We start from the raw sequence: 113,071 nt of genomic DNA on the forward strand, positions 1-113,071 counted from the left end.
TGAGCTTGCTGCAGCTGTCGCAGAATTAGCTGATTCAATCGCTGAATTAGCAGCAGCTGTTGCAGAACTATCCGCTTTCGTCGCGGAACTTGCAGCAGCGGTTGCGGATTTACCTGCTTCGGTAGCTGAACTTTCTGCTGCGGTTGCGGATTTATCAGCTTCCGTAGCGGAGCTTGCGGCAGAGGCCGCAGAGTTACCTGCCTCCGTAGCAGAACTTTCTGCAGTAGTCGCGGATTTATCCGCTTTTGTCGCAGAACTCTCAGCAGAGGTTGCAGACTGATTCGCCTCGGTAGCTGAATTTGCTGCCGTAGATGCAGAACTATCGGCTTTCGTTGCAGAGCTTGCTGCAGATGTCGCAGATTTACCTGCTTCGGTGGCAAAACTTGCCGCTGCTGTTGCGGAGTTACCCGCTTCAGTTGCTGAACTTTCCGCTGCCGTTGCGGATTTATCGGCTTCCGTTGCCGAATTTGCTGCAGATGTTGCAGAATTAGCGGATTCAGTTGCAGAACTTGCTGCTGCCGTTGCTGACTTTCCGGCTTCAGTAGCTGAGCTTGCAGCAAATGTCGCAGAGTTAGCCGATTGCGTGGCGGAGCTTGCGGCGGCGGTTGCTGCGGTTTCTGCACGAGTGACGGCGCTGTTGATTGCGGATAATGAGTTAGTGACCGTTTGTGCGGCTTGTTCGGCACTGGCGATAGAATTTTTTGCCGAGTCCGATAAACCGTAAATAATATTCCCCTCCGCGTCTGCGGTGACTTTCAGATCCGATGTGGCGCCGAAAGAAATTTCATTACTGCTTTCTGCCGATGACCATGTTTTTCCTTCGCTTGCCGTGCCGTCGGTTTGATTGTTGTGAATACTGAATTTATAGGTTGAGGGTACGCTTAACGTATCGACCGCACTTTTTACCTCTTCAATGTTATTCTGCAGTGCTGTTGCCACAACATAAAGTTGGGAACCGTTTACGGCATCGGTGGAAGACTCGGTCAGGGCGCCGGGAGCAACATTAATAATCATTCGTTGCATATAAGAGGCATCGGTTGAGCTGGTACCTGTGCCGCCGACACTGAAATAGGAGCCTTGATCCGCAATAGAGCCGGCAAAATTCAACGTTCCCAGCCCTGCAAGAGTGGTGCTGTTTTGATTTGAAACACTGCGGCCTTCGGATTTAAAACCGATAATCACCGAACCGTTATGGTTGGAATTATCAGAAATATCGTTACCGAGAACAACCATATTTGAGCCGGCAACCTTGTTATTGATCCCCATCACTAACGATCCTTTAGAATTCGCACCCAAGTAGTTACCGGTGCCATATACCGCGCCATAGCATTTATTTTCAGAACCGGTTGTACTTTCCTGCTCGATGGTATTCCGAATACCTATTACCGTCATTGAATAAGAGTCGTTTCGGCAACTATCCTTAACGGTGTTGTTCCAGCCGGCCTCGTAGATTACATCCGCCGCGGCGCTCGTCGGTATGCCTGCCGCAATAGCGCCGCTAATCAGCAATGCCGTGATGCCGAAAGGCGTACGTCCCATTGAGACGGCGGCGGTTTTCTGTCTGCCGGCACTCGATTTTCCCTTACCTTTCGCCAGCTCAGAAACTACGATCAGCCTGTTTAAGGCGGTATTCCAAATAACTTTGTATGAGTTGTTCATAATCATTTCCTTAATTACGTTTTTATTTAAAAATGCAGGCGTTAACGCCAAGTTTTTTCTGCGCATAAATGCGTCAAACTACGTTCATTTATTGAGCAAAAATTTCTTTAAGGCGCACAAAAGGAAGGCAGTCATCCCCCGATAAAAGTCGGGAGATTTCCACCGCACTTTTCTGCGTTTATAAAATAATGATTAGATAACTAAGACAGCTAAAAATACATTTATATTTTTGCTAACTGAAAACATATCTAGTTAAAATATAAGAAATATTTTACTTAATTATGTTGTGATGCGATTGTCAGTTGCCCGCCCAGACCACCATTACTCTGTCATCGCCATATTGACGGCTGAATGAAAAATAGTTGCCGTTTTGCACCGCACTTTGCACGCCGGCACCGATTGCCGGATGCTGCTGGCGAAAGCGGCTTAAAATTTGCCAGTGCGCAAGCAGTTCCGCTTTTTCGTCATTGTCCCGCAACTCTTGCCAGTTCATATCCGAGCGGGTTCCCTGCACCGGATCGGAGCCGGTCGGGCCGAATTCGCGCCCGCTTTCGTCGCCGTAATAAATCTGCACCGCCCCCGGCGCCAGCAACAACAAATTGGCCGCGATTTTCTGTTTGTGCGGCTGTTGTTGGCTGTCGTTATGGAAAAACAGGCGCGTATCGTGCGAGGAAAGGTAACTCAGCACATTGAAATCCTGTAATTTGCCGTTCATTTGCTGATAGACGGGATCGATTTTAGCAAAACAATCCAGGGCTTCTTTGGCTTGATCCTGAAAATCGAAATTGATCATGGCATCAAAACCGTGTTGGTAATAGCTGCTTTTCGTCACGCCATGTCCCCAGGCTTCACCGGTCATCCAGAACGGCTGGTTGAAACTTTCCTGCGGATGTTCGGCCTGCCAGTCCTGCAAGGCGCGCTGCGCTGCGGTTTTCAGCTGTAGCCAAGTGCTTTGTTCCACATGTTTGGCGGTATCCACGCGGAAACCGTCCACGCCGTATTTGCGTACCCAATCGCTTAACCAAGTGATCAGATAATCGCGCACTTTGGCATCGGGCAATGCCGTTGCGCGGGTATTTTTATGCTGATAAAACGGCGGCAAACCGACCGCACTTTGCGCTTCGGTTTTTAAATCCGGCAATGAAGAAAGGGACATTCTTAAATCATCGAATTTCGGGCTGTCGTAATCGCCGATATCGGCACGCACCCAGTCTTTGCCCCACCATTTCGCCCAGCCGGCTTGATCGCTGAAATTAATGTAGTCGTTAAAACTGTGCCAGTTCTGCCCTTGTTTCGGTTTCCAGTTCGTCCAGCGTTCGCCGAGAATAGCCTGCCGCTCCTCATCTTTCAGATACAGCGCGCCGAAACCGAATTCCTGCATATCCGCCAGCGTGGCATAGCCGGTATGATTCAAGACCACATCAAACAGAACGCGCATGCCGCGCCGGTGTGCCTGCTGAATAAAATTTTTCAGCGTCTCTTCGGTGCCCATATTGGCATCCACTTTAGTCCAGTCCTGATGGTAGTAGCCGTGATAGGCATAATGCGGGAAATCGCCTTTATCACCGCCGCCGACCCAGCCGTGCATTTGTTCCAGCGGCGAACTGATCCAAATCGCGTTGACGCCGAGCTGTTGCAGATAATCCAGTTTTGCGCTCAGACCGGCCAAATCACCGCCATGGAAAGTGCCGATTTCCTGCATGCCGTCTTTATGCCGTCCGTAGCTGTTATCGTTAGACGGATCGCCGTTATAGAAACGATCGGTCAACACAAAATAAACGGTGGCGTTTTTCCAGTTAAATTCAGCGTTTTTTTGCACCGCACTTTTATCCGGCACGGCTTCCAGCAGCAATAAACCGCCGGATTGCGGCGCCGGCATAAAAGTTAGTTTGCCGTTTTCCACTTTGGCGCTGTCGCCGGAATAAAAATCACGCACCAGCTCGCCCTCGCGGAACGTGCCGCTGACATCAATTTCCAGCGGCTGTTTATTCCAGACCGGGCAGGTTTTCACCGTTGTCGCTTGGCTTTCAGGCGCCGGCTTAATGCTGACGCGCAAGGTCGGCGTGCCGCTGCGCATATCGATCTGCGCCAGATAGGTGCCGTCACGGAACAGGCGCAGCTGCGGCACCTCGCCCGCACAAGGGATTAATGACACCGTTTGATTTAATTTGACCGCACTTTGCGGTTGATAACATTGGTTATGAAAGCTAAATCGCAGCGGATAATAGCCTTTTTTCAATGCGGTTTCAGATTGAAATAACTGTTTTTCCCCACTTTCACCGAATGCCCGGAAACTGTCGTGCCGCCAGTTGTCGGCGGCACAGGCGGTTATTGAGCAAAACAGTGATACATAAAGCACTGACTTTTGCATAAATCACTCCTGTAAAATGTTCTGATAATCCGTTATGCCGCTTCATATTTCAGGTTGTGTTGCGTTTTAGTTTTACTGAAACATGGATGAAAAACGAAAAAAAAGTGTGGTACACGGATTACATACCACACTTAAACCGTTAACCTTTCACTCCGCCTGCGGTTAAGCCGCCGACCAGCCAGCGTTGCGCCAGCAAGAACACCGCGGTAATCGGAATGGCGGACAGTACCGCCGCGGCGGCAAAATCGCCCCATAAATAGTTTTGCGGATACAGATATTGCTGCATACCTACCGCCAGCGTGTAGCTGTTCACATCACGCAGCAGCAGAGAGGCAACCGGCACTTCCGTTACCGCCGCAATAAACGACAGAATAAACACGACCGCCAGAATCGGTACCGATAACGGCAGCAGAATCAGGCGGAACGCCTGCCAAGGGGTCGCACCGTCCAGTGCGGCGGCTTCTTCCAGCGAACCGTCGATGGTCTCGAAATAGCCTTTGATCGTCCACACATGCAGCGCAATACCGCCCAGATAGGCAAACACCACGCCGGCATGGGTATTCAGCCCCAAGAACGGCACATATTGTCCCAAACGGTCAAACAACGCATATAACGCCACCAGCGACAGCACCGCCGGGAACATCTGGAAAATCAGCATGCCCTGTAAGATGGTTTTTTTACCTTTAAATTTCATCCGCGCAAACGCGTAGGCACAAGTGGTGGAAAGCGCCACAATGCCGACGGAGGTAATGGTCGCCACTTTGACCGAATTCCATAACCAAAGCAAAACCGGGAACGGCGGCGGTGTTACCGAGCCGTCCGCATGCACCACATCAAAGCCCAAGGCGAGTTTCCAGTGTTCCCATGAAATTTCCCGCGGAATAATATCGCCAATCGCCAGATTGCCCGGGCGCAGAGAAATGCCGATCACCATCAACAGCGGAAACATAATCAGCGCCAGAAAGCAGATTAGCAGCACATGGGTCGCCCACAAACGATAACGCATAGATTTTGGTTGTACGATAGCCATAATGTCCTCCTAATCCAATTTCATTTTTGTCGCTTTAATATTCAGTAACGCTAATCCGCCCACCAGTAAGAAAATGATGGTGGCGATTGCCGCCGCTAGGCCGAAATCCTGTGTGCCGCTGCCTTCAAAGGCGATACGGTAAGTATAGCTGACCAGTAAATCGGTATAACCCGCCGGTGTGGTGGTGCCGATCATATCCGGGCGACCGTTGGTTAATAACTGGATCAACACGAAGTTATTAAAGTTAAAGGCAAAAGAAGCGATCATTAACGGCGTCAGCGGTTTTAACAATAACGGCACGGTGATTTTGCTGAAATTCTGCCAGGTGGAGGCGCCGTCCATGGCGGAGGCTTCGTATAGATCCTGCGGAATCGCTTTCAGCAACCCCATACACAGGATCATCATATACGGATAACCCAGCCAGGTATTGACGATCAGAATCATCGATTTAGCCAACAGCGGATCATTAAACCATTCCGGACGGATACCGAACAGTTGGTTCAAAATCATGTTAATCTCACCGAAACTCTGGTTAAACAAACCTTTAAATACCAGAATAGAAATAAACGACGGCACGGCATAAGGCAAAATCAGCAATAAACGGTACACCGCTTTGCCGCGCAGGGCTTCCCACTGCACCACACAAGCCAGCACCATCCCGATAATTACGGTAAACGCCACGGTCAGCACCGAGAAAACCACCGTCCAGATAAAAATCTGCACAAAGGGTTTCTGAATACCGGCGTCGGTAAAGATTTTAATAAAATTGCTGAAACCGGTGGAGACGGTAAAGCCCGGCTCCAGCGTTTCGTTCAGCCAGTCTCCGCTTTCGTTGACCGCTTGGAAAAAGCCGGTTTCCTGATTGGCGCGGTATTTTTTGCCGTTTTCATTATTCAGCAAAATGCCGCTTTCATCATCGTAGCGGTAACGCGCTTTTTGTTCGGAAAACTGGCGCAGCGAACTCATCGTCAGTTCGTTGCCGTTCGGCAGTACAATCGTCATATTCTGCAACGCACTGCGGTTTTGCGTAATTACGCGCAACGGTGCGACCTCTCCCTGCGGCGCCGGCTGTTCGGTCACTTCGACCTGCTTATCGCTTAATGCGATATTGTCGGCGACGAAATCCTGTCCGCTATTCGGATTATGCAGCGCAATGGTGAAACGGTTATCCGCCTGCGGATAGAGTTTAAAATCGAATTTATCGCCGGAAAAATAATGCTGCTGGCTTAATACATTCAACGCCCGCTCAAACGCCAGCTGGTTGGTGCCGCTGTAATTGGTAAAGGCGATTGCGATGGTCGCCACCAGCGGGAACAGAATAAAAATCGTCATCCCCATAATACCGGGATAAACATAACGCCAGGCGTACACTTTTTTACTGCTGAAAATATAAATACCGGAGGTCAGGATCACCAGCGTCAGAATGGCAAATAAGTATTCACCCTGCGAATACATCAGCATGACCAGATAGAAATCAATCAGTAATACCGCTCCGATAAGAAGATATCTTAACCAATTGAATGAGGATTGCGATTTGGCCGGGTTAACCGTTTGTAGCATAATACACCTCGAAATGTCAGAAAAACGAACCGCACTTTCAAGCGGCATTCATTATGGCTGTTTATGATTATAATGGATTGTCATCCGATGCGGTCGGCATCCTTGCCGAGTTAAGCCTCCTTGATATTGTGATGAAATCTTCATCCCGCATCGGAAGAAATAACGGGCACGCAGGTGCCCGATTAAACGATTATTGCTGTTTCTGGATACGGGCGTGCGCGTCATCCAATGCTTCTTTCACACCCTGACGACCGCTGACCGCATTCACGATAGCCGCTTTTTCCGCATACCAGAATGCCGCCATTTGCGGAATATTCGGCATGATTTCACCATGCTGTGCATTTTCCATGGTTGCCGCAATACGCGGGTCTTTGGCTAATTTTTCCTGATAGGATTTCAACGCCACCGCGCCTAACGGTTTGTCTTTGTTCACCGTATCCAAACCTTCATCGGTCAACAGGTAGTTTTCCATAAACTCTTTAGCCAAGTCTTTGTTCGGGCTGGCGGAGTTCACCCCGGCACTCAACACGCCGACGAACGGTTTGGACGGCTGACCGTTTAAGGTCGGTAATACCGCTACGCCGTAATTGATATTGCTTTTCTCAATATTGCCCCAAGACCAAGGCCCGTTGATGGTTAATGCGGTTTCGCCTTTATTGAAGCTGGCTTCGGCGACGGAGTAATCCATATCCGCATTAATCACTTTGTTTTTCACCATATCAACTACAAATTGCAGACCTTTCTGCGAACCGGCGTTGTTCACCCCGATATCGTTGACATCATATTTACCGTTGGCGAATTTAAATGCGTAACCGCCGTTAGAGGCCACCACCGGCCAAGTGAAATACGGTTCGGACAGATTCCACATAATCGCGTTTTTGCCATCTTTTTTCAGTTTTTTATCCAGTTCGACGATTTCTTCCCAAGATTTCGGCGGCTGTGGCAGTAAATCTTTATTATAGATTAACGATAAGGATTCAATCGCTACCGGATAAGCAATCACTTTGCCGTTATAGGTTTCCGCATCCCAGGCAAAATCAACGAATTTATCTTTAAATTCTTTGCTCGGCTGTAATTCCGCCAAAAGTCCCGCCTGTGCATAACCGCCGAAACGGTCGTGCGCCCAGAAAATAATATCCGGGCCGTCGCCGGTGGAGGCAACTTGCGCAAATTTTTCTTCCAACCGATCCGGATGCTCAACCAACACTTTCACGCCGGTATCCGCTTCAAATTTTTTACCGACTTCGGCCAGGCCGTTATAGCCTTTATCACCGTTAATCCAGATAACCAGTTTGCCTTCGGTCATTTTCGCCGTAACAGAGGCGGAAAGCATTAAACTTGCCGCAGCGGTCAGTGTGAAGGCCAAGAGTTTTTTATTCATAGCGTTGCTCCTTAATGATATGGACTTAAATTTGGATGGTCTGAGGATAACCGGACAGCCTATCCTGAGTTAGCCTAGATTATGCAGTAATATTTTCATTTGTTATCCTCCCCCCCACTCCTCCCTGCCGGAAATATCCTGATTTTTCAGCAGATTTTCCCTTTTTTGTGATAAGTGTCACAAATTTTTCGGCACAAAACGTGACCTGCTTCACATAAAAACGAATTTTTTCGCCCGGCCGATTGAATTTCCCGCCGATGACGCTTTTTTCGTCTAATCCTAAAAAAAATGACAAAAGGAGGATTTTTTTCAACATTATATAGCGGATGATGAGTGCCGTAATGAAAAGACACAAAGAATGATTAAAAAATTACTACAAATTATAAAAAGAGGTTCTCTATGGCAAATGTATCGTTACGCAATGTAGGTAAGTCCTACGGCAACGTACATATTTCTAAAGATATCAATTTAGAAATTAATGAAGGTGAGTTCGTTGTATTTGTCGGTCCTTCCGGCTGCGGTAAATCAACCTTACTGCGCATGATTGCCGGCCTGGAAGACATTACCACAGGCGAACTTTATATCGGCAACCAACTGATGAACGACGTGCCGCCGGCCAAACGCGGCATCGGCATGGTGTTCCAGTCTTACGCCCTTTACCCGCATCTTGATGTGGCGGAAAACATGTCCTTCGGGCTGAAGCTGGCGGGCGTCAACAAAGCGGAACGCGATCAGCGGGTCAATCAGGTGGCCGAAATTCTGCAACTGGCGCACTTACTGGATCGCAAACCGAAAGCCTTGTCCGGCGGTCAGCGTCAACGCGTGGCAATCGGTCGTACGCTGGTTTCTCAACCGGAAGTTTTTCTGTTGGATGAACCGTTATCCAATCTGGATGCCGCACTGCGCGTGCAAATGCGGGTGGAAATTTCCAAATTACACAAAAAACTGAACCGCACGATGATTTACGTCACTCACGATCAGGTGGAAGCCATGACCTTGGCGGACAAAATCGTAGTGTTAAACGCAGGCGGTATCGCACAGGTAGGTAAACCGCTGGAACTGTACCATTATCCGGCAAACCGCTTTGTGGCAGGCTTTATCGGCTCGCCGAAAATGAACTTCCTGCCGGTTAAAGTGACCGGCGTGGAAACCGAGCGGGTACAAATCGAACTGCCGGATGCCCATCACCATAACTTCTGGATCCCGGTTTCCGGCAAAGGCGTCAGCATCGGCGACAACCTTTCGTTAGGTATTCGTCCGGAACATTTGGTGCCGGCCGATCAGGCACAGGTCACGCTGCGCGGCAAAGTGCAGGTGGTGGAACTGTTGGGCAATGAAACCCAGATTCATCTTGAAATTCCGGAAATCAAACAGCCGACGCTGGTTTACCGGCAAAACGATGTGGTGCTGGTAAACGAAGGCGATGCGCTGGATATCGGTATCGTGCCGGAACGCTGCCACCTGTTTAAAGAAGACGGCACGGCCTGCCGGCGCTTATTTAAAGAACGCGGTGTTTAAGGATTCCGGCATTGATTGGCTTCATTAATCAATGCCATGAAAACCAATATCAATTAATTGATATATCCCTAAATGTTATTTAATAAATAATGAGGTCAATTATGAACAGTAAAAAGACTCTACTAGCAGTAGCCATCACTGGCGCACTGATCGCCACCAGCGCCAGTGCGGTTGATTTCCACGGTTATGCCCGTTCCGGTATCGGCTGGACATCCGGCGGCGGCGAACAAACTGCCTTTACCGTTAACGGCGGCGGTTCAAAATACCGTTTAGGTAACGAAGCGGAAACCTATGCGGAATTCAAATTAGGTCAGGAACTTTTCAAAGACGGCGATAAATCCATCTATTTAGATTCTAACATTGCCTACTCTGTAAACCAGCAGGTTGACTGGGAATCCACCAGTCCGGCACTGCGCGAAATCAACGTACAGTTCAAAAACTTCGCCGACAGCCTGCCGGGTGCGACATTATGGGCCGGTAAACGTTTCTACCAACGTCATGATGTGCATATGAACGACTTCTACTACTGGGATATTTCCGGTCCGGGCGCAGGGGTTGAAAATATTGATTTAGGCTTTGGTAAATTATCCTTGGCGGTAACCCGTAATACCGAAGAAGGCGGTGCTTACGGCTGGGAATATAATCCGATTACCAAAAAATGGGATTCAACCAAAGATAAAAACAAAGATGTTTACAACGACGTTATTGACGTACGTTTAGCCGACCTTAAAGTCAGCGAAAACGGTCGTTTAGAAATCGGTTTTGATTATGGTAGTTCTCACACTAAAAACCATGCTGCCCGTGAAGCCGATGCAACTAAAAACGGTTATATGGTGACGGTTGAACATACCCAAGGCAATTTCTTCGGCGGTTTTAATAAATTTACTGCCCAATACGCCACCGATTCAATGACCTCTTGGAATACCGGTCACTCACAAGGCGGTTCAACTACTAACAAAGGTCATATGCTGCGTTTAATCAATCAGGGTGTGGTTGCGGCAAGCGAAAAAGTCGAAGTGATGTACGCGTTAATTTACGAAAAAACAGACTTAGACAACAATCAGGGCAAAACTTGGTATTCCGCCGGTATCCGTCCGATGTATAAATGGACCGACACCATGAGCACCTTAATGGAAGTGGGTTACGACCGGATTAAAGATCAAAATACCGGGCTGAAAAATGACTTAACCAAAGTCACGCTGGCTCAGCAATGGCAAGCCGGCCCAAGCATCTGGGCACGTCCGGCAATCCGTGTGTTCGGTACTTACGCACACTGGAACGACAAATTCAATACACAAAACCGTACCGAAGCCGGTTATAAAGCGAAAGACGGTGAATTTATCGCAGGCGTACAATTTGAAGCATGGTGGTAAACCTTCCCCTACTTCACCCGTAAACCACAGGGGAAGCACCCTTCCCCTGTTAATTACAGCAATCGTAGATTTGCAATGAGGTTAATATGAAAAAAACACTTTTAACGACCGCACTTTTTTTGGCTAATATGTTTGTTGTTTTGCCAAGCTCGGCAGCACCGATTCATATTAACTCAACGACATTATCTCAGTTAAACTGGCAGGACGTGCAGCTTGCCGAAACGGTAAAAACCACCTTAAGCGAACAACAAAAACAGGCGTTTACCGTGCAATTCGCCGGCACCGAAAGCCCGATCGCGGCATACCGCATACCGGCCAATCAAGGCACCATTGAAATTACGATCGAAAGCCCGGTGTTAGACCGGCATGTATTCGTACCCAGTGCGGTGGTGTTAGACAATAATTTTAATGTGGCGGCAACCTATCCTTCTTCCGAATTTAAATTTGAAGAAGAACGCGGCATGAAACCGAACCGCTTTTCCGCCGAACTGAATTTAACCCCGGCATCCAGTCAGGATTATCTCTATCTGCTGGTTTATACCACCCAGCAGGATTTAAACAAAACCACAAGCGTGCCGCATCCGTCCAAAACCTTTGCCAAAGCGACCGGCAAACAACCGCCGGCCATTCCGGATATTGAAGTGCAGCACAGCCGCAACGGCGAAATCAGCGTCAATGTCAGCGCCGCCAGCGGCACCCGCTTTATCGGCCTGCCGACCGGCGTATTCAGCGCCAATAAACCGGCCGCCACCCCGGTAGGCACAGCAGCGGCGCAACCCGCCAACAGCAAAGCGGTCAACACCCCGGTGGACAGCGAAACTGAAGCCTATTTCAAACAAGCCGTCAGCAAAGCACTGAAAGAAAACGACGTCAACCGCGCCATGAATTTAGTCAACGAAGCGGAAAAACTGGGCCTGACCTCACCGCGTAAAGTTTTCTTACAACAGGTTTCCTCTAAGTAGTAAACATCCTAATGTCTTTTTCATTATGGTTTTGCCACTGTGAATAACAGTGGCTTTTTTTTGCACGATGAGAATGATGGATTGGAAGTGAAAGAGTTGGTTATCAAGAATAATAACAAACACGTTCCAATAATTCTTTAAAGTGATCTTAGCCGAACAGGTTTTATTCAATTTTAAGCATTCATCATCTAACGCAAATCCTTTTAGAATAAACTTTTTTTGCCATTTGTGTAGCCCATCTTCTGAATTGCGTCGTTTTGCTTAAGTTTATGCGATAGCCCACAGAAATAATAGCGTCAAGATTGTAACGTTCTAACTCTCGACTAATCTGCTTAGCCCTTCTTATCGAACTATTAGAAATTTTCTAATGGTTGAATTCCATTCAAGTTCTTTGATTTATATGAATTTATACCGGTTTAGATGAACTGGCGGAAGATCATGGGAGTCGAACCCACCCAAGATTGCTGGCAACCTTAACAGGATTTGAAGTCCTGCCGCTTCACCGGAAACGACGATCTTCCGCAAAAGGCGCACCAACTTTAAACCAATTCGGCGCATTATTCAAGTGCGGTGTAAAATTCGTTGATTTTACAGCAAAAATAACCGCACAACGGATTTCCTACTGAATTTATGGGCAAAAACCAGTATGATTAGATACAATCAAAAGCAAAAAGGATCAAAAATATGACCGCACTTTTTCAACAGCTGCCTGCTATCGATAAACTGTTAAAAACCGCCGAGGGCGAACGGCTGATCGCCGAATTCGGCCACAGCGCCGTGGTAACCGAATGCCGTCGCCTGCTGGAACAGGGCAGAGAGCAGATTAAACGAGAACATCAACTGCCGCCGGAGTTCGGCGACCTCCGGCTGATAACAGCCGCGCTGCGCCGCCAGCTGCAACAACGCCGGCAAGTACGGATGCAACCGGTGCATAATCTGACCGGTACGGTGCTGCACACCAATCTCGGGCGCGCTTTATGGCCGGCGGCGGCACAACAGGCGGCAGTGGCGGCAATGGGCGGCAATGTGGCGCTGGAATACGATTTGCAGGAAGGGCGGCGCGGCCATCGCGACAGCTATATCAGCGAGTTGTTATGCGAACTGACCGGCGCGGAGGCGGCCTGTGTAGTGAATAATAACGCGGCGGCGGTGCTGCTGATGCTGGCGACGCTTGCCAAAGGCAAAGAAGTGATTATCTCGCGCGGCGAGCTGATCGAAATCGGCGGCGCGTTCCGCATTCCGGATATTATGCAGCAAGCGGGCTGCAAGCTGGTGGAAGTCGGTACCACCAACCGCACTCATTTACAGGATTACCGCGATGCCATTAATGAAGACACCGCGCTATTAATGAAAGTGCACAGCAGTAATTATCAAATCTGCGGCTTTACGCACAGCGTGACGGAGCAGGAACTGGTAGATCTGGGCAGGGAATTTGATTTGCCGGTGATTACCGATCTGGGCAGCGGTGCGCTGACGGCATTATCCGCTTACGGCCTGCCCGCCGAACCGACGGTGCAGGATAAATGGCGCCAAGGCGTGGATTTGATTTCGTTTTCCGGTGATAAACTGCTCGGCGGCCCGCAGGCAGGCATTATTGTCGGTGACCGCTATCTGATCGAGCGGCTGCAATCCCACCCGCTGAAACGTGTTTTGCGCTGCGATAAAGTGATTCTCAGTGCGTTGGAAGCGACGCTGCGGCTATATTTACAGCCGGAGCGGCTGCCCCATCAACTGACTACGCTGAACCAGCTGACCCGTCCTGTCGACCAATTAACACAACAGGCGCAAGCGTTAAAAGTGCGGTTGGAAAATCACCTCGCTCAGGATTATATCCTGCGCATTGAACCGAGTCCGGCCCAAATCGGCAGCGGTTCTCAGCCATTGGCGGAAATTCCGTCCGTGGCCGTCACCCTTGAGGCCAAAACGCCGGCAAAACTGACCGCACTTTTTGCCCGTTTCAAAGCCTTGCCGCAACCGGTTATCGGTCGGCTTGAAAACGACAAACTGTGGCTTGATTTACGCAGCCTTGCTGATCTCAACGCCTTACTCGATACCTTGGAGCATTTATGATTATCGTCACCGCCGGCCATGTGGATCACGGCAAAACCGCTTTATTGCAGGCCTTAACCGGCACCGACACCGCCCATTTGCCGGAAGAGAAAAAACGCGGCATGACCATTGATTTAGGCTATGCCTATTTGCCGCTAAACGATCGCATTTTAGGTTTTATCGATGTGCCGGGACACGAAAAATTCATACCGAATATGCTGGCGGGGCTGGGCGGCATTCATTATGCCATGCTGATTATCGCGGCGGATGAAGGCATTCAGGCGCAAACCCGGGAACATCTGACTATTTTGCGCCTGCTGCACATTGATCAGCTGATTGTGGTGATCAGCAAAGCGGATCGCGCCGATGAAGCGCAGATCACGCAGCTGACCCGACAACTCCAGCAAGATTACCCGTTTTTAGCGCAAAGCCCGCTGTTTATCACCTCCGCCCACAGCGGCCGAGGTATTGCGCAATTGCGGGATTATCTGGCACAACTGCCGAATCCGGCGCAGCAGGACAAACCGTTTCGCTATGCTATTGACCGCGTGTTTACGGTAAAAGGTGCCGGTACGGTGGTTACCGGAACCGCTTTTGCGGGCGTCGTGCGGATTGAGGACGAACTCTATTTATCCGGCGGTCAGAAAGTGCGGGTGAAAAATATTCACGCCCAGAATCAGCCGAACGCCCTCGGGGTCGCGGGTCAGCGGCTGGCGCTGAATATCAGTGCGGATTTAAACCGCACTTTAATCGAACGCGGCGACTGGTTGCTGGCACAGCCGCCGTTGCCGCCGACGGAGCGGGTGACACTTTGGCTGGAAGCCGCCGCGCCGGTTGCGGAAAGCCAGCCGGTGCATATTTATCATGCCGCGGCACGCACCACCGGCAGATTGCATCTGCTGCAGGAAAAAGGCCTCACCGCGCAACAGCAGGGATTGGCCGAGCTGATTTTAGATAAACCACTGTTTCTGGCTTACGGCGATAAACTGATCCTGCGTAGCGGCGATGCCAAATCCGTGCTGGCCGGGGCGAAAACGGTAGAGATCAATTCACCGAAACGCCACAAACGTACAGCGCAACGGCTGGATTATTTACGCCACCTGCTTCAAACCGACAGCCTCGCCGAACGCTTGCGACAATATCTGGAGCAACAACCGGTCGCACTGGAAAAATTAGCCTGGGCGGAACAGTTAAGCGCCGGGCGATTGCAGGAGCTCATCCGCGCCAATCAGGATGTGGTGTTTCAGGAATGGGGCTTTAACCGTCATTATCCGGCACAGCAGGCGGAAAAACTTATCGCGGCGCTGACCGATTATCATGCGCAGCACGGCGATCAACTCGGTCTGAGCAAAGCCCGCTTATACCGTATTGCGGCGATTAATCAGCCGGAAAAACTGATCTATCATATTATTGAGCAACTGCTGGCGGCGGGGCAAATCGAACAGACCCGCGGCTGGCTGCATACGCCGGAACATAAAATCCGTTTTTCGGCGCAGGAACAACATCTGTGGCAGACGGTACTGGCGCAATTCGAGCAGCAAAACGGGCAGGCGCTTTGGGTGCGGGAGCTGGCGGAACGCCTCGGCATACCGGAAGAAGAGATGCGCAACTTTCTGTATAAAGCGGGCAAACTGGGTTATCTGACGCCGATTGTCAAAGACCGTTTTCTGCTGACCGAAAACATCTATGCCTACGCCCGACTGATTAAACGGATTATCGCCGAGCAAGGCAGCATTTCGGTTAACCGACTGCGTGATGAACTCAACTGGGGACGCAAAATCACCGTGCAGCTGATGGAATATTTTGATCGCTGCGGTTTTTTACGCCGCAAGGGAAACGCGCATATTCTGCGCGATGCTGAGATTTTCGAGGTGTAAAGGCGGCAAAAGTGCGGTCGTTTTCGGCGGTGTTTTTGCCGTTCGGAAGCCGCACCGCCGCGGATCTTAATGCTGTAAATCGATACTCACCACTTCCGGCTCATCCTTCAGCAGTAAATACACGCCCTGCAACATGGCTTTGTCGGTAATCAGACATTTGATAATCAGTTTAACCTCGCCGTTTTGCTGATCTTTGACCGTCAGGTTGTCGAGACGATAATGATTGTCGATCAAAATATTGGTCACTTTGCCGATTGCGGTGGCGGTGTTTAATAAGATATTGATTTTCGTTCTGCGGTTTTTGCGTTTACTGCGGCTGACCAGCTGTTGTACTTTCGGCCCCAGACGTACCGCCAGCAGAATCATCACGGTGGCGATCACGGCATCAAAGAAAAAGCCCGCGCCGGTGGCGATACCGATACCGGCCGCCGCCCAGATAATCGCCGCGGTGGTCAGCCCGGAAATGGCGTCATTGCTTTTGCGCAGAATCACCCCGGCGCCGAGAAAACCGATTCCGCTAATCACCTGTGCCGCCAGACGCATCGGATCGGTGCGGATATTTTCCGATACCTGCGCATAATGCTCCGCCGATTTAATCGATACAATGGTCAGCACGCAGGTGGTCACCGCAATAATCACGCAGGTTTTCACTCCCACCGGTTTGTGTTTCAGTTCGCGCTCAAGGCCGATAATTCCGCCCAGCACCATGGCGATCACCATTTTGAGCAAAATGGCCATATTGTCGGAATGGAGAAGCGGTTCAAATAAGGATAAAGTGTTATTCATAATGATTTTCTTCACTGTTGCAATGTGCGGCACGACAACGGCGGCCGGCTCCGGATTGTGATGCGGCAAGCCTGCGCGCCCGCCGGCATTCTTTGTGCCGGGCAAAGAACCCGCAGGGAAATTTTATCAAACGAACGGCGGATTTTAGCAGGATGTCCGCCTTAACGCTACCGCGATGGGATAAATCCCGCTAAAAAGTGCGGTGAGTTTTTAATAAGTTTTCGTATAATGCGGCGGTGAATGTTATATCAACGTTGATGTCCTATCAACAAAAACGGGGGAAACCGTGCTGCCGAAAACCGCGTCCGGCAGCACTCAGGTTTGCAAATAATGACGCTTAGCGATGAGAACGGGAAAAGGCCGCCGCTTCGGCGATTAGCGCCTCATCCGGGCGTTGGTGGGTATATAACACGAATTGTTCCACGGCCTGTAAGGTCATCACTTCCGCTCCGGAAATCACCTGTTTACCCTGCTCGCGCGCCGCATTGATCAACGGTGTTTCCGCCGGCATCGCCACCACATCAAAAACGGTTTGCGCGCCGGCAATCATCGCCTGCGGGAAAGCTAAATCAAACGCTTCCTTGCCGCCTTGCATGCCAATCGGCGTGACGTTAACCAGAATATCCGCCTCTTGCCCCGCCAGACTGTGCGAATACGCATAACCGTACAATTGCGCCAGATAAGCGCCGGTCTGCGCGTTGCGGGCCACCACCGTCAGTTTGTCGAAACCGGCATGTTTAAATGCCGCCACCACCGCTTTCGCCATACCGCCGCTGCCCTGCACAATCACAGCGGCCTGTTTATCCAGCCGGTATTTTTCAATCAGTTTGACGATAGCGATATAGTCCGTATTGTAGGCTTTCAGATAGCCGTTATCATTAACAATGGTATTGACCGATTCGATCGCCTGCGCGGAGGAATCAATTTCATCCACAAAGGGCATGCTGCTTTCCTTAAACGGCATGGACACCGCGCAGCCGCGGATCCCCAATGCGCGCACGCCTTTTACCGCATGTTCGATATCCTGCGTGCTAAAGGCTTTATACACGAAATTCAGACCGAGTTTCTGATACAGATAGTTATGAAAATAAGTGCCGGTATTGCCCGGCCGGCCGGATAAGGACATGCACAATTGGGTATCTTTGTTGATCATAAGATTGCTCCGAAAAAGCCTGAGGCTAAATGTTTAAATTAATCGCATCGTCGATAAAATACTGATTCATATCGAACGCCGGTTTGGCGCCTTTATCCTTGCCCACGGTTTTCGACGGCACGCCCGCTACTGTGGTATATTCCGGCACCGGTTGCAGCACCACGGAATTGGCACCGATTTTGGCATAACGCCCGACTTCGATATTCCCCAGAATCTTGGCGCCGGCGCCGATCATTACGCCTTCGCGCACTTTCGGGTGACGATCGCCGGATTCTTTGCCCGTCCCGCCGAGGGTGACGCCCTGCAAAATGGAGACATCGTTTTCAATCACCGAGGTTTCGCCGACCACAATGCCGGTGGCGTGGTCGAACATAATGCCGTGACCGATTTTGGCCGCCGGGTGAATATCCACATCAAAGGCGACGGAAATCTGATTCTGTAAATAAATGGCCAGCGCTTTGCGCCCGCACTGCCACAGATAATGGGTGATGCGATAGCTTTGTAAGGCATGAAAGCCTTTTAAATACAGCAACGGCGTAGTCCATAGTTCCACCGCCGGGTCACGCTGGCGCACCGCGCGGATATCACAGGCCGCACTTTCGATAATACTCGGCTGCGACTGATAGGCCTCTTCCACGATTTCACGCAGCGCAATGGCCGGCATAATCGGATTGGCCAGTTTATTCGCCAGAATATAACTCAGCGCGCTGCCCAGATTATGATGCTTTAAAATGGTCGAATGAAAAAAACTCGCCAGCATCGGCTCGCATTCGACCTGTTCTTTGGCTTCCTGACGGATCAGAGCCCACAATTCTACCGACATATATTTTTCCTTATTCCACTTTTCGTTCACGTCCAAGTAAGCTCATGGCCACTTCCTGTGCGTTCTTACCGCAAAACAGCACCTGATACACCTGTTCGGTAATCGGCATTTCCACGCCCTGCCGCTGAGCGAGTAAATAGGCCTCTTTCGTATTATAAAAGCCTTCCACCACCTGACCGATTTGCGCCATTGCCGCCTGCGCATCAATGCCCTGTCCCAGCATTAAACCGAAACGGCGGTTGCGGGATTGATTGTCGGTACAGGTCAGCACCAGATCACCTAATCCCGACATGCCCATAAAGGTGTTCGGATTGGCGCCCAGCGCAACGCCCAAACGACTGATTTCGGCAATACCGCGCGTGATTAACGCCGTGCGGGCATTGGCGCCGAAGCCCATGCCGTCAGACATGCCGGCACTGATGGCAATCACATTTTTAATTGCGCCGCCGAGCTGAACGCCGATCATATCGTGATTAATATACACCCGGAAATGTTTACTGCAATGAATACGCGCCTGAAATTCAAGGGCGAATTGCTGATTATTCGACGCCAGCGCAATTGCGGTCGGCATTCCCGCCGCCAGCTCTTTGGCAAAAGTCGGGCCGGATAATACCGCCAGCGGATAATCTTTGCCGAGCGTATCTTCAATGACGTCCTGCAACAGGCGCCCGCTGTCGCGCTCCAGCCCTTTGGTCGCCCACACGATACGGCTGTCCGGGCGTAAGTGCGGTTTAATTTTGGCAATAACTTCGCCGAATACATGGCTGGGCACGACAATTAACACATCGCGCGATTTTGCTATCGCCGCGGCTAAATCGGCTTCAATCCGCAACGCGTCGGGAAAACGCACATCGGGCAGAAACGCCTGATTGCAGCGCTCCGTCGCCAGCCGGCGCATGTGTTCGGGATCATGCCCCCACAGATACGTCGGATAACCGTTGCGGGAAAAGGTAATTGCCAGTGCACTGCCGTAAGAACCGGCGCCGATGACGGTGATAGGTGAAGCGGATATTGTCGTATTCATCATTTATACTCCGGAAATGGCGAAATTTGACAAGAACGGAAAAACAATCAAAGGCGGATAAGGCATCCGCCTCTTTTAACAGGCTGTTTCGCCGGGTTAATGCACTTCCTGGTTACCAGACTGTTCCTGCTGTTCTTGCTGACGTTGTAAATAATCCATAAACAGCGCATCGAAATTCACCGGGGAAAGGTTCAGTGCCGGGAAGGTGCCGCGGTTAACCAGATTGGACACCAGTTCGCGCGCATAAGGGAACAGCATGTTCGGACATTGCGAGGTCAGGCAATGGGCCAGCTGCATATCTTCCAGTCCGCTGACGGTAAACACGCCCGCCTGTTTCACTTCACAGATAAAGGCGACATCGCCGCTGTCTTCCAAGGTGGTTTCGACGGAAATATTGAGGCAGACTTCATATAAATCGTCGCCTAACTGGGTGGTTTCGCTGCTTAAGTCAAAACCTAGTTTCGGTTTCCATTCCTGCTGAAAAATATGCGGTAAATTCGGCGCTTCAAAGGAAACGTCTTTCACATAAATACGTTGAATCTGCAATACGGCCTGCGTGTTTTGTTCTTCGTTTGCCGCGACCTCTTGATTTTGCTCAGTCATTATTCAATCCTTCTTGATTATTTGTTTTTCTTTACTAAAGGGAGATTCTCGGAACGCCAGCCGCCGATACCGTCTTTTAAGGTATAAACCCGGCTGAAGCCTTGTTTTGATAACAATTCGGCCGAAGCGCCGGCAGACATTCCGGTTGCGCAGGTCAGAATCACCGCATGATCTTTATGCTGTTCGATTTTGCCCACATTCTGATTTTTAATTTCGCTGGGCAGCAGGTTGATACTATTGACGATATGACCGCGTTCAAATTCATCAATCGTCCGCAAATCAATCACCACCGCATCTTCGTTATTTATCAGGCTGACGGCCTGCGCATTGCCGATCACTTTCACTTTGGTGGTGACGGATTTTGTCAGGGTATAAACCACCATAATAAATACGGCAATCCACGCGATAACCATTAAGCTATGATTTTTAGCGAAATCCGTCGCCATAGGGAGAAATTCTTGCATGTCGTTCTCAATATTTAAATTCAATGTTTAAGTTTAAAAATAAGGGCTTAAGTATAACCGCAGTTTCTTCATCTTTCAAAGAAACTATTGCAATTTAATTGATCTATATTATAGAGATAAGCCAAGTTTGTTGCTATAGTAGCGTGCAATTGCGGGAGAAAGGAACAATCGATGACAACGCACTTTCCGCCGCGAGGTGAATTCCCGTTCGGCTTATGGCGGGAATGCTTTTCCGTATATGTTTAAAATAGGGGTCAACCATGTTTTTTCTTCAATTCGCCATCGTGCTAATCTGTATCCTGATCGGTGCCCGTATCGGCGGTATCGGTTTGGGGGTGATGGGCGGTGTCGGTCTTGCTATCCTGTCTTTCGGTTTCGGTCTGCAACCGGCCGGCCTGCCGATTGACGTTATGTTAATGATTATGGCGGTGGTGTCCGCCGCTGCGGCGATGCAGGCCGCCGGCGGTCTGGATTACATGATCAAAATCGCCACCAACATTCTGCGCAAAAATCCGAAATATATTACCTTTATGGCACCGGCGGTTACTTGGACGTTCACCGTATTGGCCGGTACCGGACACGTAGCTTATTCCGTGCTGCCGGTGATCGCGGAAGTCAGCCGGCATAACGGCATTCGCCCTGAGCGTCCGCTGTCGATGGCGGTTATCGCTTCCCAGTTCGCTATCGTCGCCAGCCCGATCGCTGCGGCGGTGGTCGCCGTGGTGGCCTATCTTGAACCGCAGGGCATCCACTTGGGCGATGTGCTGAAAGTCACCATGCCGGCGACGGTTTTAGGGATCGGCGTGGCTTGTATCTTCGTCAATAAAATGGGTAAAGAATTAAAAGACGATCCGGATTATCAGCGCCTGCTACAGGATCCGGAATATATCAAGGAAAATCAGGCCAAAACCAATGTGGCCGAAATCGAAATCAGCAAAACGGCGAAAACCTCCGTCACTTTATTCTTAATCGGGGCGCTGTTGGTGGTGATTATGGGGGCGTTCCCGTCCTTGCGTCCGAACTTTGACGGCAAACCGATGGGAATGGCGCATACCATTGAAATCGTGATGCTGACCGTCGGCGCGCTGATTATTCTCATCTGCAAACCGAACGGCAACGCCATTACCCAAGGTTCGGTGTTCCATGCCGGTATGCGTGCGGTTATCGCGATCTTCGGTATCGCCTGGCTGGGCGACACATTAATGCAGGCGCATATGGTGGAAGTGAAAGAAAGCGTGAAAGCGCTGGTAGAAACCGCACCTTGGACTTTCGCTTTCGCCTTATTCCTGCTTTCCGTGCTGGTGAACAGTCAGGGCGCGACCGTAGCGACCTTATTCCCGGTCGGTATCGCACTGGGCATTCCGGCGCCGATTTTAATCGGGGTATTCGTGGCGGTAAACGGTTATTTCTTTATTCCGAACTACGGCCCGATCATCGCCTCTATCGACTTCGATACCACCGGCACAACCCGTATCGGGAAATATATCTTTAACCACAGCTTTATGATACCGGGTCTGCTGAGCATGGCGTTCAGTCTGGCATTCGGCTTACTATTCGCCAATTTATTCCTGTAATCCGAAGCTAAAAAACGTTTAAAATCGTACCGCACTTTTTATAAGTGCGGTATTTTTTTCACCGCTTTTTACCCCGTATCAGTGAAAACGATATATCATATCCGCAAACACAATGTGCGTTACGCATAAAATTTCCGCATAATACCCCCTAAAGTCAACCCGCAAGGAGAACGCATTATGACCATCAGCAAACAACAGATTCTGGACGCCTATCATTTCCGTCACGCCTGCAAACAATACGATCCGCATAAAAAGATCAGTGCGGAGGATTTTCGTTTTATTTTGGAAACCGGTCGCCTGTCGCCCAGCTCTTTCGGCTTTGAACCGTGGAAATTTCTAGTGATTGAGAAACCGGAAATCCGTGAGCTTATCCGCGATAATGCCTGGGGCGCCAAAGATAAAGTCATGGATTGCAGCCATTTTCTGCTGATTCTGGTTCGTCAGCCCGCCGAATTGCTGGCCGACGGCGAATATGTGCAGCATATTATGCGCGATATTCATCACATCCCTGAAGACGCACTGCGCCAGCGCCAGACATTTTACCGCCGGTTCAGCGAACAGGATTTCAAACTCACGCAAAATCCCACCGCTTTCTACGAATGGGCCTGCCGCCAAAGCTACATCGCGCTGGCCAATATGCTGACCGCCGCCGCCATGATCGGCATTGACAGCACGCCGATTGAAGGCTTTCCGCTGGAACAGATGAACGATTTACTGGCGCAACAGGGATTATACAACCCGCAGCAATATAAACTGAGCGTCATGGCGGCATTCGGCTACCGCCTCCATCAACCGCGCGAGAAAACCCGCCGGTCGCTTGAAGAGGTGGTGGAATGGGTAAGATAATCTCAATATATTTCACGCTATAACGAAACTTATCGCCCTCCGCCTTGGTCAAACTACAGGTAAATTCACTTTATTCGGAGTACCTATGCGATTCACTACCTTAAGCGCCCTGATAATGGGCGCCACCGTCGCCGTAACGGGCAATGCGCTGCCGACGGCAAAACCAGACTCAGCGGCGCAAACGCCGTATTTCAACCAAACGGCGGACGGCTATCAATTAAACTTCAACGGCGAACATTACCGCGCGCTGGAAGTCAGCGTCAACGGCAAACTGGTGAAATTCCGCGCCTTTGAAAATATCGTTTATGTCCGCCGGCCGCTCGAACCCGATTATCAGAGCCTGAATCTGTATGTGCCGGAAGCCTATTTCAATAACGGCACAATTAACGGCTTTAACGCACAAAGCGCGCCGATTTTCCTACCGAATGCGGTGGGCGGCTACATGCCGGCGAAAGCCGCCGCTTACAACGACAAGGGATTCGGAAGCGACGATAAACCGAACGCGATTATGACCGCACTTGCCAAAGGTTATGTGGTGGCAAGTGTCGGCGCCCGCGGCCGCACGCTGGAGCAAAACGGTCGTTATACCGGTAAAGCGCCGGCGGCGATTGTGGATCTGAAAGCCGCAGTGCGTTATTTGCATTTCAACGATGCCCGCATACCGGGCGATGCGAATAAAATCATTTCCAACGGCACCAGCGCCGGCGGAGCCTTATCCGCCTTACTGGGCGCCAGCGGCGACAGCGCGGATTATGCCGCTTATTTCCAAACCCTCGGCGCCGCCGAGGCCAGCGATCGGATTTTCGCCGTCTCCGCTTACTGTCCGATCACCAATCTGGAACACGCCGACAGCGCTTACGAATGGGAATTCAACGGGCTGAACCAATACAGCCGCATGGATATGAGCAAATTAAACGCCGCCGGCTATAACGACCGCAGCAAACCGATGCCGATGCTGGAAGGCGAGTTAAACGCGCAACAAATCGCCGTCTCCGATCAGTTAAAAGCCGCATTTCCCGCTTACTTGAACAGCCTGCAACTGAAAGACGAACGCGGCACACCGCTGACGCTGGATGCGCAGGGCAACGGCACCTTTAAAGACTATATGAAAGAGGTGATTCGCCGTGCCGCGGATAAAGCCTACCAAGCGGGAACGGATTTATCCGACCAATCCTGGGTCAGCCTGAACCGGGACGGTGTCGCCGCGATCGACTGGCACGGTTATGTTCATTCGCAAAAGCGGATGAAATCGCCGCCGGCTTTCGACGCCCTTGATCTCAGCAGCGGCGAAAACAATCTGTTCGGCACACAAACTGTGAATAATCAACACTTTACCGCTTATTCACAGCAGCATTCCAGCCTATCGGGCGGCATGGCGGATGCCCAAATCATCAAACTGATGAACGCCATGAATTATATCGACAACCCGCACGCCGCCGCGCACTGGCGGATCCGCGCCGGCACCGCTGATCGCGATACTTCTCATGCGATCAGCGCCATTCTGGCGATCAAACTGACGATGGCGGGTAAACGGGTGGATTACGCTACGCCATGGGCCGTGCCGCACGCCGGCGATTACGATTTGGACGAACTGTTCCAATGGACTGATACGATCAGCCGTTAACCCTACAAGTGCGGTGCAAAAATCACGGATTTTTCACCGCACTTTTTTTACCGCTTTTAACATATTACCCGCACGCCGGATAAAAGATGCTGGACATTCCCGCACAAACGACTACAATTCTGGCGGTTTTGATCTTAATCAATTTTATAGGAAAGTAGTTTATGAAAACAATCGTTATCGTCGGCGGCGGTGCCGGCGGATTAGAACTGGCCACCGCTCTTGGCGACAAATTAGGCCGCAAACAAAATGCGCGCGTGATGTTAATCGACAAAAACAGCACCCATCTGTGGAAACCGCTGCTGCACGAGGTGGCGACCGGTTCGCTGGACGACGATATTGACGCGCTCAGCTATCGCGCACATGCTAAAAATCATTATTTTGAATTCCGCCAGGGCGCGCTGACCGCCGTCGATCGCGCGCATAAAAATATCACTCTGGCGCCGATTTACAACAGTCAAAACGAATTGCTGGTTGCCGAACGCACTATCGCTTATGACATTTTAGTGCTGGCTATCGGCAGTAAATCCAATGATTTCGGCACGCCGGGCGTGGCGCAGCACTGCATCTTTTTAGACAGTTCGGAGCAGGCCAAGCTCTTCCATCACCGCATGATGGAGCTGTTTCTCAAATTTGCCAATAATGATGAAAAAGACGTTCAGATCGCCATTGTCGGCGGCGGCGCCACCGGTATCGAGCTGTCCGCCGAGTTATATAATGCCGCGAAACACCTGCACCATTACGGTTTCGGCAAACTGAGCAATACCAGTCTGAAAGTCACCTTACTGGAAGCCGGACCGCGTCTTCTGCCGGCCTTATCGGAGCGCATTTCCGCCGCAGCAGAAAAAGAACTGCGCGCCCTCGGCGTGGATGTGCGCACCAACACGGCGGTGGTGCAGGCGGAGCCAAACGGGCTCATCACCAAAGACGGCGAGCGCATAAATGCGGATCTTATGGTCTGGGCGGCCGGTGTCAAAGCCGCCGAAATGACCAAAACCTTCGGATTTTCCACCAACCGCATCAATCAGATCGAGGTCAAACCGACCTTGCAGACAACGGTGGACGACGATGTTTATGTGATCGGTGACTGTGCCGCGTTAATGCAGGCCGACGGGAAACCGGTGCCGCCGCGCGCGCAGGCGGCGCATCAAATGGCGGCGGCCTGCGGTAAAAATATTCTGGCACAGCTTGCCGATAAACCGCTGAAGCCTTTTGTATTCAGCGATCACGGTTCTTTGGTGTCGTTCTCACGCTTCGCTACGGTGGGGAATCTGATGGGCAATCTGACTAAAGGCTCGATGTTTATCGAAGGGAAAATCGCGCGGATGATGTATCTGTCCTTATACCGCATGCATCAGGCGGCATTGCACGGTTGTTTCCGCACCGGGCTTATCGTACTGGTCGGTCGCATCAACCGGTTATTGCGTCCGTCGCTGAAATTGCACTAAACCCATATTCGCAACGCGAAAAGTGCGGTAGAATTTCTCACAGTTTTACCCCTTTTCCGCTTAAGGATATTTTCATGCTGTTATCGTTCGTGTTAATCGCACTGTGTGCCGGCGTCGCTTTAGCCACGCAGGCGGCAATCAATTCGCAGCTGGCCGGCGCGCTTACCGGTCAGCCGGCGGTCGCCGCGCTGATCTCATTTGCCACCGGCACATTGGTATTATTACTGATTTGCACCTGGAAAACCGATCTGCTCGGCGCCCTGCAACAGGTGCCGAAACAGCCGCTGTGGAAGCTGATCGGCGGGCCGTTAGGGGCGCTGGTGGTTTTTACTACCATTTTCCTCGCCCCTAAAATGGGGGTTACCAACATGCTGTTTTTCATTATTGTCGGTCAGCTGGTTGCCGCCGCGATTATCGATCACTTCGGGTTAATCGGAATGCCCGCACGGCCGGTTCAGCTTTGGCAGATTATCGGTTTTGTCGTTATCGCCTGCGGCTTAACGCTGTTTTTCTTCGGTAAGAAAATCTTCGGCTAATTAAAAACCACGCTGAGGCGTGGTTTTTGTTATCGATTTATAAAATCATTTTCACCAGTTTGTCGGCTTTCAGGCGTGCGAATTTGCGCAGCAGTTTCTGCACCGGCTGCGGGTAAGTATCCAGATCTTCCAGTTCGGAATAATGTTTCAGCACGGTTGTGTAGCGGCGAATGTCGTCCAGCTCCTTTTCTGTCTGCGCGCGCAGCTCCCGTTGCGGATCATGAATAAATAACCCGTTTTCCGCATCCAGCCGCCAGGCACGCGGATTCAGGTTATTGCCGGTCAGCAACATCGCCTGATCGTCCACCCACAAACCTTTCAGATGATAGGTATTCTCGCCGTCTTTCCAAGTGCGGATAACCAGTTGTCCCTGCGTGATGAAACGCTCGAATTTTTTACTGAAACGGCGCAGGTTGCTTTCATATAAATACGGCAGCGCACCGGCCATTTTGAACGGTTCGTCGGGCGGAATATAAAAATCGTTCGCCACCTTATCACCGACAATAATTTCGATCCGTTTGCCTTTTTCCAGTAAGCGGTGAATGTTATAGCGCAGCGAACGCGGCAGGTTGAAATACGGCGTACAAATCACCAGTTTGTCCTGCACCAGCTGAAATAACGCTTCAATGGTACGGTTGAGAATATTATTTCCTGCGCCCAGCCCGAATAGCGGACAAACCGTCAGGCTGTCGTGCAGCGTGACGGACGCGGGCAAGTGATACTGAGCGTCGCTGGCCAGATTTTTGCGGAACAGGCGGATATTCTGGCGAATTTCTTTGGTCTGCGGGCGGGTGTTCACATCCAGCGGCGACACCGCACCGGGATCTTGCAGATAACCTTTAATAAAACCGACCAAGGTATCGGCCAGCGCCTGATTGCGGATTTTATGATAGCGGTCGTAGCGATATTTTTCATGCTGGGCAAGATAGACGTTATTAATGCTAGCGCCGCTGTAAAGCACGGTATCGTCAAATACAAACCCTTTAATATGCAGCACGCCGAACACTTCGCGCGTATTAATCGGCACGCCGAAAAACATATTCGGATCATCGGGCAGCTGGTATTTGGCGCGCGCATCGCAATACCAGTCGGCGTTGGTGGCCGTTTTTTCCGCGCCGAGCAGATTGCGCTGTGCGCGGTGCCAATCGACGAAAATTTTCACCTCCAGCTCGGGGTTATCCTGTCTGGCGCGGTAAATCTCATCTAAAATCTGTTGTCCCGCCTCATCGTTCTGCCAATAAAGTGCGGTAATATAAATGCGGGATTTTGCCCGACGGATCAGCTCAACAAGTTGCGTTTTAAAGGCCGCGGGGCTATCAATAAACTCGACCTGCTCCGCCCGCAGCGGTAAAGCGGGCAGGCGCTCAAGATGCTGGATTGCTCGTTTGGTTTTATTTATCAACATATATCGTTCTCTATAATTGACGCGACGAGAAATTAGTTGGCTAGTCTACAATATTTACCGCCGCAGTGGCTAGAAAAAAGGTTTTTTTTCGTTATAATGCTCACAATTTCTCGAAAAGTGCGCTTGTTTATTACTCACTTTATCGCTGTTTTACTCTTATTACCGGCAAGTCATTATGAACGCAAAAAAACCGACCTTTCAGCCCGCTGACAATTCATCCCGTTTCAACCAACGCACACCGGCCGCCAAAAAACCGGCACAAAACCGACCGCACTTTGAACCGGCGCGCAAAACCGACAAACCGGCGTTTAAGCGCGATAAAACGGCTTTTCGCGCGAGCGGCGATATGCCGCGGGATAAAGCGCGCCATACGCCGCAGATTACCGAAACGCAACTGGGCAATGCGCGCGGTACCGGCAATGTCAGCGTGACGCTAAAACGCAGCGCCGCTCCCGGTGATGAGAAAAAAACCGGCCCGTTATCGCCGCGTGCGCCGGAAAAAATCAAGAAAAACCGCGCCGAAGAAATGAAGCTGTACGGCGAGAATGCCTGTCTGGCGCTGTTTGCCGAGCGGCCGGAAACCATTGTGCGGGTGTGGGCCACCGTTGAGCTGGCGCACCGCGTCGGTGAGCTGTTCAGCTATCTTGCCGCCAACAAAAAAGTCTATCACGTTGTGGACAGCCGCGAACTGGAGCGGGTCAGCGGCACCGAACATCACGGCGGGATCTGTATGCTGGTGAAGAAAAAACGCCCGTTCACGCTGACCGGCTATCTGAGCCTGCCGCGTCGGAAAGACTGCGTTGTGCTGCTGGATGGTATCGGCAATGCGCATAATCTCGGCGCCGTTATCCGCAGCTGTGCATTTTACGGGGTAAAATCCCTCATCACGGCAGAACCGGACGCCCTTAATGCGGCATCCGCCGTGCGTGTCGCCGAAGGCGGGATGGAATATATTCACCCGATACAGGCCGACAGCACGGAAAGCGCCTTAAGTCAGCTGCGTCAGGCGGGCTATCAGATTATCTGCCCGAGCAGCGGCAAACAGGGCAAAGCCGCCGCCGCATTATCCTTCGCCGATAAAGTGGCGTTCCTGCTGAGTGAAAGTGCGGTGGAAAATCTGGTAAAAAAAGAGGAAATTCTGAATTTATCGCGCACCAATCCGCTCAAAAGCGGGCTGAACGTCGCGGTGGTCGCAGGCATCGTACTGGCGAAATGGGCGGAATAACCACCTCACAGCTTCTCGGGATGATGAATCAGCACAAAGCGCTCCCACAGCTGGGCTTCCGTTTCCGTATGGGCGGGATCGGTTTTAATACAGTTGGTTATCGGGCAGACTTTCTGGCAGGTCGGCGTATCGTAATGCCCGACACATTCGGTACACAGATTCGGGTCGATGACATAGATCGCATCGCCGACAGAAATCGCCTCGTTCGGGCATTCCGGCAGGCACATATCGCAATTTGTGCATTTGTCGGTAATCAGCAGCGCCATCATCTCCCCCAGTCAAGTCAGAAAATGCGGCATTATAAAGAATACCGCTTAAAAATTAAATAATAATTTAAGGTGAATCACCGATGAATAAAAAACAAATGATGCAACTCTCCATTTTTGTGGTGTTCTTTTTTATGTTCCTGCTGGCGGGCTGGTATTATTTTTCGCAGCAGAAACAAGCCGTTTCCACCGTGGTGGAGCGCGATTACGATTATATCATGCAGCATGATCCCATCGGTCGCAACGATAAAGCGCCGACCCATTATTATACCTTCGTGCTGTCATGGTCTCCGGCATTTTGCGACGTTCAGCGCAAACGATACGGCGAAAATCTGCCCAATTCCCTGAAATATCAATGCGGCAAAACCCAGCAGTTCGGCTGGGTGATTCACGGTTTGTGGCCGCAAAACAAATTCGCGCGCCGGGTTTCTGATCAGCCGCGTTTCTGTCAGGGCGATTTGCCGATAGTGCCGCAGGAAATTATCGAACAGTTTTTACCGGAAAGCCCGAGCGCCAATTTATTGCAGGGCGAGTGGGAAAAACACGGCGCCTGTGCCTTTGAGCGGGCGCAGGATTATTTCGCCAAACAGCGGGAATTGTTCCACACCTTAAAATTTCCTACCTATGAACTGTCATCGCGCAGCGAACTGTTCGCCTGGATGAAAAAGAATAATCCGCAGCTGAAAAATATTTACATCGGCGCCAACCGCAACGAACTTTTCATCTGCTACGATTTAGACTGGCAGGTCATCGATTGCCCGCGCAGCCGCACCGGTTATTAAATGACGGCACAACACGGACGACGGGCAAAAAACAATCAAAAAAACACCGCACTTTTTAGCTCGGTGCGGTGTGATTTCGCCGTTTAAATCATAAATTCGATCAATTCATCACGGCTAAAAATATTTACCAGTTTCGGCGTTAAATAAACCTTGTCACCGGGTACGAAGCCCTCTTGTTCCAGTTGGGCGTGATTAATCGACACCTCGATCGGTTTTTCATAGTGCGCGGCCTGCACTTCCACGAAAATCGTCGCCCCGGCGGTATGCAACCGGCTGATCTCGCCCTGAATCGCATTGGTGTTTTGCCCTTTGCTCATGCCGATCTCGTGCGGCCGGACGTAGGCAATCACCGATTGCGGCCGGTGATGGCGGCTGAGTGGCTGAGTAAAATCGCCGATGCGCAGCAGATTTTGTTCAATCACTCCGTGCAGCACATTCACTTCGCCCAGAAAATGCGCCACAAACGCGGTTTGCGGCTGTTTGTACACCTCTTCCGGCGTACCGACCTGCTCCACACGGCCTTTGTTCATCAGAATAATTTTATCCGCCACTTCCAAGGCTTCGTCCTGATCATGGGTGACAAACAAACTGGTGACATTAATTTCATGATGAAAATCCCGCAGCCAGCGGCGCAGCTCTTTGCGCACCGTCGCATCCAGCGCACTGAACGGCTCGTCCAGCAATAAGACTTTCGGCTGCGTAGCCAGTGCGCGCGCCAGCGCCACGCGCTGACGTTGTCCGCCGGACAGCTGATCCGGATAATAGGCGGCGAACCGGTTAAGCTGGACTAAATCCAGTAATTCACGGACTTTACGCTGAATTTCCTCATCACTTAAACGCTCCGCCCGCGGTTTGACTTTTAAACCGAAAGCCACATTCTGCGCCACGCTCATGTGCCGGAACAGGGCGTAGCTTTGAAACACAAAACCGATATCGCGTTGTTTGGCGCTGAGTCGGCTGACATCCCGATCGTCGAATAAAATGGTGCCGCTGTCGGCCTGCTCCAGCCCGGCGATAATGCGCAGTAATGTGGTTTTCCCGCAGCCGGACGGCCCCAGCAGGGCGGCCAGCTCACCGTTTTGTACACTGAAATTAATCTTGTTAAGTGCGGTCAGATTTGCAAAGGTTTTTTGAATATCCCGAATAATAATGCTCATGTTGTTCCTCTTATGCCGTCTGTCCGCCGAGTTTGCTTTCCGTCCACTGGCGCGCCAGTAACAGCAGCAGAGAAAGCAATAACAATAGTACGGCGACGCTGAATGCGGCGACAATGTTGTATTCGTTATAAAGAATTTCAATATGCAGCGGCAGGGTGTTGGTATAGCCGCGAATATGTCCGGACAGCACCGACACCGCGCCGAATTCTCCCAATGCGCGCGCGGTACACAGTACCACGCCGTGCAGCAACGCCCATTTGATATTCGGCAGCGTGATATAACGGAAAATCTGCCAGCCGTTGGCACCGAGCACGGTGGCGGCTTCTTCTTCCTGCGTACCCTGCGCCTGCATAATCGGGATCAGCTCGCGCGCCACAAAAGGCACGGAAACGAAAATGGTGGCCAGTACAATCCCCGGAATGGCATAGACAATCTGAATATCCCAAGCGTCAAGATAAGGATATAACCAGCTTTGCGTGCCGAACAGCAGCACATAAATCAAACCCGCCACAATCGGTGAAACGGAAAACGGCAGGTCGATAAGAGTGATCAGAAACTGGCGGCCTTTAAATTCATATTTGCTTACCGCCCAAGCGGCAAACACGCCGAATACCAGATTCAGCGGCATGGCGATCGCCGCGGCAAGCAAGGTCAGCTTTAATGCGGCGATGGTATCCGGCTCAATAACCGTTTGCCAGAAAACCGAAAACCCTTCGCTCAATCCCTGTGAAATCACCACCAGCAACGGCAGCACCAATAAGGTAAGAAAAATCACCACGGATAAGGCAATCAGCGTATACGCCGCCGGACTGTATTTTTGTGCAGGTAATGACATAATCCTTCCTTAAGAGCCGAAACGCGCAAGGCGGTGCTGAATAATATTGATAATAAATAACAGGGTAAAGGAAATCAGCAGCATGATAACGCCGATCATCGCCGCCGCCACATAGTTATACTGATCCAGCTTCGCCACAATCAGCAAGGGCAGAATTTCCGTTTTAAAGGGAATATTGCCGGCGATAAATACCACCGAGCCGTATTCGCCGATCGCGCGGGCAAAGGCCAGCGTAAAGCCGATAATCCAGGCCGGCAGAATCGCCGGCAGAATGATACGGATAAAAATCTGAAGCCGGCTCGCTCCCAGAATTGTGGCGGCTTCCTCCACATCTTTCGGTAAATCCTGTAGCACCGGCTGCAACGTTCGCACCACAAACGGCAAGGTCACAAACAACAGCGCCAGCGTAATGCCGATGGGCGTATAGGCAATTTTAAAGGCGAAAAACTGGCCGATAATGCCGTTTTGCGCATAAATGGCGGTCAGTGCGATACCGGCGACCGCCGTCGGCAGGGCAAACGGCATATCGATAAAAGTGTCCATCAGTTTGCGCCCGAAAAAGCGGTAACGCACCAGTGTCCATGCCAGTACACCGCCCAGCAAGGTATTGAACAGCGCTGCGGTAAATGCGGTGCGCAGCGACAGCCACAAAGACAGCAACAGCTGCTTGCCGGTGATCAGCTGCACGAATTCCGGCCAGCTAATCTGCATGGAAAACACAAACAATGCAAATAAAGGAATTAAGACGATCAGGCTTAAAAAGCTGATCGTATAACCTAAGGATAATTTAAATCCGGGAATAATGCGGGGTACCGCTGTCATAAATCACTCCTCAAACCGCTTTCGCCCACACGAAAGGCTGTCCTGATCATTCGTTAATCCGGGCAAAAATCTGATCAAATACCCCGCCGTCGTCAAAATAGGTCTTTTGCGCCGAAGCCCAGCCGCCGAAAGCCTCATCAATCGTCACCAGCGTCAGCGCCGGAAAACGGTCAGGGTATTGCGCCAGAATCGCGGCATTACGCGGGCGATAAAAATGTTTGGCGATAACATGCTGCGCCTCATCACTGTATAAATATTGCAGATAAGCCTGTGCCTGCTCGCGCGTTCCTTTTTTATCCACCACCGCATCCACCAGCGCAACCGGCGGTTCCGCCAGAATGGAAAGCGACGGCGTGACGATTTCAAACTCACCGCCGCCCTGTTCCGCCAACGCCAGATAAGCCTCGTTTTCCCAGGCCAGCAACACATCGCCCAGCCCGCGCTGTACAAAACTGGTGGTCGCGCCGCGCGCACCGGTATCCAGCACCGGCACATGGCGGTAAATTTCGCTGACAAAGGCTAACGCCTTATCGTCGCTGCCGTATTTGGCTTTGGCGAATGCCCATGCCGCCAGAAAATTCCAGCGTGCGCCGCCGGAGGTTTTCGGGTTCGGCGTAATCACTTCAACGCCTTCGCGCACCAAATCGTCCCAGTCACGAATGTTTTTCGGATTTCCTTTACGCACTAAAAACACAATGGTGGAAGTATAAGGCGTACTGTTATCGGCAAACTTGCTTTGCCAGTCCGGCGCAATAAGCGCCTGTCGGCTGTTAATGGCATCAATATCGCCGGCCAGCGCCAGTGTCACCACATCCGCCTGCAATCCGTCGATCACCGAACGCGCCTGTTTACCGGAACCGCCGTGCGAAGTCCGAATGGTGATGTTTTCCCCGTTGGTTTGCTGCCAGTGCTGTGCGAACAGCTGATTGTACTCTTTATACAGCTCACGGGTGGGATCATAGGAAACATTCAGTATGGTCGCCGCATTGGCGCCGGAGAACGTCGCCATCGCGGCAAGTGCGGTGATAATCAGCGCGGTTTTTCGTCCCAGCCACTGCGCCGCCGGCAGCCGAAAAGCCAAAAGAACGCGTTGCATAGCTCCTCCTTCTCGTTATCGGTTGATGTTGTGTCGGTTATTGTTGTAAATAAATTATTAAAATTCGGCCTGTTTTCAGGCTTCCTGCATTTAACCATCAAAATTTTAGCGGCAGAAATAAAAAAATCGCATTTAATATTCCATATGAATATATCAAATGCGATAAATCTCATTTACCGAACCGTGATACCGCCGAGCGGGGCAAAAGTGCGGTGCTTTTTTTAAACTTTTTCTTCATTTGATAATGTGCATGCAAATTTTCGCTCCGGATATTGAAAAAAATATGTCATTTATCTAATCAATTAGAAAGAATTCATTTAACCCAAAGAATAATGGCGAGAATTTGATCTAGACCCGTTACATCATGCAAAATAAGTGAGTATAATGCGTGGCAGTGTTTATCATTTTCAATTTTAACCAACCAAGAGGGTAAATTATGTCAGTAATTAAAATGGCCGATCTGGATTTAACCGGCAAACGCGTCTTTATCCGCGCCGATCTGAACGTACCGGTAAAAGACGGTAAAGTAACGTCTGACGCGCGTATCCGCGCCACCATTCCGACCTTAAAACTGGCGCTGCAAAAAGGCGCGAAAGTCATGGTGACCTCCCATTTAGGCCGTCCGACCGAAGGTGAATTCAAACCGGAAGATTCTCTGCAACCGGTGGTCGATTACTTAAATAATTCCGATCTGGGCGTGCCGGTTCGTTTGGTGCGCGATTATCTGTCCGGCGTCGAAGTCAACAGCGGTGAAGTTGTGGTGCTGGAAAACGTGCGTATCAACAAAGGTGAAAAGAAAAATGATGCCGAGCTGGGTAAAAAATATGCCGCACTGTGCGATGTGTTCGTGATGGACGCCTTCGGTACGGCGCACCGCGCGCAGGCATCCACTTACGGTGTGGCGGAATATGCGCCGATCGCCTGTGCCGGCCCGTTATTAGCGGCGGAACTGGATGCGCTCGGTAAAGCGCTGAAAGAACCGCAACGTCCGATGCTGGCGATTGTGGGCGGCTCCAAAGTATCCACTAAACTTACCGTGTTGGATTCCTTATCCAAAATTGCCGACCAGCTGATTGTCGGCGGCGGAATTGCCAATACCTTTATCGCGGCGGAAGGCAATAACGTGGGTAAATCCCTGTATGAAGCGGATTTAATTCCGGAAGCGCAGCGTCTGTCCAAAGCCACCGCGATTCCGGTACCGGTGGATGTGCGTGTCGGCACCGAATTCTCCGAAACGGCCGCCGCCACCGAAAAAGCGGTTAATCAAGTCGGCGCGGACGAATCCATTTTTGATATCGGCGACCAATCCGCCGCCCAGCTGGCGGAGATTATCCGCAATGCCAAAACCATTTTGTGGAACGGCCCGGTCGGCGTGTTCGAATTTCCTAATTTCCGCAAAGGTACCGAAGTGGTGGCCAATGCCATTGCCGAAGCCACGGCAAACGGCGCATTCTCCATTGCCGGCGGCGGCGACACTTTAGCGGCCATTGATTTATTCGGTATCGCAGATAAAATTTCTTATATTTCAACCGGCGGCGGCGCATTCTTAGAATTCGTCGAAGGCAAAGTTTTGCCGGCGGTGGAAATTCTGGAAAAACGCGCGAACGGCTAATCCACCTTATGTGATGCGCGTTTACGCGCGCATCGTTCCGACCCATTTCAAACAAGATAGGAAGCAAAAAATGGCAAAATTATTAGATATCGTCAAACCGGGTGTGGTAACAGGTGACGACGTACAAAAAATCTTCGCTTACGCAAAAGAAAACAACTTTGCAATTCCGGCGGTCAACTGTGTCGGCAGCGACAGCGTAAACACCGTGCTGGAAACCGCCGCACGGGTTAAAGCACCGGTTATTATTCAGTTCTCCAACGGCGGTGCGCAGTTCTATGCCGGTAAAGGCATTAAACCGGCAAGCGGCACTCGTCCTGACGTATTAGGCGCGATCGCTGGTGCCAAACAGGTGCACACACTGGCGGCGGAATACGGCGTGCCGGTGATTCTACACACCGACCACTGCGCGAAAAAATTACTGCCGTGGATTGACGGCTTACTGGATGCCGGTGAAAAACATTTTGCCGAAACCGGCAAACCGTTATTTTCTTCCCATATGCTTGACCTTTCCGAAGAGCCGATGGAAGAAAACATGGCGACCTGCCGTCAATATCTGGAACGCATGTCAAAATTAGGCATGACTCTTGAAATCGAAATCGGTATCACCGGCGGCGAAGAAGACGGCGTAGATAACAGCGGCGTGGACGAATCACGTCTTTACACCCAGCCGGAAGATGTGCTGTATGTTTATGATCAGCTGCATCCGGTCAGCCCGCGTTTCACCGTTGCCGCCGCATTCGGTAACGTACACGGCGTTTACAAACCGGGCAATGTAAAATTAAAACCGTCCATTTTAGGCGCCTCACAGGAATTCGTTGCGAAAGAACGCAATCTGCCGGCAAAACCGATTAACTTCGTTTTCCACGGCGGTTCCGGTTCTTCCACCGAAGAAATCCGCGAAGCGATCAGCTACGGTGCGATCAAAATGAATATCGACACCGATACCCAATGGGCGGCATGGGAAGGGATTTTAAACTTCTATAAAGCCAACGAAGCGTATCTGCAAGGTCAGCTGGGCAATCCGGAAGGCCCTGACGCGCCGAATAAAAAATACTACGATCCGCGTGTTTGGTTACGTAAATCGGAAGAATCCATGTCTAAACGCTTAGAAAAATCCTTCCATGATTTAAATTGTATTGATGTATTATAATTTTCGGAAATAGTCTAAAATAAACCGCACTTTAACGTGCGGTTTTTTTCTGCGTAAATTAAATATTGTGGGGCGACATGAATATTGTGAAAGACAATAAACTTTCTTTATTAGTCAATTTTGCCGTGGGATTTTTCTTTCTTTCCGTGCTGAGCGTAAAAGGCGGGCATAACTTTGCGCCGTTTCTGTTAATCATCATCGCTTTCGGCTATCTGATTTACCTTATCGCACAAAAACGGCGGCAGACTTTTTCACAGGATGAAAAATGGCTGATTGCAAGCTATGTGTTTTACTTTTCGGTTTTTCTGCTCTCTTTACTGCTTCACGGCGGTAAATTCAGAGAGCTGGATAATCCGAGCCGGGCGATTCTGGTTTTGCCGCTCCTGTCACTGTTTTTTCATCACCCGATACGGTTTAAGGTGCTGGCTTACAGTATTCCCGCCGGCGCGGTCATTGCCGGGCTGGTCGCACTTTATGATCGCTTTTATCTCGGCGCACAAGCGGCTTATTCGCCGCGCACCATGCATATTCAAGGCGGCGATATCGCCATGTCGCTCGGCATGTTTTCTCTGGTGATCGCGTTGTATTTCGCCGCCCGCAAACAGTATAAAGCGGCCGTATTGTGCACCGTCGCCAGCTTATTCGGTATTCTCGGCAGCTTTCTCTCCACCGCCCGCGGCGGCTGGATCGGGCTGCCGTTTATCCTTGCGGTGATTATTCTGCTGTATCGCAAACAGTTAAGTAAGCCGTTTTTAACCGGCATTTGTAGCGTCGTTGTTATCACGGTTATCACCGCGGTCGCTTTGCCCAATACCCAGGTAATGAACCGGATAAAAAAAGCCAATAATGAGATCGCCGCCTATTTTGACAAAAATAACGGCGCCACTTCCGTCGGCGCCCGCTTCGATATGTGGAAAGGCGCGCTGTTAATGGCGCAGGAAAAACCGCTTTTGGGCTGGGGAACCGCCGGGGTGGCGGAACAGTCGAAACAATATGCCGCACAGAAAATCATTAATAAACATGCCGCTATCTTTGATCACGCCCATAACCAATATTTAGACGATCTGGCCAAACGCGGCATACTCGGTCTGCTGGGGCTGCTGGGAATTATGCTGGTACCGATGCGGTATTTTATCCGCAGCCTGTCGGGCGCATCGCTTGAAGCCCGCTGCGCGGCGATGCTGGGCATCATTCATATTCTGTCGGTGATGTTTTACTGCCTCAGTCAGGGATTTTTCACCCATAATTCGGGTAATATTTTCTATTTCTTTCCGATTATGGTGTTGTTCGCCGCGGTCAGAACGTTAAAATCCCAAACGGACATGTAAGCGAAAAAACGGGGCAAGTTATGCCCCGTTAATATTGACGGTTTTGCGCTCAGAACAACAGCACCAGCCCCCACACAATCACCATCACCGTCAGCGCCACAAACACCGCGGCGGAGCCTAAATCCTTAGCGCGGCCGGACAGCTCGTGATGTTCCGTGCCAATCCGATCCACCACCGCTTCCACCGCACTGTTTAATAATTCCACCACCAGCACCATCAATACGGTGCCGATCATCAGCGCAATGTCTATTTTATCCTGCCCCAGCCAACAGGCCAGCGGAATCAATATCATCGCCAATAGCAGCTCATGACGAAAAGCGGTTTCATATTTGACCGCACTTTTTAATCCTTTTAACGAATATCCCGTTGATTTAATCAGGTGGGTTAACCCTGTGGTTTTATGCATAACATTCCTTATTCAGTTAAAGCCGTTTGGCTTCAATAACATCGTCCAGTTTGGCTAAACGCGCCAGAATTTTGCTTAGAATCTGCACATTGTTCAGCTCGATTTCCATGTCGATCGTCGCCAGCTGCCGTTTGGTATCCGTGCGGCTGGACACGCCGAGGACGCTGATTTTCTCGTTTGCCAGCACCGTAGTAATATCCCGCAGCAGGCCGTTGCGATCACTGGAAATAATGCGGATACTGATACGAAAACCGCTGGCGTAATTGTCGCCCCACACCGATTCCACCACCCGTTCCGGATGCGAATTCTGTAGCTCCATAAACTGTTCGCAATCACTGCGGTGAATGGAAATACCGCGCCCCATGGTAATATAACCGACAATGTCATCGCCCGGAATCGGCTGGCAGCAACGCGCAATATGGTGCATCAAATTGCCCACGCCTTCAACGATGACATAGCCTTTTTTCTCATCGTTTTTCTGCTGCGTATTGCTCGCCCCTTTATTTGCCACATGGCGCAGAATTTCTTCGTCCGCCTCCTGTGCCGAAGTTTTAATCAGTTTATTCTGTAAAAAATTGACCAACTGATTTAAACGAATATCCCCGCCGCCGATTCCGGCATACAGATCATCCAGATTTTTCAGGTTATAACGCGGCAGCGCATGCTGTTCCACCTGTTTTAAACTTAATCCCAGACGGGTGATCTCGTTTTCCAGCAGTTCCTTGCCGGCCGGGATATTTTTATCCCGATCCAGCTTTTTAAACCACGCGTGGATCTTGGCCCGCGCTTTGGCCGTATGGGTAAACCCCAGATTCGGGTTAAGCCAGTCGCGGCTCGGATTCGGCGTTTTCTGCGTGATAATATCGATCTGATCGCCCATTTGCAGCTGATAGGTGAACGGCACAATCCGCCTGCCGACTTTAGCGCCGATACAGCGATGTCCGATTTCGCTGTGAATGGCATAAGCGAAATCCAGCGGCGTCGAACCGCTCGGCAAATCCACCACTTCGCCTTTCGGCGTAAACACATATACCCGATCATCAAACACCTGACTGCGCAGCTCCGCCATCACCTCGCCGGAATCGGTAATATCATCCTGCCATGCCAACAGCTTACGCAGCCAGGCGATTTTATCCTCATAGGCGGAACGACCGGTCAGCCCTTCCTTATATTTCCAGTGCGCCGCCACGCCGAGTTCCGCATCGTCGTGCATTTGCTGGGTACGAATCTGCACTTCAATCGGCTTGCCGCCCTTGCCCAGCACCACGGTATGAATCGACTGATAACCGTTCGGCTTCGGATTGGCCACATAATCATCGAATTCTTTGGGTAAATGTTTGAAATGGGTATGCACGATACCCAGCGCGGAGTAACAATCCTGCAACTTCTGGACGATGATCCGCACCGCGCGAACATCATATAAATCACTGAATTCCAGATGTTTTTTCTGCATTTTGCGCCAGATACTGTAAATATGCTTCGGCCGCCCGTACACTTCCACCTGATCGAGATTTTCTTTCAGATAAGCGGTTAATTCCGCCACAAAATCCGCAATATACTGTTCCCGATCCAAACGGCGTTCTTTCAACAGCTTGGCGATAATATGATATTGATCAGGATGCAGATAGCGGAAACAGTAATCCTCCAGTTCCCATTTCAGCTGCCCGATGCCGAGACGGTTGGCCAGCGGCGCGTAAATATTGGAACATTCTTTTGCCGCCAGCACTTTTTCTTCTTCCGAACCGCACTTTTCCGCATCGCGCAGATACACGATTCGCTCCGCCAGTTTAATAATCACACAGCGGAAATCATCCACCATGGCAAGCAGCATACGGCGCACATTGTCCACCTGCAGGCTATCGGCGGAATGGCTGGCGTTGAGCTGGCGGATATTATCCATTTCGATCACGCCTTTCACCAGTTTGCTGATTTTCGCCCCGAAATCTTCCTTAATCTGCGCCAGATCGACGATATTATAATGTACGATAGGGTAGAGCATGGCCGTAATCAGGCTGTCGGCATCCATATTCAGGCTGTGCAGAATTTCCACCATTTCCACCCCGCCGTGCAGCGAACAATATTCGCCCGCGGCCTGGTCGTTCGGTTTCTGTGCGATATTATCCTGCGCATAATGCCAGGCTTTCACCAGCGTTTGTTCTACGTTTTGCGGCAGCGCCAACCCGGCACACCATTTCTCAATCACAAAATCCTTTGGATTTAATAAATGCGATCCGCGTACAGCAACCATAATTTCTTCCTATTGTCGTTTTTCAAACAGGCTGATGCTTTCCAGATGTCCCGTATGCGGGAACATATCGATCATCGCCGTTTTTTGCAACTGATAACCTGAATTCAATAAGATTTCCGCATCCCGCACCAAGGTGGCGGGATTACAGGAAACATAAAGGATTTTTTCCGCTCCCAGACCGCACAGCGCATGAAGTGCGAACGCCGCACCGCTGCGCGGAGGGTCAAGCAAAATCTTATTGAATTCGCGTTTTGACCACTGTTGTTGTATAAACGGTTGGTCGAGATCCCCTCGGTAAAATTGGACATTAGGACAATTATTTCGTTCCGCATTTTTTACCGCTTTTTCCACCATGGCGGAAACACCCTCAATTCCCACCGCACTTTTGACCCGCCGGCTGACCGGCAAGGTGAAATTACCCATGCCGCAAAATAAGTCCAGCACATTATCCTGTTCGTTAAGGGCCAGCCAGTCCAGCGCGGTATTGATCATGCGGCGGTTCAGCGCGGCGTTGACCTGAATAAAATCACGCATATCAAACTGCAGGCGCAAACCGTCGTCCAGTTGATAATAAGGCGATTCGCCGTGCAGCCGCACAATCTGCTCATCATCCTGCAGAAATAGCATCAAATGCTGCCGCGTCGCCAGTTCCAGCAATAAAGTGCGGTCGTTTTGGGCGAGATTTCCGCGCTGGCGCAGCAACATCGCCACCCCGTTATCCGCCTTCACCAGCTCCACATGACCAAGCGCTTTCGGCTGCGACCAACGGGCAAAAAGTGCGGTCAGTTGCGGCAATAGATCATTGAGCGGCGCCTCCAGCACCGGGCAATGGGCAATCGGTACAATCTGCGCTGAGTTTTTTTGCCGAAACCCCATATCCAGACCTTTGCGTTTCACATCATAACGCAGGCTGAAACGCGCCCGGCGGCGATAATGCCAAGGCTCGCCGACAATCATCGGCATCAATTCGATGCCCTGCGGCTGTAATCGGCTCAGGCGCTGAAACAGCGCGTGCTGCTTCGCCCGACGTTGTAAATCCACCTCAATGTGCTGGCTCTGACAGCCGCCACATTGCCGGTAATGCGCACAGCGCGGTGGGCAACGCTCGGGCGCGGGATGCAGAATATTCACCGCCCGCCCTTTGCCATACTGCCGTTTATCCTCAAGCACGGCCACCCGCACGGTCTCGCCGGGCAGTGCATTTTCCACAAACCAAGTTTTGCCGTTGACTCTTGCCACGCCCAATCCCTGATAATCCAGTTCCAGAATATCCGCCTTAAATGCCGGCGCCGGCTTCGTGTTTTTCTGCGGGGAATAAAATAACGCCATGATTTACTTTCGATATAAAACAGATTGTGTAAACAGCTCGCGGCTTTTCAGCGGTTTGGCGCCTAAATAGGGTTTCAGCGCAATCCGGATAAAACGTTTCGCCGCCTGCCGCACGGCGGGATCGCTAAATTCCTGCCGCGCAAAGGCCAGCAGCTCCCGCCCGTAAAAGGTCAGATTGTCTTTGATCAGTGATGCGATAAAGCCTTTTTCGGCCCGATAACGGTAGGTCATATTTTCATCCACCGCTTCGCCGGAACCCGCACAATGGCAAAAATCCACCCCGTATCCCATGCTGTGCAGCAGGCGGAATTCAAACCGGCGCAGACCGCTTTCAAGCCTGTCGGGCGAGGCGGCAAGCGCGGTCAGACAATGCAGATAATCCTGAAACAGTTGCGGATAGGCGGTTTCCGCCGCCAGCAGACGCATAATCAGTTCATTCACATAAAATCCGCTGTACAGCGCATCGGTACGCAACGGCAGGCTGATGGCGGCAGGTTCCGCTTTGGTCAGGATTTTCAGTTCGCCGCGCCCGCTCCAGCGCAACAGCAGCGGGGTAAACGGCTGTAAAATGCCCTTCAGCGGCGAACGTTTGGCCCGCGCACCTTTCGCCAACAGCGTCAGGCGTCCCGTTTGCTCGGTAAATACATCCACCAGTAAGCTCGTCTCGCCGTAAACACGGCGATGCAGCACAAAGCCGCGTTGCCAGTTTTCGATAACCCCGTCTCCGCCCGTTAAAATATCACCTCAAACGGCAGATATTTTAGCAGATTTTGCACCGCACTTTTGCACATTATTTTCGGCATTTTGCGATTTGTTAATAACAAATCATTATAACGATGAATTAAAAATTATTGGCGCAACGAAAAAGGGTGTGCTGATAATAACGCCCTGCATTATTTTATGTCATCACAGGAGTATTTATCATGTTCAGCGGGCTTTTATGCGGCCTATTGCTTGGTTTCGTGATGCAGCGCGGACGGTTTTGTATTACCGGCGCGTTCCGCGATTTATATGTAACCAAAAGCAATAAAATGTTTATCGCCTTACTTATCGCCATCAGTATTCAGTCCGTCGGTTTCTTCGCCCTAAAACAAAGCGGGCTGCTCAGCGTCGAACCGGCGGAAAATCTGGCGCTCTTTGCCGTATTGCCCGGTGCGTTTCTGTTCGGCATCGGTATCGTACTGGCGGGCGGCTGTGCCACCGGCACCTGGTATCGCGCCGGCGAGGGGCTTATCGGCAGCTGGGTGGCATTATTCGCTTATATGCTGTTCAGCGCCATGATGCGCAGCGGGCCGTTGGGATCGTTTAACCGCACGCTGCGCGATATGACGATTGAACACAGAACCATTTACGATTCTCTCGGCATTTCCCCGTGGTGGCTGGTGGCATTGTTAAGTGCGGTCACATTATTTTACGTTTTCCGCCATGTCGCCAGACCGCGCGCCAAACTCGCCACACTGAAAGCCAAGAAAACCGGTTTGGCACACCTTTTATTTGAAAAACGCTGGGATCCGTTTTTCACCGCCGTACTGGTCGGCATTATTGCGCTGGCGGCCTGGCCGTTAAGTGTGGCCACCGGGCGGGAATTCGGGCTGGGCATTACCGGGCCGTCCGCCAATATCATGCAGTATCTGGTCACCGGCGAAAGCCGATTTATTAACTGGGGCGTTTATCTGGTGCTGGGCATTTTCGTCGGTTCGTTTATCGCCGCGAAAGGCAGTAACGAATTCCGCTTCCGCGTACCGGATGTCAGCACGCTGTTACGCAGTGCAATCGGCGGCATACTGATGGGCATCGGCGCCACGCTGGCGGGCGGCTGCTCTATCGGTAACGGTTTGGTGGAAACCGCCTTTTTCTCTTGGCAGGGCTGGTTGTCATTGCCGATTATGATCGCAGGCACCTGGGTCGCCGCCTATTTCACCATTATCCGCCCGCAGCAACTTAAATTCGCGCAGGCATAACTTATCCACAAGGAGAATCATATGATCGTAAAACTCGAAACCACTGGTCTGGTTTGTCCGTTTCCCCTCGTCGAGGCGAAAGCCGCGATGGCAAAATTACACAAAGGCGACGGTTTGCAGATTGAATTCGACTGTACTCAGGCAACAGAAGCCATTCCGAATTGGGCGGCGGAAGAAGGCTACGAAGTCACCGATTTCGAACAGATCGACGATGCCAAATGGACGATTACCGTGCTGAAATAACGGCGTTTGGCAATAATCTGCGGTAAAGTGCGGTGAAATTTTTCACCGTTTTTTTATTTCTGTTATGATATGGCAAATTTTTAATCCCGAACCGGCCATGAGAATACCCAGAATCTATCACCCCGAACCTTTAACTGACGCTACAGTCTGCCGTCTCAGCGATGAGGCGGCCAATCATGTCGGACGCGTGCTGCGCATGCAGGCGGGCGACCGGCTTGAATTATTCGACGGCAGCAACCATATTTACAGCGCGACGATTATCCGTGCGGATAAAAAAACCGTCGAGGCAGAAATTCAGGCACGCCGCCTTGATGACCGCGAAAGTCCGTTGTCGATTCATCTGGGACAGGTGATTTCACGCGGAGAGAAAATGGAGTTTACTATCCAGAAATCCGTCGAACTGGGGGTTAATATCATCACGCCCCTGTGGTCGGAACGCTGTGGCGTGAAGCTGGATGACGAACGCATGGCGAAAAAAATCCGCCAATGGCAGAAAATCGCCATCGCCGCCTGCGAACAGTGCGGCCGCAATGTGATTCCGCAGATTCGCCCGATGATGAAGCTACAGGATTGGTGCGCGGAACAGGACGGCAGTTTAAAACTCAATCTGCACCCGCGGGCGAAATGCAGCATTCGCACGCTGCCGGCCATACCTGAGGCGGGCGTTCGGCTGCTGATCGGCGCAGAAGGCGGCTTATCGGCACAGGAAATCGCACAAACGGAACAACAGGGATTTACCGAAGTCCTGTTGGGCAAGCGCATATTACGCACGGAAACTGCTGCGTTAACTGCGATCAGCGCCTTACAGGTTTGCTTCGGTGATTTGGCTTAACGACTTAGTTTAACTATTGAGATATAAAATATATGGAACTGCAAAATCACTTTCTTATCGCCATGCCGCATCTGGAGGATGAGTATTTTAACCGTTCCGTGGTGTATATCTGCGAACATAACGAACAGGGCGCCATGGGGCTGGTACTGACCCGGCCGACGGATTTAAGCATCGCCGAGCTGTGCGCCAAAATGAATTTTATGATGGCGGATCAGCGCCGTTACCCGAATGAACTGGTACTGGCCGGCGGCCCGGTGAATCTTGAACGCGGCTTTATTCTGCATACCGTCACGGCGCGACCGTTCCAGCACAGCTATAAAGTGACCGATAATCTGTTTTTAACCACCTCGGCGGATGTGATCGACAGCTTCGGCACGCCGCTGACGCCGCAGCACTATTTGGTTGCGCTCGGCTGTGCCAGCTGGTCGCCGGAACAGCTGGAAAAGGAAATCGCCAACAACGACTGGCTGATTGCGCCCGCCAACGAACGGATTTTATTTGATGTGCCGTGCGAACAACGCTGGCTGGAAGCCAATTTGCTGCTCGGGATTCATAATCATAACTTTGCTTATCAGGCAGGGCATTGCTGATGGCGCTCACCGCTCTGGCTTTTGATTTCGGCACCCGCAGTATCGGCTGTGCCGTCGGACAAAGCATCACCGCAACCGCGCAGGCGCTGCCGGCGTTGAAAGCCCGCGATGGCATTCCCGACTGGGCGCATGTTGAAAAATGTCTGCGGGAATGGCAACCGGATGTGATCATCGTCGGTCTGCCGCTGAACATGGACGGCACGGAACAGCCGCTGACGGCGCGCGCCAGAAAATTCGCCAATCGGCTGCACGGTCGTTTCGGCGTCCGCGTGGAATTACAGGATGAACGCCTGACCACTACCGAAGCGAGAAGCGAAATCTTCCGGCGCGGCGGTTATCGTGCGCTGGAAAAAGGCAAAGTGGACGGCATTTCCGCCTGCCTGATTCTGGAAAGCTGGTTTGCCGGCCGCGATTCGGCATAAACCGCCCGCATTTGCACCGCACTTTTGCGCCGGCAAAAAAATCCCCGCCTGATGCGGGGAATGTTTCGCCTAAATAATCACTTACAGATAGAATTTATCCACAAAGTTTAATTTTTCATCCAATTTCAACACCAACGGCTGACCGGTCGGAATTTCGAAATCCATAATATCCGCGTCGGAAATCCCGATAATGTGTTTAGCCAGCGCGCGCAAGGAGTTACCGTGCGCCGTAACCAGCACGCGTTTGCCGGACAGCAATGCCGGCGCAATCTGATCTTCCCAGAACGGTAAGACGCGTTCCAGCGTCACTTTCAGATTTTCGCCGTCCGGAATCACATCCGCCGGCAAATGCGCGTAACGGCGGTCATTATGTGCGGAATTCGGGTCTTTCGGATCCAGCAACGGCGGTAAAGTATCGTAAGAACGACGCCAGATATGCACCTGTTCGTCACCGTATTTTTCTGCGGTGGCTTTTTTGTCCAGCCCCTGCAGTTCGCCGTAATGACGTTCGTTCAAACGCCAGCTTTTCACCTGCGGAATCCATAACTGGTGAGATTCTTCCAACACGATGTTGCAGGTTTTGATCGCACGAGTCAGCACAGAAGTGAAGGCAATATCAAATTCATAACCGGCATCCAATAATTTTTTACCTGCCGCTTTCGCTTCTTTCACACCGCGTTCGGTCAGATTGACATCGCGCCAGCCGGTAAATAAGTTTTTCGCATTCCACTCACTGAAACCGTGGCGAATAAAGACTAATTCCATAAAAAAATCTCCTCGTGTTGAATAAAAAATACTGGGCACTTTATAGCAAAAATTTTGTCCGTTTAAAAGTGAAAAGCCGTGCTTTCCTGATCTTTCGCAAGAATTTACAGGAATTTTACACACGAACATTTAGAGCCTGAGACAAAATGATGATATATTTATACCTCCGCTTGGAGGTTTGGGATTTAGCTATGCCGTTGTTAATCAGAAAAATCAAAAACGTAAAAAAACTGACCGCACTTTGCTGTGCCGGGCTGGCTTTTTCCGTTGCCGTGCAAAGCAATGACCTGTCTAATATCCGGCAGCAAATCAAACAGCAGGAACAAAAAATCGCCGCACAGAAACGCGAGCAGAACAAGCTGCAATCCACCCTGAAAGATCAGGAAACCCGGATTAACGGCGTGCTCGGTCAGCTGCGCCAGACCGAGTCGGATTTAAAAGAAATCCGCAAGCTGATCGCCGATACCGATAAACAGATCCGCCAGCTGGAAAAACAGGAAGCGGCGCAGAAAAACAAACTGGCCAAACAGCTTGATGCCATGTACCGCTCGGGCATTAATCCCTCCACGCTGGAAAAACTGTTCTCCGAAGACGCCCAAAAAGCCGAACGTATGAAAGCCTATTATGATCATATGAATCAGGCGCGTTTGGTGCTAATTGAGGAGCTGAAAGCCACGCAGCTGCAACTGGCGCAGGATAAGCTCAGCGTGCAGGAACAGCAGAAAGCCCATCAAACGCAGCTGGCAAGCCAGAAAAAACAGCAGCAGGATTTGCAGAAAGTCCAGCGCGAACGTCAGTCCACCCTGAATCAGTTAAACCGCACTCTGGCGCGCGATCAAAATAAACTGGACACTCTGAAAGCCAACGAAAACGCGCTACGTCAGCAAATTCAGCGTGCCGAACAGGCGGCGCGCGAGCAGGAAAAACGCGAACGTGAGGCGCTGGCGCAGAAACAGCGGCGGGAAGAACAGAAAACGCAGAAACCTTATACCCCGACCGCACAGGAAAAACAGCTGCTGTCGGTATCCGGCGGGTTAGGCCAGCCGAGAAAACAATATGCGTATCCGGTATCGGGCAAAATTCTTAATACCTTCGGTTCCAGCCAAATGGGCGAGCTGAAATGGAAAGGCATTGTGATCGGCGCCGGAAACGGCACGCCGGTAAAAGCCATTGCCGACGGGCGGGTGATTTTATCCAGCTGGTTGCAGGGATACGGTCTGATGGTGATCATCAAACACGGCGAAAACGATCTCAGCCTGTACGGCTATAATCAGGCGGTATCGGTCAAAGAAGGTCAGCGGGTCAGCGCCGGGCAGAAAATTGCGGAAGTCGGTTCGTCCGGCGGTCAGTCCCGCAGCGGGCTTTATTTTGAAATTCGCCGTAAGGGCGTGGCGGTTAATCCGACGGGCTGGTTAAAATGATAAAAAAAATTCTCCGAAGTGCGGTAAAAATAGCCGGCGTTTTCGCGCTGAGTGCCTTTTCGCTGACCGCGACGGCTGGCAACGGGCGGCTTGCCATTGTGATCGACGATGTGGGATACCGGCCGAAAGAAGATGCGGCGATTTACGCGCTGCCGAAAGCGGTTTCGGTCGCCATTATTCCTTCCGCGCCCTATGCCAAACAGCGCAATCAACAGGCCGCGCAGCAGGGGCGCGATATTCTGATTCATATGCCGATGCAGCCGCTGAGCAACCAGAAAATCGAGGCCGGCGGATTAACGCTCGGTATGAGTCAGGATGAGGTCAGCCGTCGGGTGCAACAGGCTAAAGCCATTGTTTCTCACGCTATCGGTATGAATAACCATATGGGCAGCGCCGCCACTTCGGATCCGGATTTAATGACCAAACTGATGACCACGCTGCGTGAACAGCAGCTGTTTTTTCTCGACAGCCGTACGATCGGCCGTTCCGTCGCCGGTAAAATTGCCGGACAGCAAGGGGTAAAATCGCTGGATCGGCATATTTTTCTGGACGACAGCGATCAGCTTGCCGATGTACAGCGGCAGTTCAATAATGCGCTACAGTATGCCCGCAAACACGGCACGGCTATTGTGATCGGCCACCCGCGCAAAAATACCGTCGCCGTGTTGCAGGCGGGGCTTCGTCATTTACCGGCAGATATTCAGCTGGTCGGGCTCGGCAGTTTATGGCGTAATGAAAAAGTCACTCCGCCGAAACCGTTTATTATGCTGTTTAACACTCAACCGGCGCCCACTTCCGCGCCGCCGTTCAACGAGATTCCGTTATTACGCGGTGTGCCGAGATAAGCGGTGCCTAGAGCTGATTTGACAATTTCTGCAATAACCGATCCATCGCCCGGTATCCCAGCGCTTCGGCCAAATGCGGACGTGAAATATCCCGTTCCTGACTTAAATCCGCAATGGTGCGCGACACTTTCAAAATGCGGTGATAAGCCCGTACCGACAGCCCCAGCTTAGTCAGCGCATTTTCCAGAAATTCGGCATCACGGCTGCCAATCCGGCAATCCCGTTCAATTTCCCTGCCGCTGAGATGGGCATTGATTTTGCCGGCTCTGGCAAACTGAATTTCCCGAATCTGTAGAATTTTTGACCGCACTTTTTCGCTGCTTTCTCCCCGTTCGCCGCTCTGCTGCAACGCGCCTTGCGGCAGCAACGGCACTTCGATAGACAAATCGAAACGATCCAGAAAAGGCCCTGATAAGCGGTTCAGATAACGCATTACTTGTTGCGGCGAGGTGCGGTTATGCTGCCCGGTATAATGCCCGGTCGGGCTGGGATTCATAGCGGCAATCAGCTGAAAACGCGCCGGAAAACAAATTTTAGCATTGGCGCGGGAAATAATAATCTCCCCGCTTTCCAGCGGCTGACGCAAGGCATCCAGCACCTTGCGCTCAAATTCCGGCAATTCGTCTAAAAACAGCACGCCGTTATGCGCCAGAGAGATTTCGCCGGGTTTGGGCAAGGTGCCGCCGCCGACCAACGCCGGCAGGGAGGCGCTGTGATGCGGCGCGCGGAACGGACGTTGCTTCCAGTTGTGAAAGTTCAGTTCATTGTGGACCAGACTGGTTACCGATGCGGTTTCGATCGCCTCCTGCTCGGACATTTCCGGCAGCAACGCGGTCAACCTACTTGCCAGCATGGTTTTTCCCGTTCCCGGCGGCCCCAGAAACAGCAGGTTATGCTGCCCGGCCGCCGCAATAATCAGTGCCCGTTTGGCGTGCTGCTGACCGATAATGTCGGTCAGATCTTTCGGATTATCATGCGCGTAGTTCTCCCCGTGAGGCAGTGTCGAAGGCGTCGCCGTCGGCAGTGTAGCCTGATCGTTGAGAAACTGCGCCACCTCCAGCAGCGAATCGGCAAAATAGGAATCCTGATCGGAAACCAGCGCCGCTTCATTGGCGTTATGGCGGGCAATAATCAAACTGCGTTGCGCCGATTTCGCCGCCAGAATCGCCGGAATCACGCCGTGTACCCCGCGCAAACTGCCGGTTAATGCCAACTCGCCCAGTAATTCAAAACGTTGCAGATGTTTTGCCGCGATCTGTCCGGAAGCCGCCAGAATCCCCACCGCGATCGGTAAATCAAAACGCCCGCCTTCTTTCGGCAAATCGGCCGGTGCAAGGTTGACCGTAATGCGTTTCGGCGGGTATTTGAAATTTGCGTTCAGCAGCGCACTGCGTACCCGATCCTGCGCCTCTTTCACGGTTTTTTCCGGCAATCCCACCAGCGTAAACCCCGGTTTGCCGTTACTTAAGTGCACTTCAATGGTAACCAGCGGCGCTTGCACGCCCATGGAGGCGCGGCTGTACACAATAGCTAATGACATAACAATTCCCGTCTGACTGAATCAGCACCAATATAAAAACAGCGTGCGCCAAAATAAATTGAACGCACGCCGTTTTGCGATCGGGATCGTAAAAATCGTATATTATGCCGCCAAAAGCGGAGCAAACCAGCTATCCAGCTTTGCCGACAATTGATCAATGCCGATTTTATTCTGGGCGGAAAAGGCTTCGACCTGTACATCGCCCTGAAACGGCAAAATCGCCTCGCGCACCATTTTTAGCTGCTTGCTGCGGGCGCTCTGGCTGAGTTTGTCCGCTTTGGTGAGTAAAATCAGCACCGGTAAATCCGCGGTTACCGCCCATTGCACCATTTGCTGATCGAGATCCTTCAGCGGATGGCGGATATCCATCAACACCACCAGCCCGCCCAGACAGTCGCGTTGCCGCAAATATTCGCCGAGGGCTTTCTGCCACTGGATTTTCATCTGCTCCGGCACTGCGGCATAGCCGTATCCCGGTAAATCCACCAATTTACACTGCGGTTCCACTTCAAATAAATTAATCAGCTGCGTGCGACCCGGAGTTTTAGAGGTACGCGCCAGATTTTTCTGCTGGGTCAGTGCATTCAGCGCGGTGGATTTTCCCGCATTGGAACGGCCGGCAAAGGCGATTTCGATGCCTTCATCCGGCGGCAGCGCTTTGATATTCGGGGCGCTGGTCAGAAAACGGGTTTTGTGATAATTCAGCGTTATTTCAGTCATGGCAATTTTCTTTACTTATGTTCATTCAACATTGCGGTTTACCGCGCCCTGATAACCCAGCTGGCGCCAGGCTTCATAGACCGCAACGGCAACGGAATTGGATAAATTCATACTGCGGCTGTTTGCCGTCATCGGGATGCGGATTTTGCGCGCCGGCGGCAGGCTATCTAAAATCACCGTCGGAATACCGCGGGTTTCCGGGCCGAACATTAAATAATCGCCGGATTCAAACCGCACTTCACTGTGCGCCGGCCCGCCCTTGGTGGTCATGGCGAACAGACGCGCCGGATTTTCCGCCTGCAGAAAATGCTGAAAGGTTTTGTGCTTTTTAATCTGAGCGAATTCATGATAATCCAGACCGGAACGGCGCAGACGCTTATCATCCCAAGTAAAACCAAAGGGTTCGATCAGATGCAGGCGAAAGCCCGTATTGGCGCACAACCGGATAATATTCCCGGTATTTTGCGGAATTTCAGGTTCATATAAAACGATATCTAACATAATTTTCTCTTCGGGTTAAGCTGCTCATCAGCATACCCCGCATAATATTTTATCCCGACGAGTGATAAGGTGGTAAACTTTAGCACAAGTTAACGGAAATAGCGAAAAAACAAACCGCACTTCGGAACGGCTCCCAAAGTGCGGTGATATTTCGCTATGTTTTTGTGTGATTACGCTTTCGGTCCGGCTTCGATTAATGCTTTGCCTTCTTCATTGGTGGCATATTTCTCGAAGTTTTTCACGAAACGGCTTGCCAGATCTTCGGCTTTTTCCTGCCATTGCGCCTTGTCGGCATAGGTGTCGCGCGGGTCCAGAATAGCAGGATCCACACCCGGCAGGACTTTAGGAATGGCGAAGTTGAAGATCGGCAGCGAGCCCATTTCCGCTTTATCGATGGAACCGTCTAAAATGGCGTCGATAATGCCGCGGGTATCTTTGATCGAGATACGTTTGCCGGTACCGTTCCAGCCGGTATTGACCAGATACGCTTCCGCACCGGCCGCTTCCATCCGTTTAACCAGCACTTCCGCATATTGTGTCGGATGTAAGGTCAAAAACGCCGCACCGAAACAGGCGGAGAAAGTCGGTGTCGGTTCGGTAATGCCGCGTTCGGTACCCGCCAGTTTTGCGGTAAATCCGGATAAGAAATAATATTTCGTCTGTTCCGGCGTTAATTTAGATACCGGCGGCAGCACGCCGAAGGCATCCGCACTTAAGAAGATCACTTTCTTCGCATGACCTGCTTTGGAGACCGGTTTAACGATATTATCAATATGATAAATCGGATAAGAAACACGGGTATTTTCCGTTTTTGAGCTGTCGTCGAAATCCACTGTGCCGTCCGCAAGCACCACCACGTTTTCTAACAGGGCATCGCGGCGGATTGCGCGGTAAATATCCGGTTCGTTTTCTTCGGACAGTTTAATGGTTTTCGCATAGCAACCGCCTTCAAAGTTGAATACGCCGTCGTCATCCCAGCCGTGTTCGTCATCCCCGATCAACTGACGTTTAGGATCGGTGGAAAGCGTGGTTTTACCGGTACCGGATAAACCGAAGAAGATAGCCACATCGCCTTTGGCGCCCACATTGGCGGAACAGTGCATCGCCGCCACACCGCGCAACGGCAGGAAGTAGTTCATCATGGAGAACATACCTTTTTTCATTTCGCCGCCGTACCAGGTACCGCCGATCAGCTGCACGCCTTCGGAAATGTTGAACGCTACGAAGTTTTCGGAGTTCAAGCCCTGTTCTTTCCAGTTCGGATTGGTGACTTTAGAACCGTTCATTACCACGAAATCCGGTTTAAAACCGTTTAATTCTTCGGCGGAAGGGCGGATAAACATGTTGGTGACGAAATGTGCCTGCCATGCCACTTCGGTGACGATACGCACCGCCAGACGGGTGTCCGGATTCGCGCCGCAGAACGCATCGACCACAAATAAGCGTTTGCCGGAAAGCTGTTTGGTCACCAGTTCTTTTAAACTCTGCCAGGTGGACTGATTCATCGGCTTGTTATCGTTTTTCGCCGCTTCGCTGGTCCACCATACGGTGTCTTTGGTTTTTTCATCCAGCACGATGTATTTGTCTTTCGGGGAACGACCGGTAAAAATTCCCGTATCGACCGCCACCGCGCCGGATTTCGTCACGGTACCTTTTTCAAATCCTTCTAAACCCGGTTTGGTTTCTTCTTCAAATAATTGTTCATAACTCGGGTTATAAACAACATTTTTCACATCGTAGATACCTAGTTCGCCAAGTTCGCTGATTACTTTGTTTACATCTGTCATAATACACCTCGATTGAAAGTTAATATTTAAAGTTGAGACAAAAACTGTTAAACATTATATTTAAAGCGAGGGGAAAAAAATGTTAGATTGATCTCAAAATTGGAAAATAATTGCAATTTTTCTAAGAATAGTTGAAGTTAATGATATAAATCAAAGCCGCATAATTGACCGGCGGGCCGTTTGGCGCTAGGACTGCGATACCGCTTACAGATTCATCGCGCAAACACGCGGGAAAGCCCCGCGCATTCGTTTTCCGCTTAATCGGCCGCCTGCGATTTCAGTTTATCAATCGCCTCTTTATTAAATAAATAATGGGTGCCGCAGCATTCGCACTGCATATCGATACTGCCGTTATGTTCGGCTAAAATGTCATCCAGTTCCGCATCGGAAATCAACATTAACGCGGCGCCGGAGCGCTGCGGCGAACAGCCACAATGAAATTCGACCGGCTGAGGCGGATAAATTTCCACCGTTTCTTCATGATACAGCCGATACAGCAGTGCTTCCGCCGTCAGGCTGAACAGCTCGTCGTCTTTTACCGTTGCGGTTAGAGTGGCGAGATGTTCGAAATCCTCCGCCGAACCGGAACCGTCCGGCACGATCTGCAACAGCACGCCGGCGGCGACCGGTTCGCCGTGCAATTCGCCGCTGCGCAGAATCAATTGCGTTTGCAGCTGCTCGGAGCGCATAAAATAATCCTCCAGACATTCGCCAAGCGTCGGTTTATCCAGCGGAATAATGCCCTGATAGCGCTCGCCTTGCTGCGGGGCAATGGTAATCACCAGCACGCCTTTGCCGACCATTTGCGTTAAGCGCATATCGTCGTCAATCTCGCCCTGCAACCGGGCCAGCGCGCGGATCTGCTGGCTGTCCGTACCATTCACCAGCGCCAGTTTCAGCGGCCCGTCGCCCTGAATCTGCACGGTAATATCGCCTTTAAATTTTAACGTGGCGGTTAACAGACTGGTCGCCGCCATCATTTCGCCCAGCAAATTCTGCACCGCCTGCGGGTAATGATGGGTATTCAGCGTATCGCTGAAGGTTCGGTTAAGGCGCACCCATTCGCCACGTACCGCGCGCTGTTTGAACAGGTAGCGGTAAAGTTTGTCGTTATCAGTCATGTTATATCCTAATTAAGCGTTAAATTTGTTATCACCCGCATTCGGTGTGATTCGTACACGGCTAACAATATGGTACCGAATTGCGAAATCACAACCCTATGCCTGATGTTTGAATTTAAGCAGGTCGCGGCGCTCTTTTTTATTCGGGCGGCGATCGGGATGCGGCATGGATAAGGCATTATTTTTACGCGCCAGAGCAGTTTTTTCACGTTTTTCCACACTCTCCGGCGTTTCCTGATACAGCAATTGTGCTTGCGGCGCACCACGGCGCTGGGCGGAAAGTGCGGTGACAATCACCTCTTTTTCGTCATTGCCCTGACGCAGCGTAATCCGCGCGCCCAGCTCCACCGCTTTGTTCGGCTTGGTGCGCTGCTTGTTGTAATGCACTTTGCCGCCGTCAATCATCGCTTTGGCGATGGAGCGGGTTTTATAAAAACGCGCCGCCCACAGCCATTTGTCCAGACGTACATCGTCATCCTGTCGGGTGCAATCCGCTGAATGTTTTGTCATAATTTAATCCAATAAAGTGCGGTAATCTTTTACCGAGAAATGCCGTGCAAAGGTTTTATCCGCCATACTGCTGTCCGGGTTTTCCACCCCGACGGTGTAAGCGATCCCGAAATCGCCGGCGCGGTCGAGCACCGTTTCCGTATCGTCAATGAACAGCGTTTTGTGTGGGTCGAAATAATGCGCCGCCTGCAAATTCGTCCACAGCAGCGGCTGGGTTTTCGGCGCATTAAACTGATGGCTGGATAAACAAAGGTCAAAGTGCGGTGCCAAATCGCAATGATTTAATTTCACCTGCAGACTGAACGGATGGCTGTCGGTTAATAATATCAACTGCTTATTCATCTGCTTAAGCGCCTGCAAAAACGGGTGAACATCCGACCGCACTTTAGTCAGCGCGCCCTGTTTGCGCAATAACTCGCGCAGCGGCAAATCCAGTTTTTGCGCCCAGAAATCGATACTGAACCATTCCAGACGCTGTTCCATCTCGGCATAATGCCGTTGCAGTAAGGTGCGGCTTTGCGCCGGCGATAATCCGTGCTTTGCCGCATACGCCTGCGGCACCGTATCGCACCAGAAATGATGATCGAAATAGAGATCGATTAAGGTGCCGTCCAAATCCAGAATCACGGTCTGTATCTGCGACCAGTTTATTTTTGCCATTCGCGCTCCCGCTGTTCTCTCCGCCAAGGCTTTATGGTATCGTTATTCCGTCAGTTTGTAAAAGAGGTGCTTATGCAGGAATTAAAAAAGCCGGAAATTCTCTCCGTATCGGTGGCGGCCAAATCGCGTATTTTTGAAATTCAGGCGGTGGAACTGAAATTTTCCAACGGTCAATACCGGGTTTACGAACGGTTTAAGCCGAGCAGCCGTGCCGCCGTATTGATTTTGCCGCTGGACGGTCAGGATCTGCTGATGATCCGGGAATACGCCGTGGGCACCGAACGTTATGAACTGGGATTTCCGAAAGGGCTGATGGATCCCGGCGAAACGCCGGCGCAAAGCGCCGATCGCGAGCTGAAAGAGGAAATCGGCTTAGGCGCAAAATCGTTTATTCATCTGCGCACCGTCAACAGCTCGCCGAGTTTTATGAATAATCCGATGCATATTTTCGTCGCGCGGGATTTTTATCCCTGCAAACTGGAAGGCGATGAACCGGAGCCGTTGCAGCTGGTACGTTATCCGTTAAACCAAATCGATGAATTGCTGCAAAATCCCGATTTCAGCGAGGCACGCAACCTGAGCGCGCTTTACAGTTTACGGGATTATCTCAAATCCGCCGCTTAATATTAATTATTTTTCAGTAATTTGCGTTATTTTTTAGAAGTTATAAAAAATAACGCCTTTTTTTTCGTTAAACATAAATTACCCTTATTCATTCTCCCCGACTTGGGGTAGAATTTCTCACCGATTTTAATAATTACAAAGAAAGACAGAGGCATATTATGCAGAAATCGACTCATCTCGCGCCGAGTTTGCCGGAACTGACGTTCCGTGGCATGCTTTTAGGTGCATTAATTACCGTGGTGTTTACCGCGTCGAACGTTTATCTGGGGCTGAAAGTGGGTCTGACCTTTGCCTCCTCCATCCCCGCCGCGGTGATTTCCATGGCGGTATTAAAAATGTTTTCCGGTGCCAATATTCTGGAAAATAACATGGTACAAACTCAAGCCTCCTCGGCGGGGACGTTGTCTTCGGTGATTTTCGTCCTGCCCGGCCTGCTGATGATGGGATATTGGCAGGATTTTCCGTTCTGGCAAACCTTATTAATCTGTATCGCCGGCGGAACGCTGGGGGTGATATTCACCATTCCTTTGCGTCATGTGATGGTGGTGAAAAGCGATCTGCCTTATCCGGAAGGCGTTGCTGCGGCAGAAATTCTGAAAGCGGGTAATCACGAACAGGATAACAACAGCGAAAGCGGAATTAAAGAAATCGCCGCCGGCGGGGTGATTGCCGCAGTAATCGGTTTTCTGACCAACGGTTTACGCCTGCTGGCCGACGGCGCCAGCCTTTGGTTTAAGGGCGGCAATGCGGTATTTCAGGTGCCGATGGGCTTTTCACTGGCGCTGCTGGGTGCCGGCTATTTGGTCGGGATTGTCGGCGGTATCGCCATTTTACTGGGGATTTTTCTGACCTGGGGCGTGGCGGTGCCTTATTTCACCGCTGCTTCCGCCATGCCGGCCGATGCGGATATGATCGGCTATGCCATGGACGTGTGGAAAAGCAAGGTGCGTTTCATCGGGGTCGGCACGATCGGTATCGCCGCGATCTGGACATTATTGGTATTAATGAAACCGATGATTCAGGGCATGGCGCAATCTTTCCGCGCCTTAAAAGATCCGACGCTGCGCCAGCATGACCGTACCCAGCAGGATCTCTCCCCTAAAACCATGATTTACATCGCGCTGGTGGCCGTTGCGCTGATTGCACTGGCGCTGTCGCACTTTATTGAAGCGGCGCCGGTTTCGGCGGAGCTTGCCGTATTGCTGGTGGCGGTGTGTACCGCGCTGGCCGTGTTTATCGGCTTTTTTGTTGCCGCCGCATGCGGTTATATGGCCGGTTTGGTGGGGTCGTCATCCAGCCCGATCTCCGGTATCGGCATTATTTCTGTGGTGTTGATTTCCTTAACCTTAATGTTGATCGGTAAAACCTCCGGCTTGCTGGACAGCACGGAAGGTCAGCAATTTTTAACCGCACTGACCATTTTCTCCGGCTCCATTGTGGTGACTACCGCGGCGATTTCAAACGATAACCTACAGGATTTAAAAACCGGTTTACTGGTAGAAGCCACACCGTGGCGCCAGCAGGTCGCGTTGATTATCGGTTGTGTGGTCGGGGCGCTGGTGATCGCACCGGTGCTGGAAATTCTCTATCACGCCTATGGTTTCAGCGGCGCGATGCCGCGTGCGGAGATGGATCCGTCACAGGCGCTTTCCGCCCCGCAGGCAACCTTAATGACCACCATCGCCAAAGGCATTTTCTCCGATAATCTGGAATGGACTTATATCTTTATGGGCATCATGCTGGGTCTGATCCTGATTTGCATCGACGTCGGATTACGAAAATCCAGCGCCAACCGTTTTGCGCTGCCGGCACTGGCGGTCGGTATGGGGATTTATTTACCGCCGTCAATCAACGCGCCGATTATTATCGGTGCGCTGCTGTCTTGGGTGATCAACCGTCATTTGGAAAGCTATGCCCGCCGACAGGGCAAAAACGCCGGCGACATCAAGAAAAAAGCCGAACGCTACGGCACCCTGTTCGCTGCCGGTCTTATTGTGGGTGAAAGTCTGATCGGCGTTATCCTCGCCTTTATCATTGCCGCCTCGGTTACTTCCGGCGGTTCTGATGCGCCGTTAGCGCTGACGCTGGAAAACTGGGACGGCATCGCCGAAACGCTGGGGTTACTGGTATTCGTAACCGGCGTGGGCATTTTCGCTTTACGCATATTAAGAGCGAAACGCTGAGATAACAAAGGGTGCGAATGATTGCACCCTTTTTCATTTCTTTTGTTATACTATCACGACCAAACGAATCTTGAGACCGACTATCGTGTTACCGAATCCGCAATTATTGCAGTCCGTCCTGCAAATCGCCCGGGCAGCGGGCAACCACTTAAGCGATTTTTATCAGCGTAACCTGACCGTTCATACCAAAACCGACAATACGCCGGTTACTGAGGCGGATCTGTTTGTCAGCCGATTTTTAATCGAAAAACTGACCGCACTTACGCCGACCATTCCGGTGCTTTCGGAAGAAAGCGGCCATATTCCGCTGGCACGGCGCGAACACTGGCAACGTTACTGGCTGATCGACCCGCTGGACGGCACGCAGCATTTTATCAACCGCAGCGGCCAGTTTTGCCTGCTGATTGCGCTGATTGAACATCACAACCCGGTGCTGGGCATTATCCATGCGCCGCTGTCGGCACACACTTATTACGCCATGCACGGCTACGGCGCATACCAACAAACGCCGGATGCGCTGCAACGTCTTGTACCGCGCAGGCTGAATCCGGCACGTCCGTTGAAAATCGCCGTCGGTTCCCCTTCCGCACAGGAAAAAGTGCGGTCGATTTTAAACCCGGATTATCAATGTGAATTTCAGATTCGCGGCTCCTGCGGTCTGAAAGGCGCGCTGGTGGCGCAGGGCGGTGCGGATTGCTATGTGCGTTTGGGACAAACCGGCGAATGGGATACCGCGGCGGCACAGGTGCTGTTGGGCGAGACGGGCGGTTTTATCTTCGATACCCGTTTCCGACCGTTGAGCTACAATCAGCGGGAAACGCTGGTCAACCCTGACTTTGTCATGGCCGCCGACCGCCGCCTCGACTGGCGCAACATCTTTCAATTCGATTAATCAGAACTATTGGTAATTTATTCTGTTTGAGCATATTATTACAGCTCTTTTGACACATCACATTTAGGAACAATATGAACGTTAATGCAGAAAATAATTGTATTGTCATTTTCGGCGCCTCCGGGGATTTAACCCATCGTAAGCTGATTCCGGCACTGTATAATTTATACAAAATAGGACGTTTGACCGAACATTTTTCCGTACTGGGCGTCGCCCGCACCGAGCTGAGCGATGAACAGTTCCGGCAAAAAATGCGCGACGCGCTGCTGGAAACGGAAAAAACCGACGGCGATACGCTGGAAAAATTCTGCAGCCACCTCTATTATCAGGCCATCAATACCGCCGAGGCATCGGACTATGCCAAACTGACGCCGCGTCTTGACGAACTGCACGATAAATATCAGAGCTGCGGCAACACATTATATTATATGTCCACCCCGCCAAGCCTGTACGGCGTAATTCCGGAATGTCTGGCGGCGCACGGGTTAAACACCGAAGAATTCGGCTGGAAACGGATTATCGTGGAAAAACCGTTCGGTTACGATATCAAAACGGCCAAGGCGTTAGACGTGCAGATCCACCGCTTCTTTGAAGAACATCAGATTTACCGTATCGATCATTATCTGGGCAAAGAAACCGTACAAAACCTGCTGGTGCTGCGCTTTTCCAACGGCCTGTTCGAGCCGCTGTGGAACCGCAACTTTATTGATTATGTGGAGATCACCGGCGCAGAGCAAATCGGCGTGGAGGAACGCGGCGGCTATTACGACGGTTCCGGCGCGGTGCGCGATATGTTTCAGAACCATTTGCTGCAGGTACTGGCGATGGTCGCCATGGAGCCGCCGGCTATCATCAACGCCGATTCCATGCGTGATGAAGTGGCGAAAGTGCTGCACTGCCTGCACCCGTTAAGTGCCGAGGATGTGAAAAATAATCTGGTGCTCGGCCAATATGGCGGCGCGTTGATCGACGGTAAAAAAATAAAAGGCTATACCGAAGAAAAGGGCGTACCGGCGGATTCCGATACGGAAACCTATATGGCGCTGCGCTGCGAAATCGACAACTGGCGCTGGGCGGGCGTGCCTTTTTATGTGCGTACCGGAAAACGCTTACCGGTGCGCGTGACCGAAGTGGTGATTCACTTTAAAACCACCCCGCACCCGGTATTCAGTCAGAAAGCGCCGGAAAATAAACTGATTATCCGCATTCAGCCCGACGAAGGCATTTCCATGCGTTTCGGCTTAAAAAAACCAGGCGCCGGTTTTGAAGCCAAAGAAGTGTCGATGGATTTCCGCTATGCGGATCTGGCCACATTAAGCCTGCTGAGCGCCTACGAGCGTTTATTGCTGGATGCCATGAAAGGGGACGCCACCTTATTTGCGCGCACCGATGCCGTGCATGCCTGCTGGAAATTCGTCCAACCGATTCTGGATTACAAAGCCGAGCGCGGACGGGTTTACGAATACGAAGCGGGCAGCTGGGGGCCGGTGGAAGCGGATAAAATGATCGCCAAAACCGGGCGGGTATGGCGCAAACCGAGCGGTTTGATGAAGAAAAAGATTTAACCCGCGTGCCGCTCGGCGCCGCAAGGCGTCGTGATTAGCCGGCATAGGTATAACATCACCAGAGGAAGAATCATGCAACCTATTATTTTTGACAGCGCACAGGCGGCGGTGGAACGCATTGCCGACGAGCTGAACACCTACAGCCGACAGGCACGTCCGGTGCATATTTCTTTATCCGGCGGCAGCACGCCGAAACTGCTGTTTAAAACGCTGGCCGCCGAGCCGTTCGCCTCAGAAGTGCGGTGGGAAAATCTGCATTTTTGGTGGGGGGATGAGCGTATGGTGCCGCCGCAGGATCCGGAAAGCAACTACGGCGAAGTACAGAAATTATTATTCGATCATATTACCATTCCGGCGCAGAATATTCACCGTATCCGCGGCGAACAGCCGGTACAGGCGGAGCTTAACCGTTTCACGCAGGAACTGCGCGCAACGGTTCCTGATCTGGCATTCGATTGGATTATTTTAGGCATGGGAACGGACGGCCATACCGCCTCGCTGTTCCCTAATCAGACGGATTTTGACGATTTACATCCGGCGCTTATCGCCAAACACCCGCAAAGCGGGCAAATCCGGATTTCCAAAAGCGCAACGCTGATCGCAAAAGCCAAACGCGTCACCTATCTGGTGACCGGCGCAGGCAAGGCGGAAATTCTGCGCCGCATCAGCACGACGCCGGCGGAGCAATTGCCCTATCCGGCGGCAAGAATCCAATCCGCAAACGGCATCACGGAATGGTATCTGGATAAAGATGCGGCAAAATTTTTATAAGTTGTAACAAACAGGAGAACAATATGTCAGTTAAAGGTGATATCGGTGTGATCGGTCTGGCCGTCATGGGGCAGAATTTGATTTTAAATATGAACGACCATGGCTTTAAAGTGGTGGCGTATAACCGCACCACTTCCAAGGTGGATGATTTTTTAGCCGGTGCGGCGAAAGGCACCAATATTATCGGCGCTTACTCGCTGGACGATCTGGCGGCAAAACTGGAAAAACCGCGTAAAATTATGTTAATGGTGCGCGCCGGTGAAGTGGTCGATCAGTTTATCGACGCCTTGCTGCCGCATCTTGAAGCGGGCGATATTATCATCGACGGCGGCAATTCCAATTATCCGGACTCAAACCGCCGGGTGAAAGCGCTGGCGGAAAAAGGCATCCGTTTCGTCGGTGCCGGGGTGTCCGGCGGTGAAGAAGGCGCCCGCCGCGGCCCGTCCATTATGCCGGGCGGCAACGAAGAGGCCTGGCCTTATGTTAAACCGATTCTGCAGGCCATTGCCGCCAAAACCGATAAAGGCGAACCTTGCTGCGACTGGGTGGGCAAAGAAGGTGCCGGTCATTTCGTCAAAATGGTACATAACGGCATCGAATACGGCGATATGCAGCTTATCTGTGAAGCCTATCAATTCCTGAAAGAAGGATTGGGCTTAAGCTATAACGAAATGCAGCACATCTTCGCCGACTGGAAAAATACGGAACTCGACAGTTATCTGATTGACATCGCAACGGATATTCTGGGTTACAAAGACAGCGACGGTCAGCCGCTGGTGGAAAAAATTCTGGATACCGCCGGTCAGAAAGGAACGGGTAAATGGACCGGTATCAACGCGCTGGATTTCGGCATTCCGCTTACGCTGATCACCGAAGCGGTTTTTGCCCGCTGCGTGTCCGCCTTTAAAGAACAACGCATTGATGCGGCCAATCTGTTTAATAAAACCATTGCCCCGGTTGAAGGCGATAAAAAAGTCTGGATCGAAGCGGTACGCCAAGCCTTACTGGCTTCCAAAATTATTTCCTATGCGCAGGGCTTTATGCTGATTCGCGAAGCCTCCGAGCACTTCAACTGGCACATTAACTACGGCGCCACCGCGTTATTATGGCGCGAAGGCTGTATTATCCGCAGCCGGTTCCTCGGCAATATCCGCGATGCCTATCAAACCAATCCGGATCTGGTCTTTTTAGGCTCCGATCCGTATTTCAAAACTATTTTAGAAAATGCCTTGCCGGCGTGGCGTAAAGTGGTGGCGAAATCCGTGGAAAGCGGCATTCCGATGCCGTGCATGGCTTCGGCGCTCACCTTCCTCGACGGTTATACCTCGGCGCGTCTGCCGGCCAATTTATTGCAGGCTCAGCGGGATTACTTCGGCGCCCATACTTACGAGCGGACGGACAAACCGCGCGGTGAATTCTTCCATACCAACTGGACCGGTCGCGGCGGCAATACCGCTTCCACCACATATGAGGTATAATTAACCGCATCGGCGCCCGCCCTGTCGGATACACGGGCGGGCATGGTCCAAAGTGCGGTCAAAAAAATCGTTGTTTTCCGCACATGATGATGCTTTCTAAACAGAGGAGTATGTATGAAACAAGAACAACCCATCGAATGCGTCGGCTGTAATACCTTTGATGTCGGCACGGTGATCGACAACAGCGACTGCACCGCGCATATCGAAAGACATTATAGCAGCGAAGAAGAGGCGCAAAACGCGCTGGCAGAATTTACCCGCAAAGCCAGAAATGCAGAAACCGATCCTTGCCAGATTCAATCCCGCATTGAGAAAACTGACGACGGCGTTGTCCTAAAAGCGGATTTTACCTTTAGCTGTCAGGCGGAATCGCTGATTTTTGAACTGGGTTTACGTTAATTTTTCATCCCAATAAAAAAGCAGTTAACCTTAAGGCTAACTGCTTTTTTTACATGGCGGAAAGCGGCTAATCGGCATGCTCGCTTAAAAAACCGCCGCTCTGGTGCTGCCATAATTTTGCATACAGCCCATTTTGCGCCAATAACTCCGCATGGCTGCCCTGTTCCACAATCTGCCCTTTATCCAGCACAATTAAGCGATCCATCGCCGCAATGGTAGATAAACGGTGGGCAATGGCAATCACGGTTTTATTTTCCATCATCTTATCCAGACTTTCCTGAATCGCCGCTTCCACTTCCGAATCCAGCGCGCTGGTGGCTTCGTCCAGCAGCAGAATCGGTGCGTCTTTCAGCATCACGCGGGCTATCGCAATCCGCTGACGCTGACCGCCGGATAATTTCACCCCGCGTTCACCCACATGGGCATCGTATCCGCGGCGGCCTTCTGCATCGCTTAAAAACGGAATAAAATCCGCCGCTTCCGCCCGTTGTGCCGCGTTTATCATTTCGTCTTCCGTGGCGTCCGGGCGACCATAAATAATATTATCGCGCACCGAACGGTGCAGCAGCGAAGTGTCCTGAGTGACCAGACCGATCTGACGGCGCAGGCTTTCCTGCGAGACTTCACAAACATCCTGTCCGTCGATGGTGATGCGTCCCTGCGTACATTCGTAAAAGCGCAGCAATAAATTCACAATAGTGGATTTTCCCGCCCCGGAACGACCGATTAAACCGACTTTTTCACCCGGCTTAATGGTCAGATTAAAGTGTGTCAAAAGCGGTTTCATCGCATCATAAGAGAAACTGACGTCATCAAAGCGGATTTCCCCGCGCGAAACCTGTAACGGATACGCCTCTTTTTTATCCACAATGGTGTGCGGTTTGGTCAGCGTGTTCATACCGTCGTTTACCGTACCGATATTCTCAAACAAACGCGCCGATTCCCACATAATCCAGTGCGACAGCCCGTTTACCCGCAACGCCATCGCCACTGCGGTGGCAATCGCCCCGACGCCGACCGCACCCTGCTGCCATAACAGAATACCGAGTATCGCCGTACTCAGCGTCAGCGCCACATTGGCCGCATAAGTCAGTGCGTCCAGTGAGGTAGCCAGACGCATCTGAGCATGAACGGTGACCATGAACTCTTTCATTGAACGTTTGGCATAAGCGGCTTCACGCGAACCATGGGAAAATAATTTTACCGTGGCGATATTGGAATAGGCGTCGGTAATCCGTCCGGTCATCAGCGAACGGGCATCCGCCTGACGTTCGGCTGTTTTTGCCAGTTTCGGGATCAGCAGCCGCAAAATAATACCGAACAGCACGATCCAGACGATAAACGGCACTAAAAGCCAGCCGTCCAGCGCCACCAGCACCGCACCCGAGGTAATAAAATACACCGTGATATACACAAACATATCGGCGATAGTCAGCACCGTATCGCGTACCGCCAGTGCGGTTTGCATCACTTTGGCGGAAACCCGCCCGGCAAACTCATCCTGATAAAAACTTAAGCTTTGCCCCAGCATCAGACGGTGAAAATTCCAGCGCAGACGCATCGGGAAATTCCCCTGCAAGGTCTGCAGCCGAATCAGCGAAGCAACAAACGACCATACCACGCTGATCACCAGCGCCGCGCCCATGGCGAGCAACAAATGCCCCTTCTCCGCCCATAATTGCGCCGGCGTGTATTGTCCCATCCAGTCAATTAGCACGCCCATAAACTGAAACAGCACCGCTTCAATCACGCCGGTGCCGACCACCATCACCGATAGCAGTAAAATCCAGCCTTTCATCCCGTCCAGACTTGACCAGATAAAACGGATCAGACCTTTGTCCGGCGTCTGCGAAGACTGCTCCGGATAAGGGTTCAGGCGTCGTTCGAACCATGAAAAAATATTATTCAGCATGACCTTTCCTACATCGAAAAATAAAAGGCAACATCAATTGTTGCCTTGAAAATCACGGCTATTATAGCGGAAAATCGGTTATTATTTAACTGTTTTTAACCGATCACAGAAATCCCAGTTTGCGCATTTGCGCCGCCACATCCGCCACCTGAATCTGCGCCATCAAATTTTTCCCCTTCAATTTGGTCGCCCAAGGCAGTTGGTCGGACGGTTTGGCGAATTGCTGCCGCGCATTCTGCTCATACACCGAAACCACCTCCGACAGATTATAATAAGGCCCGGTGCGCAACGGATTATGATAAGCATACAGCCCGATAACCGGCGTGCCCTGTGTGGTGGCGATATGCGCCGGCCCGCTGTCAGGCGCAATCAGCAGATCCGCCATCGCGATCAGCGCGGCAAATTGCGGCAGGCTGGTTTTGCCGCACAGATTCAGCGGCGCGACATCGCATAATGCCGCAATGCGTTCGGCGGTCTCCATTTCCCGTTTTGCCGCCGAACCGCATAATATCACCTGCCGGTTATGGCGCTGCGCCAGATTGACAAGCTCGGCATAGCGTTCTGTCAGCCAGTCTTTTTCCGCTTTACTGGAACAGGGACAAATCAGCAGCGTTTTGCGCGCCGGATCAAAATAACCGCGCACGGTTTGTCTGTCCGCCTCCGTAATGCCCAAATCCCAATGCGGCGGGGCGACCGGCACGCCGAGATATTGCGCAAACGCCAGAAAACCGTCCAGCACATGCGGATTTTGCGGGTCTTCAATGCGGCGGTTAACAAACCAGCGCTGACCTTCGCGTGACCGTTTTTGTCCGAAACCGATCTTATAACGCGCCTTAATGCCCAGCGACAGCATCGACGCCCGAAAGGCGGTCTGCATATTCAGCAAGGCGTCAAAACGCCGGTTTTTCAACTGCTTCCATAACGCCAGTACGCCCTGCCAGCCGCTTTTTTTATCATAGACAATAAATTCTATCCCCGGCACGCGGGCAAAAAGCTGCGCTTCGGTTTTACCGATGATCCAAGTGATGTTAGTGTCGCGCCAATGGCGCTGAATCTGCTGTACGGCGGCCAGCGCATGACACACATCGCCGATGGCGGACAGCCGTAAAATACAAATCGACTGCGGCGCTTGAGAGAAAAGGGGCATAATGGTTTCCTGTGAGCAACGGTCTGCGAACAACAGACCCTAGCATTATTCTTAATTTCCAGTAGAATATTTTATGTGCGTTATTTTATAAGAAATCCATGGAATATGCTTGAATTACAACAACAAAAAAATTTTTTTATTTTTAACTTTTCGTCTGCGCTGCCTGAGCAGAACCGTTTTTTCGCGCCGGATTTCTGGCGGCGCCAAAACCGTATTATCGGCTCGGCCAAAGGGCGCGGCACCACTTGGTTTATTCAAACGGCGGATTTATTCGGTGTCAACTGCGCCCTGCGCCATTATTACCGCGGCGGGCTGTGGGGCAAAATCAATAAAGATCACTATCGCTTCACCGAACTGGCGCAAACCCGCAGTTTCGCCGAATTCCATCTCCTCAATAAACTGCGGCGCGCCGGTCTGCCGGTACCGAAAGCCATCGGCGCCAAAGTGGAAAAAAACGCATTCGGCTGTTATCGTGCGGATATTCTGACCGAAAAGCTGGAAAACGCCCGGGATTTGACCGCACTTTTACAGCGGCAATCCCTCTCGGATCAGGGCTGGCACACCATCGGCGGGCTGATCCGCCGGCTGCATGATATGCAAATCTGCCACACGGATCTGAACGCGCACAATATTTTGGTGCAGCATATCGACGACCAGCCCGAAAAATTTTGGCTGCTGGATTTTGATAAGTGCGGTGAAAAATCCGGCGAAAACTGGAAAGCGGAAAACTTACGGCGATTGCACCGCTCTTTTATGAAAGAAACCGCCAGAATGGGCATCCGATTTCATGCTCAGAACTGGCAGCAATTATTACAGGGGTACCGGCATTATAAGCCGAGCCATTAATCCTCGCGTACCGTTACCGGCAACGGGCACCCCTCAACGCGCCGCCAACGCCTGAAAAACGGCGGGCGGCACCAGTTGGCTGACATCACCGCCGTGCAGGTAAATTTCCCGCACGATGGTGGAAGACAAATAAGCCCATTTTTCCGTCGGCGGCAGAAACAGACTTTCCACCCCGTTGGTCAGCAACCGGTTCAGGCTGGCCAGCTGCAATTCATATTCAAAATCGGTGGCGGTACGCACGCCGCGGATAATCACATCGATATGATTGTCCAGCACAACCGTCGCCAGTAAACCGGAAAAGCCCAGCACCTTCACATTCGGCAGATGCGCCAGCGCCTGTCGGCTTAAGGCGACCCTTTCGCTTAAGTCGAATAACGGTTTTTTGCGCGGATTTTCCGCAATCGCAACCGTTACCTGCGCAAATAATGCCGCGCTGCGTTCAATAATATCCAAATGTCCGTTGGTAATCGGATCAAAGGTGCCGGGATAAATCGCTGTTTTCATTGTTATACCTGTCTTTCCAGATACGGGCGCAATAAGTCGAACAAACGTTGCAGCGCACCGCGGTTTTCAATTAATACTTCATGACCGGCGCTGCCGTAACGCTTGCGCAATTGCGGCGATTTTAAGAAAATCGCCACCGCTCTTGACAGCGCCTTGCTGTTCTCGTTGACTTTCAGCACGCCCTGCACTTCAATCAGCTTACGGAATACATCGGGGAAATTAAACGTATATTTACCGCTGATCACCGGCACTTTAAACGCCAGCGGCTCCAGCGGATTATGCCCGCCGTGTTTGACCAGACTGCCGCCTACAAACGCCACATCGCAGATGCCGTACATTAACATCAGCTCGCCCATGGTATCGCCCAGCACCACCTGAACATGGCGGTCGGGCGCGATATTATCACTACGGCGAACGTAGCTGAAACGGTATTTTTTGATTAACTCGGCGACGGCGTTAAACCGTTCGGGATGGCGCGGCACCAGAATCAGCAACAAGTCGGGAAAGCTGTCCAGCAAGATGCGGTGCGTTTCCAGAATAATGCCTTCTTCGCCCTCATGGGTGCTGGCCGCCACCCACACGAAGCGCCCCTTCACCCAGCTGTCATGCAGCGCCTGAATTTTTTCCGACAACTCGGCGGTAATGGTCAGGTCGTATTTGATATTGCCGGTTAGTTTTAATTTTTTCGGATTATAGCCGAGGATCTGATAACGCTTGCCGCTGATGTCATCCTGTGGCGCGATTAAACGGATTTCACGCAGCATATTCTGCAATTTATCCTTAATCCAGCCGTAACGGACGGCGGAACGCGCCGATAAACGGGCATTGGCGATAATAAAAGGCACGCCGCGATGATATAACTGATGAATTAAATTCGGCCAGATCTCGGTTTCAATCACGATACAGACTTTCGGCCGGATAAAATGAATAAACCGTCGCAACGATGTCGGCAAATCATAGGGCAGATAAACATGAGTCACGCTGTCGCCGAACGCCGCTTTTACCCGATCCGAACCGGTCGGCGTCACCGTGGTCAGGGTAATCGGCAAATCGGGATAATGCCGCTGAATGCGCCGAACTAACGGTGTGGCGGCAATCACCTCGCCCACCGAGGCGGCATGAATAATCACACCGTACTGCCGCGGTGCCGGCAGGCCGGCCGGATAATAGCCGTATCGCTCGCCGAGGCGCTTGCGGTAATTCGGCGCCTTAATACTGCGGATCAGCATAAACAGCAAAATAAACGGTTGCAGAACATACAGGGTTAATGTATATAAAAAACGCCACATAGAAAATTGACTTTTAATCCCATAAATTGCCGTAGTATAAAGGGTTATCGCGCCGGCATAAAGAAAGTGCGGTAAAAATTACCGCACTTTTGCTTAACTGAAACGGATTGCGATTAATTTTTCGCTTGCGCCGCCGCTTTGACAATCACCGCAAAGGCAGGCGCTTTCAATGAGGCACCGCCGACCAGCGCGCCGTCGATATCCGGCTGAGTGAATAATTCCGCCGCATTGCCGTCGTTTACCGAGCCGCCGTACTGAATGATCACCTGATCGGCGACCGCTTGGGATTTTTGCGCGATATGTGCGCGGATAAATGCGTGTACCGCCTGCGCCTGTGCCGGTGTCGCGGATTTCCCGGTACCGATCGCCCAAATCGGTTCGTAGGCAATTACCGCGCCGTTAAAGGCATCCACGCCTAACGTATTAATCACGGCATCAATCTGACGTGCGCACACTTCTTCGGTTTTGCCCGCTTCGTTTTCCGCTTCGCTTTCGCCGATACACAATACCGGCACCAGACCGGCTTGTTTTAACACGCCGAATTTTTTCGCAATAAATTCGTCCGATTCGTTGTGATACTGACGGCGCTCGGAGTGACCGATAATAATGTATTTGGCGCCGAAATCTTTCAGCATGTCAACCGAAATATCGCCGGTGAACGCGCCTTGTTTGTTTAAATCCACATTCTGCGCACCTAATGCGATTTTACCGCCGGCAAGCGCCGCTTCGGCTTCCGCCAGATACATCACCGGCGGCGCAATCGCCACATCGCAGCCCTCAACGCCGGCCAGTTCCGTATTTAATTCGTTGATCAGTGTTTTGGTAAATGCTTTGCTACCGTTTAATTTCCAGTTACCCATAACTAAAGGACGACGTGCCATTTGTTTTTCTCCATTGCATTAATAATAAAAATAACCGGTTTACTATACCAAATTTTTCTATTTTTTCGGCAATTTTTCGCCCTTTGCAAAAAAAATTTTTCGCAACAGATGATTATTGTGCGGCAAAAAGATACAATCCACTGTATGAATGTTATAAAAAATAGCCGATTTACCGCAATATGACGATCTTTAAAGCCGAACAATGGAATCTTGACAGCCTGCATGCTTTATTTGAGCGCTACCGCATGGCGCAGGGCATGCCGGAAAGCCCGGAACGCACCCGTGCGTTTCTGACCGACCGCATCCGCTTTAGCGAAAGCATCTTTTTTATGGCGGTGGATGATGCCCGCCGGCCGCTCGGTTTTATTCAGCTTTATCCCCGCCTTTCTTCCCTTCAGCTGCAACGTTACTGGCAACTGACGGATATTTTTGTGTGCGATGTGCCGAATCACACCGAAATTTATACCGCGCTTATCGCCAAAGCCAAAGAATTCGTGCGCTATACGCAATCCACCCGGCTGGTGGTGGAGCAAACTCATCAGCAGGAGGCCATTTTAGCGCGCGATGGGTTCAGAATTAATCCGCAGAAACGTATTTTTGAATTGAATTTAAGCGAGCCGCCGGCTCACAGTAAGGTTTGAATCAGCGGCGGAATCACTTTCGGCGCCGGGATCAGAATTTGTTTATGCCGGCTGAGTTCGCCCTTTTCCAGCACGATCGTACTTTTCGGCACTTTAAAGGTTTTACTGAGAAATTTCATTAAATGGGCGTTCGCCTGCCCGTCCACCGGCGGCGCCGTGATGCTGATTTTCAGCTCCCCGTCATGTACGCCCGCAATGTGATCGCGGCTCGCCTTAGGCTGTAGGAAAATCCGCAGGCGCAAATCCCCGTTGATGTTTTCCGCCGCCGTCATAAAACGCTCCGCAAAATCACCGCACTTTTGCCTTTACGCCAGCGGCCACAGGGCAGGGAAAATATCGTACAGCACCCGGTTGCCGTAAAACAGCGCGAACGCCAGAATCATCGGGGCAAAATCGATCATACCGGTATTCGGTAAAATCCGGCGAATCGGATTTAACAACGGCTGCGTCAGTTGATATAAAGTATATTGCAGCGGATTTTGCGCGCGGTTAAACCAGCTCATAATCGCTTCGATAAAAATCACATACAGCGCCGCTTCGCCGAAGGTTCTCGCCGTGTGCAGCAGGCCGATAAACAGGTAATTGAGCGGGTCGGCCACCACCAGCGTGGCGCCCAGCTTATTCAGCAGCGGATATTTGATGACGCCGAGGATAACCGTCACTGCGATTGCCGCCAGATTCAGATTTTTCACCGTCGGCACCAGCTTTTGCAGCGGCGCCAGCAGAGGGTTGGTCAGTTTCACCAGCGTTTGCGACAGCGGATTATAAAAATCCACCCGGCAGAACTGAAACCAAGCACGCAGGATCAGCACGAAACAATACACATTAATTAATGTATACACCAAAAATTGAATTGAATTTAATCCCATTGTCGTTCCTTTGAATTATAACCAGCCTTTGTGTTTAAAATATAAATAAGGCGCAATCGCCGCCAGCACCATTAATCCCAGCGCCATCGGATAACCGAAGGCGAAATTCAGCTCCGGCATGTCGTGGAAATTCATACCGTAATTAGACGCGACCAGCGTCGGCGGCAGAAAAATCACCGACACCACCGAGAAAATTTTAATAATCCGGTTCTGTTCAATATTAATAAAACCCATCGCCGCCTGCATCAAAAAATTCACTTTCTGGAACAGCGATTCGTTATGCGGCTGCAAGGATTCAATATCGCGCAGAATTTCGCGCGCCTGCTCCAGCTGATTGGCGGGCAAGCGGGTTTTGCGTACCAAAAAGCTCAGCGCCCGCTGGGTATCCATCAGACATAAACGCACCTTTGAGCTGGCGTCTTCCTGCTCGGTTAACGTGGCCAGCGCTTCATCAAAAGCTTCGCCCTGTTTACCGTCTAAAATCACCCGGCTTAATTTTTCCAGATCCGCATACACGTTTTCGATAACATCCGCCAGCTGTTCGATTTTGGTTTCGAATAAATCCAGCAACACTTCATAGGCGTTGCATTCCACCAGCCGCTGATTGCGCGAACGCATGCGGTATAACCGAAACGCCGGCAATTCGCGATCACGCAGGGTAAACAAACGCCCGTCACGCACGGTAAACGCCACGCTGGCTAAGTCGGCGTAATCGTCTTCGTCTTCACAATAGAAAAACGAGTGCAAATGCAGACCGTCTTCATCTTCGAAAAAACGCGCGGACGCCTCAATATCTTCCAGTTCAAGGAACGATGCCAGACTTTGCCCCAGCCCCTGCTGCAAAATATCACGCTCTTCACGGCTGGGTTCAAGCAAATCCAGCCAGATAGCAGTGTCCAACTCCGCATTGGTTTCGTCAATACGAACCAAGCGCGCTTCTTCAAGTGCGAAAGCATTAATCATTTCTTCATACTCCTTTGAAGGAATTATGAACAACGCGATGAACAAGGAAAAATCAAACAATATCCCCGCAAAGTGCGGTAGAAAATTTTATTATTTGACTTAAAAGATACCTATGAAATAAGGTAATGAAAACTTACCTGCGAAACCCCGCCGATAAGTCAATGACGAGATTTAGAGCAAAGATTGCAATCGGTATCGACTATGACTGTCCAAAGTGTGTGTCCTCTTGTTACTAAATCGTGCCGAATGTTACGCTTGAAAGGCCGATTCGTCAAGATTTTTACACCAAAATCCCGCCTTTAAGACGGGATGGCGCAGCGCTTATTTGGCCGGATAATCCCACCAGATATCAAACAGTTCGCTGACTTCAACCTGCTGCAATCCGTTATTTTGCAACCAGCTTTTTACGCTTTCGCGGTGGCTTTCATCGCATTTGCCCAGTTTTTCCAGACACACCAGTCCTTCCCAGTGCAGATAGCCGCTGCCTTCATAGGCTAGCCCGTTCGGCCGGATCACCTCATTGATAAACCGATCCACCACTTCATCAACCTGTTCAATCGGTGTATTTTCCGCAAATTGCCAGTTCACCAGAAATCCGAGTTCCTGAAACTCCGCCAAGTGCATTTTTTTACGTTGTCTTTGATTGCGTTTAATTGCCATATCGTTCTCCTTTCTTGAACTTAGTCTTTAATAAAATACAAATCCCACACGCCGTGCCCCAAACGCCGGCCGCGTTGCTCGAATTTGGTCAGCGGACGAAAATCCGGGCGCGCAATATAATCCCCGCTGGCCGAAGTATTACGCAAACCGACCGCACTTTGCAATACCGCCAGCATCTGTTGCGCATAATTTTCCCAATCCGTCGCCATATGAATAAATCCCTGCGCGGCCAGTTTCTGCGTGACGCTTGCCACAAACGGCGGCTGCACAATGCGGCGTTTATGGTGTTTGGCTTTATGCCACGGATCGGGAAAAAACAACTGCAACCCGCCGAGGCTGCCGTCGGCGATACAATCGCGCAGAATTTCCGTGGCGTCATGACAAATCAGGCGCAGATTGCGCACCTGTTTTTCCTGCGCATAGGCGATACAGGCGCCGACACCCGGCGTATGCACTTCAATGCCCAGATAATTTTTATCAGGATTGCGCGCCGCCATCTCCACCAGCGACTTGCCCATCCCGAACCCGATTTCCAGAATCACCGGATTGGTATTGCCGTAAATTCGGGCAAAATCAAAAGGCGTGCGCTGATGTGCCAGCCCGTAAAATGCCCAGTGCTGGTTCATCATCGTACGCTGAAAATCGCTCAGCCGCCCGGTACGCAGCACAAAACTGCGCACTTTGCGTTTATAACGGCCGTCCGGCGTAAATTCCGCCGTTTCCACGGTTTTACGCTTTTGATCGGCAAAGGTGGTTTTCTGTTCTGTCATAATTATCCGGCTATACACAATAAACGGCGGGGATTATAAGAGGTTTGGCGCAAAATGCAAAGTGCGGTCGTTTTTCTATGTGTTTTCAAACGCCGGCCGCGGCCGGAATGTGCCGCCGGGAGTGGCGCGGTGATGAATGTATTTTTTTGCACGCAATCAGTTGATTTTTCATAAATTTCCCTGCCTGCGTGCGTCTTTTTGCCAATCGCCCTTGCGCTTTTATCAACCTTAACGCCGGCTAACAAACTTCTTCAAGCCGCTCAATTTTAATATTGAACAGCGCAAAACAGATTGCCAAAAGCGGGACGGCGTAATTGAACACGGCGTAAGGGGCGTATTCGAAGGCGCTGACTTGCAGCATAGAATAGGCATATACGCCGCAGGTGTTCCAGGGAACGAGAACGGAGGTTACGGTGCCGCCGTCTTCTAAGGCGCGCGACAGGTTTTTGGTATGCAGTTTGCGCTCTTTGTAGGCGGTAACGTACATTCTGCCCGGCAGTAAAATGGAAATGTATTGCTCGGAGGTGGTGCAGTTGGTGACCACGGACGAGAAAATCGTGGCAATAATCAACATACTGGCGTTGCGGGCAAAGTGTAAGATGGTGGAAACCACCGATCTGAGCATCCCCGTTTGTTCCGCGATGCCGCCGAAACTCATTGCAACGATGGTCAGCGAAATGGTGTACATCATGGATTCAATGCCGCCGCGGTTGAAGAGGGTGTCGATCATGTCGTGTCCGCTTTGGATGTGAAAGCCGTCGTGCAAGGTTTTTACCGCTACGCCGACATCAGCGCCCTGCACCAGAATATGACAGACGGAACCGAGTAAAATACCGACGGTTAATGCCGGGATCGCCGGCACTTTTTTCATCACTAAAATCACCACGATAACCGGCACAATGAGCAACCACGGGCTGATCACGAAGTTTTCGGTGATGTTTTCCATCACGCCTTCAATATGAGAAAGGTTCATATTGGCGGCGTTGAACCGCATACCTAAATATAAATAGATGCACAACGCAATGGCATAGGCGGGCACGGTGGTGGTGAACATATGTTTGATATGGGCGAATAAATCCGTGCCGGTGATGCCGGCGGCAAGATTGGTGGTATCGGACAGCGGGGACATTTTATCGCCGAAATATGCCCCGGAAATGACCGCACCCGCCACCATCGGGGTGGGAATGCCGATGCTCAGCCCGATGCCGATAGCCGCCACGCCGATGGTACCCATTGTTGACCACGAACTGCCGATCGCCAGAGTCACCACGCCGCAAATAATGCAAATGGTGAACAGGAACAACGACGGTGAAATGAGCTTCAAGCCGTAGTAAATCATGGTCGCTACAATGCCGCCGCCGAGCCACGCGCCGATGGTAAGTCCGATCATAATAATAATGACAATCGCAGGGAGTGCCATTTTAATGCCGCGGTAAATGCCCTGTTCGATGCTATCCCAGCGGTAGCCGAATTTTAGCGCGACCAGTGCGGCGGTCACCGCCCCAATAATCAGCGGAATGTGCGGAGACGCTTCGAATTTAATGATAGACACCGCCATCGCCGCGATCATCACAAGAATGGGCAGTAGCGCATAAAAAAAGGGGATATCGATTGTTTGCTTCGATGCTTTGGATTCTGCTTTGGGCATAGGGCCTCCCGATGCGAAGTGCAACGGAAGTCGCACTTCATTAAGTTAAAATGTGCTTACAGTCACCGCATAACGGCACATCTCCTTTTACCGTAACCGGACTATGCGTTGGCATAGTCGCTGAGGTAACTAAATAAATCTTTCGGATCGTTTAAATCCGGGGTGAGCGAAAGCGGACGCGCCAGCCCTAATTTCACTACGGTGTCATGCATATAACGAATGGCGGAAAAATCTTCAATCGCAAAGCCGACGGAATCGAATAACGTGACTTCGTCATCGGATTTGCGTGCCGCTTTGCCTGACCGGAACACCTCGGACAACGGGATAACCGGGAAATCCGCCGGCAGATTTTGTAATTCGCCTTCAATGCGGGTTTGCGGTTCGAATTCCACATAAGTCGTCGCATTTTTCACCACATCGATGTGCAATTCCGTTTTGTTGATATTATCGCCGCCCACCGCATTGATGTGCATGCCGGCTTCAATCATCTCCGGCGTAATAATATTGGCGCGGGAGTATTCCGCCGTCACCGTAGTAATAATGTCGGCATTTTTAACCGCTTGTGCCACGCTGTCGAAAATCTCGATGTTCAATGGCGTGTCAGCCAAGTTTTTCGCCAGTTTCTCGCTGGCGGTGCGGTCGATGTCGTATAAGGCCAACTCGTTAATGCCAAGCAAGTGATAAAACGCTAAAGCCTGAAATTCACTTTGGCAGCCGTTACCGATGATCGCCATGCGTTTGCTGTTCGGACGGGCAAGGTATTTTGCCGCCAGCACGGACGTCGCCGCCGTGCGCAAAGCGGTGGTGAGAGTAAATTCACTGATCACATCAGGTTGTCCCGTATCGTTGCTGATTAAGGCGCCGAAGGCGAGAATGGTGGAAAGTCCGAGGTTTGGGTTTTTCGGGTGACAGTTCACATATTTAAAGCTGTATTGCTTGCGGTCGGCAATCGGCATCAGTTCCAGCACGCCGTCGGGAACCAGATTGCCGATGCGCGGCGTTTTGTCAAACGCGTCCCAGTTCAGGAAATCGTCGAGAATGTATTGCATCATTCCCGCCAGTGTCGCTTTAATGCCCTGACGTTGCACCACGTTTGCAATGTCTTGCGGGCTGATGATAATCGTTGGTAAACTGCCTGCGATAGATGATGAATATGACATAGCTTTGCTCCACTAAGTTAATAACACGTTAATGAATTGTTGCAACATCTCTAGTGTGCAAGATTTTTTTGTTAATTAAAATACTAAACTATGCTAATGTTTCATCCGTTTTTAGCCATTTTGTCAGCAGAAGGTGACGTTATGTCAGTTTTAGATAAAACCGATCAGGCATTACTCAGTTTATTGCGCGAAAACGCCCGCTATTCCATCGCGTTTTTGGCGCAAAAGTTACGCCTTTCGCGGGCGACCGTCACAAACCGCATTGCACGGCTTGAAAAAGAAGGCGTTATCTTAGGCTATTCGGTGGAATTACGCCCTACGGTGGAGTTAAACGGGGTGTGCGCCTGGTGTTCCATTATTGTGGAGGGCGGCACCGCATTGGAGGTGATGAAAGCCCTGCGCGGCGAACCCTGCGTAAAAGCGATTTACGACACCAACGGACGCTGGGATATTCTGGTCGAATTCAACGCGCCGAGCTTGGAAGAACTGGGTTCCGCGCTGGAAAGAATACGCACCAATAAAGCTATCCGCACCTCCGAAACCAGTATTCACTTAAAACGTTATGTATAGCTCGGCGAACGCAACGTCGGCTTGGCACAACGGCGCGATAATTTCGCTATTTTTGTTATTTTTCAACCGCACTTTTTGATGTTATGCAGGCTCAATCAACCCTTGACGCACCTTTTGCCCGCGCCGTGTTAGCGTGGTATGACAAATTCGGACGTAAAAATCTGCCGTGGCAGCAAAATAAAACCCTGTACGGCGTTTGGCTGTCGGAAGTGATGCTGCAGCAGACGCAAGTGGCGACGGTAAAACCTTATTTCACCCGTTTTATAAAAACGTTCCCAAATGTGACCGCACTTGCCGACGCGCCGTTGGATGAAGTACTGCATTTATGGACGGGGCTAGGCTATTATGCCCGCGCGCGCAATTTGCACAAGGCGGCGCAAACCATCCGCGATCAGCATCACGGCGAATTTCCGACCGACTTTGCGCAGGTACAGGCGCTAAGCGGCATCGGGCGCAGCACCGCCGGCGCGATTTTATCCTCCTGTTTAAATGCGCCTTATCCAATTCTGGACGGCAACGTCAAGCGGGTGCTGTCCCGTTATTTCGCCGTTGCCGGCTGGGCGGGCGAGAAAGCGGTGGAAAACCGCCTCTGGCAATGCAGCGCGCAGGTCACGCCGACTGCGCGGGTGGCGGATTTTAATCAGGCGATGATGGATATCGGCGCCATGGTCTGCACCCGCAGCAAACCGAAATGCGATCTATGCCCGCTGGCACAACGCTGTCAGGCGAATTTACAGCAAAACTGGACGGATTATCCCGGCAAAAAACCGAAAAAAGCCCTGCCGGTGCGGCAAAGCTATTTTTTAATTCTCGCCGATAACGGTAAAGTCGCGCTGGAACAGCGGGAAAACAGCGGTATCTGGGGCGGGCTGTATTGTTTTCCGCAGTTCGACAGCAAACCGGCGCTGCTGGCTTATCTGGTGCGGCAGCAGATTACCCATTACTGTGAATGGCCGGCTTTTCGCCACACTTTCAGCCATTTTCATCTGGAGATTTATCCGATCTATGCACAACTGCGCCGTCAACCTCGTGAGGATGATCGTTCGGCATGGAAAAAAGTGGCGGAAATTCATGCCGAATATGAATCTTCGATACCAAGTGCGGTCAAATATTGGTATGATCCGCACAATCCTGATCAAATCGGACTGGCGACGCCGGTAAAAAATTTATTACTGCAATTTGAAAAAGAGACATCATTATGGCAAGAACAGTATTCTGCGAATATTTAAAACGGCAGGCGGAAGGGCTGGATTTTCAGCTTTACCCGGGCGAGCTGGGCAAACGCATTTTCGATCACATCAGTAAACAGGCATGGGGCGAATGGATGAAAAAACAAACCATGCTGGTGAATGAAAAAAAACTTAATATGATGAACGCCCAGCACCGTCAACTGCTTGAACGGGAGATGATCAACTTTTTGTTCGAAGGCAAAGACGTTCATATTGAAGGCTATGTGCCACCGTCAGAAAAATAATCTATGAAAAAATATCTTATTATCGCCTTAATCCCGTTTTTGTTTGCGTGCGGCGGTTCAAGCAACAAGGGCTTCAATTATGATGAAGCCTTTGCCAAAGATACGCAGGGATTGGATATTCTCACCGGTCAGTTTTCATATAATATCGACCAGATCTGGGGGGTGAACGAGCTGTTGGTCGCCAGCCGTAAAGATTACGTCAAATACACCGACAGTTATTATACCCGCAGCCACGTCAGCTTTGATGAAGGGGTGATCATGGTGGAAACCCACAGCGATACCAACCGGCTGCATAATGCTATTGTGCATACGCTGTTGATGGGTTCCGATGCCAAAGGGATCGATTTATTCGCATCCGGCGATGTGCCGATAAGCTCGCGACCGTTTTTGGTCGGGCAGGTGGTGGATCACCTCGGCGGTCAGATCACCAACACCGTCATCGCCAGCAATTTCGCCACTTATCTGATTCAGAATAAATTACAGACCCGTCGCCTCAGTAACGGTAAGACCGTTCAATTCGTGGTGATTCCGATGATCGCCAACCACGTTGAAGTGCGTGCGCAGAAATATGTGCCGCTGGTGCGTAAAACCGCCCGCCGTTACAATCTGGACGAAAGCCTGATTCTCGGCATTATGCAAACCGAATCCAGCTTCAACCCTTATGCCATCAGCTATGCCAACGCCATCGGTCTGATGCAGGTGGTGCCGCATACCGCAGGGCGCGATGTGTTCCAGTTGAAAGGCCGCGGCGGACAGCCGTCGAGAAATTATCTGTTCGATCCGGAAAAAAATATCGATGCGGGCGCCTCTTATCTGTGGCTGCTGCAAAACAAATATCTGGACGGCATTACCAACCCGACTTCCAAACGCTTCGCCATGATCTCCGCCTATAACAGCGGTGCCGGCGCCGTGCTGCGGGTGTTCGACGAAGACCGCGATATGGCGATTTACAAAATCAATCAGCTGTATCCGGAACAGGTGTATCGTATTCTGACCACCAGCCATCCTTCTTCACAGGCCAGAAATTACCTGATGAAAGTGGACAAAGCCCAGAAAAGCTACCGCGTCAGACGCTGATCGCGCGTTGTTCGGCTTCCCCTAAGAGCGTTCCCGACAGGTTCGCTCTTATTTTTTCAACCGAATCCGATTCATTTCTATGCGTTTCGCCTGTTAAATGTTCAAACAAGCGGAAAAATAGCAAAATTCTGAAATTAGATGTTGACTTAACTGCGAAAAAAACGTTTAATACGCACCACTGATGCGTTGCCTCGATAGCTCAGTCGGTAGAGCAGGGGATTGAAAATCCCCGTGTCGGTGGTTCGATTCCGCCTCGAGGCACCACTTTTCCTCCTTAGTTCAGTCGGTAGAACGGCGGACTGTTAATCCGTATGTCGCTGGTTCAAGTCCAGCAGGAGGAGCCAAATTCTTAAGAGCCGTTAATGCAGATTAACGGCTTTTTTCATATTCGTAATCTGGAGCAGCCGTGATGTTGAAAAAAACTTCATTTATTCTGACCGCACTTTTTCTGTCCGGCAATGTATTTGCCGCCGATCCGACATTTACCTTCGGCGCTAAAAAAGCCGGTTCCGCCGACGGCCCTTGGTTAAGTGACGGCCGCGTTTATTCCAAAAGCGATAACAACCGCCAGTTCTGCTGGGAATTAAAAGATTTGGCCGACAGCGCGCAGCCGATGAAATTCAGCCTGATCATCACCTCGCCGGGCAACGCCACCTTCCACTTCAACAACGCTACCAGTGCGGACAACACCCGGCATGAATTCGCCTTTTCCGCCACGCCGGTCAACGGCCGAATCATCAACTGCTGGAAGTTCGACCACAGCGACCCGCTCGGTGACTACAGCCTGAAACTGATCAGCGACAATGCGGAATATCCGCTACAGAATTTTGAGCTGAAACCGTAATGCGCCGACCGGCTTTTTCAACACCTTAATACTGATTTTCAGCTTACTCTGTCAGGGCTTTAAGAAGAACGGATTAAAGCCCGCCGTCGCATTTCCATTTGTACTGCCCCGGGAAAATATCTATAATCTAGCCCTATGAAAACACAACAGGACACAATCATGAACGTAGCGGAATATCATCAGAATATCGAACAAATCTGGTTAAAAATCGAAGACGAATTAGAAAAACAGGATTGCGACGCGGATTGCGACACCCAAGGTTCGGTGTTTACCATTACCTTTGCCGATCGCAGTCAGGTGGTGGTCAATAAACAGGAACCGCTCTTGGAGCTCTGGCTGGCCAGCAAAGCCGGCGGTTTTCATTTCCATTTTAAAGACAATCAATGGATTAGCGCCGACGGGCAATTATTCTGGCCGTGTCTGGAACAGGCATGCCGCGCACACGGAGAGCAAGTGAGTTTCGCCTGATGAGCAATCCGGCGCCCGAACCGGCACAAAGTGCGGTGCATTTTTCTGCGGATTCTGCCTCAAATGACACCGCACTTCATATCCTGCATTCGGTTTTCGGTTATCAGTCTTTCCGTCAGGGGCAGCAAGACATTATCAACGCCGCCTTAGCCCGCCGCGACAGCCTGGTCATCATGGCTACCGGTAACGGCAAATCCCTGTGTTATCAAATTCCCGCCCTGTGTTTCAGCGGCTTAACGTTGGTGATTTCGCCGCTGATTTCACTGATGAAAGATCAGGTTGATCACCTGTCGGCAAACGGCATTCAGGCGGATTATCTGAATTCGACCCAGACCTTTGAGCAGCAGCAACAGGTGCAGAACAAAGCCATGTCCGGGCAGCTGAAATTGTTGTATATTTCGCCGGAAAAAGCCATGACCAACAGCTTTTTCCATTTTATTTCCCACTGTCAGGTCAGTTTTATCGCCATTGACGAAGCCCACTGCATCTCCCAATGGGGACACGATTTCCGCCCGGAATACGCGCGGCTCGGCGGTTTAAAAAGCTGTTTTCCGCAGGCGCCGATTATGGCGCTGACCGCCACCGCCGATCACACCACGCGGCAGGATATTCTGCACCATCTGAATTTGCAGGATCCGCATATTTATATCGGCAGTTTTGATCGCCCGAATATTCGTTATACGCTGGTGGAAAAATTCAAACCGATGGAACAGCTGTGCCGCTTCGTGCTGGCACAAAAAGGCAAAAGCGGAATTATTTACTGCAACAGCCGCAACAAAGTGGAACGCATCGCAGAAAGCCTGCGCAAACGCGGTGTGGCGGCGGATGCCTATCACGCCGGCATGCCGAGCGAACAGCGGGAACATGTGCAGCGCGCATTTCAGCGGGATAATATTCAGGTGGTGGTCGCCACTATCGCTTTCGGCATGGGGATCAATAAATCCAATGTTCGCTTTGTTGCCCATTTCGATTTACCGCGCAGCATTGAGGCCTATTATCAGGAAACCGGTCGCGCCGGGCGGGACGATTTACCGGCACAGGCGGTGCTGTTTTACGACCCCGCCGATTATGCCTGGCTGCAAAAAATGCTGCTGGAAAAACCGGAAAGCCCGCAGCGCCAGATAGAACAGCATAAACTGGAAGCGATCGGCGAATTTGCCGAAAGCCAGACTTGCCGCCGTCTGGTGCTGCTCAACTATTTCGGCGAACGGCGCCAGAGCCCCTGTAATAACTGCGATATCTGTCTGGATCCGCCGACCCGATACGACGGGCTGCTGGATGCGCAAAAGGTCATGTCGGCGATTTACCGGGTCGGACAACGTTTCGGCAGCCATTATGTGATCGCTGTGCTGCGCGGCCTGCAAAATCAGAAAATTAAGGATAACGGCCATGACAAACTCGCCGTTTACGGTATCGGCAAGGAGCACAGTGCGGCATACTGGCAATCGGTTATCCGTCAGTTAATTCATCTGGGGCTGGTACAGCAGGTGATCGATCAATTCAACAGCAGCCTGCGCCTGACCGAAAGCGCCAAACCGGTGCTGCGCGGCGAACAGCCGTTGCAGCTGGCGATGCCGCGCAGCTCGTCGGTGAGCAGTGCGCAGGCACCGCTGAAAAACGCTCCGCCCAATTATGATAAAGATCTGTTCGCACGCCTGCGTTTTCTGCGCAAGCAAATCGCCGATAAAGAAAATATTCCGCCCTATATCGTATTCAATGACGCCACCTTGCAGGAAATGGCGCAATATCAGCCGACAACCAGCCGCGAAATGCTGCTGATTAACGGCGTCGGGGCGATTAAACTGGAACGTTTTGCGCAGCCTTTTATCAGCGTTATCCGCGAACATCGCTCGACTATGCAGCAGAATAAAAATCCGCTGGCATTGCGTTAGCCCTTTCCGTCGCCGAAATTCCTGTTAAAATGACCGCACTTATTCGTTACACAGGAGAAAAATACGATGAAACTGTATTATCTGCCGGGCGCCTGCTCATTCGTACCGCACACCGCGCTGGCGTGGATCGGTCAGCCGTATCAGGCGCAGGCCGTTTCGCGTGAAGCGCTCAAATCGCCGGATTATCTCGCGCTTAATCCGTTGGGCAGCGTACCGGTATTGGAAGACGGTGAGCTGGTGCTGTCGCAGAATGTCGCGATTTTGTCTTATTTGGACGCGCTCTATCCCGAGGCTCGCCTGTTCGGCAGCAAAACCGTGCGGGATAAAGCTAAAGCAATGCGCTGGCTGGCCTTTTTTAACGCCGATGTACACAAAACATTCGGCGAGTTGTTCCGCCTACCGGATTATGCGCAGGGCAATGACGAACTCGGCGCCGCTATTCGTCAGGCGGCGACGCAAAAACTCTTGGCTTATCTGGCGATCGCCAATCATCATCTGGAAAGCCATATTTTCTTCGGCGAACAGATTTCCGTCGCCGATGTGTATTTATACGTCATGCTGAACTGGTGCGGCAAACTCGGTATCGATATCAGTGCGTTTAGCCAGTTTAAGGCGTTTATTGCGCGGGTTGAGGCGAATCAAGGCGTGCAGCAGGTGCGCAAGCAGGAAGGATTAGCCTGACGGATTCGGTTTCGCGATCAGCTGAAAAAGAAAAAGACATTGCGGAGGCAATGTCTTTTTTTAACCCTTTTGCGCTACCGCGCTCAGTGCAAATCGCACGACGCGCGCAGATTGCGGATAAGCCCGTCATGGCGCACGGAGGCAAAAGTGCGGTGCATTTTTTTACAGTTTTTCCACCAATTCCACCGCCGCGCCGATATAGGTGGCCGGGGTAAGCTGCCGCAGGCGGGCTTTTTCCTGCTCCGGAATCGCCAGCTGGTCAATAAATTCGCGCATGGCCTGTGCGTCCACCCGTTTGCCGCGGGTTAATTCTTTCAGCTTTTCATACGGTTTTTCAATGCCGTAACGGCGCATCACGGTTTGAATCGGTTCCGCCAGCACTTCCCAGTTCTGGTTCAGTTCATCGCGCAGGTGCGATTCATTGACTTCCAGTTTGCTGATCCCTTTGCAAGTGGCGGCATAGGCAATCAGACAATAACCTAAACCGACGCCGAGATTACGCAGCACGGTGGAATCGGTCAAATCGCGTTGCCAGCGGGAAACCGGCAATTTCGCGCCTAAGTGCGCCATCACCGCATTGGCCAGACCGAGGTTGCCTTCCGAGTTTTCAAAATCGATCGGATTGACTTTATGCGGCATGGTGGAGGAACCGATTTCGCCGGCAATAGTACGCTGTTTAAAGTGATTCAGCGCAATATAGCCCCATAAATCGCGGTCAAAATCAATAATAATGGTGTTAAAGCGCGCCACGGCATCAAAAAACTCCGCGATGTAATCATGCGGTTCAATTTGCGTGGTGTACGGATTCCAGCCAATGCCCAGCGAGGTAACGAACGCTTCGCTGAACGCGTGCCAGTCAATTTCCGGATAGGCGGACAAATGGGCGTTATAGTTGCCCACCGCGCCGTTGATTTTGCCCAGAATTTCGATTTGCTGCAGCTGTCTGAACTGGCGTTTCAGGCGATAAACCACGTTGGCCATTTCTTTGCCGACCGTGGACGGTGAGGCCGGCTGACCATGGGTGCGGGATAACAGCGGAATGGATTTATATTCCTGCGCCAGACGGGTGATCTCGTCAATCAGTGTTTGCCATTGCGGCAAAATCACCTCTTCGCGGGCGGTTTTCAGCATTAAGGCGTGCGACAGGTTGTTAATGTCTTCCGAGGTGCAGGCAAAATGGATAAATTCGCTGACCGCAGCCAGTTCCGGCAACGCCGCGCTTTTTTCTTTCAGGAAATATTCCACCGCTTTCACATCGTGGTTGGTGGTTCGCTCGATTTCTTTGATGCGTTGCGCATCCTGCAGGCTGAAATTATCCACGATGCCGTCAAGGTAATCGTTTGCCTGCGCGGACAAGAAAGGCACTTCCTGAATCTGTGCGCTGGCCGCCAGTTTTTGCAGCCAGCGAACTTCAACGGTGACGCGGAATTTTAACAGCCCGAATTCGCTGAAAATGCCGCGCAGTGCGCCGGCTTTATCCTGATAACGGCCGTCGATCGGGGAAAGTGCGGTTAATGCGTTGAGTTGCATAAAAATGTGCTCCTAAAGAGATGAATAAAGTTGTTGTGCCATGGTGGCGATTTTACGGCGTGAAAAAAGAATCTGCCATTTGCTGCCGCCGACCTGTCGCCATAATACGGCGGAGCGAATGCCCGCCAACAGGCTGGCACGGATGCGGTTATGGATCGGCAGCTGCTGTAAATATTGCGGCGCGCCAGTCACTTGGATTCTGCTGCCCAGCGGGCTTATCACATCCACATAAATGCCGGCAATCGTGGACAGCATCTGCTCGTCAAACAGCGCATAATGCTGCAACTGGGTCGGCAAATACTGAATTCGACGCGTCAGTTCAGCCTTTGCCTGCGGATTTTTATGCAGTTTGCCTTCCAGCGCCAGCAGGCTCAGCCAATAGCGGTTCAGATCCGGCTCGCTGCCGTTAAGCTGTTCCATTAAGATCTGTAGCCCCAGTTTCAGCTGGCGTTCATGTCCGCCGTAAATGTCCAGAATGTTTTCCGGCGCCGTTTGCAGTAACGTCGTAATCGAGGTATGAAACGCCGCTTCATCCGCTTGTCCGTGCAGGGCAAATTGTTGCACCAGTTTGGCAGACTGGCAGACGCCGGCCAGGGCTAAGGTGATGTCATAGTAATTGGCCATAGGAATTGTAATAACCCGTTGTAATCAAAAGCAACCCGAAAAGTGTGAGCAATATAGCATTTTTCCGCCGTGTTTTAAAGGTCATCACAAATCCTGTTATAATAGCGCCGTTTCAATAATGAAGGATAACAACGATGCATTATTTCACCAAAACACTGCTGATTCTGACCGCACTTTTCCCTGCCCTTGCCGCCGCTGAAATTCAGGTTGAGCAGCCGGTGGTATTCGCCACCCAAAAAGCCGGCGAACCGACGGCGGTTTTTATGCGCCTGACCAATACCGGTGAGCAGGCGGTCAGTCTGGCCATGGCGGAAAGTGCGGTGCCGTCCCGTTTAGAATTGCACGGCATGCAAAACGGCAAAATGCTGACCGTCACCGGCATCGACATTCCGCCGCACGGCAGCGTCGAGCTAAAACGCGGCGGGTTGCATATTATGGTGTTCGATTCAGCTCAGGCTTTGATGCCGGACAGCGAACTGCCGCTGACACTATTTTTTGATAACGGAGAAATCCTGCCGGTGCGGGCGAAAGTTATTGCCCACTAAAGCAGGCTTTTGGAAAAATAATTAAACCGGTTATGCAGCGTCCAGCCGGCTTTCTGCCAGAACACCGCCGCCGCTTCATTGGATTTAAACGCCAACAGGCGGCCTTTGGTGATATTTTTGGCTTTCAGCACCTTTTCCACCCTTTCCAGCAGCGCCGTGGCGATTCCGCAGCCGCGGTATGCCGTCGCCACCGCAGCATGGTAAATGGTGGCGCGGCGTCCGTCGAAGCCGCACATCACCACGCCGACCACCTTGCCGTCCGCTTCGGCGATATAATTCAGATCCGGATTAAAGTCTAAAAAAGCCGCAATGGCAGTCGGATTGTCGTCCACCGCATGCAGATCCATGCCCTCAATACTGTTCCACAAGGCGTAAACCTGTTGGTAATGGGACGGCCGCATCGGTTTAATGATAAAGTTCATATGTCCTCGTTGAGTAGAAAAAGTGCGGTCTTTTTCACCGCACTTTGGCTGAATAGTCAATTCGTTATTTGATTTGCCGTTCTATCACGCCGCCGCCGAGACAGACTTCGCCTTGATAGAACACCGCGGACTGGCCGGGTGTGACCGCAATTTGCGGTTGTTCGAAACGGACTTCGATGCCATCGTCATGCAGCGGGATAATTTGGCAGGCAATATCCGCCTGACGATAACGGGTTTTCACCGTGCAGCGCAACGGCTGACGCAGCGGTTGGCGCTCCACCCAATGCAGCTGGCCGGCGATCAGTCCGCGCGACAGCAGCGCCGTATTATCCAGCCCCTGAGCCACCACTAACACGTTATTTTGCAGATCTTTTTCCACCACATACCAGGCATTTTCGTCTTTGCCTTTGATACCGCCGATGCCCAATCCTTTACGCTGGCCGAGCGTGTGGTACATCAGACCCTGATGGCGTCCGATAATCTCGCCCTCGGTGGTTTTTATATCGCCCGGTTGCGCGGGCAGAAAACGCGCCAGAAAATCTTTGAATTTACGCTCGCCGATAAAACAAATGCCGGTGGAATCTTTTTTCTTCGCCGTCGCCAGCCCCAGCTCTTCGGCAATGGCGCGCACGATCGGTTTTTCAATGTCGCCGACCGGAAATAGGCTTTGCGCCACCTGCTGATGGCTCAGAGTATAAAGAAAATAGCTCTGATCCTTGTTATTGTCCAGACCGCGCAAAAGTTGCGCCCGACCGTCGACATCGCGCCGGCGCACATAATGGCCGGTGGCGATATAATCGGCGCCCAGATCCTCGGCGGCATAGTCCAGAAAGGCTTTGAATTTGATTTCTTTATTGCACAGAATATCCGGATTCGGCGTGCGGCCGGCTTTATATTCCGCCAGAAAATGTTCGAACACGTTGTCCCAGTATTCGGCGGCAAAGTTAATTTTATGCAGGCGAATCCCCAGTTTATCGCACACCGCCTGCGCATCGGCCAGATCCGCCGCTGCAGTGCAATAGTCGGTGTCGTCGTCCTCTTCCCAGTTTTTCATAAACAGGCCTTCCACCTGATAGCCCTGTTGCTGCAAAATAAAGGCGGATACGGAAGAATCCACCCCGCCCGACATGCCGACGATCACTTTTCGTTTGCCGTGTTCGGCAAGCTGCGCGGCGCTGAGCTGCGGGAAATGCTGTTGGTAGGTTTCTGATTTCATTATGTTCTCCGGCACCTAAAGTGCGGTCGTTTTTTATCAAGTTTTCGCCGTCGTTTATTCTTCGCAGGATGTCTCCTGACGCCGTACGGTAACGGTTTTGCCGCCGATTCCCCAGTTATCGGTTTCCACTTCGTCGATCACCACCACGGTGGTGGCCGGATTTTTTCCCAGCACATTGTGCAGCAGTTCGGTCACACCGCGGATAAGTTCCGCTTTTTGCTGCGCCGTCGGCGCTTCCTTGCCGCCGGTCACTTTGATATTAACATAAGGCATAATGTTGCTCCGAAAAATTATTTCACTTCGTAAAACTGCGCGTTATTTTTCTCAAAACGCGCTAACTCCGCCGGATCCGCTTCCCCTTTCGCCACTTTTTGTTTCAGGTTATCGCAAGGTTCTTCACAGTCGCAGACTTTTTTCAGTCCGAGGCTGGAAATGCCGCCGCAGCTGCCGGCGATGGATTTTTTCTTCACGATATAGCCCAGTGACATGCCGAGGATCACCAGAATAAACAGGCCGAAGGTAATCAAAAATAATTGCATAGGTTATTCCTTGTTGTTTAACAGTTTTTCAAACGCGGAGGACATTTTGGTGGAAAAGCCGTCCTGCGTTTTGATGATCAGATAAACCGGCAGATTGTGTTGTTCCGCGATCTGTAGGGCTTTATCCTCGCCCAATACGAACAAGCCGGTGGACAATCCGTCCGCGCGCATAGACGACGGATCCAGCACGGTAATTGAAGCTAAATGATGCTGGATCGGGTAGCCGCTTTTCGGATCGATTTCATGGGAAAAGCGTTTGCCGTTATCCTCAAAATAATTGCGGTAATCGCCGGAGGTGGCCATCGCCAGATTCCCCAGTCCGATAACCTGTTCTACCGCTCTCGAACCGTCAAAGGTCGGCTTTTCAATGGCGATTTGCCAGACTTTTCCCTCGAGATTGCGGCCTTTGGCGCGGATTTCACCGCCGATTTCCACCAGATAATCGGCAATGCCGATACTTTCGATATAGTCCGCCACTTTATCGACGCCGAAACCTTTGGCGATGGAGGAGAGATCAACATAGAGTTCGGGAACGGTTTTTTCAAGGTAAAAACGCCCGTCCTTTTCGCTTAATTTCAGCTTTTCAATGCCGACCCATGCCTGCCGCTGCGCCAATTGCTGTGCTGTGGGTTGTTTTTCAACCCGTTTTTCCGGGCCGAATCCCCATAAATTGACCAGCGGCCCGACGGTAATATCCAGCGCCCCTTCGGTAAGACGGTTTAAGCGCAGCGCCTCACCGATAACGGTGGCCAAATCGGCCGAAATTTCAACCGGCGTATCCGTTTGACGCGACTGATTAAAGCGGCTGAGTTCCGAACTCGGAATATAAGTGGACATTTTATCGTTCACGTCTTTTAAAATCGTTTCGACCTGTTCGTGCGTGCGTTCGGTATCCGCTGCCGAGCTGCCGTCGTCGATATATTTAATATGATAGGTCGTGCCCATGGTTTTGCCGCTCAGCGTCGTGATCTGCGGCTCCTTATTGCAGGCGGCCAGCATCAGGCCACATAACGCCAGACAACACCAGCTAAAAATTCGTTTCTTTTTCATAATGTCGGAATGCCTGCATATCTGATTGAAAATAATAAAGATACCAAGCATAAAAATAGATTATTGGTTTAACGCTTCCAGTAACACCGGAATATGACTTTTTTGCGGATTTTTGACCGCACTTAACAGCAACACATTGTCATATTGTTGCGCTAGAGCTTTCAGCTGTGCCAATCCCTGCTGTTGTTCGGTACCGAGCAACTCCTGATGATACCGTAGTTTAAACAGCTCGAAATTCGCCGCCGGATCCTGATGAAACCATTTGCGCAGTTCATTGGACGGCGTGACGGATTTTAACCATAAACAGTGCTGAAACAATGCCTTATGCACTCCGCGCGGGTAAAGTCGGTCAACGAACACCGCACATTGGTTTGCCTGCGGGGTGAAATCATAAATGCGCTGAAAACTGAACATGATGTTCTCCTTACCGTACTTATCGGCTAAACCGCGGTTGAAAGACGGCATGTGACGGTTTTCTGTGCCGAATAATGGTGAAAGCGGCCAGATTTCTGACCGCTCTTATTTACGCGCTGAGTTTTATCAGCCGCCGAAATCATCCAATAAGATGTTTTCATCTTCCACACCCAGATTTTTCAGCATGCCGATCACGGCGGCGTTCATCACCGGCGGTCCGCACATGTAGTATTCGCAATCTTCCGGCGCTTCGTGATTTTTCAGATAATTTTCATAAAGCACGTTGTGAATAAATCCGGTGTAACCGTCCCAGTTGTCGTCTGGCAACGGATCGGACAACGCCACATGCCAGGTAAAATTCGGATTTTCGGCCTGTAACTGATCGAAATCTTCCACATAGAACATTTCCCGCTTGGAGCGTGCGCCGTACCAGAAGGAAATTTTACGTTTGGAATGCAGACGTTTTAACTGGTCGAAAATATGCGAACGCATCGGCGCCATACCGGCACCGCCGCCGATAAACACCATTTCCGCATCGGTATCTTTGGCGAAGAATTCGCCGAACGGCCCGGAAATCGTCACTTTATCACCCGGTTTTAACGACCAGATATAAGAGGACATTTGTCCCGGCGGCACGTCAGGATTACGCGGAGGCGGCGTCGCAATACGTACGTTCAGCATAATAATGCCTTTTTCTTCCGGATAAGACGCCATGGAATAGGCGCGGATAATATGATCGTCCACTTTGGACACATAACGCCATAAATCGTATTTATCCCAGTCTTCGTGATATTCCTGCGGAATGTCGAAGTCTTTGTAATAAACCGTATGCGGTTCGGCTTCAATCTGAATATAGCCGCCGGCACGGAACGGTACTTCCTCGCCTTCCGGAATCGCCAGTTTGAGCTCTTTAATGAAAGTCGCTTTGTTATCGTTGGAGATAACGGTGCATTCCCATTTTTTCACCCCGAACACTTCTTCCGGCAGTTCGATTTTCATGCTGTTCTTCACGTTGACCTGACAGGAAAGGCGATAGCCCTCTTTCGCTTCACGTTTCGAAATATGGGAAAGCTCGGTCGGCAGAATATCGCCGCCGCCTTCCGTTACTTTTACGACGCATTGACCGCAGGAACCGCCGCCGCCGCAAGCGGAGGACACGAAGATGCCTTTGCTCGCCAGCGCGCCTAATAATTTACCGCCGGCCGGCAGGCTGATCGCTTTGCTCGGATCGTTATTGATTTCAATTGTAATGTCGCCGGAGTTTACCAGTTTGGATTTGGCGAATAAGATGATAACCGCTAAAACCAATACGATAACCGTGAACATTGCAATGCCAAGAGTAATTTCCATTCTATATCCCCTTTGTTACAACTGAATGCCTGAGAAGGACATAAAGCCGAGCGCCATCAGACCGACGGTGATAAAAGTAATGCCTAAACCGCGCAGCCCTGCCGGTACATCGGCATATTTCATTTTCTCAGTAATCCCTGCCAGCGCCACAATCGCCAGCATCCAGCCCGTACCGGCACCAATACCGTACACCACCGATTCGGCGAAATTATAATCGCGCTGAACCATAAAGGATACGCCACCGAAAATCGCACAGTTTACCGTGATCAGCGGTAAAAAGATCCCCAGCGCGTTGTATAACGCGGGAAAGAATTTATCCAGTACCATTTCGAGAATTTGTACTAACGCCGCAATCACTCCGATAAAGGTAATAAAGTTAAGGAAACTTAAATCAATCCCTTCAACCAACGCGCTGTCTTTAAGAATTAAAGAATACACCAGTTGGTTGACCGGCACGGAAATACCCAGTACGACGATAACCGCAATCCCCAGACCGAAGGCGGTGGACACTTTTTTCGAGACCGCCAGGAACGTACACATTCCCAGGAAGAAAGAAAGCGCCATATTTTCGATAAATACGGATTTAACGAATAAGCTAATATAATGTTCCATCGATTATTTCTCCACCTGTTCCGGTTTCCAGGTTCTTAAGCCCCAGATTAAGAAACCAATGATAAAGAATGCGCTCGGCGCCAGTAAGAACAGACCGTTAGTCTGGTACCAGCCGCCATCCTGTAAGGTTTGGAAGACGGTCGTGCCGAATAATTTTCCGGAACCGATTAACTCGCGAATAAACGCCACCGTCACCAGAATCGCGCCGTAACCCAGACCGTTACCGATACCGTCCACAAAACTTTCTACCGGTGCCGATTTCATGGCGAACGCTTCGGCGCGCCCCATCACGATACAGTTAGTAATAATCAGACCGACGAAAACGGACAGCTGTTTTGATAAATCATAAGCGTAAGCACGCAGGATTTGATCCACCAGAATAACCAGTGACGCAATGATCGCCATTTGTACGATAATACGGATACTGTTCGGAATATAGTTACGGATTAACGAAATAAAGAAGCTTGAAAACGCCGTAACCAAACTTACCGCAACCGCCATTACCACCGCGGTCTCAAGTTTGGTGGTTACCGCCAACGCAGAACAAATACCTAAAATTTGTAATGCAATCGGGTTGTTATCGATGACCGGCGATAACAACAGCTTTTTAAGATTTGAACCAGCCATTAGTTAGCCCCCGCTTTTAATTTTGCCAAATACGGACCAAACCCTTTTTGACCCAACCAGAATTTAAAGGAATTGTTCACTCCGTTACTGGTCAGGGTAGAGCCTGATATCGCGTCGATGCCGTGTTCTTTATTGGACGATGCGCCTTTGCCGACAAATAATGCCGCTTTATCGCCGTCAAATAATTTCTTGCCGGCAAATTGTGCCTGCCAGCGCGGATTTTCGATTTCACCGCCCAGCCCCGGCGTTTCGCCGTGCTCATAGTAGGTGATTCCGTTGACGGTGTTGCCGTCCGGCTGTACCGACAGGAAACCATACATGGTGGACCATAAGCCGCGTCCGTAAATCGGCAGCACGACCTGCGAGACCTGTCCGTCACCGCCTTTAACCAGATAGACTTCGGCCAAATTGGCGCGATTGCGGATGCCGGCCTGATCCTCATCGGCAGTCAACGCCTGACTTTGTTTCGGATCTTTTACCGCCGCTTTCGCATCAAAGTTAGCCGGACAATCGGTGTAATCGCCGCTGTCCAGCTCCACGCAGCGGGCTTCGATATTTTTGGCGAAAATATCTTTAATCTGCCCGGCTTTGGTATCCGCATTTAATAAACCGGCCACACTGAGAATATTTTTTTGTTTATCCAGTTGTTTCTGTTCTTCCTGTGTCGGTTTCAGCAATACCGCCGAACCCGCTACGATAACGGAACAAACCAAACTTAACAGCACAACCACCGAGATTGTGCCGCCGATACTGTCTTTATTGAATTTAGCCATTGCGTGCTCTCCGACGTTTAATATTTGCCTGAACTACAATGTAGTCGAATAACGGCGCAAACAGGTTGGCAAATAAAATAGCCAACATCATGCCTTCCGGATATGCCGGGTTTACCACGCGGATAAGCACCGCCATCACGCCGATTAGCGCACCGTACCACCATTTACCTTTATTGGTGAACGCCGCAGATACCGGATCGGTGGCCATAAACAGCATACCTAAGGCAAAACCGCCTAACACTAAATGCCAGTGCCAAGGCATAGCAAACAGCGGATTAGTGGCGGAACCGATAAGATTAAACAAGGTTGAAGTGGCGATCATACCGATCATCACACCGGCGATAATCCTCCAGGATGCGATTCGGGCGACGACGATAACCAGCCCGCCGATTAACAGCGCCAGGGTAGAAACTTCACCGATAGAGCCCGGCAGATTACCTAAAAAGGCATCCATCCAGGTAATCGGCTGTCCGGTCGCCACATGTTTCAGTGCAGCTTCGCCGCCGCTTGACCATTGCGAAAGTGCGGTCGCACCGGAAAAACCATCCGCGGCAACCCAGACCATATCGCCGGAAATCTGTGCCGGATAAGCAAAAAAGAGAAACGCACGTCCCGCTAATGCCGGGTTCATAAAGTTTTTACCCACGCCGCCGAACACTTCTTTCGCCACCACGACACCGAAAGTCGTCGCCAGTGCCGCCTGCCATAACGGTAATGTCGGCGGAACAATCAGGGCTAACAGAATGGAGGTGACAAAGAAACCTTCATTGACCTCGTGTTTGCGCACCATCGCAAACAACACTTCCCAGAAACCGCCGACCAAAAAGACCACCAGATAAATCGGCAGGAAGAAAATCGCCCCCAGCGCCATTTTCGCCAGCACGCCGGCATCCGGTGAAACCAGACCCAATGTGTCAGCAAGCGCGAAATGCCAGTCGTTAGCCGCATTTTGCGCCAGATTCTGCGCGAAATCACCGACGCTTAACGCCAGTATCGACTGCGCCCCGACGTTGAACATACCGTAGAACATCGCCGGAAACAGTGCCAGCCAAACCAACACCATCATACGTTTTGAATCTAACGCATCGCGTATATGAGCGGCTTTTGTGGTGACCGTACCCGGCGTATATAAAAATGTCGCCGTCGCTTCGTATAATGCGAACCATTTTTCATATTTACCGCCCGGTAAAAATGCAGGTTCCATTTTCTCTAAAAGATGTTTTAAACCCATTTTTAACCTTCCTTCTCGATCTTATCCAGCGCCGCGCGCAGCATCGGACCGTATTCGTTTTTTCCCGGACAGACGAACGTGCAAAGCGCCAGATCCTCTTCGTCCAGCTCCAGACAGCCTAATGCTTGCGCACTGTCCGTATCGCCTGCGGCTAAATCACGCAGTAATAATGTCGGAATAATATCCAACGGCATGACCCGCTCATAAGCGCCGATCGGCACCATTGCGCGATGACCGCCGTTCAGCGCGGAAGTAAAGTTAAACAGTTTATGCCCGAAATGTCCCAGTACCGTGCGGGTAATTGAGAATTTATTCGCGCCCGGCATCATCCAGCCTAAAAACTCTTTCTCGCGTCCCTCGGCAATCACGGCAACCTGTAGAGCATAACGTCCCAGATAATCGACCGGGCCGGTCGCGGTATGACCGCTCAGCACGGAACCGGAAATCACCCGATTTTCGCCGTCTTTTAACTCATTTGCCGTCAACTGCGACAAATTAGCGCCGAGCTGGGTATAAATCAGACGCGGATTTTTCACCTGCGGGCCGGCTAACGCCACCACACGCCCGGTGTAAAGTTCGCCGCTGGTAAATAATTTACCAATGGCGATCACATCCTGATAATTAACAGACCAGACGGATTTGGTCGCGCTGACCGGATCAATGAAATGAATATGCGTACCGCTTAAGCCCGCCGGATGCGGCCCGCTGAACTCATGCACCGCCAGATTCGGCAAATCGGCGGTCGGAATCTGACTGCCGGCCGCTTTGCATAAATGTACCTGACCTTCATGCAGGCGACTTAATACGGTCAGACCGTCAATAAAATCCTGCCCGTGTTCTTTTAACACCACTTCCGGATTTGCCGCCAGCGGGTTGGTATCCATGGCATTGACGAAGATCGATGCCGGCACGGCGTCAACAGCAGGAATTTTACTGAACGGACGGGTGCGAAGTGCGGTCCATAATCCTGAAGTTTGCAGATTTTGCCGAACCTGTTCGGCACTCAGGGTTTTCAGTTCGGCCGCCGCGTAGTGAGCGAACGTGACTTGTTCATCCCCGGCAATTTGAATCACTACGGACTGTAATACTCGCTTGGCGCCGCGATTAATCGCGCTAACGGTTCCGCTTGCCGGCGCGGTAAAAAAGACGCCGGGATTCTTTTTGTCTTCAAAAAGCACCTGACCTTTTTTCACCGTATCGCCTTCGCGCACCTTCATGGAAGGCCGCATACCCACATATTCTTCGCCAAGCAAGGCAACTTCAGTAACGGCGTTACCGCTACGGATTACTTGTTCCGGACTTCCCGCAATAGGAAGATCCAAGCCTTTTTTAATCGTAATCATATTGTTTGCACTACTTTTCGTTAGATTAAAAATATAGCTACCGCACTTTTACCGTCGTGACGGCAACATGCGGCAACCTCGTCTTGAGTAATGATTTTCAGAGCTATCCGGACTATCTGCGAACATAACAAAATAGTAATAATAGTTCTCCAACCATATAAAATTTAAAACTCAAATTCTGTCGTTTCGGGCGTCTATTTTATGTACAAAATATAACGTTAAAATTTCGTAAAAATTAGCTGCTCATTTTAACCAAATAATAAAATTCATGCCACTTAAGCGCGGCATTTTTCCCCTGTTTTTGCGAAAAAAAGCAGAATATTTGTAAAAAATCAACTTTTCGGCACAGGAAAAATTTTACTGTACCGCCAATGAGGTATGAGACGGCGCCTTAATGGCCGACGCCGGCACAACGGGTGGACGACGGTATCCGGCGGTTCAGATTCTCCCACTCCGACGGGCTGTAAGTATGCAGCGCCAGCGCATGAATCCCGTTTTGCAGATCCGCCGCCAGCAGCTGATAAACCGCGCGGTGACGGGCAATTTTCGCCATGCCGGCAAACGCCTCGCAGACAATCACGATCTTAAAATGCGACTCGGCGCCGCGTCCCGCGCTGTGAAGATGGCTTTCGTTCTCAATATGCAAAAAGTGCGGTGCAAATTCGGCATGAATTTTAGCCTGTAATTCCTGTTGTTTGGACATCGCGTTTCCTTGTTTCTGTGGTAAATTTTTCGTGCTTTTCGCGCCCAGAGACTATACATTACCCGGGAAGTTTGCAAGAATAACCGTCACTTTTTTTGATTATCGAGGTGATCTATGGGTTTTAAAAAATTTTCCGTTGCCGCACTGATGGCCGGTGCGCTGCTGCTGAGCGCCTGCCAGAGCCAGCCAAGCAGTACATTAAGTTTCACACCGCCGGCGCCGACCACGCAGTTTAACGCGGCGAACCAGAATGCCGTACTGAACATTGCGACGCGTGATGCGCGCACGCAACCTGAAATATCCAGTTATGTCATCAACGGCGGCGTCTTTAAACTGTTTGCCGAACCGACCGTAACACAACTGTTTGATCAGGTCATCAAACAGGATCTGAACGCCAAAGGCTTCCGTATCGCCGCCACACCGGCGCAATCCAACAGCAACGTACTCGTTGATGTCACCGATTTTTATGCCAAAGTCGAACAAGGCGATTTACGCTATAAAATCACGACCAATATACAGTTGAACGTGCAGGTACAGGGCGCGAAAGGGCAGTTCACCAAGAAAATCGGCGGCACCCGAACACAGGAAGGCGCTTTCAGTGCAAAAAATGACGAAATTCAGAAAGTGCTGAACCAAACCTTTTCCGAAGTGGTACAGGCGGTTTACCGCGATCAGGAAATTGCCGCAGCGATTAGTAAATTCAGCAATTAATCCATCCGCACATCCGGCCCTGATCGCCGTACGGCGATCAGGGCCTTTGCCGAACGGAAAGCTTCGGCGTTTTCTTCCTAAACAGGCATCATCACAGCCGTTTTCGCCCGGTATTTTTTCAGCCCAAAAATCATGCTGCTTTTTTTAGCGGTGGCTTTTTGATATCGCGGCTCATACAATAATTGTGCGATTGCCTTATCGCCTTCTGCACAAAAATCCGGATTCGTTATAAAATAGCAGCGCGCAGAAAATCCTCTGACAAGAAAATAATAAAACGGATAACGCAATGAAATTAGACAAAAAAACTGATCAACACACGCCGATGATGCAGCAATACCTGCGTTTAAAAGCAGAAAATCCCGATATTCTGCTGTTTTACCGCATGGGCGATTTTTATGAATTATTTTACGATGACGCCAAAAAAGCGGCGGCATTGCTGGATATTTCGCTGACCAAGCGCGGCCAGTCGGCAGGTCAGCCGATTCCCATGGCGGGCGTGCCTTATCACGCGGTGGAAGGCTATCTGGCCAAACTGGTGCAGCTTGGCGAAAGCGTGGCGATTTGTGAACAGATCGGCGACCCGGCCACCGCCAAAGGGCCGGTGGAACGCCAGATTGTGCGTGTGGTTACGCCCGGTACGGTGAGCGACGAAGCGCTGCTGCCGGAGCGGCAGGATAATCTGATTGCGGCGGTATATCAGGAAAAAGAGCACTTCGGTCTGGCGACATTGGATATGACATCGGGGCGCTTTCAGCTCAGCGAACCCGATTCGCAACAACATCTACAAGCGGAATTACAGCGCATCCAGCCGGTCGAACTGCTGTATTGCGAAGATTTCGCCGCACTGCATATCATTGAACATGCCAAGGGTTTGCGCCGGCGTCCGGTGTGGGAATTTGAGTTAAACACGGCGGTTCAGCAATTAAACCGCCAGTTCGGCACCAAAGATTTACGCGGTTTCGGGGTGGAAAAGGCATTGCTGGGGCTGTGCGCCGCCGGCTGTCTGCTGCAATATGCGCAGGAAACTCAACGCACCGCTCTGCCGCATATTCAAAGTATCAGCCTGCTGCAAAACAGCGATACCGTTCAGCTGGATGCCGCCACCCGGCGCAATCTGGAGCTGACCCAAAATCTTGCCGGCGGCACGGAAAATACGCTGGCATCGGTGCTGGATAAGTGCGTCACCCCGATGGGCAGCCGCCTGCTGAAGCGCTGGATCCACCAGCCGATTCGCAATGTTAAAAAGCTGCAGCAGCGCCAACAAACGATCAGCGCGATTTTACAGCAGGATCTGATCAGCCAACTGCAACCCTGTCTGCAGCAGGTGGGCGATATGGAACGGATTCTGGCTCGCGTGGCGTTGCGTTCCGCCCGTCCGCGCGATTTAACCCGCCTGCGCACCGCGCTGACACAGATTCCGTTGCTGAAACACATTCTGCAAGCGGAAAATTGCCCGTTTTTGACCGCACTTTGCCAGCAAATGAACGATTTTTCGGCACAACGGGAGTTACTGCAACGGGCGATTATCGATAACCCGCCGCTACTGATCCGCGACGGCGGTGTGATCGCCGCAGGTTATCACGCCGAACTGGATGAATGGCGTTCGCTGGCGGAAGGGGCGACGCAATATCTGGACGATCTGGAAAAACGCGAACGGGAAAGCACCGGCATCGATACCCTGAAAATCGGCTTTAATGCGGTACACGGCTATTATATTCAAATCAGTCAGGGACAGGCGCACAAAGCTCCGATTCATTATGTGCGCCGGCAAACCCTGAAAAATGCCGAGCGGTATATCATTCCCGAACTGAAAACTTATGAAGATAAAGTGCTGAAAGCCAAAGGCGCCTCTCTGGCGCTGGAAAAACAGCTGTATGAAGAAATTTTTGCCCAATTATTACCGCACTTGGGCGAATTGCAGCGCGCCGCACTGGCGCTGGCGGAGCTGGATGTGCTGAGCAATCTGGCGGAACGGGCGCAGACGCTGAATTACATCGCGCCGCAGTTCAGCGAGCAAATCGGCGTCACGATTGAGCAGGGGCGTCACCCGGTGGTGGAGCAGGTTTTAAAAGAGCCTTTTATCGCCAACCCGGTGCAATTGGACAGCGCGCGCCATTTGCTGATCATCACCGGCCCGAATATGGGCGGTAAAAGCACCTATATGCGCCAGACCGCACTGATCACCTTAATGGCGTACATCGGCAGCTTCGTGCCGGCGGAAAGTGCGCGGATCGGGCCTGTCGATCGCATCTTTACCCGCATCGGCGCCTCCGATGATCTGGCCTCCGGCCGTTCGACATTTATGGTGGAAATGACCGAAATGGCCAATATTCTGCATCAGGCCACCGCCCACAGCTTAGTGCTGATTGATGAAATCGGGCGCGGCACCTCCACCTACGACGGCTTGTCCCTGGCCTGGGCTTGCGCGGAATGGCTGGCCAAACAGTGCCGCTCGCTGACCTTATTCGCCACCCATTATTTTGAACTGACCGTATTGCCCGAACAACTGCCGGGCAGCGCCAATATTCACCTTGATGCGCTGGAACACCACGATACCATCGCCTTTATGCACGCGGTACAGGAAGGCGCAGCGAGCAAAAGTTACGGCCTAGCGGTCGCCGCGCTGGCGGGCGTACCGCAGCCGGTCATCAAACTGGCGAAACAAAAACTCAAACAGTTGGAACAACTTTCCCTGCAAAACCGTAGCCTAGACCCGCACGAACTGCTCACCGGCCGACAAACCCAAGGCGAACTGGCGTTAATGGAAGAGGAAGAAAGCCAAAGTGCGGTGCTGGAAATGCTGGAAAAACTCGAGCCCGACGACATGACCCCGAAACAGGCGCTGGCGTATTTATATCAATTGAAAAAAATGATTTAGAAAACGGCAGTACGATTACATAAAAAGCATAACATTATCATTTTGTTATGCTTTTTTATTGGTTTGAAGGAATAAAACCGACTATCCATTGACGGCTGAACCCGGTTAAATCGGCATAAAATACACCGGCGTTACCTCCGGCACGGTTTGCTATCCGCAAGCGCCGGAACGGCATTAATATCATCTCGTATCATCTCGCCTGACTTCAGCAACGCGCAATGCCGCCGGCGCGCTATTCGCCCGCATCCTCCTCTGCTTTTAGCGCAATCAGTTTTTCTACCTCCAAATCCTGATGCAGCAGCGCCACATCCGGCAGGGTTTTGGTGGCTTTGGCGGATAAATCGCGGAAACGCTCGACTTTTCCCGCCAGTCCTTGCTGGCCTACCAGCGCCGTGACCGTGCTGTTGTAATGGCTGCTGACGGTGCTGAGCGTGCCGCCCAGTTTGGCCAGCCGTTCGGCGACCAGACAGATCTGATTGTAGATTTCGCCGGCTTTGGCGCTGATTTCCTTCGCCTCACGGTTGCCGCGCTCAATCCGCCACAGGTTGGCGACCGTACGCAGAATGGGCATCAGAGTGGTATGGGAAACCAGAATCACGTTTTTCTCATAGCCGTAGTTAAACAGCGTGCTATCCAGTTTCAGCGCTTCCATATAAGCCGGTTCCAGCGCAATAAACATCAGCACGAAATTCGGGCTGCGCATGCCGATCAGGTTGCTGTAATCTTTGTGCGATAAATCGTCGATATGATTTCTGATCGCCTTAATATGCTCGCGCAAAAGCGACTGCCGTTGGTTTTCGTCTTCCGTATTGACCGCACTTTCGTAAGCGACCAGCGACATTTTGCTGTCGATAATAATATGCTTATCATCCGGCAGATTCAGGATAAAATCCGGGTAATTATGTTTGCCGTGTTCGTCTTTAAAATGCGCCTGCGCGCTGTAATGGGCGTCTTTTACCAGCCCCGCCAGCTGTAGCGCCCGTTCAAGCTGCACTTCGCCCCAGTTGCCCAGCGTTTTTTTCTCGCCTTTCAGGGCGGAAGTCAGATTATTGGCCTCCTGCGACATACTCAGCCCGATTTGCAGCACTTTTTTGATTTCCGCTTCCAATCCCGCATTGCCTTTCAGCGCTTCGGAATGAATCTCGTTCACCCGTTTCTGGAATCCGTCGATTTGTTCACGGAACGGTTTCAGCAGCTGATCCAGCGCCGCTTGGTTGCTCTGGCTGAAACTGCGGCTTTTCTCCTCCAGAATCCGGTTGGCCAGATTCTGAAACTCGACGCTGAGCTGCTGTTTGCCGTGCTCGAAATTCTGTTGCTGGGCGGCAAAGTGTTTTTCCTTTTCCGCCAGACTGGTTTTCAGCGCGGTCAGCTCACGCCAAAGTGCGGTGTTTTTTTCGCTTAAATCGGCATATTCCCGCTCTTTGCGCGCCAGGCCGTCGCGGCTTTGTTCAAGCTGGCGGCTTAAACTGTCCGCCTGCGCCCGGGCGGCGCCGAAACGTTCATTCAGGGCGGTGATCCGGGCGGCGATATTTTCATGCCGCGCCTGTTCCTCATCCAGCTCTTGTTGCAGGTAAGCGAGTTTTTCATCACGCTCCCGTAAACGCACCTGCAATCCGTCGGCGCTGGTCTGCGCTTTAATCAGCCCTTGTTCCGACAGGATTTTTTGCTGTGACAGATGCTCGTATTTTTCCAGCAACTGATTATAATCATTGATATTTTTATTTAAATCCTGTTGCAGACGGTAAATCGTCTGTTTACGCCGCACGGCAATAAACAGCAGCGTCAAACCGATCAACACACACAGCAGCACCGCCGCCAACCATTGATTCTGAGTAAATTCAAACATAGCTATTCCTTATTTTGCCGCTTAAGTATAAACTAAATTCCTTCCGAATAAACAACCGATCAATGTGATGTCCACAACCCAACTTTATCTGGCCTCAAACAGTCCGCGCCGCCTACAGCTTTTGCAGCAACTCGGGCTGCATGTCGAAGTGTTTGCCGCCGCTATTGACGAAACTCCGCTCACAGGGGAAACGCCGGCGGATTACGTTATGCGCATGGCGCAGCAAAAAAACCGGGCGGCGGTGGCATTATGGCAAAAACAGCAGCAAAAACCACCGCACTTACCGTTTCTGTCCGCCGATACCATTGTGGTCGCGGAGGGGCAAATTCTCGGCAAACCACGCAATGACGCGCACGCCGCACAGATGCTGCGTCGCCTGTCCGGCCGTACTCATCAGGTGATGACCGCCGTTTGCCTGTTCCACCAAGCCCGCCGGCATGACATTGTGCAAACCAGCCAAGTATGCTTTACCGCGCTGACGGAGGATGACATCCGGCGTTATATCGCCGGCAAAGAACCGATGGATAAAGCCGGCGCCTACGGTATTCAGGGCATGGGTGGCATTTTCATCCGGCATATTGAAGGCAGTTTTACCGGCATTATGGGACTGCCGGTGTTCGAAACCGCGCAGCTGCTACGCCATGCCGGCATCGTGCTGCCGTAAAAGGCGACGGCGGCACATTGCGTTCGGCGCCATTGTCGCTTAAAATTGCCGACGGCAAACGCAAAAACGACATGCCGGCGCCAAACATTCGGCTTAATCGTCCCTAATCAGCAAGCGGAAATATTATGAACAAGCGTCTTTTTCAACCGACCAAACAAACCGAGCCTTGCCCGCAGTGCGGCTCGCCGCTGGTGATGAAAAAAGGCAAAAAGGGCTTGTTTTTAGGCTGTAGTAATTACCCGGATTGCGATTACCTCAAACCGTTACAGCCGCATCACAACACGCAAATTATTAAATCGCTCCCTCAACGCTGCCCGCAGTGCGGTCATGTTTTACAGTTAAAACAAGGCAGCTACGGGATGTTTATCGGTTGCAGCAACTATCCGCAATGTCAGTTTGTGGTGCAGGAAGAGGCCCCGCCGCCGGAACAGACGATCGGCTGTCCGGAATGCGGGCAGGGAACGCTGGTAGCCAGACGCGGACGGCAAGGAAAGTTATTCTACGGCTGCAGCCGATACCCGAAATGTAAATTCACCTTACCCGACAAGCCTTATGCCGTCAGCTGTCCCGCCTGCGGCGGACAGGTTTGCAGCTTAAAAAAAGAAAGCGAAACGCACCGCACTTGGCAATGTGCGGCACGAGGCTGTCGGCATATTTTTGACACGGCACTATGAATACGCAACACCCCGCCAATGTGCAATATATCGTTGAACAACTGAAACGCAATCAGGTTGTCGCCTATCCCACCGAAGCGGTATTCGGCCTGGGTTGCAATCCGCTGAACGAAAGTGCGGTACAAAAATTATTAGTTTTGAAACAGCGTCCTGTGGAAAAAGGCTTGATTTTGGTCGCACCGACCTTAAGTTATCTACAGCCTTTTATTAATGTCACCACCCTTGATGCCGCACAGTTGCAGCGCCTCACCGCCCGTTACGATCGCCCGACCACTTGGCTGGTTCCGGCGGCGCCGGGCACGCCGGCCTTTTTAACCGGGCGCTTTGACAGCATTGCAATCCGTTTATGCCGCCATGAGGCGGTGCGTTTGTTGTGCGAACAAACGGGATTTGCGCTGATTTCCACCAGCGCCAATTTAAGCGGATTGCCGCCGTGCCGTACCGCACAGGAAGTGAAAGCCCAGTTCGGCGCGGATTTCCCGGTGTTGGAAATGGCGACGGGGCAGGCGGAAAATCCGTCGACCATCCGCGATCTGCTGACCAATCAAGTAATCAGACAAGGATAATCTATGGATAAATACGCGGTTTGGGGCAATCCGATTGCGCAAAGCAAATCCCCGCAAATCCACCGGCGGTTCGCCGAACAATGCGCTCAGCAGCTGGAATATACGGCAATGCTGGGCGATTTACAGCACTTCGAGCAACAACTGGCCGCCTTTTTTGCCGCCGGCGCGCAAGGCTGCAATATCACCGCGCCGTTTAAAGAGCGGGCGTTTCAGCTCGCCGATTGCCACAGCGAACGCTGTCTGAGCGCCGGTGCCTGCAACACGCTGAAAAAACTGGCAGACGGCCGGCTTTATGCCGATAACACCGACGGCGCCGGACTGGTCAGCGATTTACAGCGTTTAAACCTGCTTAAAGCGCGGCAATCGGTGCTGGTTCTGGGAGCCGGCGGCGCGGCGAAAGGCGTTTTGCTGCCGTTATTGCAGGCGCAGCAAAATCTGACTCTCGCCAACCGCACGTTAAGCAAAGCGCAGGCGCTGGCAGAACATTTCGCTCGCCGCGGCGCAATCCGGGCGCTGGCCATCCATGCCGTTCCGTTGCAGAAATTCGATTTGATCATCAACGCCACCTCGCTGGGCTTGCAGGGCAAAACCGTGGACATCGACCCGCAGATTCTGCAGCAGGCCGGCGCGGTTTACGATATGCAATATGGCAAAGATGCCGATACGCCTTTTGTCGCGCGCTGTAAACGCCTCGGCGTACCGCAGGTGTACGACGGTTTCGGCATGCTGGTCGGGCAGGCGGCGCATGCCTTTTATTTATGGCGCGGTGTGATGCCGGATGTCAATCCGCTGCTGAATCATTTCCGCTGACGCTTCAAAAGAGAAATCCTGGTTGACCTTAATGCCGCATAAAACGCGCTTTTTTATTGCCAGCGTTTTATGCGGCGGTTTCCGCGCTTTTTGGCAAGATAAGTTAATTTCACGCTAAAAACAGATTATTTATTCAAATTAAAACCACAAAACAGCATTAAAAACTATAAACATAAATAAAATACGCCGCCTGATGATATTTTTAACTATTGACTAGAAATAATATTGCGCTATATTCCTAACCCTTAGCACATTCATCTAACAATAAAAAAGGTAATTATATGGCTCAGTCAACTGCTAAAAGAGAAACTTTCTCAGGCCGCAGAGCCTTTATCATCGCCGCCATCGGTTCCGCCGTCGGACTCGGCAACATCTGGCGTTTCCCTTATGTCACTTACGAAAACGGCGGCGGCGCGTTTATCGTGCCTTACGTTATCGCCCTGCTCACCGCGGGTATTCCGCTGCTGTTTTTAGATTACGCCATCGGGCACCGTCACCGCGGCGGGGCGCCTTTATCCTATCGCCGTTTTAACCGCCATTTCGAAACTTTCGGCTGGTGGCAGGTGATGGTAAATGTGATCATCGGTCTGTATTACGCCGTCGTTCTCGGCTGGGCGGCAAGTTATACTTATTTTTCCTTTACTTCCGCTTGGGGCGATAAACCGATTGATTTTTTTATCGGCGAATTTCTGCAAATGGGCGATATCGCACAAGGCGTCAGCTTTGATTTCGTCACCATGGTGACCGGCCCGCTGATTGCGGTCTGGCTGGTTGCCTTAGGCGTGCTGGCGCTGGGGGTACAAAAAGGGATCGCCAAATCCTCCGGCATTTTAATGCCGTTGTTGGTGGTTATGTTTATCGTGCTGGTGGTTTCCTCGCTGTTCCTGCCGGGCGCCGCCAAAGGGCTGAATGCGTTATTTACGCCGGACTGGTCGAAGCTGTCCGATCCGAGCGTGTGGATCGCCGCTTACGGGCAGATTTTCTTTTCGCTCTCTATCTGTTTCGGCATTATGATTACCTACGCCTCTTATTTGAAAAAAGACTCGGATTTAACCGGCTCCGGCTTGGTAGTCGGTTTTGCCAACAGCAGTTTTGAACTGCTGGCCGGCATCGGCGTATTCGCCGCACTCGGTTTTATGGCGACCGCCGCCGGCCAGGAAGTGAGCGAAGTGGCGAAAGGCGGTATCGGTCTGGCCTTTTTCGCCTTTCCGACCATTATCAATCAGGCGCCGTTCGGCCATATTCTCGGCGTGCTGTTTTTCGGTTCCTTAACCTTTGCCGCGCTGACCTCGTTTATTTCGGTGATTGAAGTGATTATTTCCGCGGTACAGGATAAATTACGCACCCGCCGGGTGAAAACCACGTTTATCGTCGGCCTACCGATGATGTTCGTCTCGGTGATGTTGTTCGGCACCACCACCGGTTTGCCGATGCTGGACGTGCTGGATAAATTCATTAACTATTTCGGTATCGTCGCCGTCGCCTTCGTGTCGCTGATCGCCATTGTAGCCAATGAAAAACTCGGCGTGCTGGGCGATCACTTAAACGAAACGTCGTCATTTAAAGTGGGCTTTTTCTGGCGCCTGTGCATCGTGATCACCACCGGTATTCTGGCCTTTATGTTATTAAGCGAAGGCGCCAAAGTCTTTTCCGAAGGCTATGAAGGTTACCCAAGCTGGTTTGTGAACACCTTCGGCTGGGGCATGTCGATAAGTTTGGTGGTGATTTCCTTCCTGCTTTCCCGTTTAAAATGGAAAAGCGAAGCACTCACGCAGAAACAAGGAGAATAATATGAATGCCAGCGCAATTATTATGATGATCGTCGCTTTAGTGATTATCTGGGGCGGGCTGGTTTACGCGATTAAACGTCTGCCGAAAGAATAAAACCTCGCCGAAACGCACCGCACTTTTCTCATTCGGGCAAAAGTGCGGTGCTTTTTTTAATCTTTTATGCCGGCTTGCCGTTGCGGCCCAAGCGCTGCAAGAAAAGCTTACGGGTTGTTCTCATCGGCAATCCGTTTTTGCATGAATTGAGCGGTGTAATCGCTGTTCGGATGATTTTGCAGCTGCTCGAACGTTCCGCTTTGCACCACACGCCCTCGTTCCAGCAGCACCACAAAATCACTGAGCAAACGCACTTCATCCAAATCGTGACTGACAAACACAATGGTTTTGCGCCATTTCGCCTGTAAGGTCAGCAGCAAAGTCTGCAAGGCCTGCCGAGTGATCGGATCCAGCGCGGAAAACGGTTCATCCATCAGCAGAATCGGCGTATCGCAGGCGAACGCGCGGGCAATACCGACGCGCTGTTTCATCCCGCCCGACAAGGCTTGCACCGGACTTTGCGCATTATCCGCCAGCCCCACTTCGTTCAGCCAGCACAGCGCCCGCTTGCGCCGTTCGGGGCGCTTAACTCCTTTGACTTTTAAACCGTATTCGATATTTTCGATCACCGATAAATGGGGCAGTAAACCGAAATGCTGAAACACCATACTGACCTGATTACGGCGAAACTGCTGCAAGGCATGCGCATCGAACGCCGCCAGATTTTTCCCTTCGATCAGGATTTCCCCCTCGCTCGGCTCCAGCAGACGGTTAATATGGCGCAGCAAGGTGGATTTGCCCGAACCGGACAGCCCCATTATGCAACTGATCTTTCCCGCCGGCAAACCGAGACTGACTCGATCCAGCGCACGGTGCGTGCCGTAATATTTACTGACATTATTGAATTCAATATTATTCATCGGCGAACCGCCTTAATCTGCGTCGTCATTGCTTTCCTCCATAGCCCTGCGTAATCCGATCGACAATAATCGCCAGAATCACAATCGCACCGCCCGCCTGCAACCCCTGCCCGACATTTAACGTTTGGATCGCCTGCAAAATCACCTGTCCCAGCCCGGCCGCGCCGATCATTGACGCCAAGACCACCATCGACAGCGACATCATCACGGTCTGATTAATACCCGCCATAATCTGCGCTTTGGCCGAGGGCAGAATAATCCAGCACAACATCTGCCAGCGACTGCTGCCGAACGCGCGTCCGGTTTCCAGCAATTCCGGCTCGATACGGCGAATTCCCAGCACTGTGAGGCGAATCAGCGGCACAATGGCGTAAATAATACAGGCGAACATCGCCGGCACTTTGCCCAGCCCGAACAGCATCAGCACCGGAATCAGATACACAAAGCTCGGCATAGTCTGCATCACATCAAGCAGCGGCAGCACCAAACGATAACAACGCCGGCGCTTGGCCAGCACAATGCCGAGCGGGATGCCCAATATCACGGTAAACCCGATAGACACCACCATTAACGCCACGGTCTGCATAGACGCCTGCCACACGCCCAGCGCACCGAGCAAAAACAACCCCGCACCGCTAAACAGGGTGAACAGAGGGCGTTTGGTGCTGTGCCAGACCACCAGACACACCGACAGAATAAACAGCCACGGCGGCAGAGAAAGAAAAAATCGCTCCACCGGATTCAGCAGTGAATGCTGCAACGTTAAACTTATGTGACGGAAATAATCGCCGTAATGCTGAACCGTATTTTTCAGCCATCGGTTAAAGGGTTCCTGAATCGACCAATGCGGAAAAAATCCTTCGCTCGCAGCCGGTTCGCTAAACTGTGCGGACAGCCGCTCTGCGATTTCGGCAGACACCCATTTTTGCCAGCGCTGCGGATATTGCGCCAGAAACTGCGCCGCCTGCTGCTCTCCGCTGTGCTGCCGCTCGTTCATGAGCAGAATCTGGCGGTTCAGGGTATCGGCATCCAGCTCAACCTTTTGCAAAAACGCGATCAGCTCGGGGTAGCGCTCGGCAAATCGGGCGGACACCGCAACCGACAGCCGCGATACGGGAAATCCCGACACACAACTATCCTGACTGTGCGCATTCAGCAATTCCGCCCAGCAGCGCCCATCAAAGGCGGGAAACTCCAACGGCACGAAAGCGTATTTCGCCATTAACCCGGTTGGCTGCCAATAATAAAATAACAACGGTTTTTGCTGTTCGTAATAAGCGGAAATTTCGCTGTCCAGCGCCGAGCCGGTGCCGGTCGGCACATTGTTGAACTGCGCCTCCAGCTTCAAATTGTGCAGCAAACGGGTATTGAACACTTCACAGGTCCAACCGGCGGGACAATTCAGAAAACGGGCACGTTCGGGGTCATTCGGATCCCGAAACAAATGGGCGAAGCGCGGTAAATCCGCGACGCTTTTCAGCTCAGGATACTGGCGTCGCACATAATCGGGAATATACCAGCCTTGCGTGGCGCCGCCTTTCAGCGTATCGCCGACAATGCGGATCCGCCCTTCGGCAATAGCGCGCGTCATCACTTCCGAGCGGCCGACCCAGACTTCACCGATAATCTGAATATCATTCTGCATCAGCGCATTTTCCAGCGCCACGCCCGCCCCGGAAATTTCTTCCGTCGGATAGCCATACCCCTTTTCAATGATCATCCGCAGCAGGGCGGTGGTAAACTGCCCGCTTTCCCAGTCTAAACGGGCAAATTTTATCGGCTGCGGCGCCGCCTGTGCAAACGCGCTGAATAAACACAACAGCAACAGCGTTCGGATCCGTTTGTGCATGCTTTTTTACCTTTTGATTGTTCACCTTGATTTCCGCTTTATACTTTAAAGCAAAAAACGCAAATCACGAAACGATTGTGCGGAATAAGTCGGCAAAGTGCGGTCGTTTTGGCGCGATTTTTTAATTGAGACGGGCGGTTTTTTCCAGCAGAAAATCAATAAACACTTTCACGCGCTTGGCTTTCTGGCTATTCTGTAGATAAAAAAGGTAAGACGGCGGGAACATCACCCAATAATCCGGCAGCACCGGAATCAGGTTTTTGGTGCAGGGATGCAGGCTGAAAATCCGCCCGATGCCCATGCCCTGCTCAACGGCATCAATGGTTGACATCATGTTATTGGTGATAATGGAAAGCGGAATATCCAGCGTTAGCTGTTCGCCGTCGTCGTCATACACGTTGGTTTGCGCCAGTTTATTTGAAGTGGTAAAACGAAAGCCGACCTGCTTGTGCCGTTTCAGTTCCGCCGGCGTTTTCGGCACGCCGTATTGCTCGGCATAGGCTTTGGACACATAAAAGCCCATTTTTCCGGTTTCCGTCAGTTTGCGCGCGACAAAATGATCGTCCAGCCGATCGCCCATTCGAATCCCGACATCAAACCCTTCTTTCAGAATATCCACCATGCCGTTATTAATGGAAATTTCCAGCAGCACCTGCGGATAACGCCGGCAAAATTCCGCATAATGCGGCTGCAAAATACTGTAATAATGCAGATCGGAAAGGGTAATGCGCACTTTGCCGAACGGCATATCGCTTAAATCCCGCACCTCTTCCACGGCCAAATTGAGCGACTGCACCAGCGGAAACGTACTGTCAAATAAACGCTGTCCGGCGTCAGTGAGTTCCATTTTGCGGGTGGTGCGATTAATCAGCGGCAGGCCGATATGCTGCTCCAACGCTTTCAGCGACTGGCTGACAGAGGGCGAGGCCACCTCCAGTTTACGCGCCGCACCGGCGATACTGCCTTCAATAATAATGGTATGAAACACCACGAGATAACCGTAAATTGAACCGTTCATCCGATACGCTCCGATTATTAGGATCATCCTAAGAAAGAATTAGGTTTGTTCGGTCTTATCATAATAAAGCAAAGGACTATAATCAACCGCATCGAACGCAGTTTGTTCGTTACTATGAACAATGAACTTAATGAGAGAATTCAACATGAAAGCAATGAATAAATTAGCCCTTGTGCTGTTCGCCGGCGCCGTATCCTTAAATGTGATGGCGGACACCCCTGACAGCGAAGCCGATTATCAGGATTATATGGCGTTAAACGGCGTACAATCCGCTAAAAGTGCGGTGAATAATCGCGCAGATTATACCAACGATACGCTGACTGACGGCGAACAGGATTACCGCGATTATATGTCTCTTGCCGCAGAAGCGCACAATCATATTACCGCCAGAAAATAACCCAAAAACCGACCGCACTTTGGTGCGCATAACATTAACCAAGCTAAGCTCAGGACTGAATCCGGTTGGGTTCGGTCCTTTTTTAACGGCTGACATTTGCCGGAAAACACGCTATCGGCGCGCGCAGTGTCATGATATATACTTTTCCGCCGCTTACGGCGCTATGCCGCGATATTGCTCAATTTGTTGCAAAATAAACGCTTGAATAGTCCGAACCTCATCAACCTGAACCACGCCGATGGCCAGATTCAGCCATAATCCATCTACCGCACATTTCAGTAAATTCAGTGATGAATTTCGCGTCTCGAAAGCCGGCATTGTCCGATTCAGCCAATCCTGCCAGTGCAATTTATAATCCTGATAAGATAAAAACTGCATGACCCAAATCACGCTATCGTGCGAGACCGTTAAATCTTCAAAACTTGCCTTCGTGTAAGCATACAAAAAATCCGCGTAAGTCGGATTCGGCGCTAAATGCCGCAGAATACCGCGTTCAAAATCGGCCAGTAAATTCGCAAAAAACGCGGAGAGCAAGGCATCTTTATTGGCAAAATGATGAAACAATGCGCCTTTACTCACACCGGCTTCCTGCGCCACTTTTTGGAGAGACAATTCTGCGATGCCCTGTGCCAACAATAATTTCCCTACGGCATGCAATAATTGTTCGCGCACTTGCGCGGGATTGTACTTACTCATCATTTAATGCCCCACGCTGTGTGAAAATAAATTCATTATCACCACGCCGGTTACAATAAACCCGATACCGATTAACGCGGGCAGATCAAGCGATTGTTTTAATACCAAAAAGCCCACCAGCGCCGTTAAAATAATCCCGATTCCTGACCAAATCGCATACACCATTCCCAAAGGAATCACCTTGATCACATGTGATAACAGATAAAATGCCAACACAAACATGATAACGGTGATGCCTGTCGGAATCAGTTTAGTAAAACCGTCTGATTTAGCTAAAAACGTAGAGCCGGTCACTTCGCAAACAATGGCACAGCCCAACAAGGTATAAGCGGTTGTTAATACATTCATCTTCCTTTCCTTTATAAAAAAACCGAACGGTCGGAATTTTAATAAAGAAAAAAAATTTGTCAAGATTTTTAATTAACACAACACACTGTCAGCGCGCACTCGACACCGATAAAATCGCCCGAAAATTGACCGCACTTTTACATAACCAATTGAAAATTTTCAGGCCGTTTTGTTACGCATATAACATCACGCCTTTGGTCAACTTATCTACCGTATTTTTCTTGCCGCGAATGGCAATACCCACCAAATTTAAATCACATGTTTGATGTTTTGCGACTTCAGCACGGTTAGCTTCGTCATTATAGGTTTTAAACAATTCTTCGGTATAAAGCGCAACCGCCATTTCTTTTTCGTTCGCTTTTTGCAAAATTTCAGACAACTTTTTACCGCTTGCTTGATGAATCATTATCAGCTGTTGACTCATCGGCAAATATTGCACGCCACTG

General features: G+C 51.2%; 113 protein-coding genes, 3 tRNA genes and 1 pseudogene (1 of these 117 running past the window's edge). 51 read left to right on the forward strand and 66 right to left on the reverse strand.

All coding sequences use genetic code 11. The features are described from left to right. From ACESOH_RS03020 to ACESOH_RS03045, 6 genes are all read right to left on the reverse strand, one after another. Positions 1 to 1,659 (reverse strand): ESPR-type extended signal peptide-containing protein (locus ACESOH_RS03020; protein ID WP_373099597.1); only part of this gene is annotated, 1,659 nt, incomplete at its 3' end. A gap of 298 nt (positions 1,660 to 1,957) precedes the next feature. Then, a complete protein-coding gene (locus tag ACESOH_RS03025) occupies positions 1,958 to 4,030 on the reverse strand; it encodes an alpha-amylase (protein WP_373099599.1) in 2,073 nt (690 codons plus the stop codon). A 139-nt stretch (positions 4,031 to 4,169) separates the two neighbouring features. Beyond that, positions 4,170 to 5,060 carry a maltose ABC transporter permease MalG gene (gene malG, locus ACESOH_RS03030; protein ID WP_032093130.1) on the reverse strand — a complete coding sequence of 297 codons (891 nt, stop codon included), beginning with the start codon at positions 5,058 to 5,060 and terminating at the stop codon, positions 4,170 to 4,172. A 9-nt stretch (positions 5,061 to 5,069) separates the two neighbouring features. Beyond that, positions 5,070 to 6,620: a maltose ABC transporter permease MalF gene (malF, locus tag ACESOH_RS03035; RefSeq protein ID WP_032093131.1), complete on the reverse strand. Its 1,551-nt coding sequence runs from the start codon at positions 6,618 to 6,620 to the stop codon at positions 5,070 to 5,072. 190 nt (positions 6,621 to 6,810) lie between these two features. Next, positions 6,811 to 8,001 carry a maltose/maltodextrin ABC transporter substrate-binding protein MalE gene (gene malE / locus ACESOH_RS03040; RefSeq protein ID WP_084703461.1) on the reverse strand — a complete coding sequence of 397 codons (1,191 nt, stop codon included), beginning with the start codon at positions 7,999 to 8,001 and terminating at the stop codon, positions 6,811 to 6,813. Between the two features lie 79 nt (positions 8,002 to 8,080). Continuing rightward, positions 8,081 to 8,296 carry a hypothetical protein gene (locus ACESOH_RS03045; protein ID WP_373099601.1) on the reverse strand — a complete coding sequence of 72 codons (216 nt, stop codon included), beginning with the start codon at positions 8,294 to 8,296 and terminating at the stop codon, positions 8,081 to 8,083. Positions 8,297 to 8,400: 104 nt separating this feature from the next. Here ACESOH_RS03045 and malK point away from each other — a divergent pair, with 104 nt between their 5' ends. The 3 genes from malK to malM all read left to right on the forward strand — a co-directional run bounded on the left by malK (position 8,401) and on the right by malM (position 11,854). After that, positions 8,401 to 9,519, forward strand: a complete 1,119-nt coding sequence (gene malK / locus ACESOH_RS03050) for a maltose/maltodextrin ABC transporter ATP-binding protein MalK (RefSeq protein ID WP_032093134.1) — start codon at positions 8,401 to 8,403, stop codon at positions 9,517 to 9,519. Positions 9,520 to 9,620: 101 nt separating this feature from the next. Next, positions 9,621 to 10,892 carry a maltoporin gene (locus tag ACESOH_RS03055; RefSeq protein ID WP_373099602.1) on the forward strand — a complete coding sequence of 424 codons (1,272 nt, stop codon included), beginning with the start codon at positions 9,621 to 9,623 and terminating at the stop codon, positions 10,890 to 10,892. Positions 10,893 to 10,978: 86 nt separating this feature from the next. Further along, positions 10,979 to 11,854 (forward strand): maltose operon protein MalM, encoded by an 876-nt coding sequence (gene malM / locus ACESOH_RS03060; protein ID WP_032093136.1) that lies wholly within the window; start codon positions 10,979 to 10,981, stop codon positions 11,852 to 11,854. Between the two features lie 184 nt (positions 11,855 to 12,038). Here the strand turns inward: malM and rhuM are convergent, their stop codons facing one another. Both rhuM and ACESOH_RS03070 read right to left on the reverse strand, forming a co-directional pair. Continuing rightward, the gene (gene rhuM, locus ACESOH_RS11770) at positions 12,039 to 12,215 is read right to left on the reverse strand and encodes a RhuM family protein (RefSeq protein WP_444335308.1); all 177 of its coding nucleotides are present in this window, start codon (positions 12,213 to 12,215) and stop codon (positions 12,039 to 12,041) included. A 65-nt stretch (positions 12,216 to 12,280) separates the two neighbouring features. Continuing rightward, a tRNA-Sec gene (locus ACESOH_RS03070) sits at positions 12,281 to 12,375 on the reverse strand. A gap of 163 nt (positions 12,376 to 12,538) precedes the next feature. Between ACESOH_RS03070 and selA the strand changes: the two genes are divergently transcribed. Both selA and selB read left to right on the forward strand, forming a co-directional pair. After that, on the forward strand, positions 12,539 to 13,924 hold the full coding sequence (selA, locus tag ACESOH_RS03075; protein WP_373099604.1) for an L-seryl-tRNA(Sec) selenium transferase: 1,386 nt from the start codon (positions 12,539 to 12,541) through the stop codon (positions 13,922 to 13,924). Then, positions 13,921 to 15,780 (forward strand): selenocysteine-specific translation elongation factor, encoded by a 1,860-nt coding sequence (gene selB, locus ACESOH_RS03080; protein ID WP_373099605.1) that lies wholly within the window; start codon positions 13,921 to 13,923, stop codon positions 15,778 to 15,780. The genes selA and selB overlap by 4 nt, the downstream gene beginning before the upstream one ends. 66 nt (positions 15,781 to 15,846) lie before the next feature. On the opposite strand, the gene ACESOH_RS03085 is transcribed toward selB, so the two are convergent. The 6 genes from ACESOH_RS03085 to ACESOH_RS03110 form a co-directional block, all read right to left on the reverse strand. Continuing rightward, positions 15,847 to 16,566, reverse strand: coding sequence for an MgtC/SapB family protein (locus ACESOH_RS03085; protein WP_373099877.1), 720 nt, complete (start codon positions 16,564 to 16,566; stop codon positions 15,847 to 15,849). A 337-nt stretch (positions 16,567 to 16,903) separates the two neighbouring features. After that, positions 16,904 to 17,719, reverse strand: a complete 816-nt coding sequence (locus ACESOH_RS03090) for a shikimate 5-dehydrogenase (protein ID WP_373099607.1) — start codon at positions 17,717 to 17,719, stop codon at positions 16,904 to 16,906. Between the two features lie 25 nt (positions 17,720 to 17,744). Next, a complete protein-coding gene (gene cysE / locus ACESOH_RS03095; protein WP_032093256.1) occupies positions 17,745 to 18,542 on the reverse strand; it encodes a serine O-acetyltransferase in 798 nt (265 codons plus the stop codon). Positions 18,543 to 18,552: 10 nt separating this feature from the next. After that, positions 18,553 to 19,566, reverse strand: a complete 1,014-nt coding sequence (gene gpsA / locus ACESOH_RS03100; protein ID WP_032093346.1) for an NAD(P)H-dependent glycerol-3-phosphate dehydrogenase — start codon at positions 19,564 to 19,566, stop codon at positions 18,553 to 18,555. Between the two features lie 96 nt (positions 19,567 to 19,662). Then, complete coding sequence (gene secB / locus ACESOH_RS03105; RefSeq protein WP_032093255.1) at positions 19,663 to 20,169, reverse strand: protein-export chaperone SecB; 507 nt, start codon at positions 20,167 to 20,169, stop codon at positions 19,663 to 19,665. 17 nt (positions 20,170 to 20,186) lie between these two features. Next, positions 20,187 to 20,633, reverse strand: coding sequence for a rhodanese-like domain-containing protein (locus ACESOH_RS03110; protein ID WP_032093254.1), 447 nt, complete (start codon positions 20,631 to 20,633; stop codon positions 20,187 to 20,189). Between the two features lie 260 nt (positions 20,634 to 20,893). On the opposite strand from ACESOH_RS03110, the gene ACESOH_RS03115 reads away from it, so the two are divergent. The 5 genes from ACESOH_RS03115 (at position 20,894) to ACESOH_RS03135 (ending at position 26,658) form a co-directional block, all read left to right on the forward strand. Next, positions 20,894 to 22,207 carry an anaerobic C4-dicarboxylate transporter gene (locus ACESOH_RS03115; RefSeq protein WP_032093253.1) on the forward strand — a complete coding sequence of 438 codons (1,314 nt, stop codon included), beginning with the start codon at positions 20,894 to 20,896 and terminating at the stop codon, positions 22,205 to 22,207. A gap of 177 nt (positions 22,208 to 22,384) precedes the next feature. Next, on the forward strand, positions 22,385 to 23,053 hold the full coding sequence (locus tag ACESOH_RS03120; protein ID WP_373099610.1) for an NAD(P)H-dependent oxidoreductase: 669 nt from the start codon (positions 22,385 to 22,387) through the stop codon (positions 23,051 to 23,053). A gap of 115 nt (positions 23,054 to 23,168) precedes the next feature. Beyond that, on the forward strand, positions 23,169 to 24,677 hold the full coding sequence (locus ACESOH_RS03125; protein WP_373099878.1) for a subtype B tannase: 1,509 nt from the start codon (positions 23,169 to 23,171) through the stop codon (positions 24,675 to 24,677). Between the two features lie 161 nt (positions 24,678 to 24,838). Beyond that, positions 24,839 to 26,122 carry an NAD(P)/FAD-dependent oxidoreductase gene (locus ACESOH_RS03130; protein WP_373099612.1) on the forward strand — a complete coding sequence of 428 codons (1,284 nt, stop codon included), beginning with the start codon at positions 24,839 to 24,841 and terminating at the stop codon, positions 26,120 to 26,122. Between the two features lie 74 nt (positions 26,123 to 26,196). After that, positions 26,197 to 26,658 (forward strand): DMT family transporter, encoded by a 462-nt coding sequence (locus ACESOH_RS03135; protein ID WP_373099614.1) that lies wholly within the window; start codon positions 26,197 to 26,199, stop codon positions 26,656 to 26,658. Positions 26,659 to 26,695: 37 nt separating this feature from the next. On the opposite strand, the gene pssA is transcribed toward ACESOH_RS03135, so the two are convergent. Next, positions 26,696 to 28,063 carry a CDP-diacylglycerol--serine O-phosphatidyltransferase gene (gene pssA / locus ACESOH_RS03140; RefSeq protein WP_373099616.1) on the reverse strand — a complete coding sequence of 456 codons (1,368 nt, stop codon included), beginning with the start codon at positions 28,061 to 28,063 and terminating at the stop codon, positions 26,696 to 26,698. A 175-nt stretch (positions 28,064 to 28,238) separates the two neighbouring features. Between pssA and ACESOH_RS03145 the strand changes: the two genes are divergently transcribed. Continuing rightward, positions 28,239 to 29,288 (forward strand): TrmH family RNA methyltransferase, encoded by a 1,050-nt coding sequence (locus ACESOH_RS03145; protein ID WP_373099618.1) that lies wholly within the window; start codon positions 28,239 to 28,241, stop codon positions 29,286 to 29,288. A gap of 5 nt (positions 29,289 to 29,293) precedes the next feature. Here ACESOH_RS03145 and ACESOH_RS03150 read toward each other — a convergent pair whose 3' ends face one another. Further along, positions 29,294 to 29,554 (reverse strand): YfhL family 4Fe-4S dicluster ferredoxin, encoded by a 261-nt coding sequence (locus ACESOH_RS03150; RefSeq protein WP_032093246.1) that lies wholly within the window; start codon positions 29,552 to 29,554, stop codon positions 29,294 to 29,296. A gap of 83 nt (positions 29,555 to 29,637) precedes the next feature. On the opposite strand from ACESOH_RS03150, the gene ACESOH_RS03155 reads away from it, so the two are divergent. Then, positions 29,638 to 30,336, forward strand: coding sequence for a ribonuclease T2 family protein (locus ACESOH_RS03155; protein WP_373099620.1), 699 nt, complete (start codon positions 29,638 to 29,640; stop codon positions 30,334 to 30,336). 83 nt (positions 30,337 to 30,419) lie between these two features. Here the strand turns inward: ACESOH_RS03155 and ACESOH_RS03160 are convergent, their stop codons facing one another. From ACESOH_RS03160 to ACESOH_RS03175, 4 genes are read right to left on the reverse strand one after another with little or no spacing between them, the layout of a single operon-like run. Next, positions 30,420 to 31,493 carry a sulfate/molybdate ABC transporter ATP-binding protein gene (locus ACESOH_RS03160; protein ID WP_373099621.1) on the reverse strand — a complete coding sequence of 358 codons (1,074 nt, stop codon included), beginning with the start codon at positions 31,491 to 31,493 and terminating at the stop codon, positions 30,420 to 30,422. Between the two features lie 10 nt (positions 31,494 to 31,503). Next, complete coding sequence (cysW, locus tag ACESOH_RS03165; protein WP_032093243.1) at positions 31,504 to 32,328, reverse strand: sulfate ABC transporter permease subunit CysW; 825 nt, start codon at positions 32,326 to 32,328, stop codon at positions 31,504 to 31,506. 9 nt (positions 32,329 to 32,337) lie between these two features. Then, positions 32,338 to 33,150, reverse strand: coding sequence for a sulfate ABC transporter permease subunit CysT (cysT, locus tag ACESOH_RS03170; RefSeq protein WP_373099623.1), 813 nt, complete (start codon positions 33,148 to 33,150; stop codon positions 32,338 to 32,340). Between the two features lie 46 nt (positions 33,151 to 33,196). Beyond that, positions 33,197 to 34,246: a sulfate ABC transporter substrate-binding protein gene (locus ACESOH_RS03175; protein ID WP_373099625.1), complete on the reverse strand. Its 1,050-nt coding sequence runs from the start codon at positions 34,244 to 34,246 to the stop codon at positions 33,197 to 33,199. A 436-nt stretch (positions 34,247 to 34,682) separates the two neighbouring features. Here ACESOH_RS03175 and pgk point away from each other — a divergent pair, with 436 nt between their 5' ends. The 3 genes from pgk (at position 34,683) to ACESOH_RS03190 (ending at position 38,336) form a co-directional block, all read left to right on the forward strand. Next, the gene (gene pgk / locus ACESOH_RS03180; protein WP_373099626.1) at positions 34,683 to 35,858 is read left to right on the forward strand and encodes a phosphoglycerate kinase; all 1,176 of its coding nucleotides are present in this window, start codon (positions 34,683 to 34,685) and stop codon (positions 35,856 to 35,858) included. A gap of 70 nt (positions 35,859 to 35,928) precedes the next feature. Next, complete coding sequence (gene fbaA / locus ACESOH_RS03185) at positions 35,929 to 37,008, forward strand: class II fructose-bisphosphate aldolase (RefSeq protein WP_032093239.1); 1,080 nt, start codon at positions 35,929 to 35,931, stop codon at positions 37,006 to 37,008. 77 nt (positions 37,009 to 37,085) lie between these two features. Further along, positions 37,086 to 38,336, forward strand: a complete 1,251-nt coding sequence (locus ACESOH_RS03190) for an O-antigen ligase family protein (protein ID WP_373099628.1) — start codon at positions 37,086 to 37,088, stop codon at positions 38,334 to 38,336. 49 nt (positions 38,337 to 38,385) lie between these two features. On the opposite strand, the gene ACESOH_RS03195 is transcribed toward ACESOH_RS03190, so the two are convergent. From ACESOH_RS03195 to recO, 4 genes are read right to left on the reverse strand one after another with little or no spacing between them, the layout of a single operon-like run. Next, the gene (locus ACESOH_RS03195; protein WP_373099630.1) at positions 38,386 to 38,742 is read right to left on the reverse strand and encodes a diacylglycerol kinase; all 357 of its coding nucleotides are present in this window, start codon (positions 38,740 to 38,742) and stop codon (positions 38,386 to 38,388) included. 16 nt (positions 38,743 to 38,758) lie between these two features. Then, a complete protein-coding gene (gene relA, locus ACESOH_RS03200) occupies positions 38,759 to 40,990 on the reverse strand; it encodes a GTP diphosphokinase (RefSeq protein WP_373099632.1) in 2,232 nt (743 codons plus the stop codon). A gap of 9 nt (positions 40,991 to 40,999) precedes the next feature. Beyond that, positions 41,000 to 42,319 carry a 23S rRNA (uracil(1939)-C(5))-methyltransferase RlmD gene (rlmD, locus tag ACESOH_RS03205; RefSeq protein ID WP_373099634.1) on the reverse strand — a complete coding sequence of 440 codons (1,320 nt, stop codon included), beginning with the start codon at positions 42,317 to 42,319 and terminating at the stop codon, positions 41,000 to 41,002. A gap of 3 nt (positions 42,320 to 42,322) precedes the next feature. Continuing rightward, the gene (recO, locus tag ACESOH_RS03210; protein WP_032093234.1) at positions 42,323 to 43,009 is read right to left on the reverse strand and encodes a DNA repair protein RecO; all 687 of its coding nucleotides are present in this window, start codon (positions 43,007 to 43,009) and stop codon (positions 42,323 to 42,325) included. Between the two features lie 230 nt (positions 43,010 to 43,239). Here recO and ACESOH_RS03215 point away from each other — a divergent pair, with 230 nt between their 5' ends. The 5 genes from ACESOH_RS03215 to ruvX all read left to right on the forward strand — a co-directional run bounded on the left by ACESOH_RS03215 (position 43,240) and on the right by ruvX (position 46,367). Further along, entirely contained in the window at positions 43,240 to 44,280 is a 1,041-nt protein-coding gene (locus tag ACESOH_RS03215) for a YeeE/YedE thiosulfate transporter family protein (RefSeq protein ID WP_032093233.1), read from the forward strand. 21 nt (positions 44,281 to 44,301) lie between these two features. Further along, entirely contained in the window at positions 44,302 to 44,523 is a 222-nt protein-coding gene (locus tag ACESOH_RS03220) for a sulfurtransferase TusA family protein (protein WP_373099636.1), read from the forward strand. A 97-nt stretch (positions 44,524 to 44,620) separates the two neighbouring features. After that, positions 44,621 to 45,355 (forward strand): 16S rRNA (uracil(1498)-N(3))-methyltransferase, encoded by a 735-nt coding sequence (gene rsmE / locus ACESOH_RS03225; protein ID WP_373099638.1) that lies wholly within the window; start codon positions 44,621 to 44,623, stop codon positions 45,353 to 45,355. A gap of 32 nt (positions 45,356 to 45,387) precedes the next feature. Continuing rightward, on the forward strand, positions 45,388 to 45,945 hold the full coding sequence (locus ACESOH_RS03230) for a YqgE/AlgH family protein (RefSeq protein ID WP_373099640.1): 558 nt from the start codon (positions 45,388 to 45,390) through the stop codon (positions 45,943 to 45,945). Then, on the forward strand, positions 45,945 to 46,367 hold the full coding sequence (gene ruvX / locus ACESOH_RS03235) for a Holliday junction resolvase RuvX (protein WP_373099641.1): 423 nt from the start codon (positions 45,945 to 45,947) through the stop codon (positions 46,365 to 46,367). Before ACESOH_RS03230 ends, ruvX begins: the two co-directional genes overlap by 1 nt. An 81-nt stretch (positions 46,368 to 46,448) precedes the next feature. Here the strand turns inward: ruvX and ACESOH_RS03240 are convergent, their stop codons facing one another. Continuing rightward, the gene (locus ACESOH_RS03240) at positions 46,449 to 47,132 is read right to left on the reverse strand and encodes a 2,3-diphosphoglycerate-dependent phosphoglycerate mutase (protein WP_373099642.1); all 684 of its coding nucleotides are present in this window, start codon (positions 47,130 to 47,132) and stop codon (positions 46,449 to 46,451) included. 191 nt (positions 47,133 to 47,323) lie between these two features. On the opposite strand from ACESOH_RS03240, the gene envC reads away from it, so the two are divergent. Next, positions 47,324 to 48,553: a murein hydrolase activator EnvC gene (envC, locus tag ACESOH_RS03245; protein WP_032093228.1), complete on the forward strand. Its 1,230-nt coding sequence runs from the start codon at positions 47,324 to 47,326 to the stop codon at positions 48,551 to 48,553. Next, a complete protein-coding gene (locus tag ACESOH_RS03250) occupies positions 48,550 to 49,398 on the forward strand; it encodes a divergent polysaccharide deacetylase family protein (RefSeq protein ID WP_373099643.1) in 849 nt (282 codons plus the stop codon). Before envC ends, ACESOH_RS03250 begins: the two co-directional genes overlap by 4 nt. A 7-nt stretch (positions 49,399 to 49,405) precedes the next feature. On the opposite strand, the gene ACESOH_RS03255 is transcribed toward ACESOH_RS03250, so the two are convergent. The 7 genes from ACESOH_RS03255 to yrfG all read right to left on the reverse strand — a co-directional run bounded on the left by ACESOH_RS03255 (position 49,406) and on the right by yrfG (position 56,237). After that, entirely contained in the window at positions 49,406 to 50,938 is a 1,533-nt protein-coding gene (locus ACESOH_RS03255) for a YifB family Mg chelatase-like AAA ATPase (RefSeq protein ID WP_032093227.1), read from the reverse strand. A gap of 102 nt (positions 50,939 to 51,040) precedes the next feature. Continuing rightward, on the reverse strand, positions 51,041 to 51,658 hold the full coding sequence (gene yihA / locus ACESOH_RS03260) for a ribosome biogenesis GTP-binding protein YihA/YsxC (RefSeq protein WP_373099644.1): 618 nt from the start codon (positions 51,656 to 51,658) through the stop codon (positions 51,041 to 51,043). Positions 51,659 to 51,679: 21 nt separating this feature from the next. Next, positions 51,680 to 52,159: a tRNA (uridine(34)/cytosine(34)/5-carboxymethylaminomethyluridine(34)-2'-O)-methyltransferase TrmL gene (gene trmL / locus ACESOH_RS03265; protein WP_373099645.1), complete on the reverse strand. Its 480-nt coding sequence runs from the start codon at positions 52,157 to 52,159 to the stop codon at positions 51,680 to 51,682. A 170-nt stretch (positions 52,160 to 52,329) separates the two neighbouring features. Further along, positions 52,330 to 53,946 carry a phosphoenolpyruvate carboxykinase (ATP) gene (gene pckA, locus ACESOH_RS03270; RefSeq protein ID WP_373099646.1) on the reverse strand — a complete coding sequence of 539 codons (1,617 nt, stop codon included), beginning with the start codon at positions 53,944 to 53,946 and terminating at the stop codon, positions 52,330 to 52,332. 257 nt (positions 53,947 to 54,203) lie between these two features. Further along, positions 54,204 to 55,067, reverse strand: coding sequence for an Hsp33 family molecular chaperone HslO (hslO, locus tag ACESOH_RS03275; protein WP_373099647.1), 864 nt, complete (start codon positions 55,065 to 55,067; stop codon positions 54,204 to 54,206). 96 nt (positions 55,068 to 55,163) lie between these two features. Further along, the gene (hslR, locus tag ACESOH_RS03280) at positions 55,164 to 55,577 is read right to left on the reverse strand and encodes a ribosome-associated heat shock protein Hsp15 (protein WP_032093222.1); all 414 of its coding nucleotides are present in this window, start codon (positions 55,575 to 55,577) and stop codon (positions 55,164 to 55,166) included. Between the two features lie 3 nt (positions 55,578 to 55,580). Beyond that, positions 55,581 to 56,237 carry a GMP/IMP nucleotidase gene (gene yrfG, locus ACESOH_RS03285; protein ID WP_373099648.1) on the reverse strand — a complete coding sequence of 219 codons (657 nt, stop codon included), beginning with the start codon at positions 56,235 to 56,237 and terminating at the stop codon, positions 55,581 to 55,583. Between the two features lie 72 nt (positions 56,238 to 56,309). Between yrfG and nudE the strand changes: the two genes are divergently transcribed. From nudE to ACESOH_RS03320, 7 genes are all read left to right on the forward strand, one after another. Next, positions 56,310 to 56,861: an ADP compounds hydrolase NudE gene (nudE, locus tag ACESOH_RS03290; RefSeq protein ID WP_032093342.1), complete on the forward strand. Its 552-nt coding sequence runs from the start codon at positions 56,310 to 56,312 to the stop codon at positions 56,859 to 56,861. Between the two features lie 158 nt (positions 56,862 to 57,019). After that, positions 57,020 to 59,044: an OPT family oligopeptide transporter gene (locus ACESOH_RS03295; RefSeq protein ID WP_373099649.1), complete on the forward strand. Its 2,025-nt coding sequence runs from the start codon at positions 57,020 to 57,022 to the stop codon at positions 59,042 to 59,044. A gap of 82 nt (positions 59,045 to 59,126) precedes the next feature. Further along, entirely contained in the window at positions 59,127 to 59,936 is an 810-nt protein-coding gene (cysQ, locus tag ACESOH_RS03300; protein ID WP_373099880.1) for a 3'(2'),5'-bisphosphate nucleotidase CysQ, read from the forward strand. 74 nt (positions 59,937 to 60,010) lie between these two features. After that, a complete protein-coding gene (gene zwf / locus ACESOH_RS03305) occupies positions 60,011 to 61,501 on the forward strand; it encodes a glucose-6-phosphate dehydrogenase (protein ID WP_373099650.1) in 1,491 nt (496 codons plus the stop codon). Positions 61,502 to 61,573: 72 nt separating this feature from the next. Then, positions 61,574 to 62,272 (forward strand): 6-phosphogluconolactonase, encoded by a 699-nt coding sequence (gene pgl / locus ACESOH_RS03310; protein WP_373099651.1) that lies wholly within the window; start codon positions 61,574 to 61,576, stop codon positions 62,270 to 62,272. 23 nt (positions 62,273 to 62,295) lie between these two features. Then, positions 62,296 to 63,750, forward strand: a complete 1,455-nt coding sequence (gene gnd / locus ACESOH_RS03315; protein WP_373099652.1) for a decarboxylating NADP(+)-dependent phosphogluconate dehydrogenase — start codon at positions 62,296 to 62,298, stop codon at positions 63,748 to 63,750. 114 nt (positions 63,751 to 63,864) lie between these two features. After that, complete coding sequence (locus ACESOH_RS03320) at positions 63,865 to 64,149, forward strand: YfcZ/YiiS family protein (protein WP_032093216.1); 285 nt, start codon at positions 63,865 to 63,867, stop codon at positions 64,147 to 64,149. Positions 64,150 to 64,216: 67 nt separating this feature from the next. Here the strand turns inward: ACESOH_RS03320 and ACESOH_RS03325 are convergent, their stop codons facing one another. After that, positions 64,217 to 66,061, reverse strand: a complete 1,845-nt coding sequence (locus tag ACESOH_RS03325) for an ABC transporter ATP-binding protein (protein WP_032093215.1) — start codon at positions 66,059 to 66,061, stop codon at positions 64,217 to 64,219. 103 nt (positions 66,062 to 66,164) lie between these two features. Beyond that, a complete protein-coding gene (locus ACESOH_RS03330; protein ID WP_373099653.1) occupies positions 66,165 to 67,208 on the reverse strand; it encodes a glycosyltransferase family 9 protein in 1,044 nt (347 codons plus the stop codon). Between the two features lie 105 nt (positions 67,209 to 67,313). Between ACESOH_RS03330 and ACESOH_RS03335 the strand changes: the two genes are divergently transcribed. Next, a complete protein-coding gene (locus ACESOH_RS03335) occupies positions 67,314 to 68,054 on the forward strand; it encodes a 3-deoxy-D-manno-octulosonic acid kinase (protein WP_373099654.1) in 741 nt (246 codons plus the stop codon). 33 nt (positions 68,055 to 68,087) lie between these two features. Here ACESOH_RS03335 and coaD read toward each other — a convergent pair whose 3' ends face one another. The 3 genes from coaD to tpiA form a co-directional block, all read right to left on the reverse strand. Next, a complete protein-coding gene (gene coaD, locus ACESOH_RS03340) occupies positions 68,088 to 68,558 on the reverse strand; it encodes a pantetheine-phosphate adenylyltransferase (RefSeq protein ID WP_032093212.1) in 471 nt (156 codons plus the stop codon). A 2-nt stretch (positions 68,559 to 68,560) separates the two neighbouring features. Beyond that, on the reverse strand, positions 68,561 to 69,847 hold the full coding sequence (gene waaA, locus ACESOH_RS03345; protein WP_373099656.1) for a lipid IV(A) 3-deoxy-D-manno-octulosonic acid transferase: 1,287 nt from the start codon (positions 69,845 to 69,847) through the stop codon (positions 68,561 to 68,563). A 113-nt stretch (positions 69,848 to 69,960) separates the two neighbouring features. Further along, positions 69,961 to 70,728 carry a triose-phosphate isomerase gene (gene tpiA / locus ACESOH_RS03350; RefSeq protein ID WP_373099657.1) on the reverse strand — a complete coding sequence of 256 codons (768 nt, stop codon included), beginning with the start codon at positions 70,726 to 70,728 and terminating at the stop codon, positions 69,961 to 69,963. A 179-nt stretch (positions 70,729 to 70,907) separates the two neighbouring features. Between tpiA and ACESOH_RS03355 the strand changes: the two genes are divergently transcribed. Continuing rightward, a complete protein-coding gene (locus tag ACESOH_RS03355) occupies positions 70,908 to 71,369 on the forward strand; it encodes a GNAT family N-acetyltransferase (protein WP_373099659.1) in 462 nt (153 codons plus the stop codon). Here ACESOH_RS03355 and yggU read toward each other — a convergent pair. The 7 genes from yggU to ocd form a co-directional block, all read right to left on the reverse strand. Further along, on the reverse strand, positions 71,354 to 71,641 hold the full coding sequence (gene yggU / locus ACESOH_RS03360) for a DUF167 family protein YggU (protein WP_373099661.1): 288 nt from the start codon (positions 71,639 to 71,641) through the stop codon (positions 71,354 to 71,356). The genes ACESOH_RS03355 and yggU overlap by 16 nt on opposite strands. 33 nt (positions 71,642 to 71,674) lie before the next feature. Beyond that, on the reverse strand, positions 71,675 to 72,238 hold the full coding sequence (locus ACESOH_RS03365) for a YggT family protein (RefSeq protein WP_032093207.1): 564 nt from the start codon (positions 72,236 to 72,238) through the stop codon (positions 71,675 to 71,677). Positions 72,239 to 72,253: 15 nt separating this feature from the next. Next, entirely contained in the window at positions 72,254 to 73,201 is a 948-nt protein-coding gene (gene corA, locus ACESOH_RS03370; protein ID WP_032093206.1) for a magnesium/cobalt transporter CorA, read from the reverse strand. A 321-nt stretch (positions 73,202 to 73,522) separates the two neighbouring features. Then, positions 73,523 to 73,861, reverse strand: coding sequence for a YggL family protein (locus tag ACESOH_RS03375; RefSeq protein ID WP_032093205.1), 339 nt, complete (start codon positions 73,859 to 73,861; stop codon positions 73,523 to 73,525). A 20-nt stretch (positions 73,862 to 73,881) separates the two neighbouring features. Continuing rightward, positions 73,882 to 74,631, reverse strand: a complete 750-nt coding sequence (gene trmB / locus ACESOH_RS03380; protein ID WP_373099664.1) for a tRNA (guanosine(46)-N7)-methyltransferase TrmB — start codon at positions 74,629 to 74,631, stop codon at positions 73,882 to 73,884. 238 nt (positions 74,632 to 74,869) lie between these two features. Then, positions 74,870 to 76,279, reverse strand: a complete 1,410-nt coding sequence (nhaC, locus tag ACESOH_RS03385) for a Na+/H+ antiporter NhaC (protein WP_373099665.1) — start codon at positions 76,277 to 76,279, stop codon at positions 74,870 to 74,872. A gap of 101 nt (positions 76,280 to 76,380) precedes the next feature. Next, a complete protein-coding gene (gene ocd / locus ACESOH_RS03390) occupies positions 76,381 to 77,439 on the reverse strand; it encodes an ornithine cyclodeaminase (RefSeq protein ID WP_373099667.1) in 1,059 nt (352 codons plus the stop codon). 141 nt (positions 77,440 to 77,580) lie between these two features. Here ocd and ACESOH_RS03395 point away from each other — a divergent pair, with 141 nt between their 5' ends. From ACESOH_RS03395 to ACESOH_RS03440, 10 genes and pseudogenes are all read left to right on the forward strand, one after another. Beyond that, complete coding sequence (locus ACESOH_RS03395) at positions 77,581 to 78,009, forward strand: Lrp/AsnC family transcriptional regulator (protein ID WP_373099668.1); 429 nt, start codon at positions 77,581 to 77,583, stop codon at positions 78,007 to 78,009. An 83-nt stretch (positions 78,010 to 78,092) separates the two neighbouring features. Then, a pseudogene (gene mutY, locus ACESOH_RS03400) lies at positions 78,093 to 79,227 on the forward strand (A/G-specific adenine glycosylase); the annotation flags it as partial. Further along, positions 79,208 to 79,483: an oxidative damage protection protein gene (locus ACESOH_RS03405; protein ID WP_373099669.1), complete on the forward strand. Its 276-nt coding sequence runs from the start codon at positions 79,208 to 79,210 to the stop codon at positions 79,481 to 79,483. The pseudogene mutY and the gene ACESOH_RS03405, both read left to right, overlap by 20 nt. A gap of 3 nt (positions 79,484 to 79,486) precedes the next feature. Continuing rightward, entirely contained in the window at positions 79,487 to 80,560 is a 1,074-nt protein-coding gene (gene mltC / locus ACESOH_RS03410; RefSeq protein WP_373099671.1) for a membrane-bound lytic murein transglycosylase MltC, read from the forward strand. 188 nt (positions 80,561 to 80,748) lie between these two features. Beyond that, positions 80,749 to 80,824, forward strand: a tRNA-Phe gene (locus tag ACESOH_RS03415). 4 nt (positions 80,825 to 80,828) lie between these two features. Beyond that, positions 80,829 to 80,904 (forward strand) — tRNA-Asn (locus ACESOH_RS03420). Between the two features lie 65 nt (positions 80,905 to 80,969). Continuing rightward, positions 80,970 to 81,404, forward strand: a complete 435-nt coding sequence (locus tag ACESOH_RS03425) for a PM0630 family protein (RefSeq protein WP_032093198.1) — start codon at positions 80,970 to 80,972, stop codon at positions 81,402 to 81,404. Positions 81,405 to 81,563: 159 nt separating this feature from the next. Then, positions 81,564 to 81,872, forward strand: a complete 309-nt coding sequence (gene cyaY / locus ACESOH_RS03430; protein WP_032093197.1) for an iron donor protein CyaY — start codon at positions 81,564 to 81,566, stop codon at positions 81,870 to 81,872. Further along, on the forward strand, positions 81,872 to 83,764 hold the full coding sequence (recQ, locus tag ACESOH_RS03435; RefSeq protein ID WP_373099881.1) for a DNA helicase RecQ: 1,893 nt from the start codon (positions 81,872 to 81,874) through the stop codon (positions 83,762 to 83,764). The genes cyaY and recQ overlap by 1 nt, the downstream gene beginning before the upstream one ends. Positions 83,765 to 83,830: 66 nt before the next feature. Further along, on the forward strand, positions 83,831 to 84,445 hold the full coding sequence (locus ACESOH_RS03440) for a glutathione S-transferase family protein (RefSeq protein ID WP_373099672.1): 615 nt from the start codon (positions 83,831 to 83,833) through the stop codon (positions 84,443 to 84,445). Positions 84,446 to 84,607: 162 nt separating this feature from the next. On the opposite strand, the gene purB is transcribed toward ACESOH_RS03440, so the two are convergent. Together purB and hflD are read right to left on the reverse strand one after the other, a co-directional pair. After that, on the reverse strand, positions 84,608 to 85,975 hold the full coding sequence (gene purB / locus ACESOH_RS03445) for an adenylosuccinate lyase (RefSeq protein WP_373099674.1): 1,368 nt from the start codon (positions 85,973 to 85,975) through the stop codon (positions 84,608 to 84,610). A 12-nt stretch (positions 85,976 to 85,987) separates the two neighbouring features. Continuing rightward, positions 85,988 to 86,599 carry a high frequency lysogenization protein HflD gene (hflD, locus tag ACESOH_RS03450; RefSeq protein ID WP_373099676.1) on the reverse strand — a complete coding sequence of 204 codons (612 nt, stop codon included), beginning with the start codon at positions 86,597 to 86,599 and terminating at the stop codon, positions 85,988 to 85,990. Positions 86,600 to 86,733: 134 nt separating this feature from the next. On the opposite strand from hflD, the gene ACESOH_RS03455 reads away from it, so the two are divergent. Next, positions 86,734 to 87,144 carry a copper chaperone PCu(A)C gene (locus ACESOH_RS03455; RefSeq protein WP_373099678.1) on the forward strand — a complete coding sequence of 137 codons (411 nt, stop codon included), beginning with the start codon at positions 86,734 to 86,736 and terminating at the stop codon, positions 87,142 to 87,144. On the opposite strand, the gene ACESOH_RS03460 is transcribed toward ACESOH_RS03455, so the two are convergent. The 13 genes from ACESOH_RS03460 to ACESOH_RS03520 form a co-directional block, all read right to left on the reverse strand. Then, entirely contained in the window at positions 87,141 to 87,566 is a 426-nt protein-coding gene (locus tag ACESOH_RS03460) for a GNAT family N-acetyltransferase (RefSeq protein ID WP_032093191.1), read from the reverse strand. The genes ACESOH_RS03455 and ACESOH_RS03460 overlap by 4 nt on opposite strands. A 64-nt stretch (positions 87,567 to 87,630) precedes the next feature. After that, positions 87,631 to 88,782 (reverse strand): tRNA 2-thiouridine(34) synthase MnmA, encoded by a 1,152-nt coding sequence (mnmA, locus tag ACESOH_RS03465; RefSeq protein WP_373099680.1) that lies wholly within the window; start codon positions 88,780 to 88,782, stop codon positions 87,631 to 87,633. A gap of 54 nt (positions 88,783 to 88,836) precedes the next feature. Continuing rightward, entirely contained in the window at positions 88,837 to 89,055 is a 219-nt protein-coding gene (locus ACESOH_RS03470; RefSeq protein WP_032093189.1) for a tautomerase family protein, read from the reverse strand. A 17-nt stretch (positions 89,056 to 89,072) separates the two neighbouring features. Beyond that, positions 89,073 to 89,321 (reverse strand): (Na+)-NQR maturation NqrM, encoded by a 249-nt coding sequence (gene nqrM / locus ACESOH_RS03475; protein ID WP_032093188.1) that lies wholly within the window; start codon positions 89,319 to 89,321, stop codon positions 89,073 to 89,075. Between the two features lie 3 nt (positions 89,322 to 89,324). Next, positions 89,325 to 90,371 (reverse strand): FAD:protein FMN transferase, encoded by a 1,047-nt coding sequence (locus ACESOH_RS03480; protein ID WP_373099683.1) that lies wholly within the window; start codon positions 90,369 to 90,371, stop codon positions 89,325 to 89,327. 60 nt (positions 90,372 to 90,431) lie between these two features. Then, a complete protein-coding gene (locus tag ACESOH_RS03485; protein WP_373099684.1) occupies positions 90,432 to 90,785 on the reverse strand; it encodes a DUF488 domain-containing protein in 354 nt (117 codons plus the stop codon). A gap of 126 nt (positions 90,786 to 90,911) precedes the next feature. Further along, the gene (nqrF, locus tag ACESOH_RS03490; protein WP_032093185.1) at positions 90,912 to 92,135 is read right to left on the reverse strand and encodes an NADH:ubiquinone reductase (Na(+)-transporting) subunit F; all 1,224 of its coding nucleotides are present in this window, start codon (positions 92,133 to 92,135) and stop codon (positions 90,912 to 90,914) included. A 15-nt stretch (positions 92,136 to 92,150) separates the two neighbouring features. Further along, a complete protein-coding gene (gene nqrE / locus ACESOH_RS03495; RefSeq protein ID WP_032093184.1) occupies positions 92,151 to 92,747 on the reverse strand; it encodes an NADH:ubiquinone reductase (Na(+)-transporting) subunit E in 597 nt (198 codons plus the stop codon). 3 nt (positions 92,748 to 92,750) lie between these two features. Then, complete coding sequence (locus ACESOH_RS03500) at positions 92,751 to 93,374, reverse strand: NADH:ubiquinone reductase (Na(+)-transporting) subunit D (RefSeq protein WP_032093183.1); 624 nt, start codon at positions 93,372 to 93,374, stop codon at positions 92,751 to 92,753. Next, positions 93,374 to 94,147 carry a Na(+)-translocating NADH-quinone reductase subunit C gene (locus tag ACESOH_RS03505; protein WP_032093182.1) on the reverse strand — a complete coding sequence of 258 codons (774 nt, stop codon included), beginning with the start codon at positions 94,145 to 94,147 and terminating at the stop codon, positions 93,374 to 93,376. The genes ACESOH_RS03500 and ACESOH_RS03505 overlap by 1 nt, the downstream gene beginning before the upstream one ends. Beyond that, on the reverse strand, positions 94,140 to 95,378 hold the full coding sequence (locus tag ACESOH_RS03510) for an NADH:ubiquinone reductase (Na(+)-transporting) subunit B (RefSeq protein WP_373099687.1): 1,239 nt from the start codon (positions 95,376 to 95,378) through the stop codon (positions 94,140 to 94,142). The genes ACESOH_RS03505 and ACESOH_RS03510 overlap by 8 nt, the downstream gene beginning before the upstream one ends. A 2-nt stretch (positions 95,379 to 95,380) precedes the next feature. After that, positions 95,381 to 96,721, reverse strand: a complete 1,341-nt coding sequence (locus ACESOH_RS03515) for a Na(+)-translocating NADH-quinone reductase subunit A (protein ID WP_373099689.1) — start codon at positions 96,719 to 96,721, stop codon at positions 95,381 to 95,383. Between the two features lie 391 nt (positions 96,722 to 97,112). Next, positions 97,113 to 97,424, reverse strand: a complete 312-nt coding sequence (locus tag ACESOH_RS03520; protein WP_373099691.1) for a BolA family protein — start codon at positions 97,422 to 97,424, stop codon at positions 97,113 to 97,115. A gap of 114 nt (positions 97,425 to 97,538) precedes the next feature. On the opposite strand from ACESOH_RS03520, the gene ACESOH_RS03525 reads away from it, so the two are divergent. Then, positions 97,539 to 98,135, forward strand: coding sequence for a YajG family lipoprotein (locus ACESOH_RS03525; RefSeq protein ID WP_373099693.1), 597 nt, complete (start codon positions 97,539 to 97,541; stop codon positions 98,133 to 98,135). Between the two features lie 286 nt (positions 98,136 to 98,421). Beyond that, positions 98,422 to 101,013 carry a DNA mismatch repair protein MutS gene (gene mutS / locus ACESOH_RS03530; RefSeq protein ID WP_373099695.1) on the forward strand — a complete coding sequence of 864 codons (2,592 nt, stop codon included), beginning with the start codon at positions 98,422 to 98,424 and terminating at the stop codon, positions 101,011 to 101,013. Between the two features lie 232 nt (positions 101,014 to 101,245). Here the strand turns inward: mutS and ACESOH_RS03535 are convergent, their stop codons facing one another. After that, positions 101,246 to 102,859, reverse strand: coding sequence for a DNA recombination protein RmuC (locus tag ACESOH_RS03535; protein ID WP_373099697.1), 1,614 nt, complete (start codon positions 102,857 to 102,859; stop codon positions 101,246 to 101,248). 67 nt (positions 102,860 to 102,926) lie between these two features. Between ACESOH_RS03535 and ACESOH_RS03540 the strand changes: the two genes are divergently transcribed. The 6 genes from ACESOH_RS03540 to ACESOH_RS03565 all read left to right on the forward strand — a co-directional run bounded on the left by ACESOH_RS03540 (position 102,927) and on the right by ACESOH_RS03565 (position 107,457). After that, a complete protein-coding gene (locus tag ACESOH_RS03540) occupies positions 102,927 to 103,523 on the forward strand; it encodes a Maf family protein (RefSeq protein WP_373099698.1) in 597 nt (198 codons plus the stop codon). A gap of 125 nt (positions 103,524 to 103,648) precedes the next feature. Then, positions 103,649 to 104,197: a DNA topoisomerase family protein gene (locus ACESOH_RS03545; protein WP_373099699.1), complete on the forward strand. Its 549-nt coding sequence runs from the start codon at positions 103,649 to 103,651 to the stop codon at positions 104,195 to 104,197. After that, positions 104,194 to 104,763, forward strand: coding sequence for an L-threonylcarbamoyladenylate synthase type 1 TsaC (gene tsaC / locus ACESOH_RS03550; RefSeq protein WP_373099701.1), 570 nt, complete (start codon positions 104,194 to 104,196; stop codon positions 104,761 to 104,763). The genes ACESOH_RS03545 and tsaC overlap by 4 nt, the downstream gene beginning before the upstream one ends. A 3-nt stretch (positions 104,764 to 104,766) precedes the next feature. Next, positions 104,767 to 105,573 (forward strand): shikimate dehydrogenase, encoded by an 807-nt coding sequence (gene aroE / locus ACESOH_RS03555; protein ID WP_373099703.1) that lies wholly within the window; start codon positions 104,767 to 104,769, stop codon positions 105,571 to 105,573. A 281-nt stretch (positions 105,574 to 105,854) separates the two neighbouring features. Then, positions 105,855 to 107,363: a sodium-dependent transporter gene (locus tag ACESOH_RS03560; RefSeq protein WP_032093170.1), complete on the forward strand. Its 1,509-nt coding sequence runs from the start codon at positions 105,855 to 105,857 to the stop codon at positions 107,361 to 107,363. A gap of 1 nt (position 107,364) precedes the next feature. Then, on the forward strand, positions 107,365 to 107,457 hold the full coding sequence (locus ACESOH_RS03565) for a methionine/alanine import family NSS transporter small subunit (protein ID WP_032093169.1): 93 nt from the start codon (positions 107,365 to 107,367) through the stop codon (positions 107,455 to 107,457). 107 nt (positions 107,458 to 107,564) lie between these two features. Here the strand turns inward: ACESOH_RS03565 and ACESOH_RS03570 are convergent, their stop codons facing one another. From ACESOH_RS03570 to ACESOH_RS03580, 3 genes are all read right to left on the reverse strand, one after another. Beyond that, a complete protein-coding gene (locus ACESOH_RS03570; protein ID WP_373099705.1) occupies positions 107,565 to 108,317 on the reverse strand; it encodes an ATP-binding cassette domain-containing protein in 753 nt (250 codons plus the stop codon). A gap of 25 nt (positions 108,318 to 108,342) precedes the next feature. Beyond that, entirely contained in the window at positions 108,343 to 110,166 is a 1,824-nt protein-coding gene (locus tag ACESOH_RS03575) for a glycine betaine ABC transporter substrate-binding protein (protein ID WP_373099707.1), read from the reverse strand. 121 nt (positions 110,167 to 110,287) lie between these two features. Further along, on the reverse strand, positions 110,288 to 111,184 hold the full coding sequence (locus tag ACESOH_RS03580; RefSeq protein ID WP_032093167.1) for a LysR family transcriptional regulator: 897 nt from the start codon (positions 111,182 to 111,184) through the stop codon (positions 110,288 to 110,290). Between the two features lie 130 nt (positions 111,185 to 111,314). Here ACESOH_RS03580 and ACESOH_RS03585 point away from each other — a divergent pair, with 130 nt between their 5' ends. Continuing rightward, positions 111,315 to 111,581 (forward strand): hypothetical protein, encoded by a 267-nt coding sequence (locus tag ACESOH_RS03585; RefSeq protein ID WP_373099709.1) that lies wholly within the window; start codon positions 111,315 to 111,317, stop codon positions 111,579 to 111,581. 153 nt (positions 111,582 to 111,734) lie between these two features. Here ACESOH_RS03585 and ACESOH_RS03590 read toward each other — a convergent pair whose 3' ends face one another. The 3 genes from ACESOH_RS03590 to ACESOH_RS03600 all read right to left on the reverse strand — a co-directional run. Beyond that, positions 111,735 to 112,280 carry a TetR/AcrR family transcriptional regulator gene (locus tag ACESOH_RS03590; RefSeq protein ID WP_373099711.1) on the reverse strand — a complete coding sequence of 182 codons (546 nt, stop codon included), beginning with the start codon at positions 112,278 to 112,280 and terminating at the stop codon, positions 111,735 to 111,737. Next, positions 112,281 to 112,625 (reverse strand): DMT family transporter, encoded by a 345-nt coding sequence (locus ACESOH_RS03595; protein WP_032093165.1) that lies wholly within the window; start codon positions 112,623 to 112,625, stop codon positions 112,281 to 112,283. 172 nt (positions 112,626 to 112,797) lie between these two features. Then, a protein-coding gene (locus tag ACESOH_RS03600) for a DUF2000 family protein (RefSeq protein ID WP_373099712.1) crosses the window boundary here: on the reverse strand, positions 112,798 to 113,071 show its 3' portion. The gene runs 134 nt beyond the window's last position; the window shows 274 of its 408 coding nt (coding positions 135–408); its start codon lies beyond the right edge, outside the window; its stop codon occupies positions 112,798 to 112,800.

Source organism: Necropsobacter rosorum (assembly GCF_964241405.1).
Taxonomy (GTDB): Bacteria; Pseudomonadota; Gammaproteobacteria; order Enterobacterales; family Pasteurellaceae; genus Necropsobacter; species Necropsobacter rosorum.

What these genes read in the sequence shown, in the direction of transcription:
- ACESOH_RS03025 (WP_373099599.1), bottom strand. Translation starts at nt 4,030, where the DNA reads ATGCAAAAGTCAGTGCTTTATGTATCACTGTTTTGCTCAATAACCGCC.
- malG (WP_032093130.1), bottom strand. Translation starts at nt 5,060, where the DNA reads ATGGCTATCGTACAACCAAAATCTATGCGTTATCGTTTGTGGGCGACC.
- malF (WP_032093131.1), bottom strand. Translation starts at nt 6,620, where the DNA reads ATGCTACAAACGGTTAACCCGGCCAAATCGCAATCCTCATTCAATTGG.
- malE (WP_084703461.1), bottom strand. Translation starts at nt 8,001, where the DNA reads ATGAATAAAAAACTCTTGGCCTTCACACTGACCGCTGCGGCAAGTTTA.
- malK (WP_032093134.1), top strand. Translation starts at nt 8,401, where the DNA reads ATGGCAAATGTATCGTTACGCAATGTAGGTAAGTCCTACGGCAACGTA.
- ACESOH_RS03055 (WP_373099602.1), top strand. Translation starts at nt 9,621, where the DNA reads ATGAACAGTAAAAAGACTCTACTAGCAGTAGCCATCACTGGCGCACTG.
- malM (WP_032093136.1), top strand. Translation starts at nt 10,979, where the DNA reads ATGAAAAAAACACTTTTAACGACCGCACTTTTTTTGGCTAATATGTTT.
- selA (WP_373099604.1), top strand. Translation starts at nt 12,539, where the DNA reads ATGACCGCACTTTTTCAACAGCTGCCTGCTATCGATAAACTGTTAAAA.
- selB (WP_373099605.1), top strand. Translation starts at nt 13,921, where the DNA reads ATGATTATCGTCACCGCCGGCCATGTGGATCACGGCAAAACCGCTTTA.
- ACESOH_RS03085 (WP_373099877.1), bottom strand. Translation starts at nt 16,566, where the DNA reads ATGAATAACACTTTATCCTTATTTGAACCGCTTCTCCATTCCGACAAT.
- ACESOH_RS03090 (WP_373099607.1), bottom strand. Translation starts at nt 17,719, where the DNA reads ATGATCAACAAAGATACCCAATTGTGCATGTCCTTATCCGGCCGGCCG.
- cysE (WP_032093256.1), bottom strand. Translation starts at nt 18,542, where the DNA reads ATGTCGGTAGAATTGTGGGCTCTGATCCGTCAGGAAGCCAAAGAACAG.
- gpsA (WP_032093346.1), bottom strand. Translation starts at nt 19,566, where the DNA reads ATGAATACGACAATATCCGCTTCACCTATCACCGTCATCGGCGCCGGT.
- secB (WP_032093255.1), bottom strand. Translation starts at nt 20,169, where the DNA reads ATGACTGAGCAAAATCAAGAGGTCGCGGCAAACGAAGAACAAAACACG.
- ACESOH_RS03110 (WP_032093254.1), bottom strand. Translation starts at nt 20,633, where the DNA reads ATGCAAGAATTTCTCCCTATGGCGACGGATTTCGCTAAAAATCATAGC.
- ACESOH_RS03115 (WP_032093253.1), top strand. Translation starts at nt 20,894, where the DNA reads ATGTTTTTTCTTCAATTCGCCATCGTGCTAATCTGTATCCTGATCGGT.
- ACESOH_RS03120 (WP_373099610.1), top strand. Translation starts at nt 22,385, where the DNA reads ATGACCATCAGCAAACAACAGATTCTGGACGCCTATCATTTCCGTCAC.
- ACESOH_RS03125 (WP_373099878.1), top strand. Translation starts at nt 23,169, where the DNA reads ATGGGCGCCACCGTCGCCGTAACGGGCAATGCGCTGCCGACGGCAAAA.
- ACESOH_RS03130 (WP_373099612.1), top strand. Translation starts at nt 24,839, where the DNA reads ATGAAAACAATCGTTATCGTCGGCGGCGGTGCCGGCGGATTAGAACTG.
- ACESOH_RS03135 (WP_373099614.1), top strand. Translation starts at nt 26,197, where the DNA reads ATGCTGTTATCGTTCGTGTTAATCGCACTGTGTGCCGGCGTCGCTTTA.
- pssA (WP_373099616.1), bottom strand. Translation starts at nt 28,063, where the DNA reads ATGTTGATAAATAAAACCAAACGAGCAATCCAGCATCTTGAGCGCCTG.
- ACESOH_RS03145 (WP_373099618.1), top strand. Translation starts at nt 28,239, where the DNA reads ATGAACGCAAAAAAACCGACCTTTCAGCCCGCTGACAATTCATCCCGT.
- ACESOH_RS03150 (WP_032093246.1), bottom strand. Translation starts at nt 29,554, where the DNA reads ATGGCGCTGCTGATTACCGACAAATGCACAAATTGCGATATGTGCCTG.
- ACESOH_RS03155 (WP_373099620.1), top strand. Translation starts at nt 29,638, where the DNA reads ATGAATAAAAAACAAATGATGCAACTCTCCATTTTTGTGGTGTTCTTT.
- ACESOH_RS03160 (WP_373099621.1), bottom strand. Translation starts at nt 31,493, where the DNA reads ATGAGCATTATTATTCGGGATATTCAAAAAACCTTTGCAAATCTGACC.
- cysW (WP_032093243.1), bottom strand. Translation starts at nt 32,328, where the DNA reads ATGTCATTACCTGCACAAAAATACAGTCCGGCGGCGTATACGCTGATT.
- cysT (WP_373099623.1), bottom strand. Translation starts at nt 33,150, where the DNA reads ATGACAGCGGTACCCCGCATTATTCCCGGATTTAAATTATCCTTAGGT.
- ACESOH_RS03175 (WP_373099625.1), bottom strand. Translation starts at nt 34,246, where the DNA reads ATGCAACGCGTTCTTTTGGCTTTTCGGCTGCCGGCGGCGCAGTGGCTG.
- pgk (WP_373099626.1), top strand. Translation starts at nt 34,683, where the DNA reads ATGTCAGTAATTAAAATGGCCGATCTGGATTTAACCGGCAAACGCGTC.
- fbaA (WP_032093239.1), top strand. Translation starts at nt 35,929, where the DNA reads ATGGCAAAATTATTAGATATCGTCAAACCGGGTGTGGTAACAGGTGAC.
- ACESOH_RS03190 (WP_373099628.1), top strand. Translation starts at nt 37,086, where the DNA reads ATGAATATTGTGAAAGACAATAAACTTTCTTTATTAGTCAATTTTGCC.
- ACESOH_RS03195 (WP_373099630.1), bottom strand. Translation starts at nt 38,742, where the DNA reads ATGCATAAAACCACAGGGTTAACCCACCTGATTAAATCAACGGGATAT.
- relA (WP_373099632.1), bottom strand. Translation starts at nt 40,990, where the DNA reads ATGGTTGCTGTACGCGGATCGCATTTATTAAATCCAAAGGATTTTGTG.
- rlmD (WP_373099634.1), bottom strand. Translation starts at nt 42,319, where the DNA reads ATGGCGTTATTTTATTCCCCGCAGAAAAACACGAAGCCGGCGCCGGCA.
- ACESOH_RS03220 (WP_373099636.1), top strand. Translation starts at nt 44,302, where the DNA reads ATGATCGTAAAACTCGAAACCACTGGTCTGGTTTGTCCGTTTCCCCTC.
- rsmE (WP_373099638.1), top strand. Translation starts at nt 44,621, where the DNA reads ATGAGAATACCCAGAATCTATCACCCCGAACCTTTAACTGACGCTACA.
- ACESOH_RS03230 (WP_373099640.1), top strand. Translation starts at nt 45,388, where the DNA reads ATGGAACTGCAAAATCACTTTCTTATCGCCATGCCGCATCTGGAGGAT.
- ruvX (WP_373099641.1), top strand. Translation starts at nt 45,945, where the DNA reads ATGGCGCTCACCGCTCTGGCTTTTGATTTCGGCACCCGCAGTATCGGC.
- ACESOH_RS03240 (WP_373099642.1), bottom strand. Translation starts at nt 47,132, where the DNA reads ATGGAATTAGTCTTTATTCGCCACGGTTTCAGTGAGTGGAATGCGAAA.
- envC (WP_032093228.1), top strand. Translation starts at nt 47,324, where the DNA reads ATGCCGTTGTTAATCAGAAAAATCAAAAACGTAAAAAAACTGACCGCA.
- ACESOH_RS03250 (WP_373099643.1), top strand. Translation starts at nt 48,550, where the DNA reads ATGATAAAAAAAATTCTCCGAAGTGCGGTAAAAATAGCCGGCGTTTTC.
- ACESOH_RS03255 (WP_032093227.1), bottom strand. Translation starts at nt 50,938, where the DNA reads ATGTCATTAGCTATTGTGTACAGCCGCGCCTCCATGGGCGTGCAAGCG.
- yihA (WP_373099644.1), bottom strand. Translation starts at nt 51,658, where the DNA reads ATGACTGAAATAACGCTGAATTATCACAAAACCCGTTTTCTGACCAGC.
- trmL (WP_373099645.1), bottom strand. Translation starts at nt 52,159, where the DNA reads ATGTTAGATATCGTTTTATATGAACCTGAAATTCCGCAAAATACCGGG.
- pckA (WP_373099646.1), bottom strand. Translation starts at nt 53,946, where the DNA reads ATGACAGATGTAAACAAAGTAATCAGCGAACTTGGCGAACTAGGTATC.
- hslO (WP_373099647.1), bottom strand. Translation starts at nt 55,067, where the DNA reads ATGACTGATAACGACAAACTTTACCGCTACCTGTTCAAACAGCGCGCG.
- hslR (WP_032093222.1), bottom strand. Translation starts at nt 55,577, where the DNA reads ATGACAAAACATTCAGCGGATTGCACCCGACAGGATGACGATGTACGT.
- yrfG (WP_373099648.1), bottom strand. Translation starts at nt 56,237, where the DNA reads ATGGCAAAAATAAACTGGTCGCAGATACAGACCGTGATTCTGGATTTG.
- nudE (WP_032093342.1), top strand. Translation starts at nt 56,310, where the DNA reads ATGCAGGAATTAAAAAAGCCGGAAATTCTCTCCGTATCGGTGGCGGCC.
- ACESOH_RS03295 (WP_373099649.1), top strand. Translation starts at nt 57,020, where the DNA reads ATGCAGAAATCGACTCATCTCGCGCCGAGTTTGCCGGAACTGACGTTC.
- zwf (WP_373099650.1), top strand. Translation starts at nt 60,011, where the DNA reads ATGAACGTTAATGCAGAAAATAATTGTATTGTCATTTTCGGCGCCTCC.
- pgl (WP_373099651.1), top strand. Translation starts at nt 61,574, where the DNA reads ATGCAACCTATTATTTTTGACAGCGCACAGGCGGCGGTGGAACGCATT.
- gnd (WP_373099652.1), top strand. Translation starts at nt 62,296, where the DNA reads ATGTCAGTTAAAGGTGATATCGGTGTGATCGGTCTGGCCGTCATGGGG.
- ACESOH_RS03320 (WP_032093216.1), top strand. Translation starts at nt 63,865, where the DNA reads ATGAAACAAGAACAACCCATCGAATGCGTCGGCTGTAATACCTTTGAT.
- ACESOH_RS03325 (WP_032093215.1), bottom strand. Translation starts at nt 66,061, where the DNA reads ATGCTGAATAATATTTTTTCATGGTTCGAACGACGCCTGAACCCTTAT.
- ACESOH_RS03330 (WP_373099653.1), bottom strand. Translation starts at nt 67,208, where the DNA reads ATGCCCCTTTTCTCTCAAGCGCCGCAGTCGATTTGTATTTTACGGCTG.
- ACESOH_RS03335 (WP_373099654.1), top strand. Translation starts at nt 67,314, where the DNA reads ATGCTTGAATTACAACAACAAAAAAATTTTTTTATTTTTAACTTTTCG.
- coaD (WP_032093212.1), bottom strand. Translation starts at nt 68,558, where the DNA reads ATGAAAACAGCGATTTATCCCGGCACCTTTGATCCGATTACCAACGGA.
- waaA (WP_373099656.1), bottom strand. Translation starts at nt 69,847, where the DNA reads ATGTGGCGTTTTTTATATACATTAACCCTGTATGTTCTGCAACCGTTT.
- tpiA (WP_373099657.1), bottom strand. Translation starts at nt 70,728, where the DNA reads ATGGCACGTCGTCCTTTAGTTATGGGTAACTGGAAATTAAACGGTAGC.
- ACESOH_RS03355 (WP_373099659.1), top strand. Translation starts at nt 70,908, where the DNA reads ATGACGATCTTTAAAGCCGAACAATGGAATCTTGACAGCCTGCATGCT.
- yggU (WP_373099661.1), bottom strand. Translation starts at nt 71,641, where the DNA reads ATGACGGCGGCGGAAAACATCAACGGGGATTTGCGCCTGCGGATTTTC.
- ACESOH_RS03365 (WP_032093207.1), bottom strand. Translation starts at nt 72,238, where the DNA reads ATGGGATTAAATTCAATTCAATTTTTGGTGTATACATTAATTAATGTG.
- corA (WP_032093206.1), bottom strand. Translation starts at nt 73,201, where the DNA reads ATGATTAATGCTTTCGCACTTGAAGAAGCGCGCTTGGTTCGTATTGAC.
- ACESOH_RS03375 (WP_032093205.1), bottom strand. Translation starts at nt 73,861, where the DNA reads ATGGCAATTAAACGCAATCAAAGACAACGTAAAAAAATGCACTTGGCG.
- trmB (WP_373099664.1), bottom strand. Translation starts at nt 74,631, where the DNA reads ATGACAGAACAGAAAACCACCTTTGCCGATCAAAAGCGTAAAACCGTG.
- nhaC (WP_373099665.1), bottom strand. Translation starts at nt 76,279, where the DNA reads ATGCCCAAAGCAGAATCCAAAGCATCGAAGCAAACAATCGATATCCCC.
- ocd (WP_373099667.1), bottom strand. Translation starts at nt 77,439, where the DNA reads ATGTCATATTCATCATCTATCGCAGGCAGTTTACCAACGATTATCATC.
- ACESOH_RS03395 (WP_373099668.1), top strand. Translation starts at nt 77,581, where the DNA reads ATGTCAGTTTTAGATAAAACCGATCAGGCATTACTCAGTTTATTGCGC.
- ACESOH_RS03405 (WP_373099669.1), top strand. Translation starts at nt 79,208, where the DNA reads ATGGCAAGAACAGTATTCTGCGAATATTTAAAACGGCAGGCGGAAGGG.
- mltC (WP_373099671.1), top strand. Translation starts at nt 79,487, where the DNA reads ATGAAAAAATATCTTATTATCGCCTTAATCCCGTTTTTGTTTGCGTGC.
- ACESOH_RS03425 (WP_032093198.1), top strand. Translation starts at nt 80,970, where the DNA reads ATGTTGAAAAAAACTTCATTTATTCTGACCGCACTTTTTCTGTCCGGC.
- cyaY (WP_032093197.1), top strand. Translation starts at nt 81,564, where the DNA reads ATGAACGTAGCGGAATATCATCAGAATATCGAACAAATCTGGTTAAAA.
- recQ (WP_373099881.1), top strand. Translation starts at nt 81,872, where the DNA reads ATGAGCAATCCGGCGCCCGAACCGGCACAAAGTGCGGTGCATTTTTCT.
- ACESOH_RS03440 (WP_373099672.1), top strand. Translation starts at nt 83,831, where the DNA reads ATGAAACTGTATTATCTGCCGGGCGCCTGCTCATTCGTACCGCACACC.
- purB (WP_373099674.1), bottom strand. Translation starts at nt 85,975, where the DNA reads ATGCAACTCAACGCATTAACCGCACTTTCCCCGATCGACGGCCGTTAT.
- hflD (WP_373099676.1), bottom strand. Translation starts at nt 86,599, where the DNA reads ATGGCCAATTACTATGACATCACCTTAGCCCTGGCCGGCGTCTGCCAG.
- ACESOH_RS03455 (WP_373099678.1), top strand. Translation starts at nt 86,734, where the DNA reads ATGCATTATTTCACCAAAACACTGCTGATTCTGACCGCACTTTTCCCT.
- ACESOH_RS03460 (WP_032093191.1), bottom strand. Translation starts at nt 87,566, where the DNA reads ATGAACTTTATCATTAAACCGATGCGGCCGTCCCATTACCAACAGGTT.
- mnmA (WP_373099680.1), bottom strand. Translation starts at nt 88,782, where the DNA reads ATGAAATCAGAAACCTACCAACAGCATTTCCCGCAGCTCAGCGCCGCG.
- ACESOH_RS03470 (WP_032093189.1), bottom strand. Translation starts at nt 89,055, where the DNA reads ATGCCTTATGTTAATATCAAAGTGACCGGCGGCAAGGAAGCGCCGACG.
- nqrM (WP_032093188.1), bottom strand. Translation starts at nt 89,321, where the DNA reads ATGCAATTATTTTTGATTACCTTCGGCCTGTTTATTCTGGTGATCCTC.
- ACESOH_RS03480 (WP_373099683.1), bottom strand. Translation starts at nt 90,371, where the DNA reads ATGAAAAAGAAACGAATTTTTAGCTGGTGTTGTCTGGCGTTATGTGGC.
- ACESOH_RS03485 (WP_373099684.1), bottom strand. Translation starts at nt 90,785, where the DNA reads ATGTTCAGTTTTCAGCGCATTTATGATTTCACCCCGCAGGCAAACCAA.
- nqrF (WP_032093185.1), bottom strand. Translation starts at nt 92,135, where the DNA reads ATGGAAATTACTCTTGGCATTGCAATGTTCACGGTTATCGTATTGGTT.
- nqrE (WP_032093184.1), bottom strand. Translation starts at nt 92,747, where the DNA reads ATGGAACATTATATTAGCTTATTCGTTAAATCCGTATTTATCGAAAAT.
- ACESOH_RS03500 (WP_032093183.1), bottom strand. Translation starts at nt 93,374, where the DNA reads ATGGCTGGTTCAAATCTTAAAAAGCTGTTGTTATCGCCGGTCATCGAT.
- ACESOH_RS03505 (WP_032093182.1), bottom strand. Translation starts at nt 94,147, where the DNA reads ATGGCTAAATTCAATAAAGACAGTATCGGCGGCACAATCTCGGTGGTT.
- ACESOH_RS03510 (WP_373099687.1), bottom strand. Translation starts at nt 95,378, where the DNA reads ATGGGTTTAAAACATCTTTTAGAGAAAATGGAACCTGCATTTTTACCG.
- ACESOH_RS03515 (WP_373099689.1), bottom strand. Translation starts at nt 96,721, where the DNA reads ATGATTACGATTAAAAAAGGCTTGGATCTTCCTATTGCGGGAAGTCCG.
- ACESOH_RS03520 (WP_373099691.1), bottom strand. Translation starts at nt 97,424, where the DNA reads ATGTCCAAACAACAGGAATTACAGGCTAAAATTCATGCCGAATTTGCA.
- ACESOH_RS03525 (WP_373099693.1), top strand. Translation starts at nt 97,539, where the DNA reads ATGGGTTTTAAAAAATTTTCCGTTGCCGCACTGATGGCCGGTGCGCTG.
- mutS (WP_373099695.1), top strand. Translation starts at nt 98,422, where the DNA reads ATGAAATTAGACAAAAAAACTGATCAACACACGCCGATGATGCAGCAA.
- ACESOH_RS03535 (WP_373099697.1), bottom strand. Translation starts at nt 102,859, where the DNA reads ATGTTTGAATTTACTCAGAATCAATGGTTGGCGGCGGTGCTGCTGTGT.
- ACESOH_RS03540 (WP_373099698.1), top strand. Translation starts at nt 102,927, where the DNA reads ATGTCCACAACCCAACTTTATCTGGCCTCAAACAGTCCGCGCCGCCTA.
- ACESOH_RS03545 (WP_373099699.1), top strand. Translation starts at nt 103,649, where the DNA reads ATGAACAAGCGTCTTTTTCAACCGACCAAACAAACCGAGCCTTGCCCG.
- tsaC (WP_373099701.1), top strand. Translation starts at nt 104,194, where the DNA reads ATGAATACGCAACACCCCGCCAATGTGCAATATATCGTTGAACAACTG.
- aroE (WP_373099703.1), top strand. Translation starts at nt 104,767, where the DNA reads ATGGATAAATACGCGGTTTGGGGCAATCCGATTGCGCAAAGCAAATCC.
- ACESOH_RS03560 (WP_032093170.1), top strand. Translation starts at nt 105,855, where the DNA reads ATGGCTCAGTCAACTGCTAAAAGAGAAACTTTCTCAGGCCGCAGAGCC.
- ACESOH_RS03565 (WP_032093169.1), top strand. Translation starts at nt 107,365, where the DNA reads ATGAATGCCAGCGCAATTATTATGATGATCGTCGCTTTAGTGATTATC.
- ACESOH_RS03570 (WP_373099705.1), bottom strand. Translation starts at nt 108,317, where the DNA reads ATGAATAATATTGAATTCAATAATGTCAGTAAATATTACGGCACGCAC.
- ACESOH_RS03575 (WP_373099707.1), bottom strand. Translation starts at nt 110,166, where the DNA reads ATGCACAAACGGATCCGAACGCTGTTGCTGTTGTGTTTATTCAGCGCG.
- ACESOH_RS03580 (WP_032093167.1), bottom strand. Translation starts at nt 111,184, where the DNA reads ATGAACGGTTCAATTTACGGTTATCTCGTGGTGTTTCATACCATTATT.
- ACESOH_RS03585 (WP_373099709.1), top strand. Translation starts at nt 111,315, where the DNA reads ATGAGAGAATTCAACATGAAAGCAATGAATAAATTAGCCCTTGTGCTG.
- ACESOH_RS03590 (WP_373099711.1), bottom strand. Translation starts at nt 112,280, where the DNA reads ATGATGAGTAAGTACAATCCCGCGCAAGTGCGCGAACAATTATTGCAT.
- ACESOH_RS03595 (WP_032093165.1), bottom strand. Translation starts at nt 112,625, where the DNA reads ATGAATGTATTAACAACCGCTTATACCTTGTTGGGCTGTGCCATTGTT.